General features: G+C 40.7%; 113 protein-coding genes and 2 riboswitches (1 of these 115 running past the window's edge). Of the genes, 101 read left to right on the top strand and 12 right to left on the bottom strand.

Translation table 11 applies throughout. The features are described from left to right. The 42 genes from ftsY to AC0MXB_RS13085 all read left to right on the top strand — a co-directional run. Nucleotides 1-872: the 3' portion of a signal recognition particle-docking protein FtsY gene (gene ftsY, locus AC0MXB_RS13290; RefSeq protein ID WP_474040188.1), read on the top strand. Its footprint begins 46 nt before the window's first position; 872 of the gene's 918 nt are visible here — the last part of the coding sequence; its start codon lies off the left edge, out of view; its stop codon occupies nt 870-872. A 98-nt stretch (nt 873-970) separates the two neighbouring features. Continuing rightward, nucleotides 971-1,309: a YlxM family DNA-binding protein gene (gene ylxM / locus AC0MXB_RS13285; protein WP_474040187.1), complete on the top strand. Its 339-nt coding sequence runs from the start codon at nt 971-973 to the stop codon at nt 1,307-1,309. A gap of 18 nt (nt 1,310-1,327) precedes the next feature. Further along, entirely contained in the window at nt 1,328-2,674 is a 1,347-nt protein-coding gene (ffh, locus tag AC0MXB_RS13280) for a signal recognition particle protein (protein WP_474040186.1), read from the top strand. A 49-nt stretch (nt 2,675-2,723) separates the two neighbouring features. Next, nucleotides 2,724-3,005: a 30S ribosomal protein S16 gene (gene rpsP / locus AC0MXB_RS13275; protein WP_474040185.1), complete on the top strand. Its 282-nt coding sequence runs from the start codon at nt 2,724-2,726 to the stop codon at nt 3,003-3,005. Nucleotides 3,006-3,010: 5 nt separating this feature from the next. Next, nucleotides 3,011-3,241: a KH domain-containing protein gene (locus AC0MXB_RS13270; protein ID WP_474040184.1), complete on the top strand. Its 231-nt coding sequence runs from the start codon at nt 3,011-3,013 to the stop codon at nt 3,239-3,241. Between the two features lie 13 nt (nt 3,242-3,254). After that, the gene (locus AC0MXB_RS13265) at nt 3,255-3,662 is read left to right on the top strand and encodes a YlqD family protein (protein WP_474040183.1); all 408 of its coding nucleotides are present in this window, start codon (nt 3,255-3,257) and stop codon (nt 3,660-3,662) included. Next, nucleotides 3,662-4,171, top strand: a complete 510-nt coding sequence (rimM, locus tag AC0MXB_RS13260; RefSeq protein ID WP_474040182.1) for a ribosome maturation factor RimM — start codon at nt 3,662-3,664, stop codon at nt 4,169-4,171. Before AC0MXB_RS13265 ends, rimM begins: the two co-directional genes overlap by 1 nt. Next, nucleotides 4,171-4,923, top strand: a complete 753-nt coding sequence (gene trmD, locus AC0MXB_RS13255) for a tRNA (guanosine(37)-N1)-methyltransferase TrmD (protein ID WP_474040181.1) — start codon at nt 4,171-4,173, stop codon at nt 4,921-4,923. The genes rimM and trmD overlap by 1 nt, the downstream gene beginning before the upstream one ends. Then, nucleotides 4,920-5,495, top strand: coding sequence for an RNA methyltransferase (locus AC0MXB_RS13250; RefSeq protein ID WP_474040180.1), 576 nt, complete (start codon nt 4,920-4,922; stop codon nt 5,493-5,495). The genes trmD and AC0MXB_RS13250 overlap by 4 nt, the downstream gene beginning before the upstream one ends. A 113-nt stretch (nt 5,496-5,608) precedes the next feature. Further along, entirely contained in the window at nt 5,609-5,950 is a 342-nt protein-coding gene (gene rplS, locus AC0MXB_RS13245) for a 50S ribosomal protein L19 (RefSeq protein WP_474040179.1), read from the top strand. Between the two features lie 62 nt (nt 5,951-6,012). Continuing rightward, nucleotides 6,013-6,540: a signal peptidase I gene (lepB, locus tag AC0MXB_RS13240; protein ID WP_474040178.1), complete on the top strand. Its 528-nt coding sequence runs from the start codon at nt 6,013-6,015 to the stop codon at nt 6,538-6,540. A gap of 15 nt (nt 6,541-6,555) precedes the next feature. Continuing rightward, on the top strand, nt 6,556-7,407 hold the full coding sequence (gene ylqF, locus AC0MXB_RS13235; RefSeq protein WP_474040177.1) for a ribosome biogenesis GTPase YlqF: 852 nt from the start codon (nt 6,556-6,558) through the stop codon (nt 7,405-7,407). A gap of 164 nt (nt 7,408-7,571) precedes the next feature. Further along, nucleotides 7,572-8,456 carry an HD-GYP domain-containing protein gene (locus tag AC0MXB_RS13230; protein ID WP_474040176.1) on the top strand — a complete coding sequence of 295 codons (885 nt, stop codon included), beginning with the start codon at nt 7,572-7,574 and terminating at the stop codon, nt 8,454-8,456. A gap of 54 nt (nt 8,457-8,510) precedes the next feature. Then, nucleotides 8,511-9,101, top strand: a complete 591-nt coding sequence (rnhB, locus tag AC0MXB_RS13225; RefSeq protein WP_474040175.1) for a ribonuclease HII — start codon at nt 8,511-8,513, stop codon at nt 9,099-9,101. Between the two features lie 235 nt (nt 9,102-9,336). Beyond that, nucleotides 9,337-10,629: a homocysteine synthase gene (locus AC0MXB_RS13220; RefSeq protein WP_474040174.1), complete on the top strand. Its 1,293-nt coding sequence runs from the start codon at nt 9,337-9,339 to the stop codon at nt 10,627-10,629. A gap of 100 nt (nt 10,630-10,729) precedes the next feature. Beyond that, a complete protein-coding gene (locus tag AC0MXB_RS13215) occupies nt 10,730-11,854 on the top strand; it encodes a trans-sulfuration enzyme family protein (protein WP_474040173.1) in 1,125 nt (374 codons plus the stop codon). Continuing rightward, entirely contained in the window at nt 11,851-13,035 is a 1,185-nt protein-coding gene (locus tag AC0MXB_RS13210; RefSeq protein WP_474040172.1) for a M20 metallopeptidase family protein, read from the top strand. Before AC0MXB_RS13215 ends, AC0MXB_RS13210 begins: the two co-directional genes overlap by 4 nt. A gap of 70 nt (nt 13,036-13,105) precedes the next feature. After that, entirely contained in the window at nt 13,106-13,930 is an 825-nt protein-coding gene (locus tag AC0MXB_RS13205; RefSeq protein WP_474040171.1) for a MetQ/NlpA family ABC transporter substrate-binding protein, read from the top strand. Nucleotides 13,931-14,019: 89 nt separating this feature from the next. Further along, nucleotides 14,020-14,841: a 4Fe-4S binding protein gene (locus AC0MXB_RS13200; RefSeq protein ID WP_474040170.1), complete on the top strand. Its 822-nt coding sequence runs from the start codon at nt 14,020-14,022 to the stop codon at nt 14,839-14,841. 170 nt (nt 14,842-15,011) lie between these two features. Next, nucleotides 15,012-15,959 carry an ABC transporter permease gene (locus AC0MXB_RS13195; RefSeq protein ID WP_474040169.1) on the top strand — a complete coding sequence of 316 codons (948 nt, stop codon included), beginning with the start codon at nt 15,012-15,014 and terminating at the stop codon, nt 15,957-15,959. After that, nucleotides 15,953-16,732: an ABC transporter ATP-binding protein gene (locus AC0MXB_RS13190; RefSeq protein WP_474040168.1), complete on the top strand. Its 780-nt coding sequence runs from the start codon at nt 15,953-15,955 to the stop codon at nt 16,730-16,732. The genes AC0MXB_RS13195 and AC0MXB_RS13190 overlap by 7 nt, the downstream gene beginning before the upstream one ends. Nucleotides 16,733-16,744: 12 nt before the next feature. After that, nucleotides 16,745-17,749, top strand: a complete 1,005-nt coding sequence (locus tag AC0MXB_RS13185) for an ABC transporter substrate-binding protein (protein ID WP_474040167.1) — start codon at nt 16,745-16,747, stop codon at nt 17,747-17,749. A 250-nt stretch (nt 17,750-17,999) separates the two neighbouring features. Beyond that, nucleotides 18,000-19,034: a uroporphyrinogen decarboxylase family protein gene (locus tag AC0MXB_RS13180; RefSeq protein ID WP_474040166.1), complete on the top strand. Its 1,035-nt coding sequence runs from the start codon at nt 18,000-18,002 to the stop codon at nt 19,032-19,034. A gap of 30 nt (nt 19,035-19,064) precedes the next feature. Continuing rightward, nucleotides 19,065-19,358, top strand: coding sequence for a DUF2325 domain-containing protein (locus AC0MXB_RS13175; protein WP_474040165.1), 294 nt, complete (start codon nt 19,065-19,067; stop codon nt 19,356-19,358). Between the two features lie 5 nt (nt 19,359-19,363). Next, nucleotides 19,364-20,842 (top strand): nitrogenase component 1, encoded by a 1,479-nt coding sequence (locus tag AC0MXB_RS13170; protein WP_474040164.1) that lies wholly within the window; start codon nt 19,364-19,366, stop codon nt 20,840-20,842. Further along, a complete protein-coding gene (locus tag AC0MXB_RS13165; RefSeq protein WP_474040163.1) occupies nt 20,842-22,185 on the top strand; it encodes a nitrogenase component 1 in 1,344 nt (447 codons plus the stop codon). Before AC0MXB_RS13170 ends, AC0MXB_RS13165 begins: the two co-directional genes overlap by 1 nt. Nucleotides 22,186-22,259: 74 nt before the next feature. Then, entirely contained in the window at nt 22,260-22,907 is a 648-nt protein-coding gene (locus AC0MXB_RS13160) for a corrinoid protein (protein WP_474040162.1), read from the top strand. Between the two features lie 13 nt (nt 22,908-22,920). Beyond that, nucleotides 22,921-24,543 (top strand): ASKHA domain-containing protein, encoded by a 1,623-nt coding sequence (locus AC0MXB_RS13155; RefSeq protein ID WP_474040161.1) that lies wholly within the window; start codon nt 22,921-22,923, stop codon nt 24,541-24,543. Between the two features lie 39 nt (nt 24,544-24,582). Then, nucleotides 24,583-25,605, top strand: a complete 1,023-nt coding sequence (locus tag AC0MXB_RS13150; protein ID WP_474040160.1) for a uroporphyrinogen decarboxylase family protein — start codon at nt 24,583-24,585, stop codon at nt 25,603-25,605. Between the two features lie 177 nt (nt 25,606-25,782). Beyond that, the gene (locus tag AC0MXB_RS13145; RefSeq protein WP_474040159.1) at nt 25,783-26,139 is read left to right on the top strand and encodes a DUF2292 domain-containing protein; all 357 of its coding nucleotides are present in this window, start codon (nt 25,783-25,785) and stop codon (nt 26,137-26,139) included. 26 nt (nt 26,140-26,165) lie between these two features. Continuing rightward, nucleotides 26,166-26,522 carry a DUF2292 domain-containing protein gene (locus tag AC0MXB_RS13140; protein WP_474040158.1) on the top strand — a complete coding sequence of 119 codons (357 nt, stop codon included), beginning with the start codon at nt 26,166-26,168 and terminating at the stop codon, nt 26,520-26,522. Nucleotides 26,523-26,720: 198 nt separating this feature from the next. Further along, entirely contained in the window at nt 26,721-27,596 is an 876-nt protein-coding gene (nifH, locus tag AC0MXB_RS13135; RefSeq protein WP_474040157.1) for a nitrogenase iron protein, read from the top strand. 118 nt (nt 27,597-27,714) lie between these two features. After that, on the top strand, nt 27,715-29,022 hold the full coding sequence (gene nifB, locus AC0MXB_RS13130; protein ID WP_474040156.1) for a nitrogenase cofactor biosynthesis protein NifB: 1,308 nt from the start codon (nt 27,715-27,717) through the stop codon (nt 29,020-29,022). Then, complete coding sequence (locus AC0MXB_RS13125) at nt 29,003-29,782, top strand: ABC transporter permease (protein ID WP_474040155.1); 780 nt, start codon at nt 29,003-29,005, stop codon at nt 29,780-29,782. Before nifB ends, AC0MXB_RS13125 begins: the two co-directional genes overlap by 20 nt. A gap of 36 nt (nt 29,783-29,818) precedes the next feature. Beyond that, nucleotides 29,819-30,655 carry an ABC transporter permease gene (locus AC0MXB_RS13120; protein ID WP_474040154.1) on the top strand — a complete coding sequence of 279 codons (837 nt, stop codon included), beginning with the start codon at nt 29,819-29,821 and terminating at the stop codon, nt 30,653-30,655. Between the two features lie 61 nt (nt 30,656-30,716). Beyond that, nucleotides 30,717-31,727, top strand: coding sequence for an ABC transporter substrate-binding protein (locus AC0MXB_RS13115; RefSeq protein WP_474040153.1), 1,011 nt, complete (start codon nt 30,717-30,719; stop codon nt 31,725-31,727). Between the two features lie 22 nt (nt 31,728-31,749). Beyond that, nucleotides 31,750-33,216, top strand: coding sequence for a nitrogenase component 1 (locus tag AC0MXB_RS13110; RefSeq protein ID WP_474040152.1), 1,467 nt, complete (start codon nt 31,750-31,752; stop codon nt 33,214-33,216). Nucleotides 33,217-33,218: 2 nt separating this feature from the next. Beyond that, complete coding sequence (locus AC0MXB_RS13105; protein WP_474040151.1) at nt 33,219-34,535, top strand: nitrogenase component 1; 1,317 nt, start codon at nt 33,219-33,221, stop codon at nt 34,533-34,535. Between the two features lie 55 nt (nt 34,536-34,590). Continuing rightward, nucleotides 34,591-35,046 (top strand): pyridoxamine 5'-phosphate oxidase family protein, encoded by a 456-nt coding sequence (locus AC0MXB_RS13100; protein ID WP_474040150.1) that lies wholly within the window; start codon nt 34,591-34,593, stop codon nt 35,044-35,046. Nucleotides 35,047-35,064: 18 nt separating this feature from the next. Further along, nucleotides 35,065-36,126 carry a uroporphyrinogen decarboxylase family protein gene (locus AC0MXB_RS13095; protein WP_474040149.1) on the top strand — a complete coding sequence of 354 codons (1,062 nt, stop codon included), beginning with the start codon at nt 35,065-35,067 and terminating at the stop codon, nt 36,124-36,126. Then, complete coding sequence (locus AC0MXB_RS13090) at nt 36,123-36,779, top strand: DUF1638 domain-containing protein (RefSeq protein ID WP_474040148.1); 657 nt, start codon at nt 36,123-36,125, stop codon at nt 36,777-36,779. The genes AC0MXB_RS13095 and AC0MXB_RS13090 overlap by 4 nt, the downstream gene beginning before the upstream one ends. A gap of 21 nt (nt 36,780-36,800) precedes the next feature. Continuing rightward, complete coding sequence (locus AC0MXB_RS13085) at nt 36,801-37,175, top strand: NifB/NifX family molybdenum-iron cluster-binding protein (protein ID WP_474040147.1); 375 nt, start codon at nt 36,801-36,803, stop codon at nt 37,173-37,175. Between the two features lie 86 nt (nt 37,176-37,261). On the opposite strand, the gene AC0MXB_RS13080 is transcribed toward AC0MXB_RS13085, so the two are convergent. From AC0MXB_RS13080 to AC0MXB_RS13065, 4 genes are all read right to left on the bottom strand, one after another. Next, nucleotides 37,262-39,265, bottom strand: coding sequence for a TonB-dependent copper receptor (locus tag AC0MXB_RS13080; RefSeq protein ID WP_474040146.1), 2,004 nt, complete (start codon nt 39,263-39,265; stop codon nt 37,262-37,264). A 25-nt stretch (nt 39,266-39,290) separates the two neighbouring features. Beyond that, nucleotides 39,291-39,977, bottom strand: a complete 687-nt coding sequence (locus AC0MXB_RS13075; protein ID WP_474040145.1) for an energy transducer TonB — start codon at nt 39,975-39,977, stop codon at nt 39,291-39,293. 269 nt (nt 39,978-40,246) lie between these two features. Beyond that, the gene (locus tag AC0MXB_RS13070; RefSeq protein ID WP_474040144.1) at nt 40,247-40,882 is read right to left on the bottom strand and encodes a response regulator; all 636 of its coding nucleotides are present in this window, start codon (nt 40,880-40,882) and stop codon (nt 40,247-40,249) included. 7 nt (nt 40,883-40,889) lie between these two features. Beyond that, on the bottom strand, nt 40,890-41,735 hold the full coding sequence (locus AC0MXB_RS13065) for a sensor histidine kinase (protein WP_474040142.1): 846 nt from the start codon (nt 41,733-41,735) through the stop codon (nt 40,890-40,892). Nucleotides 41,736-42,055: 320 nt separating this feature from the next. Here AC0MXB_RS13065 and AC0MXB_RS13060 point away from each other — a divergent pair, with 320 nt between their 5' ends. From AC0MXB_RS13060 to AC0MXB_RS12865, 40 genes are all read left to right on the top strand, one after another. Beyond that, a complete protein-coding gene (locus AC0MXB_RS13060; protein WP_474040141.1) occupies nt 42,056-42,679 on the top strand; it encodes a MotA/TolQ/ExbB proton channel family protein in 624 nt (207 codons plus the stop codon). Next, nucleotides 42,654-43,058, top strand: a complete 405-nt coding sequence (locus AC0MXB_RS13055; RefSeq protein ID WP_474040140.1) for an ExbD/TolR family protein — start codon at nt 42,654-42,656, stop codon at nt 43,056-43,058. Before AC0MXB_RS13060 ends, AC0MXB_RS13055 begins: the two co-directional genes overlap by 26 nt. 407 nt (nt 43,059-43,465) lie before the next feature. After that, nucleotides 43,466-44,530, top strand: coding sequence for a uroporphyrinogen decarboxylase family protein (locus AC0MXB_RS13050; protein WP_474040139.1), 1,065 nt, complete (start codon nt 43,466-43,468; stop codon nt 44,528-44,530). Nucleotides 44,531-44,557: 27 nt separating this feature from the next. Beyond that, nucleotides 44,558-44,764, top strand: a complete 207-nt coding sequence (locus tag AC0MXB_RS13045; RefSeq protein WP_474040138.1) for a hypothetical protein — start codon at nt 44,558-44,560, stop codon at nt 44,762-44,764. Between the two features lie 224 nt (nt 44,765-44,988). Continuing rightward, entirely contained in the window at nt 44,989-46,170 is a 1,182-nt protein-coding gene (locus tag AC0MXB_RS13040) for a trans-sulfuration enzyme family protein (protein ID WP_474040137.1), read from the top strand. Between the two features lie 102 nt (nt 46,171-46,272). Continuing rightward, nucleotides 46,273-47,691 (top strand): FAD-binding oxidoreductase, encoded by a 1,419-nt coding sequence (locus tag AC0MXB_RS13035; RefSeq protein WP_474040136.1) that lies wholly within the window; start codon nt 46,273-46,275, stop codon nt 47,689-47,691. Nucleotides 47,692-47,838: 147 nt separating this feature from the next. Further along, a complete protein-coding gene (locus tag AC0MXB_RS13030; RefSeq protein ID WP_474040135.1) occupies nt 47,839-48,879 on the top strand; it encodes an ABC transporter substrate-binding protein in 1,041 nt (346 codons plus the stop codon). 18 nt (nt 48,880-48,897) lie between these two features. Next, nucleotides 48,898-49,671 carry an ABC transporter permease subunit gene (locus AC0MXB_RS13025; protein ID WP_474040134.1) on the top strand — a complete coding sequence of 258 codons (774 nt, stop codon included), beginning with the start codon at nt 48,898-48,900 and terminating at the stop codon, nt 49,669-49,671. A 10-nt stretch (nt 49,672-49,681) separates the two neighbouring features. Continuing rightward, the gene (locus AC0MXB_RS13020) at nt 49,682-50,446 is read left to right on the top strand and encodes an ABC transporter ATP-binding protein (protein ID WP_474040133.1); all 765 of its coding nucleotides are present in this window, start codon (nt 49,682-49,684) and stop codon (nt 50,444-50,446) included. A gap of 208 nt (nt 50,447-50,654) precedes the next feature. Then, nucleotides 50,655-52,112: a nitrogenase component 1 gene (locus AC0MXB_RS13015; protein WP_474040132.1), complete on the top strand. Its 1,458-nt coding sequence runs from the start codon at nt 50,655-50,657 to the stop codon at nt 52,110-52,112. After that, nucleotides 52,105-53,430 carry a nitrogenase component 1 gene (locus AC0MXB_RS13010; protein ID WP_474040131.1) on the top strand — a complete coding sequence of 442 codons (1,326 nt, stop codon included), beginning with the start codon at nt 52,105-52,107 and terminating at the stop codon, nt 53,428-53,430. The genes AC0MXB_RS13015 and AC0MXB_RS13010 overlap by 8 nt, the downstream gene beginning before the upstream one ends. 338 nt (nt 53,431-53,768) lie before the next feature. Then, nucleotides 53,769-54,833 carry an ABC transporter substrate-binding protein gene (locus AC0MXB_RS13005; protein WP_474040130.1) on the top strand — a complete coding sequence of 355 codons (1,065 nt, stop codon included), beginning with the start codon at nt 53,769-53,771 and terminating at the stop codon, nt 54,831-54,833. 28 nt (nt 54,834-54,861) lie between these two features. Then, nucleotides 54,862-56,343 (top strand): nitrogenase component 1, encoded by a 1,482-nt coding sequence (locus AC0MXB_RS13000; RefSeq protein WP_474040129.1) that lies wholly within the window; start codon nt 54,862-54,864, stop codon nt 56,341-56,343. After that, a complete protein-coding gene (locus AC0MXB_RS12995) occupies nt 56,327-57,643 on the top strand; it encodes a nitrogenase component 1 (protein WP_474040128.1) in 1,317 nt (438 codons plus the stop codon). The genes AC0MXB_RS13000 and AC0MXB_RS12995 overlap by 17 nt, the downstream gene beginning before the upstream one ends. A 271-nt stretch (nt 57,644-57,914) precedes the next feature. Beyond that, nucleotides 57,915-59,255 (top strand): nitrogenase component 1, encoded by a 1,341-nt coding sequence (locus AC0MXB_RS12990; RefSeq protein WP_474040127.1) that lies wholly within the window; start codon nt 57,915-57,917, stop codon nt 59,253-59,255. A 28-nt stretch (nt 59,256-59,283) separates the two neighbouring features. Then, nucleotides 59,284-60,813: a nitrogenase component 1 gene (locus AC0MXB_RS12985; RefSeq protein ID WP_474040126.1), complete on the top strand. Its 1,530-nt coding sequence runs from the start codon at nt 59,284-59,286 to the stop codon at nt 60,811-60,813. Between the two features lie 21 nt (nt 60,814-60,834). Then, complete coding sequence (gene cysK / locus AC0MXB_RS12980; RefSeq protein ID WP_474040125.1) at nt 60,835-61,767, top strand: cysteine synthase A; 933 nt, start codon at nt 60,835-60,837, stop codon at nt 61,765-61,767. A 33-nt stretch (nt 61,768-61,800) separates the two neighbouring features. Further along, complete coding sequence (locus AC0MXB_RS12975; protein ID WP_474040124.1) at nt 61,801-62,643, top strand: ABC transporter ATP-binding protein; 843 nt, start codon at nt 61,801-61,803, stop codon at nt 62,641-62,643. 74 nt (nt 62,644-62,717) lie between these two features. Continuing rightward, on the top strand, nt 62,718-63,719 hold the full coding sequence (locus tag AC0MXB_RS12970; RefSeq protein WP_474040123.1) for an ABC transporter permease: 1,002 nt from the start codon (nt 62,718-62,720) through the stop codon (nt 63,717-63,719). A 20-nt stretch (nt 63,720-63,739) separates the two neighbouring features. Continuing rightward, nucleotides 63,740-64,474 carry an ABC transporter permease gene (locus AC0MXB_RS12965; protein ID WP_474040122.1) on the top strand — a complete coding sequence of 245 codons (735 nt, stop codon included), beginning with the start codon at nt 63,740-63,742 and terminating at the stop codon, nt 64,472-64,474. A 4-nt stretch (nt 64,475-64,478) separates the two neighbouring features. Next, nucleotides 64,479-64,844: a NifB/NifX family molybdenum-iron cluster-binding protein gene (locus tag AC0MXB_RS12960; protein ID WP_474040121.1), complete on the top strand. Its 366-nt coding sequence runs from the start codon at nt 64,479-64,481 to the stop codon at nt 64,842-64,844. A 14-nt stretch (nt 64,845-64,858) separates the two neighbouring features. Next, nucleotides 64,859-66,154, top strand: coding sequence for a homocysteine synthase (locus AC0MXB_RS12955; RefSeq protein WP_474040120.1), 1,296 nt, complete (start codon nt 64,859-64,861; stop codon nt 66,152-66,154). Between the two features lie 239 nt (nt 66,155-66,393). Next, nucleotides 66,394-66,816, top strand: a complete 423-nt coding sequence (locus AC0MXB_RS12950) for a DUF4418 family protein (RefSeq protein ID WP_474040118.1) — start codon at nt 66,394-66,396, stop codon at nt 66,814-66,816. Continuing rightward, a complete protein-coding gene (locus tag AC0MXB_RS12945; RefSeq protein WP_474040117.1) occupies nt 66,813-68,012 on the top strand; it encodes an ABC transporter permease in 1,200 nt (399 codons plus the stop codon). Before AC0MXB_RS12950 ends, AC0MXB_RS12945 begins: the two co-directional genes overlap by 4 nt. Before the next feature lie 14 nt (nt 68,013-68,026). Further along, the gene (locus AC0MXB_RS12940; RefSeq protein ID WP_474040116.1) at nt 68,027-68,698 is read left to right on the top strand and encodes an ABC transporter ATP-binding protein; all 672 of its coding nucleotides are present in this window, start codon (nt 68,027-68,029) and stop codon (nt 68,696-68,698) included. 53 nt (nt 68,699-68,751) lie between these two features. Next, nucleotides 68,752-69,534 (top strand): ABC transporter permease, encoded by a 783-nt coding sequence (locus tag AC0MXB_RS12935; RefSeq protein WP_474040115.1) that lies wholly within the window; start codon nt 68,752-68,754, stop codon nt 69,532-69,534. A gap of 42 nt (nt 69,535-69,576) precedes the next feature. Next, a complete protein-coding gene (locus AC0MXB_RS12930) occupies nt 69,577-70,356 on the top strand; it encodes a methionine ABC transporter ATP-binding protein (protein WP_474040114.1) in 780 nt (259 codons plus the stop codon). Then, entirely contained in the window at nt 70,353-71,021 is a 669-nt protein-coding gene (locus AC0MXB_RS12925; protein ID WP_474040113.1) for a methionine ABC transporter permease, read from the top strand. The genes AC0MXB_RS12930 and AC0MXB_RS12925 overlap by 4 nt, the downstream gene beginning before the upstream one ends. A gap of 25 nt (nt 71,022-71,046) precedes the next feature. After that, nucleotides 71,047-71,886: a MetQ/NlpA family ABC transporter substrate-binding protein gene (locus tag AC0MXB_RS12920; RefSeq protein WP_474040112.1), complete on the top strand. Its 840-nt coding sequence runs from the start codon at nt 71,047-71,049 to the stop codon at nt 71,884-71,886. 72 nt (nt 71,887-71,958) lie between these two features. Then, a riboswitch (SAM riboswitch) is annotated at nt 71,959-72,062 on the top strand. A 98-nt stretch (nt 72,063-72,160) separates the two neighbouring features. After that, complete coding sequence (locus AC0MXB_RS12915; protein WP_474040111.1) at nt 72,161-73,294, top strand: trans-sulfuration enzyme family protein; 1,134 nt, start codon at nt 72,161-72,163, stop codon at nt 73,292-73,294. Nucleotides 73,295-73,346: 52 nt separating this feature from the next. Continuing rightward, nucleotides 73,347-74,528, top strand: coding sequence for a pyridoxal phosphate-dependent aminotransferase (locus AC0MXB_RS12910; RefSeq protein ID WP_474040110.1), 1,182 nt, complete (start codon nt 73,347-73,349; stop codon nt 74,526-74,528). Between the two features lie 263 nt (nt 74,529-74,791). Continuing rightward, entirely contained in the window at nt 74,792-75,139 is a 348-nt protein-coding gene (locus AC0MXB_RS12905; RefSeq protein WP_474040455.1) for a BlaI/MecI/CopY family transcriptional regulator, read from the top strand. 18 nt (nt 75,140-75,157) lie between these two features. After that, the gene (locus tag AC0MXB_RS12900) at nt 75,158-76,960 is read left to right on the top strand and encodes a BlaR1 family beta-lactam sensor/signal transducer (protein ID WP_474040109.1); all 1,803 of its coding nucleotides are present in this window, start codon (nt 75,158-75,160) and stop codon (nt 76,958-76,960) included. Between the two features lie 199 nt (nt 76,961-77,159). Further along, a complete protein-coding gene (locus tag AC0MXB_RS12895) occupies nt 77,160-77,969 on the top strand; it encodes a penicillin-binding transpeptidase domain-containing protein (RefSeq protein ID WP_474040108.1) in 810 nt (269 codons plus the stop codon). 66 nt (nt 77,970-78,035) lie between these two features. Further along, the gene (locus tag AC0MXB_RS12890) at nt 78,036-78,851 is read left to right on the top strand and encodes a carboxylesterase family protein (RefSeq protein WP_474040107.1); all 816 of its coding nucleotides are present in this window, start codon (nt 78,036-78,038) and stop codon (nt 78,849-78,851) included. Between the two features lie 288 nt (nt 78,852-79,139). Then, on the top strand, nt 79,140-81,299 hold the full coding sequence (locus AC0MXB_RS12885) for a hypothetical protein (RefSeq protein WP_474040106.1): 2,160 nt from the start codon (nt 79,140-79,142) through the stop codon (nt 81,297-81,299). A 26-nt stretch (nt 81,300-81,325) separates the two neighbouring features. Beyond that, entirely contained in the window at nt 81,326-81,622 is a 297-nt protein-coding gene (locus tag AC0MXB_RS12880) for an EscU/YscU/HrcU family type III secretion system export apparatus switch protein (protein WP_474040105.1), read from the top strand. 18 nt (nt 81,623-81,640) lie between these two features. After that, on the top strand, nt 81,641-82,003 hold the full coding sequence (locus AC0MXB_RS12875; RefSeq protein ID WP_474040104.1) for a YraN family protein: 363 nt from the start codon (nt 81,641-81,643) through the stop codon (nt 82,001-82,003). A gap of 85 nt (nt 82,004-82,088) precedes the next feature. After that, nucleotides 82,089-82,940, top strand: coding sequence for a GTP pyrophosphokinase (locus AC0MXB_RS12870; protein ID WP_474040103.1), 852 nt, complete (start codon nt 82,089-82,091; stop codon nt 82,938-82,940). A 114-nt stretch (nt 82,941-83,054) separates the two neighbouring features. Further along, nucleotides 83,055-85,445 (top strand): SpoIIE family protein phosphatase, encoded by a 2,391-nt coding sequence (locus AC0MXB_RS12865; protein WP_474040102.1) that lies wholly within the window; start codon nt 83,055-83,057, stop codon nt 85,443-85,445. On the opposite strand, the gene AC0MXB_RS12860 is transcribed toward AC0MXB_RS12865, so the two are convergent. Then, the gene (locus AC0MXB_RS12860) at nt 85,431-86,387 is read right to left on the bottom strand and encodes a Na/Pi symporter (protein WP_474040101.1); all 957 of its coding nucleotides are present in this window, start codon (nt 86,385-86,387) and stop codon (nt 85,431-85,433) included. The two genes, AC0MXB_RS12865 and AC0MXB_RS12860, sit on opposite strands and share 15 nt — an antisense overlap. A 73-nt stretch (nt 86,388-86,460) precedes the next feature. Beyond that, nucleotides 86,461-87,411: a metal ABC transporter solute-binding protein, Zn/Mn family gene (locus tag AC0MXB_RS12855; protein WP_474040100.1), complete on the bottom strand. Its 951-nt coding sequence runs from the start codon at nt 87,409-87,411 to the stop codon at nt 86,461-86,463. A gap of 293 nt (nt 87,412-87,704) precedes the next feature. Here AC0MXB_RS12855 and AC0MXB_RS12850 point away from each other — a divergent pair, with 293 nt between their 5' ends. Both AC0MXB_RS12850 and AC0MXB_RS12845 read left to right on the top strand, forming a co-directional pair. Then, on the top strand, nt 87,705-88,904 hold the full coding sequence (locus tag AC0MXB_RS12850) for an MFS transporter (protein WP_474040099.1): 1,200 nt from the start codon (nt 87,705-87,707) through the stop codon (nt 88,902-88,904). A gap of 189 nt (nt 88,905-89,093) precedes the next feature. Continuing rightward, on the top strand, nt 89,094-91,910 hold the full coding sequence (locus AC0MXB_RS12845) for a PAS domain S-box protein (protein WP_474040098.1): 2,817 nt from the start codon (nt 89,094-89,096) through the stop codon (nt 91,908-91,910). Between the two features lie 124 nt (nt 91,911-92,034). Here the strand turns inward: AC0MXB_RS12845 and AC0MXB_RS12840 are convergent, their stop codons facing one another. Beyond that, entirely contained in the window at nt 92,035-92,901 is an 867-nt protein-coding gene (locus tag AC0MXB_RS12840) for an EamA family transporter (RefSeq protein WP_474040097.1), read from the bottom strand. A 421-nt stretch (nt 92,902-93,322) separates the two neighbouring features. Here AC0MXB_RS12840 and AC0MXB_RS12835 point away from each other — a divergent pair, with 421 nt between their 5' ends. The 4 genes from AC0MXB_RS12835 to AC0MXB_RS12820 all read left to right on the top strand — a co-directional run bounded on the left by AC0MXB_RS12835 (nt 93,323) and on the right by AC0MXB_RS12820 (nt 95,811). After that, nucleotides 93,323-93,742, top strand: a complete 420-nt coding sequence (locus tag AC0MXB_RS12835; RefSeq protein ID WP_474040096.1) for a DMT family transporter — start codon at nt 93,323-93,325, stop codon at nt 93,740-93,742. A 146-nt stretch (nt 93,743-93,888) separates the two neighbouring features. After that, nucleotides 93,889-94,188 carry a ClbS/DfsB family four-helix bundle protein gene (locus AC0MXB_RS12830; protein WP_474040095.1) on the top strand — a complete coding sequence of 100 codons (300 nt, stop codon included), beginning with the start codon at nt 93,889-93,891 and terminating at the stop codon, nt 94,186-94,188. A 68-nt stretch (nt 94,189-94,256) separates the two neighbouring features. Then, a complete protein-coding gene (locus tag AC0MXB_RS12825; RefSeq protein WP_474040454.1) occupies nt 94,257-94,571 on the top strand; it encodes a carboxymuconolactone decarboxylase family protein in 315 nt (104 codons plus the stop codon). A 117-nt stretch (nt 94,572-94,688) separates the two neighbouring features. Then, a riboswitch (cyclic di-GMP riboswitch) is annotated at nt 94,689-94,772 on the top strand. A gap of 130 nt (nt 94,773-94,902) precedes the next feature. Continuing rightward, nucleotides 94,903-95,811 (top strand): GGDEF domain-containing response regulator, encoded by a 909-nt coding sequence (locus tag AC0MXB_RS12820; RefSeq protein ID WP_474040094.1) that lies wholly within the window; start codon nt 94,903-94,905, stop codon nt 95,809-95,811. Between the two features lie 78 nt (nt 95,812-95,889). Here the strand turns inward: AC0MXB_RS12820 and AC0MXB_RS12815 are convergent, their stop codons facing one another. After that, the gene (locus AC0MXB_RS12815) at nt 95,890-97,404 is read right to left on the bottom strand and encodes a YifB family Mg chelatase-like AAA ATPase (RefSeq protein WP_474040093.1); all 1,515 of its coding nucleotides are present in this window, start codon (nt 97,402-97,404) and stop codon (nt 95,890-95,892) included. Between the two features lie 156 nt (nt 97,405-97,560). Here AC0MXB_RS12815 and AC0MXB_RS12810 point away from each other — a divergent pair, with 156 nt between their 5' ends. After that, entirely contained in the window at nt 97,561-97,908 is a 348-nt protein-coding gene (locus AC0MXB_RS12810) for an HAD family hydrolase (RefSeq protein WP_474040092.1), read from the top strand. A gap of 64 nt (nt 97,909-97,972) precedes the next feature. Here AC0MXB_RS12810 and AC0MXB_RS12805 read toward each other — a convergent pair whose 3' ends face one another. Further along, nucleotides 97,973-99,688 carry a methyl-accepting chemotaxis protein gene (locus AC0MXB_RS12805; protein WP_474040091.1) on the bottom strand — a complete coding sequence of 572 codons (1,716 nt, stop codon included), beginning with the start codon at nt 99,686-99,688 and terminating at the stop codon, nt 97,973-97,975. Between the two features lie 280 nt (nt 99,689-99,968). Here AC0MXB_RS12805 and AC0MXB_RS12800 point away from each other — a divergent pair, with 280 nt between their 5' ends. The 6 genes from AC0MXB_RS12800 to AC0MXB_RS12775 all read left to right on the top strand — a co-directional run bounded on the left by AC0MXB_RS12800 (nt 99,969) and on the right by AC0MXB_RS12775 (nt 102,989). Beyond that, nucleotides 99,969-100,352: a bacteriohemerythrin gene (locus tag AC0MXB_RS12800; protein WP_474040090.1), complete on the top strand. Its 384-nt coding sequence runs from the start codon at nt 99,969-99,971 to the stop codon at nt 100,350-100,352. 15 nt (nt 100,353-100,367) lie between these two features. Continuing rightward, nucleotides 100,368-100,778, top strand: coding sequence for a bacteriohemerythrin (locus AC0MXB_RS12795; RefSeq protein ID WP_474040089.1), 411 nt, complete (start codon nt 100,368-100,370; stop codon nt 100,776-100,778). Between the two features lie 450 nt (nt 100,779-101,228). After that, entirely contained in the window at nt 101,229-101,393 is a 165-nt protein-coding gene (locus AC0MXB_RS12790) for a hypothetical protein (protein WP_474040088.1), read from the top strand. 70 nt (nt 101,394-101,463) lie between these two features. Further along, nucleotides 101,464-101,607, top strand: coding sequence for a hypothetical protein (locus tag AC0MXB_RS12785; protein ID WP_474040087.1), 144 nt, complete (start codon nt 101,464-101,466; stop codon nt 101,605-101,607). Nucleotides 101,608-101,773: 166 nt separating this feature from the next. Next, the gene (locus AC0MXB_RS12780) at nt 101,774-102,367 is read left to right on the top strand and encodes a MarR family winged helix-turn-helix transcriptional regulator (protein WP_474040086.1); all 594 of its coding nucleotides are present in this window, start codon (nt 101,774-101,776) and stop codon (nt 102,365-102,367) included. Between the two features lie 214 nt (nt 102,368-102,581). Continuing rightward, on the top strand, nt 102,582-102,989 hold the full coding sequence (locus AC0MXB_RS12775; protein WP_474040085.1) for a hemerythrin domain-containing protein: 408 nt from the start codon (nt 102,582-102,584) through the stop codon (nt 102,987-102,989). Between the two features lie 4 nt (nt 102,990-102,993). On the opposite strand, the gene AC0MXB_RS12770 is transcribed toward AC0MXB_RS12775, so the two are convergent. Continuing rightward, entirely contained in the window at nt 102,994-103,542 is a 549-nt protein-coding gene (locus AC0MXB_RS12770; protein ID WP_474040084.1) for a helix-turn-helix domain-containing protein, read from the bottom strand. Between the two features lie 850 nt (nt 103,543-104,392). On the opposite strand from AC0MXB_RS12770, the gene argC reads away from it, so the two are divergent. The 3 genes from argC (at nt 104,393) to AC0MXB_RS12755 (ending at nt 107,616) form a co-directional block, all read left to right on the top strand. After that, nucleotides 104,393-105,340, top strand: coding sequence for an N-acetyl-gamma-glutamyl-phosphate reductase (argC, locus tag AC0MXB_RS12765; protein ID WP_474040083.1), 948 nt, complete (start codon nt 104,393-104,395; stop codon nt 105,338-105,340). 180 nt (nt 105,341-105,520) lie between these two features. Continuing rightward, nucleotides 105,521-107,248 carry an adenine deaminase gene (gene ade, locus AC0MXB_RS12760; RefSeq protein ID WP_474040082.1) on the top strand — a complete coding sequence of 576 codons (1,728 nt, stop codon included), beginning with the start codon at nt 105,521-105,523 and terminating at the stop codon, nt 107,246-107,248. A 173-nt stretch (nt 107,249-107,421) separates the two neighbouring features. Further along, a complete protein-coding gene (locus AC0MXB_RS12755) occupies nt 107,422-107,616 on the top strand; it encodes a hypothetical protein (RefSeq protein WP_474040081.1) in 195 nt (64 codons plus the stop codon). A 39-nt stretch (nt 107,617-107,655) separates the two neighbouring features. Here the strand turns inward: AC0MXB_RS12755 and AC0MXB_RS12750 are convergent, their stop codons facing one another. Continuing rightward, the gene (locus AC0MXB_RS12750; RefSeq protein WP_474040080.1) at nt 107,656-108,528 is read right to left on the bottom strand and encodes a DMT family transporter; all 873 of its coding nucleotides are present in this window, start codon (nt 108,526-108,528) and stop codon (nt 107,656-107,658) included. Nucleotides 108,529-108,787: 259 nt separating this feature from the next. Between AC0MXB_RS12750 and AC0MXB_RS12745 the strand changes: the two genes are divergently transcribed. The 3 genes from AC0MXB_RS12745 to AC0MXB_RS12735 all read left to right on the top strand — a co-directional run bounded on the left by AC0MXB_RS12745 (nt 108,788) and on the right by AC0MXB_RS12735 (nt 112,797). Further along, entirely contained in the window at nt 108,788-110,260 is a 1,473-nt protein-coding gene (locus tag AC0MXB_RS12745; protein WP_474040079.1) for a DASS family sodium-coupled anion symporter, read from the top strand. A gap of 133 nt (nt 110,261-110,393) precedes the next feature. Beyond that, nucleotides 110,394-112,082 (top strand): LytS/YhcK type 5TM receptor domain-containing protein, encoded by a 1,689-nt coding sequence (locus AC0MXB_RS12740; RefSeq protein WP_474040078.1) that lies wholly within the window; start codon nt 110,394-110,396, stop codon nt 112,080-112,082. Then, the gene (locus AC0MXB_RS12735; RefSeq protein WP_474040077.1) at nt 112,072-112,797 is read left to right on the top strand and encodes a LytR/AlgR family response regulator transcription factor; all 726 of its coding nucleotides are present in this window, start codon (nt 112,072-112,074) and stop codon (nt 112,795-112,797) included. The genes AC0MXB_RS12740 and AC0MXB_RS12735 overlap by 11 nt, the downstream gene beginning before the upstream one ends. 72 nt (nt 112,798-112,869) lie before the next feature. On the opposite strand, the gene AC0MXB_RS12730 is transcribed toward AC0MXB_RS12735, so the two are convergent. Continuing rightward, nucleotides 112,870-114,849, bottom strand: a complete 1,980-nt coding sequence (locus AC0MXB_RS12730; protein ID WP_474040076.1) for a methyl-accepting chemotaxis protein — start codon at nt 114,847-114,849, stop codon at nt 112,870-112,872. Nucleotides 114,850-115,343 lie beyond the last annotated feature (494 nt).

The following is a 115,343-nucleotide window of genomic DNA, read 5'->3' as shown; positions in this document are numbered from 1 at the left end:
AAAACCTTACGAATAAAATTGAACAGTTAATCGTAGGGTATGCCGAAATTGATGAGGAGTTTTTAGAGGAATTGGAAGCTGTTCTGATTTCTGCCGATGTAGGTGTAAAAACCGCTGAATTATTACTGCAAAAAGTAAGAGCCGGGATTAAGGCGAAGGAAGTAAATAGTCCGGATGATTTACGGCCTTTTTTGCGCCGGGAAATCAGTGCTATGTTAGCGGAAGGTTTGGAACCTTTTGCTTTTGCCCCAACACCGCCTACGGTAATTCTCGTAGTTGGCGTAAACGGTGTCGGCAAGACAACTACGATTGGCAAATTAGCTAATTATTATCATGAACAAGGGAAAAAGGTAATTTTAGCAGCGGCGGATACTTTCCGTGCTGCAGCTGTTGACCAACTCGAAGTATGGAGCGGGCGAAGTTCTGTCGATATTGTTAAGCATGAAGAAGGCTCTGATCCAGCTGCTGTCGCTTTCGATGCGGTACAGGCGGCGAAAGCGAGAAGAACCGATGTTGTGATTATTGATACAGCCGGACGACTCCATACAAAATCGAATCTTATGGAAGAACTCAAAAAAATTGAGCGGGTTGTGCGACGGGAGTTGCCGGAAGCGCCTCACGAAACATTGCTTGTCCTTGATGCAACTACTGGACAAAATGCCATTAGCCAGGCAAAAATTTTCAGCGAAGCGGCAAAAGTGACTGGCGTTGTTTTAACGAAACTAGACGGTACGGCTAAAGGCGGCGTTGTTGTAGCTGTTAAGACGGAACTTGGCATCCCTGTAAAATGGATTGGTGTTGGTGAAGGATTAGAAGATTTGCGACCCTTTGAACCAGAAGATTTTGCCTTGGCGTTATTTCCTGATAAATAAAAAATCCTGACAAGTAAAAAACTTGACAGGAGCTTTTAGTATGATATAATGTTTGAGGTAAAGCTTTTACCTTGTCAGTATGGCAGAAGGTGATTGTATTGTTAGAAAAAGTATTAAAAATTAGCCTTCTTTATGATTTTTATGGGGCGCTGCTGACGGAAAAGCAACAAACCTGTGTAGAGCTTCATTATTTTCAGGATCTCTCTCTCTCGGAGATTGCCGAGCAGTTAACTGTTTCCCGGCAAGCCGTCTATGACCTTTTAAAGCGGGCTGAGCAGATTCTAGCGGAACATGAAGCAAAACTTCAATTGGCGGCGCGTCATGATCAGGAGCGGCAGGTTCTCCGTGAAATATATCAATTGCTTGATCAATCCTGTTTTCAAGCGGATGAAACGATTCAGGCGGCGAAAGCAAAATTGCGGCAACTGGTAGATTAGACTAGAGGAGACTTTTTTATGTTATTTGAAGGACTGGCGGAAAAACTCCAGGCGACATTTAAAAAATTACGCGGTCACGGCAAGCTGACGGAAGAGGATTTAACGGAAGCGATGCGTGAAGTGCGTATGGCCCTATTAGAGGCTGACGTAAATTTTAAAGTGGTAAAAGACTTTATTGCAAAAGTAAAAGAGCGGGCCATTGGTCAGGAAGTATTGGAAAGTCTGACACCAGCCCAATTTGTTATAAAAATTGTTAATGATGAATTAACTGAGCTTATGGGGGGAACCCAAAGCCGGATTATGATCTCTTCTCGACCGCCGACCATTATTATGTTAGTAGGTCTGCAAGGCGCCGGTAAAACGACAACGGCGGGGAAACTGGCCTTAACATTGAAAAAACAAGGCAAACGACCCCTGTTAGTAGCAGGCGACATTTATCGACCAGCAGCGATTAAGCAGCTTCAGGTGGTTGGAGAATCAATAGAGGTTCCTGTTTTTTCTTTAGGCGATCAAGTAAGTCCAGTGACGATTGCCGAGCAGGCGATTGATCATGCGAATGCTTACATGAACGATATTGTTATTATCGATACGGCGGGACGACTTCATATTAATGAAGAACTCATGGGTGAGCTGAAAAACATTAAGCAAGAAGTGAAGCCTCATGAAATTCTGCTTGTTGTTGATGCAATGACTGGACAGGATGCTGTCAATGTGGCGGAATCTTTTGATAAAGATCTTGGTCTTGATGGCGTTATTCTCACAAAACTTGACGGGGATGCCCGCGGCGGTGCCGCACTTTCTATCAAGGCTGTAACGGGAAAACCCATTAAGTTTACTGGTATGGGAGAAAAGCTAGAAGCTTTAGAGCCTTTTTATCCGGACCGCATGGCATCAAGAATTCTTGGCATGGGCGATGTGCTCAGTTTAATTGAAAAAGCTCAAGAAACGATTGATATTAATAAAGCCAAGGAAATGGAAAAAAAGCTGCGCACGGAAGAGTTTACTTTTGATGACTTTTTAGAGCAGATGCAGCAGGTGAAAAAACTTGGTTCGATCGAGCAAATTCTTGGCATGATTCCTGGTATGGGGGCTTTAAAAAATAAACTCAAAGACGTAGAGTTTGATGATGGTGAATTCAAACGTATTGAGGCAATTATTTATTCCATGACGAAGAAGGAGCGAAAAGATCCTTCGATTATCAATGGAAGCCGCCGTAAACGAATTGCGATAGGTAGCGGTACAAAGGTGCAAGATGTAAATCGTCTTTTAAAGCAATTTGCCGAAACCAAGAAGATGATGAAGGGTCTTACCAAAATGAAAAAAAGCGGTAAAAAACCGCGATTTAATTTGCCTTTTCTGCAGTAAACAGCAGTAGGAATAGATTGAGATATTTTATGAAGGAGGTGATTTTGTCATGGCAGTAAAAATTCGTTTGAAAAGATTAGGTGCGAAAAAAAGCCCTTACTACCGCGTTGTTGTTGCTGATTCGCGTTCTCCACGCGATGGCCGTCAGATTGCAACTCTTGGTCAGTATGATTCTACCAAACAGCCTGCAATCATCAATATTGATGAAGAAAAAGCCATTGAATGGTTAAATAAAGGGGCTCAGCCGACTGATACAGTAAAATCTCTGTTCAGCCAGGTGGGAATCATGAAAAAGTGGGATGAACTGAAGCGTTCTAAGAAAGAAGCGTGAGTTCAATGAATGATTTAGTCGCAGTGATTGCCAAAGCCTTAGTAAAAAATCCCGAGCAAGTCAATGTTACTGAAGTGGTCGATAATGATACAATTACCTATGAACTTCGGGTTGCCCCGGAGGACATGGGTAAAATTATCGGCAAACAGGGACGAATTGCGAAAGCGCTTCGTACTGTTGTCAAAGCGGCCGCCTCGCGGGAAAACAAAAAAGTGATGGTTGAAATCATAGAGTGAGGTGCCGAGTAAGATGGATAAAATAACTTTGAAGTGTCCAGTCACGATTAAAGCAAAAGTTACGGAAGCTTTGAAAAAACAATTAGTTTATGACATGGAAGAAGCCATTAAACGGGCTGACATGGAATTACAGCAAATTGATTTTCAAGGAAAACGAGCTTTAGCTGAGCAGGCGAAAGCTGATGCACAAGGACTGGTCGCCCTTCGTCAGCAAATTGAAATGGAAATGCAAAAACGCATTGAATTTAAAGAGCAGACGCAGGAAAAAATCAAAGAAACGGCTGAACTCGAAATCGGCGCTGAAATCGTTCAAGGCACACTGGAACAAACTGTTACTCTGGGAATTGGAGATGATCTTCATCAGGCAATGTCGACTGAGATTTTGCTGGAAGATGGTAAGATCATTGCATTTCGCAGTTAATGAGACCGGAATTTATATCTGTTGGTAAAATTGTTGCCCCGCACGGTGTGCGGGGTGACCTTCGTATCATGGCCTTGACAGACGATTTAGCGCGCTTTGAAAAACTTCAGCATGTATTTCTTGAACAAACAACGAAATTGACCATTGAATCAGTAAAATATCATAAAGGCTCTGTTCTTTTAAAATTTAAAGAACATGCATCGCGAAATGATGTAGAATCATTACGCGGTAAGCTTTTATATATTACGCAAGACCAGCTTATTCCTTTGCCGGAAGGCCGCTATTATCATTTCGATCTTATTGGTTTATCCGTATATGATGAAGCAGGTCAACTGCTTGGCACCCTAAAAGATATTTTGGAAACAGGCAGTAATGACGTCTATGTCGTTGAAGCAGAGGATGTACAAAGTAAGCCAATTCTGGTGCCTGCCTTAAAGAAGGTAGTAAAAAGTATCGATCTTACCGAACAAAAAATGATTGTGAAATTGCAGGAAGAATGGGATGACTAATGCGTATTGAGATTGTCTCACTGTTTCCGGAAATGTTTGACGGACCCTTTGGTCATAGTATGATAAAACGAGCTGTTACAGCGGGACACTTGCAGATTCGAGTCACTAATCCGCGAACCTTTACGGAAGATAAACATCATATTGTTGATGATACTCCTTTTGGCGGCGGTTCTGGCATGGTTATGAAGCCAGAGCCTATTTTTCGCGCTGTCAAAGCAGTGACCGCAGAAACTGAAATCGTGAAGCGACGAATTATTCTTTTGTGTCCTAGTGGAGAAACTTTTACGCAGGCAAAGGCAAAGGAATTAGCGCAGTATGAGCAGCTAATTTTTATTTGCGGTCACTATGAAGGGATAGATGGTCGCGTCGGTGACTATCTAGTTGATGAAAAAATCTCTATTGGTGATTATGTACTAACAGGCGGAGAATTACCTGCTATGATTATTACTGATGCGGTAGCTCGGATGATTCCTGGTGTTCTCGGCGCAGCGAACGGTGCCAGCGAGGATTCTTTTTATACGGGACTGTTAGAATACCCCCAGTATACAAGGCCGCGCGAATACGAGGGCATGACCGTACCGGATATTCTTCTTTCGGGTGACCATGCAAAAATTGAGCGGTGGCGTCGTAAAGCATCTTTGAAGCTTACGAAGGAAAAGCGGCCTGATCTTTTAAAGAAAGCTGATTTAACCGATTCAGACCGGCGTTTATTGCGCGAAATAGAACAAGAGGATGGCGGCGAAGATCTGTGAATACCTACATTGGTTTAGTTCATTATCCGATCTATAATCGTAACGGTGCTGTGATTACGACAGCCATTGCGAATTTCGATATTCATGATTTGGCGAGAACAGCTAGAACGTATAATATTGCTAAGTATTTTATCATTCATCCGATTGAAAGTCAGGTTAAATTAGCTGAAGATGTTATGGGATACTGGCAAACTGGATTTGGCAAAGAGTATAATCCAGACCGAAATGAAGCATTTCGAATTGTCACAACAGCGCCGGATATTGCTGAAGTGATTGCGCAAATTACGGAGCAAGAAGGTAAAAAACCAATTGTTGTTACGACAGATGCCAGAATATATCCCAATAGTATTTCTTATCCTAAGCTGAGACATACGATAGAAACAGGCGATAGACCCTGTCTTCTGCTTTTCGGCACTGGTTTTGGTATGGAAAAATCACTGATGAATCAGTTTGATTATATATTAGAGCCCATTTACGGCGGTGGCGAATACAATCATTTGCCGGTTCGCTCTGCTGTGGCCATTATTCTTGACCGACTACTAGGCGAGGCTTGGTGGCAAAAGAATTTATAAAAATGTAATTTTGCTTGAAAAAGAGCTGTGAAAATGATATAATCAATTTTGTGTAAAATGGATGGTCCTCTGCTTGACGAAGGCACGAACATCTAATTAAGGAGGAAATAAATATGGATATTATTAGAGCATTAGAGCAAGAACAACTTCGCCAAGACGTTCCGGCGTTTCGTCCGGGAGATACGGTTCGCGTCCATGTAAAAGTTATTGAAGGCACGCGCGAACGTGTTCAGGTTTTTGAAGGTGTTGTTATTAACCGCAAAAGCGGCGGCGTGCGTGAAACCTTTACGGTAAGACGTATTTCTTACGGTGTTGGCGTAGAACGTACTTTCCCGGTTCATTCTCCTCGTATTGATAAAATCGAAGTAATGCGTCGTGGCATTGTACGTCGGGCAAAACTCTACTATCTGCGTAACTTAACTGGTAAAGCAGCCCGCATTAAAGAAAAACGCTAATCAAAAGGGACTGAGTACTCAGTCCCTTTTCGTTACGCAAGCAGAACTAAGGAGGCCTATTCATGAGTAGTCGCTTAGGCGAAGAAATTAAAGATTGGGTCATTTCTATTGTTGTTGCTGTAGTGATTGCCTTTTTTATTCGGCATTTTATTGTGGAGTTGTACCTTGTGGAAGGTCCGTCCATGCAGCCGACTTTAGTATCCAATGAACGACTTGTTGTTAATAAGTTTATTTATCGCTTTAAAGATCCGGAAAAAGGCGATGTACTTGTCTTTAAGTACCCTAAAGACCAGAGTCGCGATTTCATTAAGCGGGTCATTGCTACAGCTGGCGATACGATTGAAGTAAAAGACAATCATGTTTATGTAAATGGCCAGCTTTTGAATGAACCTTATATTTTAAATGAACGGATGAAGGGGTCTTATTCCTTGGCCACAGTTCCGCCAGGGACCGTATTTGTCATGGGTGATAACCGGAATAATTCGGAAGACAGTCGTTTTCGCGATGTAGGTTTTGTTCCATTAGATTTAATTAAGGGAAAAGCCTTGCTAGTATTCTGGCCCTTCGATAAATTTAAATCCTTACCCTGATAGAGGTGATCGGTTGTGCATATACATTGGTTTCCCGGTCATATGACAAAGGCTAAGCGCATGATTGAAGAGCAGCTAAAGCTTGTCGATGTGGTTATCGAATTACTCGATGCTCGCATTCCAGCTAGTAGTGCGAATCCGCTTATTGCTGCTTTGACACAACAGAAGCCTCGTGTGATTGCCTTAAATAAGGCTGATATGGCTGACCCGCGTCTTACGGAGCAATGGATTGCCTATTATAAGGCGCAAGGTCTTGACGTTGTAGCAATTGATTCTATGACAGGAAAAGGCACCAAACAGCTCGTAAAGCAGGTAGAAGCTGCTGTGGCAGAAAAAGTGGAAAGGCTACGAGCCAAAGGAATTAAAAATCGCAGCACTCGTGCCATGATTCTCGGAATCCCTAATGTCGGCAAATCTTCTCTAATTAATCGCTTGCTTGGTTCGGCTACAGTACGTACTGGTGATAAGGCTGGTGTCACTCGTGGTCAGCAGTGGATTAAGATTGGCAAGAATTTAGAACTCCTTGATACTCCCGGCGTTTTATGGCCCAAGCAGGATGATCAGGAGGTTGCTTTTAAGCTTGCTGCTACAGGTGCAATGAATGACGAGGTTTTTGATATGGAAGATGTCGTCAAAGAGCTTTTGCAAACTATGATTTTTGACTATCCGCAAAACTTAATCGCCCGTTATGGTTTGGAAGATCCTTTGCCAAATGAAGCAGAAGCGCTTTTAGAGCAAATTGGTCGGCGGCGCGGCTGTTTGAAAAGCGGCGGTGTTATTGATACTGAAAAGGTAATTCGGCTTATCCTAACAGAATTTCGTACGGGTAAGTTAGGGCGACTTTCATTAGATCGCGTACTAGCTTGATAACAAAGTTTTAATTTTATAACATTCAAATCCTGATTTATCAGGATTTTTTTATTTTCTAGAAAATTCATCTAATTTTCTTGCCTTCATGCTCTTCGCCCTTTATACTTTTAATAGAGTCGTCATTTTTTGTAGAAATAGGGAATTGAAGGGAGATCAAAGTAATGATAGCCATTTCTTCTGCCGCAGCAGCATCTATTACAACCTTTCGGATGGATTATACTATTGCCAAGCAATCTTTTGATGACCTTTTTGCTGAATTTCGTACTTCTCAAGGGCTTGAGCCAGGTTCTATAGCACAGCTTATGGCGCTTTTAAGTCTTATAAGAGAAATGATTCAGCGTGAGGAAGTTCTCAGTCTTTTAAATTTGACCAAGGCGACAGAACATTGTATTACTACACATAGTGTGAATGTTGCGATCGTAGCTGGTGCTCTTGCCCATTGGTTGGAACTTTCTTCATCGGAGATTGATGAAGCTATTTTAGGCGGTTTGCTTCATGATGTTGGCAAAGCAATGATTCCTGAGGAAATTTTGAATAAGCAGGAAAAACTCTTAGCTTATGAATTTAGTATTATCCGCTGTCATGCTTTTTACAGTTTTCAATTAGTACAATTTGCGGCTTACATACCGGAAAATGTAAAATATGCCGTATTACAGCATCATGAGCGTCTTGATGGGTCCGGCTATCCTAATAAATTGGCGGAAAAGGATATATCTTTTTTAGCACAAATTCTTGCTGTAGCCGATGTCTATGATGCTATGACCTCGCAACGGGCGCAACGTGGCGCTTGTTCCTTTTTTGAAGTGATTAATGAATTATCATTAGAGATGTTTGGAAAATTAAACCCAACGATTTGTCTGATGTTAATGAAGCACTTAAAAGATTTACTTGTGGGCAGCGATGTTTTGCTTAATACTGGTGAGCAGGCAAAGATTGTTCGATTTGATCAAAATTTAGGTCATAAGCCGCTGGTACAGTTGCCTACAGGCGAATATATTGACCTAGAGAAGGAAGTCGATTTAGAAATTCTTCGGGTTATTAGTTAACAAGTAATCATTTGTTTTTTTATCTTTACATTAGATAGGGTGTTGATTTGCGCAATGAAAGTGGATAAACAGTGTGTATGCGGCTGTGATGAAGTCGGCAGAGGCGCTGGCGCTGGCGAAATTTATGTGGCAGCCGTCATTCTTGATCCAAACCAGCCGATTGAAGGTCTTAATGATTCGAAGAAATTGACGCCGAGGCGTCGGGAAATATTAGCTGAAATTATTAAAGAAAAAGCAATTGCTGTGACGATTGCCACAGCGAGCCTTGATGAGATTGCCGAATTAAATGTTTTACATGCTACGCTTTTGGCCATGAAACGGGCCATAGAATCTTTGCCTGTTCTTCCTGATAAAGTGATGATTGATGGCAATAAAGCGCCTAAATTGTCGGTTCCTTGTGAAACTATTATCAAGGGAGACTCACTGGTTCCTGCTATCAGCGCTGCTTCTATTGTGGCGAAAGTGGCGCGAGATCAAGTGATGACAGACTATGAAAAAGTGTATCCGCTTTATGGTTTTGCTCACCACAAAGGGTATTTTACAAAAGAACATTTAGCAAATTTGCAAAAATACGGACCCTGTCCGATTCATCGCGTTACTTATGGGCCAGTAAAGGAATTATTACAAACAAATCTATTGTTTTAATCGGCAAGTTGATTTCTAATTTGTAGATTCTCAATATTAGTTTAACAAGATTACATTTTCTTATAATGATAAATTGACAGTTATAGTTTTTTGTGCTATCATATGTATAAATTTTCAAGAGTCTTAGCTGATCAGAGAAACTGAAGGCAAAGGAGTGTTTTAGAGGACATTTCTTTGTCTTTTTTATTTATTTATTTATTTATCTTATTTTGTAGCGATGAGAGGAGTAATGAAGATGGCTTTACCAGAAAACTTACAATTTGATACTCTAGCAGTACATGCTGGACAGGAACCTGATCCGACTACAGGGTCTCGAGCTGTTCCCATTTATCAAACGACAGCTTATAATTTCCGCGATAGCGAGCATGGCGCCAATCTGTTTGGTTTAAAGGAAGCCGGTAATATTTATAGCCGTATCATGAATCCAACAACTGATGTTTTTGAAAAACGTGTGGCTGCTTTAGAAGGCGGGATTGGTGCTTTGGCTTTTTCCTCCGGCCATGCCGCCATCAGTTCGGCAATCATTAATATTGCCGGTGCTGGCGATGAGATTGTGACTTCTTCTAGTCTATATGGCGGTACTTACAATATGTTCTCCTATACGTTGCCTCGGCTTGGCATTACCGTTAAGTTCGTGGATTCCAGCGATCCGGAAAATTATCGTAAAGCGATCACATCTAAGACAAAAGCGCTTTATGGTGAAGTTTTAGGAAATCCCAAAATCGACGTATTAGATATTGAAAAAGTAGCGGCTATCGCCCATGAACATAATTTGCCGCTGATTGTGGATAGTACTTTTGCCTCGCCGGCGCTTAGTCGCCCGATTGAGTTCGGTGCTGATATTGTCATTCATTCCGCGACAAAATTTATTGGCGGTCATGGAACATCCATGGGGGGGATTGTTGTAGATGGCGGTAAGTTTGATTGGTCAAAAGGAAATTTTCCTGCTTTAAATGAACCAGATCCCAGTTACCATGGTCTTGTTTATAGCGAGGCGCTAGGCAATCAGGCCTTTATTACACGGTTACGCATTCAGGTTTTAAGAGATCTTGGGGCCTGCTTAAGCCCTTTTAACAGCTTCATGTTTTTACAAGGGCTTGAAACTTTGCCGCTTCGTATGGAACGCCATACTAGCAATGCTCAGAAAATAGCCGAATATTTAGAGCAACATGAACTCGTCAACTGGGTCAACTATCCTGGTTTAAAAAGCAGTCCAGATTATGAAAAATCACAAAAGTATTTTTCGAAAGGACCTGGTTCTATTTTGACCTTTGGCATTCGGGGCGGTTTAGAGGCAGGACGCAAATTTATCGACTCCTTGTCGCTGTTCTCACTTCTTGCCAATGTAGGTGATGCGAAATCACTTGTCATTCATCCGGCCAGCACGACTCATTCTCAGCTTACGAAAGAACAGCTTGTCTTGGCGGGTACGCCTGATGATATGGTTCGTCTTTCACTGGGACTGGAAGATCCGAAGGATCTAATTGATGATTTGGAGCAGGCGCTGCAAAAATCGCAAATAAAATAAAGAGCTGATCAGATAAACTGAAGGCTAAGGTACCCTTACTACTAAGGGATACCTTAGCTTTTTTGTTTTGCGATAGAGCGATTGTAAAAGAGGTAGACTTATGAAAACCGATACACAAGCTGTTCATATTGGCCACGAAATAGATTCGAGTACTGGGGCTATTGCACCGCCGATTTACTTAACAACGACTTTTGAGCGGGATAGCGATGGAACTTATCCACGGGGATATGTTTATAATCGCTTACAAAATCCTAATCGGAAAAGTTTAGAAAAGGTGTTAGCTGCACTAGAGCATGGTGCGCAGGCACTGACTTTTTCTTCGGGGCTTGCTGCTATTATGGCCGTTTTTCAAAGTTTGTCAGCAGGGGATCATGTTATTGCAGCTAATGATCTGTATCATGGAACGGCGAAAATATTGCGGGAAATTTTCAAGCCATGGAATTTAGCCGTGACCTTTGTGGATATGACTGATCTAAAGGCGGTTGCGCAAGCGGTACAATCAAATACAAAAGTTATATTTACCGAAACGCCGTCTAATCCGACGCTAAAAATTACCGATCTGGAAGCTGTTGTTCGCGTGGCTAAGAAGGTAGGCGCTTTTGTTGTTTGTGATAATACTTGGGCAACGCCGCTTTTGCAGCGACCTCTTGATTTTGGAGCTGATATAGTTGTTCATTCTACTACAAAATACTTCGGCGGCCACAGTGATGTTTTGGGCGGAGCTGTGATTGTTAAAGAAGAAAACGATTTTTTTAAGCGGCTACAGCTTGTGCAACAAATCGGCGGTGCCGTACCATCACCATTTGATTGCTGGCTGGTTCTTAGAGGAATTCAAACACTACCTTGTCGTGTAGAAAAGCAGACGGCTAATGCCGTAAAAATTGCCGATTTTCTCGCCAATCATCCTAATGTAGAACGCGTCTATTATCCTGGTCTAACGAGCCATCCTGGTCATGAAATTGCCGTAAGACAAATGAAAGGCGGTTTTGGCGCTATGTTTTCATTTCAGGTTAGAGGTGGGGAAAAAGAAGCGCTTGCCGTAGCGGGAAAAGTAAAAATTATTACTAGAGCTACGAGCTTAGGTGGTGTGGAAAGTCTAATTGAACATCGAGCTTCAATCGAAGGGCCAGAAAGTACAACGCCTAAAAATCTATTGCGATTTTCTGTAGGGCTTGAGGCGGCAGAAGACTTGATTTTGGATTTGGAACAGGCTTTGCAGTTATGAATTTTTTAGAAGATGCATTTTTGTTAAAAGCTGATTTGATAAAAATCCGTCAATATTTACATCGTTTTCCCGAATTAAGTTGGCAGGAAATAAGAACAACAGAATTTATTGCGCAAACCTTAAGAAGTCTCGATTTTGAAGTTATCCAGTGGCCAGATACAACAGGCCTTGTTGGTGTACTTCATGGCGGCAATCCAGGACAATCGGTTGCCTTACGGGCCGATATTGATGCTCTGTCAATCTTAGAAGAAACTGATCTACCCTATAAATCACAGCAACCTGGGGTTATGCATGCCTGTGGTCATGATGCTCACATAACTTGTCTTTTAGGTGCGGCAATGCTTTTAGCTAAGCAGAAGGACGCGATTAAAGGAACAATTAAGTTTATCTTTCAGCCTGCCGAAGAGGTTGGCGGCGGAGCTAATTTATTTGTTGAAAAAGGAGTTCTTAAAAATCCTGACGTCGCGGCAATTTTTGGTCTTCATTGCTATACTGGGCTTCCCATAGGAACTATTGGACTAAAGGCAGGGCCATTAATGGGCGCTAACGATCTTTTCCGGGTTGTTTTAACAGGAAAAGGGGGACATGGCGCGATCCCGCATCAGGCACGAGATCCTATTGTTGCGGCAGCTGCCATGATTCAAGCCGTGCAAACTCTTATTTCCCGGCGGTTAGATCCGCTAGAGACGGCGGTTATTTCTTTTGGCACTATTCAAGGCGGTACCGCTGGAAACGTAATTCCAGAAAGTGTAGAATTGACGGGGACGCTTAGATCGATGAATCCGGCAGTACGCGATAGCCTTGTAGCTAAAATTTCTAAGTTAGTGCAGCAAATTGGCGAGGCCTATGAGGTAGCAGGGCAAGTTGTTTTCTTAGCAAATTATCCGGCAGTTATTAATCCACTGCAACTCACTCAATTTTGCCGGCAATCACTTACCGAGTTTTTGCCGTCTGAAAAAATTGTGCAGCCAACGCCAAGTATGGCCACAGAAGACTTTTCAGTATTTCAGCAAGAGGTTCCAGGTGTTTTTTTATGGCTGGGCGCTAGTAATGGGGAGAAAAAAATGCAGCACTCTTGGCACCATTCTTGTTTTAATATTGATGAAAACTCGCTGCCTTATGGCGCTGCTATTTTAGCTAAATTAGCTCATGACTTTTTACATGTTCCGAAAAAGAATTAGCAGTAAATCGATAATTTTCCAGAAATAATTGGCTGTTCAGCAGCGTTAATATTATAAGAGGAGATTGGATATGAAAAAAAGTTTGCGAATTCGTTTATTAGCCTTTTCTATGGTTACCTTGTTAGTCGGCGCTTTTCTGACTGGATGCGGCAATGAGCCGGCAAAATCATCTGAAACGAATAAAATTAAAGTGGGAGTTTCCGCTGGTCCGCATGCGGAAATTATGGATGTTGTTAAGAAAGTCGCCGCGAAAGACGGACTGACTATTGAAATTGTAGAATTCAGTGACTATATGACGCCTAATATTGCTTTAAATCAAGGAGAGATTGATGCCAATAGCTATCAGCATCAGCCGTGGATCGATAATCAAATTAAAGACCGTCATTATGAATTGACGGCGATAGCGAAAACATTAATTTTTCCGTTAGGAATTTATTCCGCACAGATCAAAGATATTAAGGATGTCCCTCAGGGGGCTAAAGTAGCTATTCCCAATGACCCGACAAATGGCTACCGCGCTTTAGCAATTTTAGAAAAAAGTGGACTGATTAAATTGAAAGACGGTGTTGGTATTAAAGCTACTGTCGCCGACATTGTAAGTAATCCTAAAGAGCTAAAGATAACAGAACTTGATGCCGCGCAAATTCCTCGTTCTTTAAAGGATGTTACGATTGCGGCGATTAATACGAACTATGCCATGGAAGCCGGTCTTATTCCCACTAAAGATGCGATTGCCCTGGAAGACGGAAACTCGCCTTATGCCAATTTGTTAGTGGTTCGTACCCAAGATAAAGATAAACCTGTATTTCAGAAGCTGATTAAAGCCTATCATTCCGACGAAGTGAAGAAATTTGCCGAAGAACATTTTAAAGGATCAGCTATTCCCACTTGGTGATAAGCTAATTAAAGGAAAAAAAGCTGCGACAGCGAAAAAACGGTTCAATGCTTCGGATGTTGCACTGCTACAGGAATAAGGTGAATTATATGGAAAAAAATGAAATTATTCAATTCTTACGTGATTTAGGTGTTTATATTGTTGGGATAGCTCCCGTAGAGCGCTGGGAGCAATATGGGGAAGTTGAGCCAGCTTATCGGCCAACAGCGATTTGGCAAGCGGCAAGAAGTGTTATAGTCTTTGGACTTCCTGTATTTCTGCCAACCTTGGAGACGACACCTTCGATTAATTATGCGGAACTATACACAACAAGTAATAACTTATTAGATCAAACAGCTTATCGACTGGCGAATTATCTGACTGAAGCCGGCTACGGTTCGATTTTTCTGCCTCGTGACGGCTATGGCGAAATTGATGTACTTGTCAAGAAACCAATAGCTGGTTTTAGTCAGGTATTTGCTGCAAAATACGCCGGACTTGGCACAATTGGTTTTAACCATACTTTATTGCATCCGAAATATGGTCCCAGGGTCCGGTATGTGTCAGTGTTTACGACACTCGAGTTAGCGGGAGATGCTATAGTAGAGAGTGATTTGTGCATCCATTGTCATCTGTGTCAAAAGTGCTGTCCTTCACAGGCTTTTACGGCCGAAGCAGGTCAGAAAATTGCTCAGATGAATAAGAAGGCCTGCGCCAAGTATCACAGTGACTTGCGTCAAGAACATCGTTATCCCTGCGGGGTTTGTATTAAAGTTTGTCCTATTGGGGAAGATCGGAAGCTTTATCCAAGCTCTGATGCCGCTTTATATCTTAAAGAACGGGAGGTGCTCACAAAAGATAGGAGTGATCCCCGTTATGCTCACTGGGTGCATTTGCGTGAGCATGGATCAAAGGGAGAGCGCATTTTTTGACTGGAAGCAGTAGACAATAGCGCAGTAAGAATATATAATAAATAAAAATATAATACGATACAGCTGGTTAGGCAAATGACCTAAAGGCCATGTTTCATTTATTGTTTTTTAATAAATGAAACATGGCCTTTTATTTATGAGCTCTAGTAGAGAATAAGGAGAGATGTGTAATGAAAAAGTTACAAATATGGATGCCGGTGGTTTCGGCTCTGCTAGCGCTTAGCCTGGAACTGGGAATTCAAAATTCCAGTAAACATTTACCTACGAAGCATCCCTATTTTACTTATTTTTTAGTTGGTTTTATTGTGCTTTTTTCAAGTATTGCTATAGTAGCTTATTTTAATCCCAAGGTAAAAGCCTGGGCTGAAGAAAATGTCTTATTTATTGCTGTCGCTATTCTCTTTTTCAATGTGTTGAATATCGTGACCAAGAAGTTAGCGCTTTTACCTGTTATCTTTTTTCCATCGCTTGATAAAGTGCTTAGTGTGCTTATTGAAGATTGGGCTTTTTGGGCAACTTGTCTGGCCTCTTCCGGCAAGCTGCTGTTTACTGGCTACATTTATGGCGCTATCGCCGGTTTTGTTACTGGCATTGGCGTAGGATTCAGCAAGTCCGCCGCCTATTGGGTGAACCCGCTTATTCGAATTTTAGGGCCGATTCCTTCTACGGCATGGATTCCTCTCGTGCTTATTAGCTTTCCTACTTCTTTTTCTGCCAGTAGTTTTCTGATTGCGCTTGCCGTGTGGTTTCCCACTGCTGTTATGACAAGCAGCGGAATTTTAAATGTGCAGAATGCTTATTTTGAAGTCTCGAGTACATTAGGGGCAGGGAAGTATTATCAAATTTTTCGAGTCGGAGTTCCTGCTGCTATGCCGCATATGTTTATTGGCCTTTTTAACGGAACTTGCGCCTCTTTCATTACATTGATGACAGCCGAGATGCTCGGCGTTAAAAATGGAATTGGCTGGTATATTAATTGGCAAAAAGACATGATGTCCTATGCCAATGTCTATGCTGGATTACTTATTATTGCCGTTACCTTTTCGATTCTTATCACGCTGCTCTTTAAGGTGCGCGATCATGTGCTCGTTTGGCAGAAAGGGGTTATCAAATGGTAGGTGCGATCAAAATAGACGGTGTTGTGAAGCGTTTTACTCAGCAAGATGCTGCAGATATTATTGCCCTTAGCGGGATTGATTTAGAAATTGGTGCTGGCGAATTTGTATCCCTGATTGGCGCTTCCGGCTGCGGTAAATCGACGCTGCTTCGGCTGATTGCCGGACTGAATCGAGCTGATGAAGGAAGTCTTTATATTGATGAAGAGGAGATTGTTAAGCCTTCTTATGAACGGGGGCTAGTTTTTCAAAATCCCATGCTTTTTCCCTGGCTAAATGTTTATTATAATGTGGCCTTTGGGCTTAAAGCACGTAATGTATTTAAAAAGAATCGAGAGGAGGTTGATAAATTTATTGATCTGGTAGGATTATCATCGTTTTATAAATCCTATCCGCATCAGCTTTCCGGCGGAATGGCGCAGCGCGTATCGCTGGCTCGCGCGCTTGTTAATCATCCTAAAGTGCTGCTCCTTGATGAACCGCTTGGGGCACTGGACGCTTTTACACGTATGAATATGCAAGATGAGCTCATTCGTATTTGGCAAGAGCGCAAGACCACGATGATCATGGTAACCCATGATGTAGATGAAGCCATTTATCTATCAGACCGCATTATTGTCATGACGCCGCGGCCAGCTAAGATTGAAAGCTCGATTGTAGTAAATCTGCCAAGACCAAGAGATCGCAGCAATTCAGAATTTTTAGCCCTGCGTACCAAGATTTTAAAAATATTAGATTTTGCCGGCAATGAAAAAGAGCCAGATTATTATTTATAGGGGGATCATAGTATGAGAAGAAAAATGACAGCCATTGCGTTAATGCTGATTGTTACAGTGCTGTTGGCAGCTTGCGGCAGTGAGAAAGAAGCTGCCAGTAAAGCAGGTGATTTTGTTCTAAAAGTCGGCTATAGCGGCAGTTTATGTGAAGCGCCTGTTCATATTGCGCTTGAAAAAGGTTTCTTTGAGCAAGAAGGATTAAAAGTTGATTTAATTAAATTAGCGCCAGGTACAGCCTTTGAAGCTGTTACTGCCGGGCAGGTTGATGCGGGGTTTGGTTTGCTTGCCAGTTTAATTCAACCGCTTTCTAATGGGCTGCCCATTAAAATTACTTCGGGGCTGCATACAGGCTGCGATAAAGTTTTAACAGCAAGTGATTCTGAAATCAAGACCCTGACTGATTTGAAAGGGAAGAAAATTGGTGTTCCCAGCATGAATAGCAGTCCGATTATTTTTGCTAAACGCGCTCTTGCTGATGCGGGGGTGAGTGTGAATGAGAAGAATATGGAAGTAGAATTTGTTGTATTTAGTGCAACTGATCTGCCACTTGCTTTAAAAAAAGGAGCGGTTGATGCTGTTGCTATGAATGATCCCACGGCGGCTGTGGCGCAAAAGGAGTATGGTTTAACTACGTTAGTTGATTCAGCAGTGACAGAACCTTATAGTCATCAATATTGCTGCACAGCCTATGTTCGTGATAATATTGCCAAAGATTCGCCTGAAATTGCGGCAAAATATACACGGGCTATGCAAAAAGCAAGTGAATGGATCCAAACGCATCAAGATGAAGTTGCCAAGATTCAAGTGGAGAAAAAATGGGTTCCTGGCGATCCTGTGTTCAATGCAGGAGTATTAAAAACCTATAATTATATTCCTTCCGCCAAAGGCGCTTATGATGCCTTTAGTATTACGGCAAAACAATTACAACAAGTTGGTATGCTTGATAAGGCAGTCGATGTTGAGGCACTGCAGAAAAATAGTTTCTTTTTATTCAAAGAGCAAGATGGAGTGAAATGAATAGCAAAAAATTGATTGACTTTAAAAAAAGACTGTGCTATATTCTGTTAAAAGGATAGTTACAAGCGCATTCTTTATATCATTTTGATTAATAAAGCTGATCAGTCAAGAACTGAAGGCTAAGGCAATTTATTTGCTTTAGTCTTTTTATTTTTTATCAAATTTTTGCAGTAAAAAGCTGACTAGATAACTAGAGGCTGAGCATGTTACTATGCTCAGCCTTGTTTTTTTTTAGAAGGAGGGATTTTCAATGACACCGCGCGAGCGAATTCTCCAGGTAATTGGTAAAGGCGGAAAAGTTGAAACAAATCAAGTAGCCGTTGCACTTCTATCAGGCGGCACTTGGGCATTTCGCCAGAAAGGTCTTACTTTACAAGATGTATTAGATCATCCCCAAGGCGCTGGGCAAATTTTAGTGGATATTAATAAGGAAGTGCAGTCAGATATTATTTGGCCGGGATCAGGCTATCATAATGTACTTGCGGGAATTTATGGCGGAGAAATAAAGTTTCGAATACAAGGCAATATTGATGTCGTTAAGCCAGCTTTTGAGAATTTGAGTGATCTTGATCAGATTGAGAGTCAGAAACTTCACAGTCATGATTGGATTCAGACACTTCGTGCCTTGGTCCAAGACGTTCATAAACAGGTGGGGCAGAGTCATTTGGTCGGTACATCCAGTTGGGGACCGTTTACGCTTGCTGGGCAGTTTTACGGTGTAGAGAAGCTATTAAGCGGGCTCTATAAAGATAAAGCAGGCATCCATGCGCTACTTGAAGTGATTACAGAAGTTTGCTATCAATATTTAGCACCGGCGATTAAAAGCGGCGCCGCTATCTTGTCATTGGCAGAACCTACTGCTTCTGGTGATCTGATCTCATTACGGCACTTTGAGGAATTTGTTGCCCCTTATCTAGCAAAGCTAGCAAGTCGCCTAAAAGACGATGGAGCTCTCATTACTCTTCATATTTGCGGCAATATTCAAGATCGCATCAAGTTAGCGCCAGATCTTAAGGTGGATTTACTATCGGTTGATTATAAAGTGGATTTGCTAAGAGCAGCACATGATCTAGCTGGTAAAACGGCGCTTGCCGGTAATCTAAATCCTGTACTCTTAAAAGATAGCGCTCCTGCTGAAATTGTAAAAGAGACACGTCTTATTTTAGAAACTGCCGGCAGCTATGAAAAATTTGTATTGATGCCTGGCTGTGATGTTCCGCCAGCGGCTTTATTAGAAAATGTAAAAGCCTTTATGCAGGCTGGACTAAACTGGGAAAAATTATAAGACACAATAAGGCGAGAAGGGGAATAGGCTATGAATGTCGTTGTGATCGGAGCAGACCGTTTAGGAAATATCGAAAAAAATTTAGGCAGCTATGGTGCTACGCAAATCGAACATGTCAGCGGGCGAGCTGCTTTTGATCGAAAAGTAGCGATTTCCCGTAAAGCATCTCTTGTTGTTGTACTAACAGATTATGTGAATCATATGACGGCCAAGCGAGTTAAGGAAGCGGCAAAAGCGCAAGGGGTGCCGACTGTTTTTGCAAAACGATCCTGGTCTTGGCTAGAGCCAGCATTGATTAAGTCCGGTTTTGAAAGGAGAAAATAATTTTTATGAGCGATTTGGCACAAAAGAATCCACCCATTCGGGAAAGTCGTCTGCAAGCTTGTATTGTAAGCGGCCGTACTTTAGGCGCAACGCGAGGAAAGCCTTGTCTTACCAATGAAGAAAGAACGTTTTCTCAGAACTCTATTTGTCTGTTGCTGCCAGCAATGGGGATTATGAGTACAATACCAAATAGTGTTGTGTTGATGCATGGCGCTGTCGGCTGCGGATCTTCCGCACATTGTAGTAATGCTGGTGTCCGCGGCGGTAATAGCGCCCGCTGGGGAACAGCCAAAGACTGTACGTGGCTTTCGACGGCCTTGTCGGAAACGGAAGTCATCGGCGGCGGTGAAGACAAATTGATTGAAGCAATTCAAACAATTGATAAAACACTTCAGCCAGCTCTGATCTTTGTGGTGAGCGGCTGTGTTCCTGGGATTATCGGCGATGATATTGATATGGTTGTACAACAATTGCAGCCAGACATAGAGGCAAAGCTGCTGCCAGTTCATTGTGAAGGCTTTAAGACGAAAATTTGGGCGACTGCTTATGATGCGATTTATCATGCGATTGGTCGGGTCTTATTACAGGATACGCCGGAAAATTTAGCCATTGCCAGGCCAGAGCAGCCCACGGTGAATTTAATGAATGTAGGGTCGATGGGGCGAGTCGATGAGGTGGAATTGGAGCGACTTCTCCAGGCGATAGGACTTAATAGTAATATTTTCCCTGTTTTTTCAAAACCGGAGAATTTTTATCGACTGACCCATGCGCAATTATCGGTTAGTACTTGTCCAACTCATGATGACTATTTGCTCGAATATCTGAAGGAAAAGTATCAAATTCCTTATCAGTTGCAGCATATGCCGATTGGCATTAAAAATACCGGCCTATGGCTTATGAGCATTGCAGAGCATTTTGCTTTGGGTAAAGAAGTAAAAGAGCTGATTGCCAAAGAAGAAGCGGCGCTCCAAGCGGCTCTGGACCCAATGAAAGAACTGTTTGCCGGTAAAAAAGTTCTTGTCAGCGCTGGTGAATTTCGGGCGCTATCGACGGCGATCTTATTGGCTGAACTGGGTTTTGAAGTCGTAGCCATACGATCTTATCATCATGATGAATTTGCGTTATCAGAATATGAAAAGCTTCTCGAAACTGTTTCAGAGAATATTCCGCTTAATATTGCTAATTGTCAGCCCTTTGAAGAAGCAAATTTAATAAAACGTCTTAAGCCTGATATTTTTCTTGGTCATATGAATGCCAATAGTACGGCAGCAAAACTTGGGGTCGCAACGAATGTAATTTATAATACGGGCTTACAATTTCTTGGCTATCAAGGCGCTTTTCAATTAGCAAGGCGGCTTTATCGTCAATTAAGTAATCCACGGTTTAATCAAAATCTAAGTCAGTGGGTAAAGTCGCCTTACCAACAGGAATGGTATGACCAATCTCCCTTTACCTATATTAAACAGGCAGGAGGAGAAGGGTAATGGGATCTTTTATTGAAAAACCACGGTTTACTTGCGCTTTGGGAGGGGCCATTGCGGCAGTGAATGCGATTCCTCGGGCGATACCAATTATTCATGGCCCGCCAGGTTGTGCAGGAAATTTGACGTGGACGGAGGCTGGCGGCTGCGGTTTGCAAGTTGGCGGCTATTGCGGCGGCTTGAGTATGCCGGGATCCAATATTCAAGAGCGCGAAGTCATTTTTGGCGGCAGTGAGCGCTTGACGGAACAAATTGAAAATACCTTGTCCATTATGGATGGTGATTTATATTTTGTGCTAACAAGTTGTGTTGCTGAAATTATTGGTGATGATTTGTCAGCGGCGATCCGCCCCTTTTCTAAGCGAAAGAAACCGTTGCTTTATGCGGAAACCGGCGGATTTAAGGGGAATTCCTATTTAGGCTATGAGCTGGTAGTAGAAGCTTTACTCGAACAATTTGCGACCCGTGGTGGTAAAGAACGGAAGGGTCATGTGAACCTTTGGGGAATTGCGCCTTACTTTGATGTGTTTTGGCGAGGAAATTTAGCTGGCCTTCGTGATTTGCTTACAAGCCTTGGCCTTACAGTAAATACCTTTTTTACGCTGGAAGACAGTATTAAATCTATTAAGCAAGCCGGGCAGGCAGAACTCAACATTGTTGTTTCTGATGTCTTAGGAGAAAAAGCAGCAGCTTTAGCAGAGTCGCTTCATGGCACGCCGTCACTCTTCACATCTTTCCCGATTGGCCCTTCGGCGACGAGCGAGTTTCTAAGTAAAATCGGCATAGCTTTAGGTATGGAAAATAAAGCAGAAAAATTCATTCGCCATAAGACGGAACAGTATTATCAATTGCTCGAACCCTTGACAGATTGTTTTAACGATATGGATTTACAGCGCTATGCAGCTATTATTGGCGATGCGAATTATGCAATTGGAATCACTCAGTTTTTGGCAGATGACCTTGGCTGGCTACCGGAGTTTGTAGCAGTGACAGATGTGCTTACAGTAGAGCAACAGCAAAAAATTCGAGTCAAATTACAAAGCTTACAATCAGGCTTGCAGCCTGAAGTGGTATTTTCCGGTGATACATCAATCATTCGTAAATGGGGGAATGAGCATTGGCAGAAGGCAACACAGAACAGCGGCTCCTATGTAAATGGGCCAAATCCCGCTGTGGTGATTGGCAGTTCCTTTGACCGTGAATTTGCCAAGGACTTAAAAGCGCCTCATTTAAGCGTAACTTTTCCTGTAGCGAATCGCGCGGTCATTGATCGTGGGTATACAGGGTATCAGGGCGGTCTGCACTTAATTGAGGATGTAATCAGTAGTGTAATTACTGGCAGATAAGAAATAAAAGCAATAAAAAGCGAATGCAGCTGGTCAGGGACAACTGAAGGCGGCCATAAGAGGAGGAATCGATTATGTCCGAAGACGTGTTATTACAACAATTATCTGACGCCGTTTTAGAGATGGAAGAAGAAGCGGCAGTACGAATTGCCAAAGAAATTATCGCTCAAGGAATTGACGCTTATCGCGCGATTGAACAAGGTTTAGCTGACGGTATGGAACGAGCGGGCCAGCTTTTTGAAGCGGAAGAATATTTTATTCCTGAACTGCTCATGTGCTCTGATGCTATGTATGCAGGGCTGACCATCTTGCGTCCTCATTTAAAAGCCGTAGAAAATAGTGAGAAAATAAAGATCATTGTGGGCGTCGTCGAGGGGGATACTCATGATATTGGCAAAAATATTGTAAAAATTATGCTGGAAACTTCCGGTTATGATGTGATTGATTTGGGACGTGATGTGCCGCCGGCTGATTTTGTTAAGCGGGCGCGCGAAGACGGTGCGAGTATTATTGCCGCAGCGACTTTGATGACGACAACACTGAATGGAATGGAAGAGATTTTACGGCTGCTTCAAGCCGAAAATATTCGAAGTGACTATAAGGTGATGGTTGGCGGCGGACCTGTATCGCAGGGATTTGCTGATCGGATTGGCGCCGATGCTTATGCAGTGAATGCGACAGATGCCGTTCGGAAAGCAAACTATCTGACTGGTAGGGGATAAAAGGAGCAAAACTATGGCAAAAATTACAATTCTTGCATCTGATTCTGTATACGAAGTTGAGGCGCCCCTCGGCAGTAGTATTATTGACGTCGCTGGCCAGGTTGGTGTTGTGATTGAAACGCCTTGCAACGGCAGTGGCACGTGCGGTAAATGCGAAATTCAAATTATAGAGGCAAAAACAAAAGAACTTAGGGTTGTGCAGGCTTGTCATACGGACATTACAGGTGATATGACTGTGAGAGTTCCCCGGCGGCGTGACACAGAGAATGTACAAATTTTGGAATCGGGGCAAGAAGTCGCTGGAGCGCTAGAGGGTGATATTTATAAGCATTATGAGGTGCAGCAAGATATTACCCGTGTTTTTTTAGGGGAACGTTATCTTGGGTTTGAATCGGGCAATACCGAGAATATCCAATATGGTGTAGTCGTTGATATTGGCACAACAACACTTGTCGCCGCTTTAGTTGATGTAACGACAGGTAAAGAGGTTGCCGTTACATCGGCGCTGAATCCGCAAAGCCAATACGCTCAGGATGTTTTGTCTCGCATTCACTACGCTTCTTCTGCAAGCGGGTTGGATACCTTGCATGATGTCCTTATCAGCAAACTGAACGAGATGATTGAGACTTTGACGAAGCAGGCAAAGATATTAGCCGATCATATTTATGAAGTGGTTTTTAGCGGTAATACGTGCATGCTGCATTTAGCGGTTCATATGAATCCGGCTTCACTTGGTAAATATCCCTATACATCACAAATTACGGGACATAATTATATTAAAGCGCGCCCATTAGGACTTGCCGTATCGAGCTTGGGGGAAGTTTATGTGCCGCCAGTGATATCGTCTTATGTGGGAGCAGATATTACCGCCGGAATCGCTGCGGCAGGGCTTGACTTTCCGGCTGAGATAACCTTATTTATTGATATTGGAACAAATGGTGAAATGATTCTAGCGGGCCCTGATAAAATTGCAGCTACTTCTACAGCGGCCGGACCGGCTTTTGAAGGGATGAATATAGCTTGCGGCATGCGGGCGGCTCCTGGCGCTATCGAGTCGTTTCAAATTACCGAAGCGGGTATTAAGCAGCAAACTATTGGGGGTTTTTCGCCAATTGGCATTTGTGGCAGCGGTCTGATTGACATTGTTGGTGAGTTAGTACGCGTTGGCGTTATTTTGCCAAATGGGAAATTTGCTGACGAAGGACTGAGTGAGCAAATTTCCAAGCATTTGGTGGAGCGAGCGGGAAAAAAAGTTTTTGATCTAGGGCGAGGCGTTTATGTAACGCAAAAAGATATTCGCCAAGTGCAGCTTGCCAAAGGGGCGATTCGTTCAGGCATTGAAGCATTACTGCAAAATCAAAAGATTGGTTATGGTGATGTGGCAGAGGTTCAAATAGCTGGTTCTTTCGGCTATCATTTGCGTCCGGAGAGTTTAGTTTCATTAGGGTTATTGCCGCCGGAATTTGTTGATAAAATTGTCTTCTTGGGAAATACAGCCAAAACGGGCGGGCAGGCATTCTTGACCAATATACCAGTTCGTAAGCGGATAGCAGAACTCGTAGAAAAAATAGATGTTGTTGAATTATCAACTGTAGCAGGGTTTGATAAATTATTCGTTCAATCTTTGCATTTCTAATTGCTTACTTTTTTGAACAATGAGAAAGAAGGTGGTGAAATGGCTATTCTTTCACCGAAGGAGCGATTAATTCGCGTGCTTTCCAAACAAGCGGTAGATCGTCCGCCTGTCATTTGTCCTGGCGGTATGATGAATGCAGCTATTGTGGAAGTGATGAATAAAACAGGTCATACCTTACCGGCGGCTCACAGTAGCGAACAGCTAATGGCAGAATTAGCACTGGATGTAAATCAGTACACCGGCTTTGAAAATATCGGGATTCCATTTTGTATGACTGTCGAAGCGGAAGTACTTGGATCAGATATTGATTATGGTACGCTCGCCTGTGAGCCGAAAATCCTTCGTGAAAATTATACTTCTGTGAAAGACACGGTATTTAAAGATCAAGGAGAACTTTTGCGATCTGGTCGGATTAACACCATTGTGCAAGCAGGTCATCGTTTGGCGAAAAATCATCCTGATATTCCGGTTATTGGGAATGTTACTGGACCAGTTAGTACGGCAGCTTCTATTATTGATCCGTTGCAATTTTTAAAGGAACTGCGGAAAACTCCAAGTGAGGTTCATCGGGTATTAGACTATGTCACGAAGCATCTGGGCGAGTATGCTCGTCTGTTAATTGATAATGGAATCTCTGTCATTTCTATTGCCGATCCGACAGCTACTGGGGAAATTCTGGGACCTAAAATGTTTAAAGAGTATGCTATTCCTTACCTAAATCAGCTTTTAGAAGTAATTCATGGCGCTGGCGGCAAAGCTATCGTTCATATTTGCGGTGAAATGAAATCAGTTCGCCATTTAATTCCAGAGCTTCAGGGGGATGCGATTAGTACCGATGCCTTGGTGAATCTGCGCCAATTAAAAGCAGATTATCCGGAACTTACAGTCATGGGAAATCTGAGTACATATCTTTTGGAATTTGGCAGCGGCGAGCAAGTGATTGCCCAAACAGAGCGACTACTTACCGATAAAATTGATATTATTTCACCAGCTTGTGGTCTCAGCACTTCAACAGCGCTAGAAAAGCTTCAGTTCATGACAGGCGTAGTCAAAATTCAATAGAAGTAACAACGGGCTATTGACCTTACTGAAAAATCATTGGGAATTGTTAACAGAATAAAGAAACTAATGCTGACCAGAGACCTGGAGGCCAAGACCAATTTTTAGTTGGAGCTTGGCCTTTATTGGTTTTTAGGTATTAGTTAGGCAATTTAAATTTAAACAAAGGAGGTGTCATTTATGGGGCAAATAAGATATTTAGAAACACCGGCTATTTTGGTTATGGATCTTATTATTTCTTTTTTGGATAATGTGCAGTATGGCTATTTAAGTTTAACAATACAAGATGGCGTTGTAGTCAGTGTAGAAAGTGTAGAAAAATTTGTAATTAGTGTGAAGAATCGTAATGCTAGGTATGTAAAAGTTGAAAAGAGTGCGCGAAAACATCCGCTGCAAGATGTTCTGCTTTCTGAGCTTAAAGGAATTCGCTATGGACAGTTTGTGATTCGTGTGGAAAAAGGGCAGGTGGAAAAACTAGAAAAAGCGGAAAAATGGCGTATGGATGAATTAGGTTGGATCAATGGCGATGGAATTTGATAGATTGGATTTTGGGAGGCGGGGCAATGGACATCAATAGCAGAGATAAGTCAGCAACTCTTTTTGTGATGGATGTAATTGATTATTTTTTGCAAACTGTACAGATGGGGGATTTAATTTTTACGGTACAGGATGGGTTTGTTGTGGGTGTGGAAAAAAAAGAAAAATTTATCATTACAGCGAAAGAGCGTGACGCGAGATACTCTGTGCAGCATAACCAAAAGCAAAATCCTCCGTTTAAAAGTAAAATTTTGGCTGAATTAGAGCGAATTAAATATGGTCAGCTGGTTGTACGGGTAGAAAAAGGGCAAGTTGGTAAAATTGAAAAAACTGAAAAATGGCGGACTGAGGAATTGAAGGGGATAAACGGTGATGGGATTTAAGGATAAAATATGATATAATGAAAATTTAGCTTGATTTTTATGGATGGGTCGAATATAATAAAACAAATTACAAATTTATGGCTGGTTGGATAATAAACCAAAGGCCAGAAAAACTTTCTGTTTCAGAAATGTTTTTCTGGCCTTTATTTATTTTATAAGTATCTAAAATAGAGTTAAACATCAGCGGGAGGGTTAAACATGAGTAAAAAGATTAAGCAAATTGCAATTTATGGTAAAGGCGGCATTGGTAAGTCAACAACTACTTCCAATATAAGCGCAGCTTTATCTAAGGCCGGGTACAAAGTAATGCAGTTTGGCTGCGACCCTAAAGCCGATTCAACGAACACACTGCGCGGCGGCACCTACATTCCAACGGTTCTTGATACACTGCGCGAAAAAAATCAGGTTAAACCGGAAGATGTTATTTTTAAAGGCTTCAATGGCATATATTGCGTAGAAGCTGGCGGTCCGGCGCCTGGCGTTGGCTGCGCTGGTCGCGGAATTATTACGGCGGTACAGCTTTTAAAACAGCTCAATGTTTACGAAGAACTGGATTTGGATGTAATTATTTACGACGTTCTTGGTGACGTAGTGTGCGGCGGATTTGCTGTACCAATTCGCGAAGGAATTGCAGAACATGTCTTCACGGTTTCCAGCGCGGATTTCATGGCTGTTTATGCAGCAAATAACTTGTTTAAAGGAATCAAGAAATATTCAAATTCCGGCGGAGCACTATTGGGAGGTTTGATTGCTAATTCGATTAATGCCCCTTATGCCAGAGAAATTATCGATGATTTTGTAGCGAAAACAAAAACACAAGTCGTAGAATATGTGCCGCGCTCAGTTACGGTGACGCAAGCAGAACTACAAGGAAAAACATCTGTAGAGGCATCGCCAGATTCGGCACAAGCAAAAATTTATGCGAAATTAGCGCAAAAAGTTGTAGATACGACCGAATCCAAAGTACCTTCACCACTTGAAATTTCTGAACTTCGTGAATGGGCGGCTAAATGGGCCGATCATTTACTAGCCATTGAAACAGGTGAAGTTCGTACTAAGGCAGCCGGAATTTAATACATAGTCGTTTATTTGAATTATATAGCAGTAAACAGCTGATCAGAGGTAGAGACTGAAGGCTATAAAAACAATTTGTTTTTATAGCCTTCTTTTATATAGGAAGGAGCGGTTCAATATGAGTTGCATATATTCAGATCGTAAAAATCAGGAGCTTTTGGAGAAAACAGAGAAACATCCTTGCTACTCAGCCGAGGCGCATCACAAATACGCCAGAATGCATTTGCCGGTGGCGCCGCGCTGCAATATTCAATGCAACTATTGCAATCGCAAATTTGATTGTGTCAATGAAAGTCGGCCTGGTGTCACCAGTGAAGTGCTTACGCCAGAACTGGCCAGAGAAAAATTCATCTGGGTAAAAGATGAAATTAAAGACTTAACAGTGATTGGCATAGCCGGTCCAGGCGATGCCTTGGCAGAATGGGATTTGACCAAGAAAACAATTGAAGAGATTAAACGAGTTGATTCGAGCGTGATCTTTTGCTTATCGACCAATGGACTGCTTTTGCCGGAATACGCAGCAGAGATTATTGAACTAGGGATTCAGCATGTTACTGTTACTGTCAATACGCTTGATCCTGAAATCGGCGCCAAGATTTATAAACACGTTTTATTTAAAGGCGTCAAATATGTTGGTACAGCAGCGGCTGAACTTTTACTGAAAAATCAATTGGCAGGCATTCGGTATTTAACAGACCATGGCATTCTTGTGAAGATTAATATGGTTATGATTAAAGGAATTAATGATCACCATATTCCGAGCGTTGTCAAGAAAATGAAAGAGCTTGGTGTTTTTGTAACCAATATTATGCCGCTGATTCCCGCTTCGGGCAGCGCTTTTGAGAATTTTCCTCAAACAAGCATGAAAGAGATTAATGAACTGCGTAATCTTTGTCAGCTTGATGTTCAGCAGATGCGCCATTGTCAGCAGTGCCGGGCTGATGCCATTGGACGTTTAGGGGAAGATCGTTCGCAGGAGTTTAGAATGGGGAAACGCAATCAAGCAAAAATCCCCGCCGCCAATCTTAGCAAGAAACAGTATAAAATTGCTGTTACCAGTAAATATGGTAAATTAGTAGATTTGCATTTTGGTCATGCAACGGAATTTACTATTTATCAGACCGATGGTGAAAGTGTAACTCTGCTCGAAAATCGGCAGGTCGAAAAATATTGCCATGGCATGGAAGAATGCGATAGCGAGGAGGTGCGACGGGACCATATTATTGATGCACTTAAAGATTGTAATGCGGTGCTTACCATGCGGATTGGTTATCATGCAAAAGAAAAGTTTAAGAAACGGGGAATAACCATTCTTGAATTTTGCGATACCGTAGAAAGCGGTCTGCACTTTGTCGTGAATCAATTGCTTGCGGCAAATCCACAAGAGAAAAAGGAGGAATTGTTGGATGCACGAGTATCTTCATAATTTTAAAGAGAGACTGATTGATTTTTCAGGAATTCTTGCTTTTTTACTGTTATGGGAGATTGCACCGCGTATTGGATTAGTAGAAGCGCAATTCATACCGCCTTTATCGGAAATTATTACAGCGATTGTTAAACTTACTACGCAGGAAAATCTACTACTCCATATGGCGGCAAGTTTACAGCGGACGTTTATCGGCATATTTCTTGCTGTGTCCCTAGCCGTGCCGACTGGCTTTCTTTTAGGTGGTGTCTTTCCCACTTTATCTGATTATCTACGACCACTTACGCGGCTCTTGGGGCAAATTAATGCCTTTTCACTGTTCCCCATTTTTATTCTCTTTTTTGGGATTGGCGAAGTAGCCAAGGTCAGCATTATCTTCTGGTCAAGTTTATGGCCTGTGCTGTTTACCACGATTGCAGGCGTACAACAAATTGATCCTCTCTATATCAAAAGTGCCCGTTCTATGGGCGCAAGTCGCTATACTATTTTCAGTCAGGTGGTTTTACCGGGAGCAGCGCCAGCTATCTTTACAGGAGTTCGCAGCGGCGCTAGTCATGCTTTTTTAATGCTGATTGCCGCTGAAATGATTGGCGCTAAGGCGGGACTTGGCTGGATTGTTTTAAATTCAGCTGTGATGAGTATGATGCCGCGCCTCTTTGCCGCCACTATTATTATTGCGATTTTAGGTGTGGCGATTAATTATGGGATTCATTGGCTGGAAGAAAATCTACTAGAATGGAAGCAAAATGTAAATTCATAGGGAGTTACGATCTTGGAAAAAGAAAGGAGTGAGTCCATGATGGAGGTAACTGCAAAAAAAGTGGTAGAAAGAGGACCTCGCTTTATTTTAAATTCTCAAATTAGAGAGCAGGGAAAAAAAGTCTTTTCCAGTACCATATCCATTGTCCTTTTTGTTGTACTATGGGAAATTGCGCCAAGGTTAGGCTGGGTACAGGAAACCTTCATTGCACCGCCTACTGTTGTAGTGGCAACGATTTGGGAGCTCCTTAGTAGTGGTGTTTTATTTGAACATATTGAAGTCAGTTTATTTCGAGCCATTGGCGGTTTCCTTTTATCAGCAGTCATCGCCATTCCGTTAGGTTTTTTTCTCGGCGGCGGCTATCGTTTCTTTTCGCGCGTTGCTACTCCTTTAGTAAGGTTGCTAGGAGAATTAAATCCTTTTGCGCTCTTTCCTGTTTTTATTTTATTATTCGGTATCGGTGAATTTTCTAAAGTGGCCATGATTTTTTGGGTTTGCTTATGGCCGATTTTGCTTAATACGATTACTGGCGTAAAAGAAGTTGACCCGCTTTTGATTAAATCAGCTCGGTCAATGGGGGTGCGCGGCAGCAATTTATTTTTTAAAGTGATTTTGCCGGCTGCTTCACCAAGTATTTTTCACGGCCTAAAAATGAGTTCCGGTGTAGCGTTTTTTATGTTGATTGCTGCCGAAATGATTGGCGCTAGCAGCGGGCTTGGCTGGTTAGTATGGAATGCACAGACAAACTATCAGATTCCTAAACTGTTTGCCGTTACGTGCACAATTTCGATACTAGGTCTTACCTTGAATTATTTATTTGGTAAATTGGAGCGGCGCTTGCTTTCCTGGAAAGATGAGACATCTACTTATTAAATAGCATGCAAGTTGCCGGGATACTCAGGAAAAAACGAAAGAAAGGGCGGAATGAATTCTTATGAGTGATAGGAAAACAATTAAAAAAGTGATTTCTGGTGTTGTTGGTCTAGCAATTGTTGGCGCCATTGCCTACGGGGCTAATCTAAGTAATGCGCCTGCTAGCGGCGAGAAAAGCAATGACGGTTTGTATCCCATTAAAACATGGTCGAAAACAGATTGTTCGTCAACGCCCTGGGTAGTAGCTGATCAAAAAGGCTTTTTTGCGGAAGAGGGATTAAAGATTGTCTATACGGGAGATACGCAGCCAGCGCAACAAATTCCTTCCGTCATTAACGGCAATAATGATGTCGGCAATGCTCATCCTAATACGATTGCTGTGGCAGTTGCTGGCGGAGCAAAAATCAAAGGCGTTGTGGCAGGCGGTATTGATCCGACACCAGACCAAGATCCGAAACTGCGGCATATGACTTGGTATGTAAATCCCAATAGCGGCATTCATTCCTTTGAAGACTTAAATAAACAAACCGGCAAAGTGAAGTTTTCAACGATTACCAATAATATCTGCGCTGATTTCTTAGCAAATAATATTGCCGATCACAAAGGGGTGCCCAGAAATAAGATTGAGTGGGTTTCCATGCCTGACGTGCAGGCAGTTCAGGCCTTAAAGCAAGGACTTGTAAGTGTAGCAGGCGTGCATCCTCCTTACTATAAATCAATGGAAGATGCTGGAGCGATTCCTATTGCCGATAGCTTAGATGCTCAGGTAGGCCCAGAAGGCGCCGTAACTTATTATTATTTTAATGAAGATTTTATTGCCCAGCATCCTGATATTGTTAAGAAATTTTCTCGTGCCATCGTAAAAGCGCAGAAATGGTCCAATGAACATCAGGAAGAATCTCGGCAATTAACGGAAAACTGGATTCACGTGCCTGTATCAGCGACTCACTATTATTTTACAAGTACAGAATTGATAGACTCCTTCATCAATCCTTGGATTAATGATTTAGAAAATTCGGGAGTGATTCCTAAGGGAAAGGTGAAATCAGCGGATTTACTGTCTCATCTGTAATTCATGAAAGGGGGAGCAGGCGATGACGATTAATTTAAAAATAGCCGAAGCGCCTATTCGCGAAAATCGTTTAAATTCGATTACTGGCTATACTGGAACGATTCAAGACCTGGTGAAACAGGCCGCTTGCGGCTCGCTGCAAAATAAAGAACGCTGCTTTACGCAAACAAGCGCCTGCAGTTCTGGCTGCGCGCAATTTATTTTGACGCAAATCGCCGATGCAGCGATAGTTAATCATGCGCCGCTGGGCTGTGTTGCCGATTCGGTTGGCTGCAATGTTTCTAATAAATGGGGCGAAAATGTAAGGCAATGGGAGCGGCAGAATATTCGTGTCCTCAATACGAATATGACTGATGAGGATACGGTTTTCGGAGCTGTCCAAAAGCTGAAAGAAGCAGTGCAAGAAGCCTATCGGCGCTTTCAGCCGAAGGCTATCTTTGTTACAGCTTCCTGCGTATCTGGTATTATTGGCGAAGATATACAAAGCGTTCTTGACGAATTAGCCGATGAAATTCCCATTCCCTTAGCGCCGGTTTTTTGCGAAGGATTTAAGTCGAAAATCTGGGCTTCTGGATTTGACGCTGCCTTTCATGCTGTTCTGACTAAAATCGTTCAGCCGCCGCAGAAGAAAACGAATAAAGTGAACATGATTAATTTTACAAGCAGTGCTAGAAAGGAAATCATTGAAATTTTAGCGCGCCTTGATTTAGAGCCAGTTTTTGTTTTGCCTTTTAGTACAGTAGAAGAGCTTTCGAAACTATCAGAGGCCGCGGCAACGATTAGTATTTGCGGTACACTGGGCAGCTATATCGGTAATGCGCTGGAAGAACAGTACGGCGTTCCTTATATTAAAACAATGCAGCCTCATGGCATAGAAGGAATGGACAATTGGCTGCGCGGATTGGGAGCTGCTACAGGCAAGGAAGCTGCTGTGGAAACGTATATTACCGAAACAAAAGAAAAGATTGCCCTGGACTTAGCAGAGGTGAAGCGGGTATTAACAGGCCATACAGCTGTTGTCGGGATGGGACCTAGTTTTGGTCATAATTATATTCGAACGCTGCAGGAACTTGGCGTAGAAGTTCTTTGGGGAGCAACTTGGCATTTTGATCAGCATTATGATCACGGAACTACGCCGGAAGCGGCAACTAGTTTAGCACAATTGTCCGAGGATATCCCCGTCAGTGTGGCTGACCAGCAAAATTTTGAACTGCTCAATTTACTCGGGCGTATGCAGCCAGATCTATATGTAGCCCGTCATCCAGGCTCAACCGTTTGGGCAACTAAAATGGGAATTCCTACAGTGATGGTTGCCGATGAATATACTGCTTTTGGTTATTATGGCTTAATTGATTTTGCTTATCGTTTGATTGATGCGATTACGAATCGTAGTCTGGCTAAAAATCTGGCGAAGCGGGCAAAGCTTCCCTATACAAAGTGGTGGATGGAGCAAGAAAGCTTTTCCTTTCTTGCTCCGACAGGAGGGTAATTATGTCAGGCTATGTGGAACAAATGCGACATGTCTGCTCGCTGGGAGCATTGCAATCTGTACTCGCGATTGACCGTTCTGTGCCAATCCTTCATGCCGGACCAGGCTGCGGCCAAAAATTATGGGGAGCTGTAGGCTTTTATAACGGTTGTCAGGGGTCTGGCTATGTAGGCGGGCACTCTGTCCCTTGCACAAATATTGGCGAAAAAGAAGTTATTTTTGGCGGTACAGAAAGACTCAAGGGAATTGTAGAAAATTCATTTAAAGTACTCGATGCCGATTTGTTTGTGATTTTGACAGGCTGCATCTCTGATATTGTCGGTGATGACGTGGGCGAAGTAGCCAAACGATTTCAAGAACAGGGCAAACCATTAGTATATGTGGAAACAGGCGGATTTAAGGGAACGAATTTGTGGGGGCATGAAGTCCTTATTGACGCCCTTATTGATCAATATTTGCCAGCTGTGACTAAAGTACAGCCGGGGCTTGTAAATATTTGGTCTGTAGTACCTTTTCAAGATCCTTTTTGGGTGGGGAATTTACAAGAAATAGAAAAATTAGTCAAAGAATTAGGTCTTGTGCCTAACGTGATTTTTGGACCGGAAAAAGGTCTGCCTGCTTTAAATAAGGTGCCTGAAGCGCAATTTAATTTATTGCTTTCTCCCTGGGTAGGGTTGAAGAATGTACAGCATTTAGAAAAAAAATACGGTACACCTTATCTGCATTATCCGGTATTGCCCATTGGTCCTACCGAAACAGGTAAATTTTTAAAAAGTCTTGGCGAATATGCCGGAGTGGCCCCAGAGCGAATTCAAGAGATTATCACGCGCCACGAAGCGAAGTATTATTACTATATTGAACGCTCAGCTGATGTTCTTTTAGAAACGAGGCTCTTGCCACGACGTTTTGTGAGCATTGCTGACAGTTTTTATACACTGGGAGTTGCTAAATTTCTCATTAATGATTTAGGACTTTTACCGGAAACGCAGTATATTACCGATGGTGTTTTGCCAGAACACCAGGAACGGATTGCGGCGGAATTTAGTAATTTTGCTGATGGTATTCAGGCGAAGGTTGTTTTTACGAGTGACGGAGGGGCCGCTCATGAAGAAATTCATAAGATGAAATTTCGCAGTAGACCGTTGATCTTAGGTAGTGCCTGGGACCGCTCCTTAGCAAAAGCGGTAAACGGCTATCAATTATCAATTTCCATGCCGGTCAGTGATCGGCTCGTACTGGATCGTTCTTATGTTGGTTATGATGGTGCACTGCGACTCGTTGAAGATATTTACTCTTTAGTCCTGGCAGATTTTCAGTAATAGCTTTTCTTATTGTTTTTTATTAATAATACATATATTAAGGGAGTGTTGGGGAATGTCTAATTTTTCACAGCAAGTTCCAGCTTATTTAAATGAAACAAAATTTATTGTTTTGGCAACAGTTACAAGTAATGCAGAGCCTGTTCTTCGGTCACTAGCTACATTTGCGGTAGAAAATACTACTGTTTATTTTTCAACAGGAAAAGCAACAGCAAAAGTAGCGCAGATTCAGGCCCATCCTGAAGTAGCGCTTTTATTTCAACATGAAAATCAAGAACTAAAATCCTTTATTAATATAGCAATTTCCGGTAAAGCCTTTGAACTTACAACGGAGGAGGAGTTGTCTAAGGCCATTACACTGCTTGCAGCGCGTAGTCCTCGTTTTAAAGAGCGGGTCGAAAAAAATGAACTAGGGGATAGTGCAATTTTTAAAGTTGAGCCGAAAGAAATCAAAATAGTTGATTTAAGCAAGGGGCCTGGACCTAAATCAGTGGAACTTATCAAACCCTAGCAATCAGGAGGTGTGCAAGTGAGTAATTTGCAATTTCGTGATGAAATGACACCGAAAGAGCGTCTGGCGGCAGTATTATCAGGTAAACCCTATGATCGAGTGCCTTGCGGGGTAAATGTTCGCAATCAAGCAGGAAAAGCAATCGGTATTGCTCATTGGGAATGCTATTTTTCTGCAGAAAAAACGGCGGAAGCACAGCTGGCAGCGCGGCGGCTTTTCGGTGTCGAGTCCGTTGTCGATGGTCCAGGATTACAGGGGATCGCCGAAGCAGCTGGTAGTCAGGTAGTTTATCCAAAAGAAGAAAACACTCTCTATATTTCAGAGGTCGCTATTAGGCAGCAAAAAGACCTTGATGATCTAGAAATTCCTGATCCAAAGCATAGCGGACGATTGCCAGTCCATTTAAAAGCGCTGCAGATCTTAGTCAATCAGGTAGGGGCGGAAGTTCCGGTCGTCAGTAATGTGGCCGGTCCTTTTACAACGGCTGCTAATTTACGAGGAACAGAGACTTTTCTGCGGGAACTTTACCGCGATCCTGATTTTGTGCACCGAGTGCTAGCTTTTTCACTGGAAAGTACGATTGCCTATGTAAAAGAAGCAGCCTCACTTGGCGTAACTATTAGTGTAGCTGATCCAACGGCATCGACGACGCTGATTAGTCCGGCACAATTTCGCGAATTTGCTTTTCCCTATTTAAAAGAACTTATTGCCGTGACAACTTCTTTGACAGGGCACGCACCGTCTCTTCATATTTGCGGTAACACACGGAAAATATGGAATGATATGGCCGATACGGGGGCTGGTGTACTCAGCTTAGATGATACAATCGATTTGTTTGATGCAAAAGTCGAAGTTGGCAGTCGCGTTGCTCTTTTGGGAAATGTTAGGCCGACGGCAACGATGTATTTAGGTACGCCTGACGATGTTCTTCGCGATGCACGCGAGTGCTTGCGTAAGGCCGCTGACAATCCTAAAGGTTATATTTTATCGTTAGGGTGCGGCTTGCCGATGGGGGCTCCGGCAGAGAATATTCATGCTTTGTTTCAAGCCGCCCGGGAATTTGGCAGATCTACAGTATGAATATAAAAATTATTGCCTGCGAAGTCATGAAGGAAGAGTTGCTTCAAGTTGAACCAACGCAATTCGTTTCCTTTGATTTTATTTCTATGGGACTGCATCTTTATCCAGATAAACTTGCTCAAGAATTGCAGCGATTAATTACTTTGAGTCAGGGTTATGATCGTATCATTTTAGGGTTTGGGCTTTGCGGTGGTGCTGTAAAGGAGCTACGGGCAGGCGATTCTTTGCTTTTAGTGCCAAGAGTGCATGATTGTATTAGCGTGTTGCTGGGATCGAGAGCGCGTTTTGACCAATATAGACAAGAAATTGTTGGTACGCTTTATTTATCAAGCGGCTGGCTGCAGGGCGAGCGTTCAATTTTGTCTGAGTATCAGCGTGTTGTTGAAAAGTACGGCCCCACAAAAGCGGAAAAGGTTTTTCGAAGAATTTATAGCGGCTATGAACGAATGCTGTTTATTCAGACTGGCAGTTTGCAGGAAGAAGAGCATTTGGAAAAGTTTTTTGCTATCCAAAAACTATTAAATTTGACACAGCAAATTGTTGAAGGACAAGGAGAGTTCATTCGGAAAATTGTAAATGGTCCTTGGAGTGAAAGGGATTTCATTCAGGCGCAGCCCGGGGAAACGATAAATGAAAGAGAGTTTTACTTATAAAATATAGAGAGGTAGGGTATTATGGCAAAAGTAGCGCTTGCAAGTACAGATGGAATTACGGTTAATGAACATTTCGGCAAAGCACAGGAATTTTTAATTTATGAAGTCCAGGAAACGGGTGAATATGAATTTCTTGAACGGCGTGTAACGAGTCTTAGTGATCAGTCTGGTCACCACAGCCAAACAGCAGAGCTGCTTCAAGATGTAGAAGTTGTATTGTCAACCCGAATCGGTCCAGGGGCAGAAGGTCAATTACGGGAAAAGGGCGTACTTGCTTTGACTTTTAATGGCCCTATTGATAAAGCATTAAAAGCTTATGGGAAAAGAGGTAAGTTTTTACGCAATAATACAGGGAACGTTTCTGGTTGCAGTCAATGCGTCGGCGGTTGCCACTGAGTAAGTAGCAATTAACAGAACTAAGAAGCTAAGACATTTTTGGGTGTCTTAGCTTTTTAGTTTCTTTACAGCAATTCTTCGGTTGTTTAGAAATTGTAGCTAGTTTTAATCCAGATATTGCGGCCTGGTTCGTTGACACGAGTTGTGGCAGGAAGTCCAAGGCCTGCAATTGCTGAGCCAGTGCGACTGACAAATTCCGCATAGTTTTTATTGAATATATTATCGATTCCAGCAGCGATTATCCAGCTTTTATTGGGGCGATAAGCTACATTCGCCGAAAGTGTACCAAATCCAGAACTTGGTCCGATATCAGTGCCAATCTCATTACCATTGCCTACGGAGAAACGTTTTTGTGCTGATACACCACGCCATAATAAGCCAGACTCCCATTTTTCATTTGTATATTTTAAACCTAGTGTTCCTTCCAGCGGTGGAACCTGCGGTAACGGAGTATGACTCGTATCATTATTACCTCGTGTGTAAGCGAGGGTTGCTGTTGCGGTCCAATGATCTGATAGGTTATACGTGTATTCGGCTTCACCGCCATATAAAGAAGCATTGATGTTTGTTACGTTCGAGCCACTGTTTGTTATTAAAATAAAGTCATCAATCTTAGAATAAAACAGTGAGACGCTGGCAGTTACTTTATCGGAATGATATAGCAGGCCTGTATCAAGTTGTGTGTTTTTCTCTGGTGTAAGCGACGCCCAGCCTGTCTTCTTCCGTTCCCACCAATCAGCAGGTCGCTCGGCATGGCCAATGCCAACATAAGAAGTAAGAGGCAGTTTGTCATAATCATGTTCATAACGTAGGAACGCGCCGTGTGTTTTATTGGTGTCTGTTCGACCAGGGTATTTAGCGTAGGTTACATCTAAATCATCGAATCGTAATCCGCTTAAAAGACGATTGGTATCATCTAATTTATGCTTGAAATCAGCAAATAAACCGTAATTTATAAAAGTCATATCAGGTGATAAAGGAAACGAAGAATAGTTTTTACTTCCCATAACCATGTTGCCGGAGTGTTCATTTTTTTGATAATCAAAGCCGACTGTAGCCAGGGTTTGATTAGAAAGTGCGAGATCAGCGGCAACCCGCCCGCCTGTTGTCGTGCGAGCTACTTCCATCGACATAGGCATAGCCATCATGCTATTAAGCGGACGCAAAGAGTAATTATCCATTACATGATCAATATAACTGCGATAGGCATTGAATTTAATCGTATTTAGGAAAGGGGAAATATTTCTTTTTTCAAATTTCACATTATAGCTGGTGCGATCAAATTTAGAACCATCCATCGATCGATCAGCATAAGCTGCCTGGCCAGTGCTGCTATCGATAGAAAACTCTAAGAGGGTATTTGGATTCGGTGTAAATCCGACGATACCAGTAATGCTATCACGTGAGTAGGCAGAATGTATTTTTTGGCCATTGCCGTCACTATAATCATTGGCATCTGCCTTTGATTTGATAACGCGGACATACCCTTTAGCGTCGCCGGAAGTTACATCAATTAATTGATCGCGGCGGCCAAAGCTGCCAAAGAGTAGGCTGTTGGTTAAGCGGGTTTCTGGCTTGGTGAAAGGCTCTGTATTTCGTTCAAACAAAACGGTGCCAGATACATTGCCGCCCCCGTATAAAACACTTTCAGGGCCTTTTAAGAGGGTGATTTTACTATAGGATTCAGGGAAAACATAGGCCGTCGGCGGATCCATGCGATTCGGGCAGCCGCCAAGAAGATAGCCGCCGTCAAGTAAGATATTTAATCGCGTGCCGCCTAGACCGCGAAAGAGCGGATCGCCAGAGCTGCCGCCTTTTCTAATCACGGAGAAGCCCGGTATATTTTTCAAATAACCGCCGCCGTCAGCAGCAGGAACTGGCTGACGTGGTGCTTTAGGGTCTGTTTCTACTGTCAAGGGGGACGTCGTGGGAGGAGCCGTAACGACGACTTCGTCTAAATTAAAGGATTCTTTAGCTTGTTTGTCAGGTGTAGTTGTTTCAGCTGCTGCAAACCCTGTTTGAGCTGTCAATGGTGCAATACCAAGTTGAAATAATAAGAGATAAAGACCAATTGATTGAATTTGTTTCATAAACAGAGTCCTCCAATTTAAGGTATTATTTTATATGAAAAGTAATAGGGATCTTAGCAACGCAGGCGATCGGCAAACCGCTAGCGCCATCTTTAGCCGGGCGAAAAGACCATTGGCTTACAGCCACAATTGCAGCTTGATCAAGTGAAGCAGAACCAGAAGATATACCTACGGTAACTTGTGCTACTTCCCCTGATTCTAAAATAGTCGTTTCTAAAATTACAGAGCCTTGCAGATGATCGCGGCGCGCTTGCATCGGATATTCCGGTTCTACTTTGTGGCGGATTTGAGGAGCTTTAATCGAAATGGTAGCTGTTGTTGCGCCAATTGATTTTGTAATTGCTGGTGTACCGGTGCCTGTTGCAAAATGATCTGGGTTAGGAAAATCTTCTGAAGTACTCGGAGAAAAATTGGGTGTAGTGAACGCTGCAGTAGAATTTGAAGCAGTGAGGTTGCTTCTGTTAGTAGGCATTTCAGAACCAGCGGGATCACTATTTGCTTTAGTAGGAAAAACTTGGTTTTGTGCCGGAATATTTTGCGGCACAGAGGCATTTATGGTATCAGCCATTTCCTTTAAAGGCTCTTCGTTAACTAGAGTAATTTCTAAAAGCTGCGGCGCTAAAGGAGCAGCAAAGGGGTGTACCCAGCAATAAATCAAGAGCGGCAATACGATTAAATGAATGATAGTCGATATCAAAAATGCTCGTTTCAATCCAATCACCTGTATCTTTATTTTCAAAAAAAGAAAACCAGACGGCCCATCCTAGAATAGCTGGCTTTTAGTTTAAAAATCAGCTCCCTTCTTTTGCAAAATAAAAAAGGCTACAAAGGTCGAACGACCTTTGTAGCCTTTAGATTTTTTGCTAACCAGCTATATTTATATGATAAACCATATTTTTGAAACATCTACTAGCTAAAAGTACTAATGTGGTTGCCCTAAAGTACTATTGAGGCTTTTGGATTGATGAATGGTAGCAATATTTACTGAATTAGGCCATTTTTATAGGCAAACGAGATAAGCTGCATGCGATTTTCTAGATGAAGTTTAGCCAAGATATTGCGCAAATGGTTTTTAACGGTGCTTTCGCTAATGAATAAGGCTTTACCGATCTCTTTATTACTGAGTCCCTGACTCACTAATTGCAATACTTCCGTTTCTCTTTCCGATAATTTACCGTTTGTAACGGTAACCTTAGGCATAGAGAATTCCTGTAGTATCTTGGTGGCTAGCGCGCGGGAGATAGGCGCTTCCCCTTCGACAATACTGATAATATAATCAAGCCAGTATTCGGGTTCCATATTTTTTAACAGATATCCCTGGGCGCCTTTTTTTATCGCTTCAAAGAAATCCTGCACATCGTCTGATACGCTGAGAATAACGATTTTTACATAAGGCATTTCTTCTTTGATTAGACTTGTCGCTTCCAAACCACTTCCACCAGGCATTCGTATATCCATCAAAATAAGGTCAGGCATTAGTTCTTTCGCTTTTACTAAAGCTTCTTTGCCGTTGGTGGCTTCGCCAACGATTTCAAATTGTGGCTGTGCCGATAAAATACTGGCAATCCCTTTGCGCGATAATAAATGATCATCTACAATTAATACTTTTGTTGTCATTTTTGTATCATTTCTCCTTTTTCAAATCTAAACAAATAAGGATGGTCGTTCCTTGCCCAGGAGAACTATGTAATTTTAGGTCTGCGCCAATTTCATGGATAGCTTGTTCTACTAATTTATAACCAAAGGAAGATTTATTTTCTTTGGCTTTTTGGATATCGAATCCGTTTCCGTTGTCGCAGATTTGCAGGGAGAATTCTTGTTCGTCACTACATAACTGGACGCTGATTTGGTCTGCTTTGGCATGTTTGCGGATATTTACCAGAAGTTCTTTAAAAATATGAAGTAATTGCTTTTTTTCATTTGCAGTAAGTCGGTTGTTTATTTCTCCTTCAGTCGTTACTGTCACTGTAATATTATTTTTCTTTGTGCAGGCTGCAGTGTATTCTTCGATTGCCTCTACTAGATTTATGTTATCCAAAGTGACTTTTTGCAGTGCGAAAATATGTTGCCGCACATCAGAATCAGTCAGTTTAAGCGCTTCTTTTAATTCTTTTACTTCAAGAAAGGGTTGCCGTTGTTCTTTTAAGGCATTTTCAATTTCGATTGCTTTAATATTCATAAAAAATAGAGCTTGTGAAACACTATCATGCAATTCGCGAGCGATACGGTAGCGCTCTTGTAGAACCGCTGTTTCTTCTTGTTCTTTTTGTAATTTTTTATAAATCTTCCCTAAAAATGCAAAAATGCCATGAAAATATAAAAAAAAGAGTACACCTGCTAAAGCAGCTACTAATAAATTACCCCAATCCATTGAAATAAAATGCAAAAATTGGTGCCTGATAAATTCGAAGGCGCCAATAAATAAGGTAGCCAGTAAAGTAGAAATCCACTTCATCCGAGTTACATTCATCCAGTCACTTCCTTATCCCGAAATTATCAAATTCTGATTGAATTGTTTTAAATTTAATCTTTAATCGACCTTTTGTCAATCAAGGGGAGAATTGAAAATGGTTCGTTCAGACAATATAAAAATAGAAAAATAGTTCTTTCAGTTAGTTGACAAAGAATTTAGCGCAGTTATAATTTAAATTAAATATTCTTGCTGGTTAGAAGAAACTAAAGGCTAGAAGGCGGTAGCAATCGCTTTCTAGCCTTTTTTTATAAAAAATATTTAGTAGTAAGACGTATCAGCCGGTAATTATTAATTTTTCAGTAAAGGATGGGATTCGTGTGTTTGATATTTTTGTAAAGGGCGGCTGGATTATGTTGCCGCTGGTACTTTGTTCTGTTGTGGCAGTTACGATTATTGTAGACCGATTCTTTTTTTTTCAACGATTTGGAGCTTTAGACTTAGTAGACAAAGTTTTGGGATTAATTGAGCAAGGCGATATGCTGGAAGTTAAGCGATTACTTAAAGAAAGGAAAACGCCCGTTTTGCGTGTTTTAGAAGCTGGAATTTCTTCACGATCTAACGCAGCAAAGGCAATGGAGGCTGCTGGGATTACCGAGGTAGCTCTTATGCGTCGAGGGTTGTCAGTGCTTGATACAATTATTACTCTTTCCCCGTTGCTCGGTCTATTAGGAACAATTATTGGTATGATCCAGGCTTTTCAAATTATGGGATCTTTGGGAATGGGACAGCCACAGGCAATAACAGGTGGTGTTGCAGAGGCCTTGATTGCTACGGCAACAGGCATTGCTATTGCGGCTATAACGCTTATCCCTTATAATTATTTTCTTGCACGGATTGAAGGCGAAACAGAACATTTAGAGCAATGTGCAACGCGATTAGAATTGATTATTGATGCGCTGCCAGGAAGTGAGATACATGAAAATACCAAGAAGTATGCCTAAGCGGGCACGTATTGAAATCATTCCTATGATTGATACAATGTTTTTTTTATTGGTTTTTTTTATGGTGGCTACTTTGTCAATGACAAATCAAAATAGCTTGCCTGTAAATCTTCCCCACGCAGCGGGCCTGCAAAATGAAAAACAACAAATTGTTACTTTGACACTTACAAAGGATGATTCACTTTTTTTAAATAAAGAACCAGTTGATTCGATCCATGCCGTAGCAGAGAAACTTTCTCGACAAAGCAAGGAGAATAAGCAAGTTTCCGTCATTATCAATGCAGATCGCACTGTGGAGCACGGACGAGTGATTGAATTAATGGATGCGATCCGGCAGAGTGGCATAGCTAAAATTTCTGTTGCCGTTACGCCATTGTAAGAACGATTAGCTGACAGGCCGACAGAAGAAACCAGGCAACTCTGCCATTATTAGTGTCGGTCATCGAAATACTTTGCTAATATCATACTAGGGGGCTTCATATTGGCGCGGAGGGCAACTGGCACTTACTTGCGGCCTAATCGAATAAACGATCTTGACAGATCTATGTTTTTTGCTATATGATGATACCCACAATATAAAATATATTGGTTGATCAGATTATAAAGCTGAAGGCCAAAATTTCTTGTCGTGAGAAATTTTGACTTTCAGCTTTTTTTGTCAACGAGAGGAGCGCGAAATATGATGCAAAATCAAGATGCTTTCCCTCAAAGTCTCTTATCTGTTGCGAATTTCAGGAAAAATACTTTGCTAGAATATGTGTATCGTTTAGTGGGAGGTGTTGTTTGATGATTAATGATTACATGACATCAATTGAACGATTAACTGCTTATGGTAAAGGAGAGGCGATTGATCGTTTGCCCTGTGTTCCCATTGTTGGAAATACGGCAGCTCGAGTGATTGGCGTAAAAGTATCAGCGTTTCGCGGTAATGGAGCCTTGATTGCAGAAGCGCAAATTGCTGCCTATGAGCGTTTTGGTTATGATATAATCCGCATTTTTACTGATCTTTATACACAGGCAGAAGCAATGGGAGCGAAAGTTCATTACCCTGTAGATGAGACTGCTTATTTGGAAGCACCGGCGATTGATTCTTTGAGTGATATTTCGCGGGTTCTTCCAGCAGATCCCTATAAAGATGGGAATTTGCCGCAGCATATTGAAGCTATGAAAATCACGGTTGATAGAGTTGGGAAGGAGGTTTCTGTAACTGGGGCTGTTACAGGTCCGTTTACGAATGCCGCTTTTTTAATTGGCACAGAACAACTTGTACGGCTAGTGGGGAAAAATCCTCAGGCTGTTCACCAACTTTGTGAAATTGCCTTGGAGACAACGCTGCGTTACTCTAAAGCAGTGATTGATTGCGGCTGTACGCCAAGTTTAACTGATGCGATGTCTTCAAGTACTGTTATCAGTCCCAGGCAGTTTAGAGAATTTTCTTTGCCCTATTTAAAGCGATTGATTGACTATATTCATTCGCGGGGAAAAGCGGTTACTTTACATATCTGCGGTAAAACATCAAAAATATGGGAAGCAATGGTGGAAGCAGGTGCCGATTGTATAAGTATAGATAATGCGGCCAGTTTATTAGAAGCAAAAGAAAAGGTAGGTGATAAAGTGCGGTTAATGGGCAATGTAAAACCGTCGGAGACCATGCTGCAAGGTACGACGCAAGACGTAAGGCAAGCTGTTATTCAATGTATGCGCGAGGCTTATGACAATCCGAAAGGATTGATTATTGCATCAGGCTGCAGCTTGCCGACAGAGACACCTTTCGCCAATATTGATGCCATGTTAAATACGGTACGGGAAATTGGTTATCCCGTAAATAGAGAGAGCTTGTTTAGTTTATAAAATAGAATGTCATAGGAGGAAGAAAATATGTTAAAGAAATTTATTGTATGTGGTACATTTGTTCTTTGCTTGAACTTTACTAGTTTCGTCTCTGCTCATCCGCCGGCTGATACACTGGAGCGAATTACGGCAAATCAAACAGCGGTACAGTTAAGTGTTGACAAAGATAAAGGGAATACGACTGAGGATGAGGATGATTGCTGCAAGGATAAAGATAAACATCATCATGGGTAATAAACCGCTTAATTTTTTCGAAATGATTTATATAAAATAATTATTTGAGTCTACTAGTGCTTCTATAGTTAAGGTTTAAAGTAAAGCCAAGGTTGACTCTGCTTTTGAAAACGTGTTAATATAAAGATATTATAAAATAAATAATGTTGCTGATCAGACTACTGAAGGCAAAGAGGGGTGAAAAAACTCTCTTTGCCTTTTTATTTTCAGCGGAGAGGAGAATAATGAAAATTAAAGAAGAAAATGGATTTTCCACACGATGTGTTCATAGTGGCAATGGGATTGATAAAGAGACAGGTGCGATCCGGCGACCGTTAACGATGGCTAACAGCTATCTTTTACCAGAGGATGCGTCAAATTTGAATTGGAGTGATCCGAATCAGCTTCTTTATACGAGAACGACTTCCGCTAATCAGATTTATTTGCAAGAGAAACTAGCTAACTTGGAAGGCGCTGAAGATTGTGTTGTACTGGGAAGTGGTGTTGCGGCTTTAGCTGGAGTGTTTTTTACTTTTTTAGATCAGAATACCCATATTATCTGTACCAATGTTTCCTATGTAGCTGTATATCGGCTACTGCATGAGTATTTTCCGGAAAAATATGGTATTGAAGTGAGTCTTGTTGATACGGCGAACTTAGCTGAAATTGAGGCGGCTATTAGACCGAATACAAAATTAATTCACCTTGAAACACCAGGCAATCCGACAACTCGTGTCAGTGATATAGCTGCCATTGCTGCTATTGCGAAAGAAGCGGGAGCGTTACTTTCTGTTGACAGTACTTTTGCTTCCCCTTTTTTACAGCAGCCGCTTTCCCTAGGAGCTGATCTGGTAATTCATAGCTTAACCAAATATATTAACGGACATGGTGATGCCATGGGCGGTGCGGTACTTGGCAAAAAAGAACTTATAGATCAAATTAAACGACAGGCTATGGTCAATTTAGGCGGTGTTATTAGTCCTTTTAATGCCTGGCTGATTATGCGCGGCGTTGTTACTTTACCACTGCGCATGAAACAGCATAGTGCTAGCGCTTTAAAGATTGCTGAATATCTTGAATCGATTCCAGCTGTTGAGTTTGTCGCCTACCCCGGTCTTGCCAGCCATCCGCAACATGAAATTGCCAAACAACAAATGTCTGGTTTTTCCGGCGTGATTGCTTTTGGCTTAACAGCCGATGTGGCTGTCCATAATCAATTTGTTAATTCTTTAAAAATTATTGTTCCCGCAGTTTCGATTGGTCATGATGAAAGCTTGATCGTTTATACTGGGCCTGATGATGAAAGAAATCATTTTTACCCATCTGAGTTTAAAAAGGGTCATTTGCGTTTTAGTGTTGGTCTGGAAGATCCTGATGATATTATTCAGGACATTGAACAGGCGTTGCGTCACTGCGGCTTGTTGTGAAATTTTTATTTTGATGATTGACCGGAATAAACGGAGATCATACATCTTATGATGTATGATCTTTATTTATAAGTAGATTTAAGTGTTAAGGGGGAAGCCAAATTGATAAAATACAATAAGATTACAGAAACGATTCAAAAAAAACTGCAAAAGATAGTTGGCGAAAATTTTGTTATTACAGGCAAGAATATTTCGGCAGAATATGCTGTAGACGCTTCAATAAAAGATGGCAGTCTCTATTATCCAGAAGCTGTGGTTCTGCCAAAAACAGCACAGGAAATAGCTGAGATTTTTAAACTGGCTAACGAATTTTTGTTGCCGGTAACACCGCGTGGCGGCGGCAGTGGTTTGGCAGGTGGAGCTGTAGCTTTATATGGCGGGATTTTGCTTGATTTAAGCAGGATGAATCAAATTATTCTTATCGATAAAATAGCACAGTATATGATCGTAGAGCCTGCGGTTAAGACTGTCGATTTGCAGCAGGCTGCTTACCAGGCAGGTTTTTTGTATGCAGGCGATCCTTGCAGTAATGATCAATGTGTTATTGGCGGCAATATTGCAACAAATGCAGGCGGAAATCGGGCTGTCAAATACGGTGTTACCTCTGATCAGGTTTATGAGCTGGAGATTGTAACACCTTTAGGAGAAATTGTTACAATTGGTGGCAGACTTAAAAAAAATTCAACAGGTTATAATCTAACACGATTGATTGCGGGTTCGGAAGGAACTCTTGGCATTATTACAAAAGCAACGATAAAACTTCAGCCTTTAGCCCCCTTTCAAACAAGTTATGTGGCGGCGACGGATGGTTTACATGGGGTCATTGCTTTAGTTGGCGAGCTTCTCGCCAATAAACAAATTGATCCTATTTCACTTGAAGTAATTGATCGTCATACAATTGCTGCAATCGAAGACTACGAAGGACGCCCTGTGTTTGGCAGTCCTGATGGTGATTGTCTGATGATTCAGTTTGATGCCGAATCGGCTAAAGCTTTTTCAGAAAAAAAAGACTTGGTGGCAAAAATTGCTCAGCAAAATCAATGCTTTTTTCTGCAAGAATTTGATGGCGATGAAATCTGGGCTGCCAGAAGAATTTGGGGAAAAGCAATTAGCAGTAAAAATTCAATTGGTTTTTCTGAAGATTTAGTTGTACCTGTTGATCAAATTACGGCTTTTTTTTCTATAGTAGAAACATTGACGAAAAAGTGGGGGTTCCTTTTCCGTCTAGCTGGCCACGCTGGCGATGGCAATATGCACCTTCGGCTGTTGCCACCGATCGAACAGGAGGAGAAAATTTGGCAGGAAAGTTTGGAAGAATTACGCCGAGAACTTTATGCCGCTACCTATAGCTTAGGCGGACGGCTTTCTGGCGAGCATGGTATTGGTTTTAAACGAAAGAGATTTTTAAAAGAGTTAGCAAGTTCTAGCGAGTTGGAACTGATGAAACGGATTAAGCAATCTTTTGATCCTAATCACATTCTGAATCCTGGTAAAATCTTTGATATAGATGCTGTTGGATAATATTACTTGACAAGGTTAAATAATATAGTTTAGTATATAAAAAATGATAATTTGGTTGACTAGATATCTAGAGACCAATTCCTGCGGGAATTGGTCTCTTTTTTTATCATTTTATGAGACTATGTGATAAGAGAAGGAGAATGAAACGTGAAAAAAGGAAAGAAGGTATTTTTATTAGGCGTATTCCTATTGTTAGCATTTGTATTAGCTGGATGTGGTGATTTAAATGGTGGAAATAAAAATCAGAAAGCTGCTATTGATGAAAAAAGCGGTGTCGATTTTTCCGGTGTTGTGCTAAGAATTGGTGCTGCAGAAGGGAAAAATGGTCAGGCAATTTTAGCTGCAGCCGGCCTTGACAAGACGCCTTATAAAGTGGAGTTCCATGTCATGCAGGGGGGGAATCTCGTGCTGGAAGCCATGGCGGCGAACCAATTAGACTTAGGAACAGGCAGTCAGATTCCGCCAATTTTTGCTTCACAGTCCAAAAATGGCGGCAATTTGAAAATCATTGCTACGAAAAAATCAACAACATTGGAACAGGAATTGGTTGTCGCGGCAAATTCACCTATCAAATCAGTAGCTGATTTAAAAGGAAAAAAGATAGCCTATGTAAAAAGCACGACAGCTCACTACTTTTTAGCAAAGATGCTGGAAAACGCTGGTCTTGGTTGGAATGATGTTGAAACGATTGCTATGTCGACATCAGATGGTTTGTCGGCTTTATTGACAGGCGAAGTTGATGCGATGGCAAGTTATGGCAATGCCATTCGATCGGCCAAGGCAAAAGGGGCCGTTACTTTGCAGTCAGCCGATAAAATTCTTTCCGGTGATTTTTATTGGTACGCTACGCCGGAGGCCATTCAAGATCCGAAAAAGCATGCCGCTATCTTAGATTATTTAGCTCGATTTAATGAAGCCAACGAGTGGGCTAGACAGCATCCCAATGAATGGGCGCAGGCCTATGGACCTCAGATCAATCAAAAGGCCCCTGATTATTTGAAACAGTATCAGGAAGAAGAAAAACAAGCTAAAACACGTATTGTACCAATTGATGCCGCTACAATTGCTTCGGAACAAGATATTACAAATGTTTTTGCTAAGCTGGGATTGTTGAAAACCGGCATTGATATTACCGGACTGTTTGACCGTTCTTTTGATGCAGAGATTAGCAAAATTAAACAGTATTAATTACGGGAGGCATAGAAAATGAAACAGAAATTTTTAGCGACAGATCTTTTTCTAGCCTGGAGTATTCCTATAGTAGCACTTGTTTTTTGGTATGGATTCACACTCCATCAGACAAGTATGAGCTTATTCCCATCGCCAGAAGAAGTTTTTGGAGCTGTTAGTCGTTTACTTAAAGACGGTTCTTTATGGGAAAATATTAAAATTAGCACAATGCGGGCTGCTAGTGGTTTTGTCATTGGCGGCGCTATTGGTTTTTTCCTAGGTGTTGTCAACGGGCAGATTCCTTTAGCAGAAAAAATTCTCAATACGCCGATTCAGATGATTCGTAATGTACCGCATCTGGCATTACTGCCCCTTATATTAATTTGGTTTGGTATTGGGGAAACCGCTAAAATTGTACTTATTTCCCTGGGAACTTTTTTTCCAATTTATTTAAATACTTTTCATGGTATTCGTTATGTTGATCATACGTTGATCGAAATGGGAAAAACGTATGGCTTAAGCCGATTTGAAGTATTTAGGGATATTATTTTTCCTGGAGCGATGTCTTCCATTATGATCGGCATTCGGCAATCTTTAGGTCGTATGTGGCTGACTTTGATTGTAGCTGAAACAGTTGCAGCAAAGTCAGGAATCGGCTTTATGGCGACAAATGCCAGAGAGTTTATGCTAATGGATGTTATTGTTTTAAGTCTGCTTATTTACGCCTTATTAGGCAGTGTTTCTGATTTTGCCGCTAGTTTGCTGGAAAAACGAATTTTGCGTTGGCACGATAATTATCGAAAAGCATAGGAGGAAGATGATGAGCGACAAAATCCAGGGAATGGAGATAACACTTCAAAACGTTAGTAAAAGTTTTGGGAAAACAGAAGTATTGAAAGACATTCATTTTACGGTAGCGCCGGGAGAATTTATTGCTTTAGTCGGACAAAGCGGTTGCGGAAAAAGTACTTTGCTTCGATTGATTTCTCAGTTGGACACGCCGCAGAGCGGACAGATTTCTTTTAATCAGAAAGTCGTAACAAAAATGGATAATGAAGTACGATATTTATTTCAGGAAGCTAGACTTCTACCATGGAAAACTGTATGGGAGAATGTTGCTATCGGTTCTAAAGATCGTAATCGCGATAAAGCGATCGAGGCTTTACAAGCGGTGAATTTAGCCGATAAGGCGGATGAGTGGCCGTCAGTTCTTTCTGGCGGACAAAAGCAAAGAGTTTCGTTAGCGAGAGCATTAGTTGGGGAGCCGAAACTTTTGTTGCTTGACGAACCGCTAGGAGCGCTTGATGCTTTGACTCGTATACAAATGCAGATATTAATTGAAAAATTGTGGCGACAGCAAAAATTTACCGTCATTTTAGTAACACATGATGTCAGCGAAGCTGTCTATTTAGCGGATCGGGTTATTTTAATTGAAAATGGAACCATTGCCTTTGATAAAGTGATTTCTTTAGCCAGACCACGTGTTAAGGATAATAATTATGCCTACTATGAACAACTGATTTTAAACCGAATCATGCAAAACGAAGAAGTGGGCTTACAAAAGTCCGATCTCTACGCTATTTAAGTGTGAAAAATTTCTATGATAAACCTTCTTGACATATCAAGGCTCTAGGGTATATGATTTTTTCATAATAAAAAAGTATTATAAATAATTCTATAGGTATATGTCTGCAGATCATGATTGGCCAGAGCCCATTTGGAGATCATACACAATTTGTGTATGATCTTTTTTGTTATAAAAATTATGGGAAAACAAAATTGGAGGAGAGGCAATGAGCATCAATTTGCAGGGCCCGGCAGTAGAATTAAGGGAGTCACGGTTAAAAACGATTACTGGCTATGAAGGCGATGCAGCTCACTTACTGAGCAAAAATGATATTCCCAATCGAGAAAGAGCTTTTACGCAATGCGGTTCTTGCGGTGCTGATCAGGTTATGAATTTGCTTACACAGATTCAAGATGCGGCGGTCGTAGAACATGGCCCGGCTGGTTGTGCTGGAGATATTTCCTACCGAAATGGTGTTTTTCGTATGGGAAATCGTAGAATGGGTTATCCCGTACATAATGTACAGTATATTAATACCAATCTTAATGAAAAAGATACAATTTATGGCGGCGGGGCAAAATTGGAAAAAGCGATCCGCGAAGCAAAACGCCGATTTAAGCCAAAAGCAATTTTTGTTACAACGACTTGCACCTCTGCAATTATTGGCGATGATGTACCGGGAATTTGCAATGAGTTAGAAGAAGAACTCGAGATTCCCATTATTGCGACGCTCTGCGAAGGCTTTCGTACTAATATTTGGGCGACTGGGTTTGATTCGGCAAATCACAGTATTTTGCGTAGGATTGTGAAACCGGCGCAAAAAAAGCAGCCAGACTTGATTAATGTCATTAGTTTTGAACATCGTTTTGTCTATGAAAGCGTGTTTAAGCAGCTTGGTCTTCGGCCAAACCATATTGTGCCGCTTTCTAGTATTGATCAGCTTGAGCGGATTTCTGAGGCCGCAGCGACTGTGCAGTATTGTGAAACTCTGGGAAGCTACCTTGCGGCTGGTTTGGAAGAACATTTTGGCGTTCCAGAAGTTAAAGCGCCCGCTCCTTTCGGAATTAAAGCGTCTGATGCGCTTTTGCGCGAAATTGGCCGACTTTTCCATAAAGAGGCTGAAGTGGAAAAAGTCATTGCTTCGGAAAAGGAAAAAATCGCTGAGGATCTTGATCGTTTGAGAAACCGGCTTGCTGGTAAAAAAGTTTATATCTCGGCGGGTGGGCCGCTCGCTTATAGTATTATCGCAATTATCAAAGATCTTGGGATGGAAGTGGTTGGGACGTCTGTTTGGCATCATGACCAAAAATATGATAATAATGACGAACGGCTTAACTTTCTTAAATTCGCTCATGAAAATTACGGAAATTTTCGTGTAGGTGTCTGCAACAAACAAGCTTTTGAAGTGACTAATGCGATTCATCACTATAAACCGGATATTGCAATCACTAGACATATTGAAACAGTGTGGGCGGCAAAATTAGGCGTTCCTTCTATTTTTGCGGGAAACCAGCCGAGTGAAATGCTTTATGACGGCTTGATACGTTTTGGCCAAACAATTGATGATGCAATTTCAAACCCCGCCTATATTAAAAATGTGGCAAAACATAGCAAGCTGCCTTACACCAAATGGTGGTTAGATCAAGGTACATATTCTTTTTTAAGGGGCGAAAAAAATGACTGATATTATTCAAGGGCCGCGTCATGGTTGCGCGCTGGGAGCTTTGCAGACTGTTGTGGCGATTGAACGGGCGATTCCCATCTTACATGCGGGACCGGGGTGCGGTTCTAAATTGCATCGGGGCTTATCACGGGCCGGCGGTTATCAAGGGGCTGGCTATGCCGGGGCTGATGCTATGCCTTGCACAAATATGATTGAAAAAGATGTGGTTTTTGGCGGCGCCGATAAATTGCGAGACGTGATTGAAGGATCTTTAAAGATTATGGATGGTGATCTATTTGTTGTTTTAACAGGCTGCACTGCTGCGATTATCGGTGATGATGTGACAAGTGTGGTCAATGAATTCAGCCGACAAGGCGCGCCGATTGTCCACGTTGAAACAGCTGGATTTAGAGGGGATGCTTACAAAGGTCATGAGCTGTTACTAGAGGCAATTATTCAGCAGTATGTAAAGCCTGTTGCTGAAAAGCAGAAAGGACTCGTAAATGTATTTGCCAGTGTACCAAGGCATGATCCGTTTTGGGAGGGCGATTTGAATGAACTGAAAAAATTGCTGGCAGGGATTGGTCTTACGGCTAATATTTTATTTGGGCACAATAGCGGCGGCGTTAAGGCATTCCAGGCGATTCCGGCAGCGCAGTTCAATTTAGTTGTGTCGCCTTATATGGGGCTTAAGACAGCAGAGCTACTCCAGGAAAAATTTCAAACGCCCTTTTTGCACTATCCAGTACTACCTATTGGCGGTGAGGAAACATCAAAATTCTTACGGATTGTTGCTGAATTTGCCGAAGTTTCATTACCGCAGGCAGAACGTTTTATTGCAGAACAAGAAGCTGAATTTTATCATTATCTAGTAAGGGCTTCTGATGTGCTGACAGAATACCAGCTTAATCAGCCGAAACGTTTTTATAATATCAATGATGCTTCTTATGCTTTAGGGTTTAGCAAATTTTTAGTCAATGAGCTGGGCTATTTTCCCATTCGCCAGTTTATTACAGAAGATGTACCGGAAGAATACCAGGAAAGAATCGCCGGTTATTTTGAGGATTTGGCGCCAGGCATTTCCTCTGAGGTGATTTTTGCGCAAGATAGCGGTGAGATCGAAGAAAAAATTCTTGCGGAAAAGCATTTAACGACGCCCTTATTTCTGGCAACATCATGGGAACTTGATATTGCGAAAGACATAAGGGGGTTGCATCTTAGTGTTGGTTTGCCAGTCATTGATCGGCTTATTTTGCATCGTACTTACGTGGGGTATCATGGCGGATTGAACCTGGTCGAAGATATTTATTCTCGTCTCTTAGCGAAGCATCGTGATTAAGGTTATAGCATAATAAGGAATTTTACTGGTAAAAGACTTGACATTTTAATTTGTTTATAGGAAAATAACACTTAATAAGTGTTATTTTGGCTGATCAGTAAACTGAAGGCTAACAGCATCTTGCAATAAAGCGCTGTTAGCCTTTTTTATGATGCCATTTTGGGGATGAGGTGATCTCATTAGATGGTTTGATGAATTTGGGGTAGGCGACTATCAGAATTCAGGCAAATTAGGATTTATCTATAATTTATCAGTACGTGTTGGTCAAGTAGAGACTTGAAGACCGCTCTTTCCATAATAGGAGAGAAGCGGTCTTTTTTAGTAAGGAGGAGAAAAGAATGCTTCTTAGAGGGAGATTCACAAAACAGAAAATGACAGCAGCATTTCTGGTACTCATGGCAATTTTTCTATTAGCTGGTTGCGGGAATAAACCAGAGACGACAGCAGAAGATGATAAGCCGAAGTTTGTAAATGGTAAACTTACTAAAGAATTTCATCTTAAAGTACCAACTCTACAGGATTTTAATGAAATCATTATTGCCGATAAGAAAGGCTTTTTTAAAGAAGTTGGCATTGTTTTGGAATATACCGGGACAGTATCTTCTGGCGGCGTTATGGCACAGTCTGTGATAAAAGGCGATAATCATTTGTTTAATTCCGGCCATCCAATCACAATTGCCAACGCTCGTAAAGCGGGGGCTAAAATTAAAATTGTTACTCATAGTATGTGGGATGATCCCGATCCGGCTAAAGTTCATATGACATGGCTTGTGAAGGATGATGGGCAAATTAATTCAGCAAAAGATCTTGTGGGAAAAAAGATTGCTGTTAGTTCACTAGGCAGTTGCGCTGAATTACTTGATATGGAATTTCTGCGACAAAACGGGATCAATAAAGATGAAATTACTCTGATCACTATGCCCGATCCGCAGCAGGAACAGGCTCTTCGACAAGGACTCATCGATGTAGCGGTGTTGCATAATGTCTATCAAAAGTCAGCACGAAATCGCGGTGGTGTAAAGGTTCTTACGACAAGTTACGACATTGGTACAGCTGCTGGCAGTCCGCAAGCAGGGGGACTTGCAATTCGGGCCTTTAGTGAAGATTTTATTCGTGATTACCCTGATGTGGTAAAGGCTTATGTTGCCGCTGATATTAAGGCGCAGCACTGGATTAATGACAATTACGACGAAGCGCTTCAAATTGCGGCGGACTACCTGAAAGTGGACGTAAAAGATATGGCAGGCAATGTATATCCGCCTGATAATTATATTGATGATCAGAAAATTGCTGTTTGGATTGACATGATGGAGAAAAATGGTGTGCTTAAACCGGGCGAAGTCAAATCGACCGATTTATATACAAATGATTTAAATCCTTATTATACAGGGGAAATCAAGTAGTGAGCTGCTGATACAGGGAGGGTTATTTGTGAGTGTAGTAAATTTAAAAGCGCCGGAAGTGCCAACTAGAGAAAATCGACTGGGATCGATCACAGGATTTGAGGGATCGGCAAGTGATCTAGTTGCCTGCTCTAGAGCAGGAACCTTAAAAGATAGCGAGCGAAGTTTTAGTCAATGCATGGGGTGCAGTGCGAGCAACGCTTTTTGTCAATTATCAATGATTCAAGATGCAGCCATTGTCAATCATGCGCCAATTGGCTGCGCCGGTGATGTGTTTACTTATAATTTTGTTTATCGCGTTGGCCAAATGGAGCGTAATTTGCCGTCAGTCATTGGCCGCTATTTTAACACAAACATTGAAGAACAGGATACTATTTTTGGGGCTACGCAAAAACTAGCTGATACGATTCGCGGAGCTTATGAACGCGTAAAACCGAAGGCGATTTTTATAACGACTTCCTGCGCCTCAGGGATTATTGGCGATGATGTGGAAGGCGTAGCGAACGAGCTCACAGAAGAACTGGGCATTCCGATTGTCGCCTGCTTTTGTGAAGGCTTTAAATCGAAAATATGGACGACAGGCTTTGATTCAGCTTATCACGCCATTGCGCGCAAAATCGTGAAACCGCCGCAAAAGAAATCGAACAAGGTTAATATTATTAATTTTTGGGGCAGCCATGTTTTTGATGAGATCTTAAACGAGCTTGGCTATGAGGCGGAATACATTGTGCCTTTTTCGACAGTCGCTCAGCTTGAAAAAATCTCGGAGGCAGCAGCAACGATTCAAATTTGTCCAACTCTTGGCACCTATTTAGGCGCCGCCTTAGAACAGGTTTACGGTGTGCCGGAGATCAAGTCCCCGCCAGCTTATGGCATAGTCGGTACAGATAACTGGCTGCGTGAATTAGGGGCTGTATTGAAAAAGCCGCAAGAAGTGGAAAAGATAATTGATCGTTATCATGAAGAATTTTTGCCGAAAGTCGAAGCCTATCGCAAAGTTTTAACAGGAAAAACAGCGTATATTACTGCTGGTGCAGCTCATGGTCATGCACTGATAGCCTTACTGAGTGAACTAGGGATGGAAGTACAAGGGGCGGCTATTTTCCATCATGATCCAATTTATGACAATGGTGATGCTGCTGCCGATGCGCTGGATCATGCTGTGAAAAATTATGGTGATGTCAAAAATTATAATGTATGTAATAAACAGGCTTATGAACTTGTTAATATTTTGAATCGAGTCCGCCCTGATATTATGATCGCCCGCCATGGTGGCATGACTTTATGGGGGGCAAAGCTAGGTATTCCAACTTTGCTTGTAGGCGATGAGCAATTTAGTTTTGGCTATCAGGGAATTATTAATTATGCAGAACGCATTATTGAAACTTTGGATAATAAAGAATTCGTAACAAACTTAGCAAAGCATAGCACTATGCCCTACAGCAAATGGTGGTTAGAACAAAATCCCTTTTCCTTTCTCGGAGGTGACGTCCATGTCAAAGTTTATTGAACAGCCCCGCTATAGTTGCGCCTTAGGGGCGGAATTGTCGGTTGTAGCGATAAAAAAGGCTGTCCCTATTATGCATTCCGGTCCTGGCTGCGGCAGTAAAATTCATCGGCTTTTAGGGCAGGGGGAAGGCTATGCTGGCGGGAATACCATTCCTTGTACAAATGCCAGTGAATCAGAAATTGTCTTTGGCGGTGAAGAACGGCTTAAAACCGTGATTGACGGTGCCTTTAAAGTCATTGACGGTGATTTGTATGTTGTGCTGACAGGTTGTACTTCTGATATTGTTGGTGATGATGTTGGCCAGGTAACAGGCGCTTTTCAAGATCAGGGTAAACCCATAGTTTATGTGGAGACAGGCGGTTTTAAAAGCAATAACTATGTCAGTCATGAACTCGTTGTGCAGGCAATTATCGATCAATATGTCGATAAATTTACTGTTAATCGTCAGCCTGTCAAAGGTTTGGTTAATGTGTTTTCCACAATTCCCTATCAAGATCCCTACTGGAATGGTAACTTAGAGGAATTAAAACGAGTCCTAGAAGGGATTGGTCTTACTGTTAATATCTTATTTGGCACGGCTTCCGGCGGTGTAGAAGAGTGGAAAACGATTCCTCAAGCCGAGTATAATTTAGTCGTAAGCGCTTGGGCGGGACTGAAGGTTGCCCAGCATCTTAAAGAAAAATATGGGACTCCCTATTTGCATTTTCCCTACTTTCCCATTGGCGGTAAAGAGACCACTAAATTCTTACGAGAAGTTGCCAGCGTAGTCCCAACAGATCCAGTAGTAACAGAAGCTTTTATTGAAAAAGAAGAAGCGCGGTTTTATTCTCATATTGAACGAACAGCGGATTTTATGCTGGAGTTTCGTTATGGTATTCCTCGGCGTTTTTATTCTTTATTAGACGCATCCTATGCCCTGGGATTTTCTAAATATTTACTAATTGAACTGGGGATTATTCCAGCCAAGCAATTTATTATTGATAATACACCGGAAGAATTTCAGGAAACGATTCGCTGCGAATTTGCTGCCATCTCAGAGTATCGTTCTGTTGATGTTGATTTTACGATTGATGCTGGTGAAGTACAGGAAGTGATTCGAGCTGACGACCAAAAACATCGTTCTCTCATTTTAGGAAGCGGTTGGGAGCGCGATTTGGCCAAAGACATTGGCGCTGATCTTTTAATTATCAGTCCGCCAGTGGCTTATCGCCTTGTGCTGAGTTGCGGTTATTTTGGCTATAATGGCGGTCTTCGTTTGATTGAAGATTTATATGACCGAGTGCTCGATACGTATCGTTAAAAATTTACAAATAGATATTGACAAATGAGGGCAATGTCTTATAATAATAGAAAACATAGTTATCATTTGCTGATCAGACGCACTGAAGGCTAAGGATATCGTAATGATATTCCTTGGCTTTTTTGATTTATAGTGAGTCAAAACAGTAAAAATGACTACTTACTATGTTATTTAGCTGGTCAGTTAAAAGACTGAAGGCGAAGAAGAGTTTCTCTTTTGAGAACTCCTTCTTCGCCTTTTTTTATTAATTTAATGTAATGGAGGAAGCTGGATGACTCATTTTATTGACAGACCCCGCTATCTATGTGCCATGGGGGGAGCAGTGGCTACTTTAAAGGCTCTACCAAAAGCAATTTCGATTATTCATGCTGCAGCTGGCTGCGGCGGCAATTTTGCCAATGCCTTAAATGGCGCTGCCGGTTATTTAGGAAGCGGTTATTGCGCTGGGCAGGCGCTTCCTAGTTCAAATGTTTATGAAAAAGACATTGTTTTTGGCGGTGAAGAACGCCTGGCAGAGCAAATTTCGAATACCTTAGAAATTGTCGACGGCGATCTGTATTTTGTGGTGACAGGTTGCATGGTTGATATCATCGGCGATGACGCTATTTCAGTGGCCAAACGGTTTAAAGAACAAGATCAGCCCGTTTTTGCAGCAGAAACAGGCGGTTTTAAAGGGAATTCTTTTAAAGGCTATGATATTGTACTAAGCAAACTTTTTGCTGAATTTGTAGAAAAACAACCAGTAAAAGACAAACATATCGTAAATCTCTTTGGACTTGTGCCTGTGCAAGATGTTTTTTGGAAAGGAAATTTAAGTGTTTTAAAATCTTTACTGCAAAAGTTAGGTTATCAGGTGAATACCTTTTTTGGCGAAGGCGAAACCATTGATAATTTAAAACAGTCTGCTGCTGCCAGCCTGAATATCGTAGTATCTGATGTATATGGCATTGAGCCAGCTAAAGTATTTGAAGAAGTTCACGGTGTCCCGTATGTGGTAGCGCCGCTGCCAATTGGGGCGGCAGGAACAGAACGCTTTTTGCAAATTATCGGTGAAGCTCTTGGGGTGGCGAAAGAACGGGTGGAGGCGGTTATTGCTTCGGAAAAATCACGTTATTACGGTTATTTAGACCGATTAGCCGATGTCTATAATGACCTTGATTTGCAACGTTACAGTGTTGTCGTAGCTGATGCGAATTATGCGGCGGCGCTGACCGGGTTTCTAGCCGATGATTTAGGCTGGCTGCCTGAACTTGTTGTGGTTACCGATCAATTAGATGAACAAGAAGAAGAGAAGGTAAGAGAAGGGTTTACTCATTTTGTATCCGGTGTGAAACCTAAGGTTGTTTTCGATACAGATACGTCAAATGTCAGCAAGCATTTCCAGACTGTATGGCCGCAAAATAGCAATTCGCGGTATTTTGATTCTTTCAGTCCGGCATTTGTTCTTGGCAGCAGTTTGGAACGTGACTTTGCCGATACCATTGGCGCACCGCATCTGAGTGTGGCTTATCCTATTTCAAATCGGATTGTTCTAGATCGGGCCTATCTCGGTTACGAAGGGGCGCTGCGTTTAACAGAAGACATTTTAGGTTTGCTTGTGGGAAACCGATAATTGACAGAGTGGGAAGGGGTTTTACGACATGGATTATATTCGCGAAAAGGCGCCGCCGGTACGAGAAGATCGATTGAAGGCTTGCAATACTTATGGCGGATCTTGCAGTAATTTAGTAGATCAATCAAAAAAAGGCTGCTTGAACGGTATTAAACGAACTTTTTCACAGACGCAAGGCTGCCAGCTTAATTTAAGTCTAGCAATTTTAAATACAATTCGCGATTCTGTTGTAATCGTCCATGGACCAGTTGGCTGCGGCGGCGGGAGTTTGGCTCAAGCGGGGATTAATAAGAATTTCCAGAAGCTTCGTGACAGCCAGGCCAAAGGGTTGATCTGGGTTAATACGAATTTAGGAGAACTTGAAGTCATTAACGGCGGGGAGTCGCGGCTAAGAGAAGCTATTTTACACGCTGAAAAAGAATTTCGCCCCAGCGCTATCATTATTGTAAATAGCTGTGTACCAGCCATTATTGGTGATGATATTGATGGCGTTGTGGAACAAGCTCAGAAAGAAGTCAAAGCGAAAATTGTGCCTGTTCATTGCGAAGGTTTTAAAACTAAAATTATGGCTAGCGCCTATGATGCCGTTTATCATGGGATTTTACGAAATTTAGTAGAGCCGGAAGAAGTAGAAACGGCGTATCGCCGCGATGAACAGACGGAGCTGCAGTTATTACAAGAGAAGTATCGCGTGAGCCGGACTGTCAATGTGCTCAATGTTTCCTCAATGAGCCGGATTGATGAATATGAACTGGTACGCTTGCTTAAAGCGCTGGATTTAAACTTGAATATTTTGCCTTGCTATGCTCATCCTGATGATTTTAAAAAGGCAACAGAGGCGGCGCTGAATGTAAGTATTTGTGCAACTCATGATGATTATTTTGTAGGGCATCTACAAGAAAAATATCAAATTCCTTATATTTTACGGACTATCCCGATTGGCGTTAAGTATACGAATCGCTGGATTCATGATATCGCTCAATTTTTTGGTATAGAGGAAGAAGCGAAGCGGTTTATTGATCAAGAAGTGAAAGCACTCGAAGCGGCTTTAGAACCTTATCGACAGATTTTCAAAGGCAAGCGAGTATTGGTTGGCGGTGGAGAAATTCGTGTGCTGGCTAATGCTGAACTTTTGGAATATCTTGGCCTTGAAGTTGTCGGCCTACGCGCCTATCACTATGATGAATTCGGTGATGAAATGCTAGGCGAACAAGGTGAAATTCAGCAAGCTACCTTTAATGTGGCAACAGGTCAGCCCTTTGAGCAGAATAATTTGATTCACAAGTTAAAGCCGGATATATATGTCGGTCATGTGGGAACGAATGCCTGGGCAGCAAAACAGGGGATTCCGGTGATTCCTTTGTTTCATCAAAGCCAGCTTTTCCTCGGTTATTCAGGTGTTTTCGAATTTGCCCGGCGTCTGGCAAGAATACTCAAAAATCCGTCCTTCAATCATAATTTAGGAAATAACGTAAAACTGCCTTACCACAAAGCCTGGTATGACAAGGATCCTTTTTCTTATATTGATGAAGCGGCACTACTAGCGTCGCGTGATTAAACAAATGAGGGAGTGTTAGAAATGTCAAAAATTGCGAATCGTGTTACCGAATTAATTGGCCGGACACCGTTGCTGCGGTTATCGAGTACGTTAGAAGATGCCGTAGCCGATGTCGTAGTAAAACTGGAGTTATTTAATCCTGGCGGAAGTATTAAGGATCGTATTGGCTTTAGCATGATCAAAGATGCCGAAGAAAAAGGTTTGATTCAGCCTGATACGGTAATTATTGAGCCGACAAGCGGTAATACGGGGATTGCTTTGGCCCTCATTGCCGCAGCTAAGAAATATCGTTTGATTCTAACGATGCCTGATACGATGAGTATAGAACGACGTAGTTTACTGCAAGTTTATGGCGCTGAACTTGTCTTAACGCCCGGTGCCGATGGGATGAAAGGCGCAGTTCGCAAGGCGGAGGAGCTGGCGGCTCAAATTCCTAATTCTTTTGTGCCGCAGCAGTTTAATAATCCGGCAAATCCAGCAATCCATCGGGCAACGACAGCAGAAGAGATCTGGCATGATACCGATGGCAAAGTGGATATTGTAGTCGGCGGAGTGGGAACTGGCGGTACGATTACCGGTATTGCCCAGATTTTAAAGCAGCATAATCCCAAGGTGCAAATTGTTGCTGTTGAGCCATATGATTCACCTGTTCTTTCCGGCGGTAAGTCAGGCCCTCATAAAATACAAGGAATCGGTGCCGGGTTTGTGCCGACAGTTCTTGATCTTAAACTTGTCGATGAAATTTATAAAGTGAAAAACGAAGAAGCGATTGATACGGCGAAAGAATTGGCGCGCCAGGAAGGCGTACTTGTTGGTATTTCTTCCGGCGCAGCTGCCTTTGCCGCTTTGCAGCTGGCAAAACGGAAAGAGAATAAGGGGAAATTAATTGTAGCGATTCTGCCTGATACGGGAGAGCGTTATATTAGTACCGCTTTATTTCAAGATCTTAAATAATAAATAAAAGTGACAATAAGGAGATGGGAGAGTATGCCTGATAAGATTGTTGCCACAAATATTCGTCGCGTTTATCAAATTAAACAAAAAAATGAAGAGAAGCCAACTGAATTTGAAGCGTTAAAACAATTGAATTTAACGGTAAAACAAGGTGAGTTTTTAGTCATTGTCGGGCCAAGCGGCTGCGGAAAGTCTACTTTTCTTGATATGATCGCAGGGCTGGCTCACCCTAGTTCCGGTGAAATTTTTATTGATGGCAAATTGATTACTGGACCAGCGTTGGATCGTGGGATTGTTTTGCAGGGCTATGCACTATTTCCCTGGCGCAGTGTTCGTAAAAATGTAGAATTTGGTTTAGAAATAAAAAAAGTACCGGCTAAAGAACGGCCGGCGATTAGTCAAAAATATATTGAATTAGTCGGATTAAAAGGATTTGAAGATCGTTATCCCCATGAACTTTCCGGCGGGATGAAGCAGCGTGTAGCCATCGCCCGGGCACTAGCTTATGACCCGGAAGTGCTGCTTATGGATGAACCCTTCGCGGCAGTGGATGCGCAAACACGAGAAGTTTTGCAGGAAGAACTTCTTAGAATCTGGGAAAAAACCAAGAAGACAATTGTTTTTGTTACTCATGGAATTGATGAAGCTGTTTTTTTAGGCGACCGCGTTGCTGTGATGACAGCAAATCCTGGTACGATTAAAGAAATCGTGGAAATCAATTTACCGCGGCCGCGTGACGGAATCCGTTCTTCTGCAGAATTTGGCTGGATTCGCCATAAAATCTGGGAGCTTCTGCAAACTGATTTGCCAACGAAACAAGAAATTCCAGCTGAACAAAATATAGCTGATGAAATTTCCTCATCAGCGGCATTGTAAGGCTGTTGGCGATTTTTATGAACAGTACGCGCGGATTTTGGAGAGCACTATTACTTAGAAGTTCCGGGATATTTGTGTTTTTACTTTTGTGGGAAGCTGCGTCGCGACTCGGTTGGGCTGATCCGCAATTTCTCCCTGCTGTCAGCACGGTTGTAGCAACGATCCTCTGGCTCTGGCAGGATGGTGACTTGCCAATTCATATTGTCGTTAGTTTGTGGCGCGCCTTGTTCAGTTTATTCTTAGCTGCAAGTATCGCAATCCCGTTTGGATTTTTATTAGAAACTTCTTTTCCAAGTCATAGTAAACGACTCGATCCTTTATTACGCTTATTGAGTCATGTCAATCCTTTTTCCTTAGCTCCTGTTTTTTTACTTTTTTTTGGCATGGGAGAAACAGCAAAAATTGCCACGATTACCTTAGTTGCCTTGTGGCCTATTTTATTCCATACTGTCACAGGTCTGCGGACCGTGGAACCTTTGTTATTAAAAACAGCTGCTTCCATGAATGCTCCTCTCTCTGTTTTAATTCGTCATGTCTTATGGACTGCTGCTTTTCCCTCGATTATAACAGGACTTAGAGTGGGCGGCCAAATGGCAACCTTTATGCTGATTGGGGCCGAAATGTTAGGCGCTCATGCCGGGCTAGGGTGGCTTGTTCATAATTCCGCCATGTTATTTCAAATTCCTCGGATGTATGCAGCTGGAGTTTTTATTATTTTACTAGGTGTTTTTATCAATCAGCTTTTACTAAAAGTAGAAAAAGATGTTTCCTTCTGGCGTGAATCATCACTATCCTTTGATCGGGTTAGGCAAGAGAAGGTAATAAAAGAACCGACTGTTTTTTACATGCCAATTTTGATTGGGGTAGTCGCTGGAATTCTTATTTTTGGCGGTACTGAAGTGCAGCAAGTGAATCAGCGAGGAATAACCGGTTCAATTCAGAGCAATCAAGGCGAAGCAGGCAGCGAGATGCAGCATCACAATATGCAGCATCATCACATGGAGCAAGGTGCTGCTCATTCAGGTGAGCAGCATCCGACAGTACCTACCTATAAGCCAGCCGTGGAAGAAAAATAGTGAGGAAAGGGGGATGCAAAGTGCGGTCGATTATTATTTTTTTATGCTTATGGGAAATCATTTGTCGACTGGGTTTGATCAGTCCGCTATTTGTTCCTCCTTTATCTAAAGTTCTTGTAGCTATTGTTGATCTGCTTTTTTCTGGACTTTTTGTACCTCATATTTTAATTAGTTTGGAGCGGGCTCTTGTCGGGTTTTTAGTGGCAACAGTACTTGCAATTCCCGCAGGTCTGCTATTAGGCGGCTGGTTTCGGAAAATTGAACTTGCTTTGTCACCGTTATGTAATCTGGCGGAACAAGCAAATCCATTTATTTTATTTCATATTATTATTTTATTTCTAGGGATTGGGGAAACGGCAAAAATCAGTATGATTGCCTGGGTTTGTTTATGGCCCATACTTTTAAATACAGCCCAAGGCGTTAGACAAGTGGACCATACACTGGTAAAGGCAGCCCGTTCTTTTGGCCTTAACCGTTGGTCGCTCTTTTATAAAGTCATTTTGCCAGCGGCGGCGCCTGCCATTTTTACGGGCCTTCGCCTGAGTGCTGGCTATTCTTTCTTCTTACTCATTGTAACGGAAATGATGGGATCTAGCTCTGGACTTGGCTGGTTCATTTTGTATAGTCAAGAAAACTATCATATTGAGTGGATTTTTTCAGGTGCCATAGTGATTGCTTTGCTTGGAGTCATGATTGATTATATGTTGAAACAGATTGAAAAACGAGTCGTTATTTGGGAAAGCGGCAGGGGGTGATCATATGTCAATTCAGGTTGCCATAGCAAGCACTAGTGGGACAGAGATTGATCAGCCTTTTGGGAAAACAAATCAATTTTTTGTTTATGAACTTTCTGGTGATCAATTTGAATTTAAAGAAACTAAAATAGTTGCTTGCGATGAAAGCAAAAACAATAAAGAAAATTTAATAAAAATAGCTAAATTGTTAGATGAATGCGAATTTGTTTTAGCAAGTAAATTCGGCCCAGGTGCTATCACTCTCTTAGAAGAGCGAGGCATTTGGACAGTGACAGTCGAAGGACCGATTGATCAAGCTCTTGACTGGGTACGTTGGACTCACCGTAAACCGCGAAGCAGTCGTCTAAAACGGACTAGATCGATACGATAAGGAGTGTTAACGATATGGCTGATAACCAAGTAAGACAGCACGGCTTTGATACGATTGCAGTTCATGAAGGGCAGGTGCCTGATCCGGTGACTGGTGCCCGGGCTGTGCCCATTTATCAAAGTACTTCTTTTGTTTTAGGTGATACTAAGCGGGCTGCCAGGCTTTTCTCGCTTGATGAAGTAGGCAATGCTTATACGCGCATGATTAATCCGACACAAACGGTATTTGAAGAAAGAATTGCAGCCCTTGAAGGCGGTATCGGCGCTCTTGCTGTTGCCTCAGGACAGGCAGCAATTACCTATTCGATCCTGACCATTGCCGAATCGGGCGATGAGATTGTGTCTTCAACAGCACTTTATGGCGGGACCTATAATTTGTTTCATCATACATTGCCGAAACTGGGGATTAAAGTTCATTTCGTAAACCCGGATGATCCGGAAAATTTTCGTAAGGCGATTACGCCGAAAACGAAAGCGCTCTATGCTGAAATTATTGGTAATCCACGAATTGACATTCTAGATGTAGAAAATGTAGCAAAAGTTGCTCATGAAAACGATATTCCTTTGATTATTGATAATACCTTTGCTACCCCTTATTTAAGTCGTCCCATTGAATGGGGGGCTGATATTGTAGTCCATTCGGCAACAAAATTTATTGGCGGTCACGGGACTTCCATCGGTGGCATCCTTGTTGATTCCGGAAAGTTTAACTGGAATAATGGCAAATTTCCGGGTCTCGTTGAGCCTGATCCTAGTTACCACGGTCTTTCCTATGTTGAAAAATTTGGCCCGGCTGCCTATATTCTCAAGGCGCGGGTTTCGCTGCTCCGCGATACCGGCGCTGCCATCAGCCCTTTTAATTCATTTTTGTTTTTGCAAGGAATTGAAACCTTATCTTTGCGTCTTGATCGCCATGTAGCGAATGCACAAAAGGTAGCAGAGTTTTTAGAGCAGCATTCAGCAGTTACTTGGGTCAATTATCCAGGCCTTAAAACAAGTCATTCCTATGAAAAAGCACGTAAATACTTACCAAAGGGTCCTGGGGCAATCCTGACTTTTGGCATTAAAGGCGGACGAAATGCGGGAACGAAATTGATTGATCATATTGGGCTCTTTTCCCACTTAGCAAATGTGGGAGATGCGAAATCACTGATTATTCATCCGGCTAGTACAACTCACCAGCAATTGAGTGAAAAAGAACAGATTGCTAGCGGTGTAACAGAAGATTTGATTCGATTGTCTATTGGACTCGAAGATATTGATGATTTGCTCTATTATCTAGATGAGGCGCTTGCTATTAGCCAGCAGTAATAAGTAAGGTTCCTGTCTCAATTGGCAGGAGCCTTAATTTAGAACAGATCAGAAGCTTTATAGAGAGCGGGTGAGATATTGAATTTTAGAAGTTATATTTTTATATCAGTTCTTATCGTTTTTGGGGGAATTATTGGGTTGCATTTTGGTGTGAATCACCCAAGCCAGAGCCAGGCTCCTGTTTTACAACATACCATGGAAAATCATACCAATCATAATCAGTAAGGAGTGTGGGGGCTTTGCGACAGAAAAAAATCATTCAGTGGATTTCCTTGCTTGTCAGTATCAGTTTGCTTCTGTTACCTTTGGTTTTTCCTATATGTGAAGTCGTAGCTGGAAAACCTCCCATGCGTTGCTATTATACCTTTCAGGCAGAATATATTCTCGCTATTTTAGCGATTATCATTTCACTAAGTCTATTTTTTACCAAAACAAGGGAAGCAAGGAAATTCAATAACTTCTTTTTAAGTATACTCGGTTTATTTGCCATTGCTTTGCCGCAATCTTGGGCGATTGGACTTTGCAATCATGGCGATAGTCTTTGCCACTTGACGGCTCACGTAGAAACAGGAGCGGCCATTCTTTTAATTCTTGCTGGAATCAGTGGGATTTGGCAGGTGGTAAAAGAAGAAGAAAAAAATCGTGAGGATCACTTGTTATGATCCGAATCATTTTAAAATCATTATGGTATCGGCGTGTACAAAATTTGTCACTTGTGTGTGCTTTAGCTGTTGGTATTTTACTTGTTTTTGCTGTTTTTCTATTAGAACAAGGTGTAAATAATGGAATGGAAACAGCTAAGCAGCGCCTAGGGGCTGATATTTTAGTTGTTCCAAATGGCGTAGCTGTAGATCCAGGAGAGATCCTTTATGGCGGAGCGCCGCAAAATATTTATATGAATCAATCGGTGGAGGCCGCGGCATCTCAGATCAAAGGCGTAAGAAAAATTACTAGTCAATTTTTTACGCAAAGCCTAACAGAAGAATGTTGCGATATTGGCACTGTGATTCGCTTAATTGGTTTTGATCCGCAAACAGACTGGCTGATTCAGCCATGGCTTAAAAATATTTCTAAGGTAGAACTTGCTGACGATGAAATCATTATTGGTAAAGAAGTAAATAGTTTTGAAGGTCGTAAGATTAATGTGCTTGGGACTACCTTTACCGTTGCGGCAATTATGGCTCCGACAGGCACGGGTCTCGATTATTCGATTTTGATGAATCAAAAAACAGCACGGGCTATTGCGGCAAAGTCACCATATCTACAAGCTGTTTGGCAAGAAAAAGGGACGCCGGACAAGTTGATCTCTGCTATTTTAATGGAAGTAGAGCCTGATGCTAATATTGGTGAGATTATTGCAAAATTGGAAAAAATAGCACCGGTTCATGCCTATTCTGCTGCCGAGGCAAAGCGGCATACTTATGAACAGCTTACTGTTATTGGATCACTGCTCTGGGCAGTGGCTCTAATCGTTGTAATTTCAGCGGTCATTCAGCTTTTTTCCCGCCTTTACTCTCTGACGCTTGAAAGACAGGGGGAATGGGGACTTTACTTAGCTCTTGGGCTTACAATGAAGGCGCTTGCCCGCATGATTATTGTAGAAACTAGCTTGCTTTGTTCACTAGGGGCTTTAATTGGATTCATTGGCGGTTATCTTTTTTATTTAGGAGCGGTGCGCTTTATATTAACCTATGAGTCTTTCCCGTTTATTTATCCGGATTTTCTTGTTGTTGGCAAAATAGGGGTTTTGCTTTTTCTAGTTTGGCTGGCGATTGGTCTTTTAGCCGCGTGGATTCCCGCGTATCGGAGCAGTAAAGTGGAGCCCAGTTTGGTTATGACACGGGGAGAGTTTGATTGATAGGAGATGGAAAATTGGAATCTTTACTGGGAATTCGCCAGATTAAAAAATTCTATGGCCAAGAAACTATTTTATATGATGTTTCATTTCAGCTAGAAAAAGGCGAAATGATATCCATTGTTGGTGAATCTGGAACAGGGAAAACAACATTGTTGTCTATTTTAGGCTTATTGCAAAACCCCAGTGCAGGTGAAATATGGTTTAAAGGACAAGAAGTCGGGTCGCTTAGCCCGTCAGAGCGAGCAAAGCTGAGAAGTCTATATATTGGCTTTGTTTTTCAAAGAGCGCGTTTAGTCGGGTCGCTTACTGCACTGGAAAATGTATTGGTTCCTGCTTGGCTATTTCAGCAGCAAAAAGCGGAAAAAACGGCGACAGCGGCTAGAGCTGAACATTTGCTGCGCGAGTTGGGGCTTGAACATCGTCTTACCTATTTGCCGGAGCAACTGAGTATTGGGCAGATGCGGCGTGTTGCTCTGGCTAGGGCTCTGCTCTTAGAACCTGAGATCATTTTGGCGGATGAGCCTACAAATGATTTAGATGTAGATTCAGCTGCTATTGTGATGGAATATCTGAAAAAGGCGCAGCGAAACGGAGCAGGTGTTGTCATTGTCACTCATGATCGGCGGCAGTCTGCTTTAGCTGACCGTAGATTTGAATTAAAAAGAGGCTTGCTTCAATTAGTTTGAGTACAAAGTGATGATACTTCTTTTCTTTAACTGGTATACAAGGAGTGGCGCATGTGAAAAAGTGGTTCAAAAGAATTTTTTCTGTATTTTATCGGCTACTAGCAGTTTTGCTTTTTTTGCTGCTATGGGAAGTGGCGCCAAGAATTGGTCTGGCTGATCCGACTTTTTTGCCGCCTTTTTCGAAAGTTTTTGCTGCTTTTTGGAGTTTGCTTCTTAGCGGTGAATTAATTAAGCATATTGCCGTGAGCCTTAGACGTTCGGTCATTGGTTTTGGTCTTGGTCTGGCGATTGCAATTCCCTTGGGACTTTTAATCGGGTGGTTTAGAGGCTTTGAACGGTTTATTGATCCTTTACTGCAGACTTTTCGGCAGACTTCAACGCTAGCCTTGTTTCCTGTCTTTATCTTGCTCTTTGGGATTGGCGAAGTTTCGAAGGTGGCGATTATTTTCTGGGGTGTGCAGTGGGCAATTTTACTGAATACCATTGCCGGGGTTCGCAGTGTCGATCCGCTGTTAATTAAGTCGGCCCGTTCGATGGGGACATCTCAATTGACTATTTTTAGTAAAGTCATTGTGCCGGCTTCAATTCCAGCTATTTTTACAGGTATTCGGTTAAGTGCCACCACTTCTATTCTGATTTTGATTGCAGCTGAAATGATTGGCGCCAATGCCGGCCTCGGCTTTTTACTCTATGATGCGGAAGTGAAATATCAAATCCCTACAATGTATGCTTCTATTATTACCATGTCAATGCTAGGCGTGGCTCTAAATTATACGTTGGTGGCTATTGAAAAACGCGTGACACGTTGGAAAGAAGAGCCTGTTACCGGAAGTTGACAAGCATAGGAAGTTGACTATAGTAAAGTGAGTTGAAAGCTGATGATTCGCATTCAGAATGTAAGTAAAATGTATCAAACACCGCAAGCAACCGTTCATGCGCTCAAAGACATTAATCTGGAGATTAATGACGGTGATATTTTTGGGATTATCGGATTTAGCGGTGCCGGAAAATCAACGCTGATTCGTTGCTTGAATCGACTGGAAGAGCCGGATTCTGGCAGTATTTTAATTGGAAGTCAAGATATTATTACGATGGATAAACAACAGCTGCGGCTGGCTCGCCGCAAGATCGGCATGATTTTTCAACAGTTTAATTTGTTTGATGCCAAGACTGTTTTTGATAATGTGGCCTTTCCGTTAAAGGTGGCTGGTTATCCGCAAACAGAAATTGCTAAACGTGTTGCCGCTATTTTGGAGCTTGTTGATTTGACAGACAAAGCAAATGCTTATCCATTGCAATTGAGCGGCGGACAAAAGCAACGTGTGGGGATTGCCAGAGCTCTTTCAAATGAACCCGATGTACTTTTAAGTGATGAAGCAACTTCGGCCCTTGATCCGCAAACAACTTATTCTATTTTAGAATTATTGAAAGCTATTAATCAAAAATTGGGGTTAACAATTGTACTGATTACTCACGAATTGGATGTTTTAAAGCATATTTGCAATCATATGGCTGTCATTGAACAAGGGAAGATCGTGGAAACCGGAACTGTGGATAAATTTTTCATGAATCCTGAAAGTGATACGGCCAAAAAATTTGTGCAGATTCTGCAAGGGTTTCAGTCAAAACGGATTTTTCGGGAGGGAGAAGGCATTTGAATGATGACTTATTAGACCTATTATTTACCGGTTTTGGCGATACGGTTTATATGGTGTTACTGTCGACCTTAGCCGCCTTGGTTTTAGGATTGCCGCTAGGTATTATTTTGGTGATTACCGAGAAAGGAAATTTATTGGCATCGCCTAGGATTAACAAAATATTAGGAACGATTATTAATATTTTTCGGTCCTTTCCTTCCATTATTCTAATTGTAATTTTATTGCCCTTATCTCGTTTATTGATTGGCACGACACTTGGGGCTACGGCAGCGATTGTACCGCTTTCGATTGGTGCAGCGCCTTTTTTAGCCCGTATTATTGAGAATTGCTTAAAAGAGGTGGGGATTGGAAAAATTGAAGCGGCTGTAGCAATGGGAGCCACGCCTTTTACTATTATCACGCAAGTTCTGATTCCAGAAGCACTGCCTTCTTTAGTCCGGGGTGTCACGCTGGCAATTATTGCGATTACTGGTTTTACTGCTGTGGCTGGCGCTATTGGCGCTGGCGGTCTCGGAAGTCTCGCGATTCGCTTTGGTTATATGCGTTATCGTGATGATGTGATGATTGCCACTGTTATTATTTTAGTCATTTTAGTACAAGGAATTCAATGGGGAGGTGATTGGCTCGCTAGGCGGATTAATCGTAAGCGGTATAAGTTTGAATAAAGGATAAGAGAGAAGGATGATGGGGATGTTCATAAAGAAAAGCTGGAAAAAACTGATTATCATACTTGGTGTTGTTGCATTAGCCACTAGTATGGGAGGCTGCGGCAGCGACAAAAAAGAAAGCACTCAGACTGCAGGAAAATCAGAAGTGACTGTCAAAATTGGTGCAGCCGTTGTGCCTCATGCTGAAATCTTAAATTTTATTAAACCAAAATTAAAAGCAGAAGGAATTAATTTAGAGGTCGTTGTCTTAGATGATGAAGGGCAATTAAATCCTGCTCTGCAGAATAAACAGATTGATGGTAATTATTTTCAACATTTGCCTTATCTTGAGTCTGTTGCGAAGGAAAAAGGTTATGATTTTACAGTAGCAGCTAAGGTTCACGTAGAACCAATTGGTTTTTATTCACAGAAAATTAAATCAAAGGATGACTTGAAAAATGGCGCTACTATCGCAATATCGAATAACCCTTCCAACGAATATCGGGGGCTTATTTTGCTCCAGGCCAATGGATTAATCAAATTAAAAGAAGGGTTAGCTACTTTTGCCGCGACACCGCGTGATATTATCGAAAATCCGAAAAACTTAAAATTTGTTGAGGTCGATCCGGCACAACTGACTAGAGCTTTGCCTGATGTCGATGGAGCTGTTATTAATACCAATTATGTCTTAGAAGCAAAAATAGATCCTAAAACAGCTTTATTTCGTGAAGATGCTAATTCCCCTTATGCCAATGATCTTGTCGTAAGAAAAGGGGATGAAAATCGCCCGGAAATCAAAAAAATTGCTGAATATTTAACTTCGCCAGAGGTGAAGAAATTTATTCAAGATAAATATGGCGTAGCTGTAGTTGCCGCTTTTTAGAAAAAAATTATACTCCATTCCATTGACAGAAAGATAAAGCAATGTTACACTATTAACAATTTCATAGCGAAACTCTTATCAAGAGTGGTCGAGGGACTGGCCCGATGACACCCGGCAACCGGCGTTTTTACGCGTAAGGTGCTAAATCCAGCAGGAGAAATCCTGAAAGATGAGAGAAAGGAAGTTATGTCCCTTTCCTCATGGAAAGGGACTTTTTGTATGCATTGTAGTAACTGTTTCTAAAATGAGTTTTACAACAGGATGGAGGAAAATCATGAAATTGAATTCGAAAATTGTGCACATTGGTGTACGCAGCGATGAGAAAACCGGAGCAATTAGTACGCCGATTTATCAAACAGCATCTTTTGCCCATCCCGCAGTGGGACAAAGTACTGGTTATGATTATACGCGAACCAAGAATCCGACGCGAGAAGTTTTGGAAAAGGGAATCGCAATTTTAGAAAATGGTGCAGGCGGTTATGCTTTTGCGACTGGGATGGCGGCCATTACAGCAGTCTTGATGTTGTACAAGGCTGGCGATCACATAGTGGTGATTCAAGATTGTTATGGCGGAACTTATCGCGTCATTGATAAAGTGTTTGCTCCCTTTGGCTTGACAGCAACTTATGTTGATGCTACTGATGTAGAGAATATTGCGGCAGCCATCCAAGCTAATACTAAGGCAGTTTTGATTGAGACGCCGACCAATCCGTTAATGAGTATTGTTGATATTGCGGCAACCGCAAGGCTTACGAAATCGAAAGGCATTCATTTGATTGTTGATAATACCTTTTTAACGCCCTGTCTACAGCGCCCCTTAGAACTGGGCGCCGATATTGTACTTCACAGTGGTACGAAATATTTAGCGGGCCATAATGATTTATTATGCGGTCTTGTTGTAGCCAAAGATCCAGAACTAGCTGAAAAAATTCAATATATCCAGAATGCTACAGGCAATATTTTAAGTCCTGGCGATAGCTGGCTGTTGATTCGCGGCATGAAAACCTTAGCGCTTCGGATGCAGCGTCACAATGAGAATGCTCAGGCTGTAGCTGAATGGCTCAATCAGCATCGTCATGTAACGAAAGTCTATTATCCTGGTCTGGCGGAGCATCCCGGCAAGGCGGTTCAAGATAAGCAAGCTTCTGGTTATGGCGGTATGGTTTCTTTTACGGTGAAGCGACCGGAACTTGTGCTGCAAGTACTGGAAAAAGTGAAGTTCATTCAATTTGCCGAAAGCCTCGGCGGTGTTGAGACATTGATTACTTTTCCGGCGAAACAGACCCATGCTGATATTCCAGTGGAAACAAGAGAAAAATTGGGCATTGATGATTGCTTGCTTCGTTTATCTGTCGGCGTGGAAGATGTAGCAGATATTATTGCCGATCTAGATCAGGCTTTGGAATAAAAATTGTTTTATGACTATTAACAGGTGTGAGGAAAAAGGAGACGAAGAAATTATGCAGAGAATTCAAAAGTACGCTTCAGAAAAAGCAAGTCATTTTACGGAATCAGTGATCCGTGATATGACACGCGTAGCTGTAAAACATGGCGCGATTAACCTGGCGCAAGGCTTTCCCGATTTTCCAGCGCCTGATGCGATTAAACAAGCTGCGGCTGACGCAATTTTTAATGATCATAATCAATATGCGATTACCTGGGGAACCAAGGATTTACGCGATGGCATTACGGCAAAAGTAAAAAAAGAATATGGTATCGAAATTGATCCGGAAAAACAAATTACCGTTTGCTGCGGCTCCACGGAAGGAATGATCGCGACCTTACTTGCGACGATTAATCCTGGCGATGAAGTCATTGTTTTTGAACCTTTTTATGAGAATTATGGCGCTGATGCTGTTTTATGCGGCGCGACTCCCAAATATGTGACGCTCCATACCCCGGATTTTCACCTCGACTTAGATGAATTAAAAGCAGCTTTTTCTGATAAGACGAGAGCGATTATTATTAATACGCCTCATAATCCTACAGGTAAAGTGTTTTCAGCGGAAGAATTACAAGTGATTGCTGAGTTATGTCAAAAGTATGACGTTTTGGCAATTACTGACGAAATTTACGAATATATCCTTTATGATGGTGCCAAACATATTCCTCTCTATAATCTGCCTGGGATGGCTGAGCGGACGATTATTATTAACAGCACCTCAAAAACTTATAGTGTGACTGGCTGGCGTATTGGCTATGTGATTGCTTCCCCGGAAATTACGGATTCGATTCGTAAAGTTCATGACTTTTTAACCGTTGGCGCTGCTGCCCCCTTACAGGTTGCTTCTGCCGCAGCTTTGCGGTTTCCGGACTCTTACTATCAGGAGCTAGGAGATTTTTACGCCGAGCGCCGTGATTTGCTCCTAGGAGCGCTAGAATCAGTTGGTCTTCGTTGTGTAAAACCGCAGGGAGCTTATTACATTATGGCGGATATTCGTTCTTTAGGGTGGCACGATGATGTAGAATTTTCCTTCTATCTAACCCGGGAAATTGGTGTTGCGCCGGTACCTGGTTCCAGTTTTTATCGTCCCGACAGCGCTGATGCCCATACTTTTATTCGGTTTTGCTACTGCAAAAAAATCGAAACATTAGAAGCGGCTGTAGCAAGATTGAAGAAAGTAAGTTTACAGCATAAGTAGAAAACGTACTGTTGATAAAAAGTGCATTTGTGCCTACGCTAGGGCATAAATGCACTTTTGTTATGTCCAGGTTGATTCATAACTTTTACTGTTGTTTTTTATTTGACCGTAACAGTTCATCTTATGTGTTTAAAAAAATAGTGCATTGGTTTAAACAATATTTGATTTTTGACAGGAAGTCTTACAAGGGGTATATTATTTATAATTACAATTGTAATCTTTAGGAGTGGAAAGCTTTGAAAACGTTACCGCAAATCTCGGACATGGAATGGCAAGTTATGAAGATTTTATGGGCAAAGGCACCGCTTACAGCCAACCAAGTCATTAAGCAAATCGAAGGGATTATGCCATGGAAGCCCAAGACCGTTAAAACAATGTTGGGAAGACTGGTAAAGAAACAAGCCGTCGCTTTTCATGTCGAAGGCCGGGAATATGTGTATTATCCCCTTGTGGCCGAAGTCGATTGTATAAAAGCGGAAAGCCAGTCCTTTTTAGACAAAGTATTTTCTGGCGCTTTGAATGTGATGTTTGCCAATTTTTTAGAGGAACAGCAATTGTCAAAAGAAGAAATAGCTGAACTGAAACGCATCCTAGATCAAAAGAAAAAATAAAGCAAGGGAGGTCTCTTTATGGGACTCGATTCTTTTGTTCATTGGTTGCTATATTCTTCGCTGATAGGGAGTGGTTTAGTCGGCTTAATACTGGTGGTTCGTTTGGTCTCTAAACATCGCTTAGGGGCAAACTGGCAGTACCTGATATGGTTTCTATTGATTGGAAAATTGTTAATTCCCTTTGCGCCAGAAAGCCCTTTAAGTATATTTAATGTTTTCAACTATGTAGTTACCCAAAGTGCTGATTATTTTAAACCCAGTCAATCTGTAGCTGTTGAGTCGACTGTGAATAGAAAGTTTTCCATAAACAAATTCGCGAACGATAGCGATGATTATTATGTATCAATGAACAGGGCTTTCTTTGATAATGAAAATGAAATGATATTTTTGGTTTGGCTTATTGGTGTAGTTATTTTTACTTGCTATATGATTCGATCCACTATGAAACTGCAAGCTATCATAAAGAATAGTCCACAAGTTCGAGATAAAGACGTGCTAAACCTATTGAATGAATGCAAGAAATTGGTAAATGTAAAGCATAATCCAATTTTGGTCGAGTCAAAAGAATTTCAAAGTCCAAGAATAGTTGGACTTTGGCAGTCACATCTAGTTTTGCCAATGGGCATGGTTCAGTTTTTGAGTAAGGCGGATCTACGTTATATTTTTCTCCATGAACTAGCCCATCTTCAACGCAAAGATCTTTATGTCAATTGGATTATCGCTTTTTTCCAGATCATTCACTGGTTCAACCCGCTTATTTGGTATGCTTTTTATCAAATGCGTCAGGATCGGGAATTGGCTTGCGATGCGTCAGTACTCAGTTTATTGGAACCAGAAGAATGCCACTATTATGGCGCCGCGATTATTGCTTTTTTGGAGAGATACTCATCTCAAGAGAACTCTTTTACAACAGCCGGATTCATTAGTAGCAAAAAACATATTAAGGATCGATTATCAAGGATTGCTTTCTATCAAAAAAGGACTACAGCCAAATTGATTTTGGAAGTATTTTTCTTTTTGCTGTTTAGTGGTTTTGTTCTAACAAGCGCCAGGGATGTATCTGGGGCAGCTTCATTCGTCGAACCGCCACAAGAAAAGCAAAGTATCGTTTATAAGGATTTAAGCAGTTATTTTCAAGGTTATAATGGGGCTTTTGTTTTACTTGATCTAGAAAAAGACCATTATCTGGTATATCATGACGATAATAATAATGAAAAGATATCGCCGGATTCAACCTATAAAATTATTAGCTCTTTAATTGGTCTTGAGACGGGAGTTTTAACAAAGGATAATACGCTGTTAGCCTGGGATGGAACTTTATTCCCAATTGAACCATGGAATAGAGATCAGACGTTAAAATCGGCTATGAGGTACTCTGTGAATTGGTATTTTCAGAGGGTTGATTCGTCAGTCGGCAAAGCGAGGCTTGAGAACTATTTAAAACAAACTGGTTACGGTAATCATGATCTCTCGGGAGGCATTAAGGATTTTTGGATAGAATCTTCTCTGAAAATTTCTCCTCAAGAACAAGTTGAAATCCTTAAAAAATTATGTACTTACGACATGCCTTTTTCGCCGGAAAATATTGATATCGTCAAAAATGCCATCAAGCTATTTGAGCAGGACCATTTCGCTTTATATGGTAAAACCGGTACTGGTAATGTGAATGGCAAAAACATTAACGGCTGGTTTGTTGGTTTTGTGAAGAATAATGGCAGAACCTATATCTTTGCAACAAATATCCAAGGCAAAGAAGCAGCGGATGGTGCTAATGCTAAAAATATAACTTTAGCTATCCTAAAAGCTGAAAATATTTTATAGAATTTTAAAACGCAGGGTCAGTATACCTTGCGTTTTTTCTTTGTCTGTACTTAGTAGACGGAACTTTTAATTTCTCAGAATTTGCATTGACACAGATAGATTACAAGTGTAATATTCTGCTTATAGACTACAAGTGTAGTCTTATTGCGATAAGGAAAATGTTAAAAATAGAATCACCTATAAAGAAAGGATGTTGGATATGAAAAAATGGCCTTTAGTATGCTTGGTCGTTACTTTTTTGTGTTTTAACTCTATGGCTAAACTGAGTGCGGCAGATTTAGTTGAACGGGAAGACTTGGGGAAGTACTTTAATGGCTTTACTACAGGCACCTTTGTTCTGTATGATGACGCGAAGAATCAGTATACCGTTTTCAATAAAGTGCAAAGTGTACAGCGCTTATCGCCGTGTTCTACATTTAAAATTTATAATTCGCTTGCGGGGCTAGAAACAGGCGTTGTTGATCAGGAGGATGTATATACTTTATTTAAATGGGATGGAACGAGGTATGATTTTCCTGCTTGGAATCATGATCAAACATTATCATCGGCTACGAGAGATTCCGTTGTCTGGTACTTTAAGGAACTTGCCAGACGGATCGGAAAGGAGAGAATGCAAGCGTTTCTTGACAAGATACAGTATGGGAATCAGGATATATCTGGCGGTTTAACCACGTTCTGGCTACGATCTTCCTTACAGATATCAGCTCGTGAACAAGTCGACTTATTGCACAAATTATATGCTGGCAAGTTACCTGTTGCTTCAGAAAATGTGGCCATAGTAAAAAGAAATATTACGATCTCTGAAGGCAATGGCATGCGTTTTATGGGCAAGACGGGTTCGGGATTTCAAGATGACAAATGGATTTTAGGTTGGTTTGTTGGCTGTATCGAGAAGGACGGAAATCGTTATTTTTTTGCGACTAATATTCAGGGAATGGATGGCGCCACTGGCGGAAAGGCCAGAGAAATTACAAAATTACTACTAAGAGATCTTCGAATCTATCTGTAAATGTGAGGACACTGGCTGATGGATTATTAGATTAGAACAAAGAGCGTTCTGAGGAGATAGAAAGGGTTGTTGAGCTTGAAGAAGGCAGTTGGCATTACTAGTTTTTTGATATTTCTCATGTTCTGTTACTTTTTTCAAAAAGACTTTAGGGATAATGAAATAAAGACTGTACCTATTGCACCAGCAGCAGTGATACAGACAACTAAAAATATCGAACTATCTGATGACTTTGTAGAAATAAGAAGTACTTTTACATATCGAGGTCAAAGAATTCAATACCTGCTTATTTTTCCAGCGCAATATACCCAACTGACAAATCAATGGCCACTGATTTTATTTTTACATGGCAGTTCACTGCGTGGACAAAATTTAGATTTAGTGAAAGAATATGGGCCAACTTGGTTTTCAGAACATCGCAGTGATTTTCCTTTTGTTGTTCTTGCACCGCAATGTGCCGAACACGATGATTGGATAAATAAATCAGATCTTCTTGTTGCACTACTTGATGAAATTTTCAAGAAATATCGTATAGATCAGGATCGAGTTTATTTGACTGGGGTAAGTTTGGGGGGGAGTGGTACTTGGTTTCTAGCTTGTCAGCATCCAGAATATTTTGCAGCGATAGCTCCTATCGCTGCCGCTAGTCCAATAATCCCTACTACTTGGAAGTCGCAAATGATTTCTATGCCAATATGGGCTTTTCATGGTGCAGAAGATTCTATTGCTCCATTGAAAAAGGATGGAGCAATGATTCATGCACTACGGAATCAAGGCAGTACGCCTCGCTTCACGATTCTGCTTGACCAAGGACATAATATTGCTGGTATATATAAAAACAAAGAACTTTATGATTGGTTTCTTAGTAATACTCGTCAGCATTGATGCAAAAAGATCTTGTGAAAAGTGATTTTTACAAACTATAACAGGCATTTTGGGGATGATAATCAAATCAACAGTGTTAGTACTTTTATTTGTTGTCCTAGGGAATTTTATTTAGTGAGTAGGAAAAAGCCGAATAATCTAGAAATAAGACTATTAAGAAAGAACCCCTTAGAATGGGTGTTACTACAAATAAATATTGAATAAGAGTAAACGTTTTGAGTTAATTTTACGATATATTACTATAGAAGCTTTTTTTATAAACGGAATCCAATCTAAGGGAGAATACGCATGGATGCAACAACAATTTCTTCCGGCACATCGCCAGTGTCGAAAATACCAGCTAGCAAGGAAGCGCCTGCGGTAAGAGAGGAAAGCGAACAGCAGGCTATTGGTTCTGTAGGGGCAGCTCAATCAGGAGCTGCATCTTCTGTTTCGTTGCCTAAGTCCCAGGTAAATACGGGGTTGTTTGATGATAGTCAAGATCCGGCTGGGCCGACTTTTAATGTAAAGATTATGATTGAACAAACCATTGTGCGTGTTTTAGAGCAGCTTGACCAACTTTTAGCGATGCCGGAAACAATGACAGATATGCTAGCGGATTCTATTCGTGCCGATTTAGAACAAGTTTTATCAGATAAGCTACTGGCCTCGACGCCTGATAAGATGGAGCAAGGGCTTATCGCTATGCTTAAGACGAATAAAGACACGGTAGATGCTTTTTCGCAGTTATCCAAAGCGCTTTCAACCGCATTAGCGTATCAGATGATTATGTCTGATACGTTGCAACAAACGTTACAAAAGCAACAGCCGCAGCTTAAGCAGCTTATGCAATATTTACAAACTCTATTTGAAGAGCCAACAAGTAGCGGGGAAACTGCGAGCGAAAATGTTTTGCTGCAAGAGCCTGGGCTGCAAAAACTGGGACTGAAAAATCTTGAACTAAAAAATCCTGAGAAAAATCCTGAGAAAAATCCTGAGAAAAATCAGCTAGAGTCACAAGGTAAAAATGTTGAGCAAGGCCTGAAAAATACTTCCTCGCAGCAAAACTTTGTTCAAAAACAGCCGTCCCAACCAGGACAGACAGAAACAACTGTTTTGCCGGAACAAACGGCTGGATCGATTAATCAGGAAATAAAAGATTCCTTTGGGCAAGCGGGTCTAAAGAATCAGAATATGTCTACTTCTTTGGAGCAGCCGTCACAGGATGAGAGCGTAAACTTACCAAAACATGACTCTGAGTTTGCTTTGGGATCTAAAGGTTCTGCAATTCCTTTAGCCGAGGATCAAGAACAAGGAAAATTGCAGCAAGGACCAAAGTTATCAGCAGACTTAGCGATGACGTCAGACATAGAAATGCAGCTAGATCAGCCAAAGAATGTTTCACCTACAGGTAAGCAGATAGAAGATCCAACAAGCGAAGCTATTCAACAAAAAGGCATTTTGATGGATTCTGAAGGCGAGGTATTAACAACAGCTACACAGCGTTCTGAGGTTCAGTTTGGAGGAACAAGATCTCCTGAGATTGAAGCAAATACGGCAAATAAGCCGATGACCAATGAAGTGGATACGATAGCATCGCAAAAATCGGCGTTACAAGAAGCTTCCCTAGAAGGACAAGAATCTGATAGTAAGAGTAGATACAGCAAGGATGAGGCAGTGGAACAGGGGGCTAAATCTTTGCAAGCTGCAGCAGGTCAAGCCTTAACAATGCTGAATAATCCCCCCTTACCCAAAAGTTCTGTAGGCCTCGATGAATTTTTTAATTGGATTGCCCAGCAGATGTATCAAAGTAATGCTGGTGACGCGGTCGAGGTGTCTTTGCAACAGGAACTAAAAGCATGGCAAGCGCGTTTTAATGATTTATCGGCGAAGGATCAGCTGATTATGGACAGCATGAAGCAGCAATTTGAGCAACAGTTGCCCAGCCTTATTCGTCAGCATGCTGAACAATTTCCAGCATTGAAAGATCTTTATGTATATCAAAAAATGAGTGAGATTTCTCGGTATACGGAAGAACCGGCGGATCAATTAAAAGCAGCTAAAGATAGTGTAAGTCGATTGGCTGAATCACTCCAAAAGTCGCTAGTAACCTCTCAGTCTTTTCAAAGTGAAAGTGGCAGCGGTAGCAAAGTATTTAGCTTTTTCATGCCAGTAGTTTTTGATGAGAAAACGATGTATCCAGCTCATATTCATATTTTTCAGCAGAGTCAGAAAGAAAGACGTAGCGGTCAAATGATATCGGAAACGTGGTTGCGCATGTTTATAAAAACCGATTACTCTGGTACAGTAAATCTTTTATTTCATGTACGGCAAAAGGATGTGGAAGTAAAAGTCGGCTTTTCTGATCCTGAAGCCGCCGATGATTTTTATGAGTGGCTACCTGATATCCGACAGGTTTTAGCGAATGGCGTTTTTACATTGCAGCATATTGAAGTATTATCGGCGTGATTATCATTTAGTGAAGGAGCTCACTTATGGAGCAAGAAACAGGTTTGAAAAAGGCGATTGCTTTAAAATATGACCGTGATAAAGAGCAAGCACCGAGGGTTGTAGCTAAGGGAGCGGGCGTTATTGCGGAAAATATTCTCTCTGCAGCGAAACAAAATTTAATTCCTGTTTATCAAAATCAAGCGCTTACAAGTATGCTTATGGCGGTTGATTTAGACCGTGAAATTCCGCCAGAACTATACAAGGTCGTTGCGGAAGTCCTCGCTTTTATTTATCGTTTAGATCAAAAAAGAAACCCGGAAAGCAAATCGTTGCCTTTTTAAAGTGAAGAAGGGATAAACATGAACCATATTGCTCTCGGCAAAGAAGGGGAAGCGGCAGCTTGCTCTTTTTTGTTGCGACAGGGCTATCAGATTTTGGCAAGAAATTATCGGCGGAAGTGTGGCGAAATTGATATTATCGCCCAAAAGCAGAATAGTATTGTATTTGTTGAAGTGAAAAGCCGTCATAGTGAAAAGTTTGGTAAGCCCTGTGAGGCTGTAAATTGGCGTAAACAGAAAAAAATAATGCAAACTGCTTGTTTATATTTGCAAAGTAAGGGGCTTTTAGATGTTTCCTTGCGGTTTGATATCATCGAAGTATATTTTTTGTACGAAAAAATTGTAAAGATTCAGCATCTTCCCGATGCTTTCGGGGAAAATTAGCTGCAAAATTTATTGTCATTAGTTTGTCACAATTTTCCTCTATAGTAAATCTTATAGTGAGAATTGATTTTAGGGGGCTTTTATTGTGGCTGAAATCCTGGATTTTTATCGAGAAAACTACGATTTATACAGTGCTTTTATACAAGATATACAGGATCGCATTCAACAGCTTCTGTTGCAAGAGGAAATTAGTGTGCATTTAATAGTATCAAGATTAAAAACTGAAGAGAGTTTGCGTGGTAAAATTAATAAAGGAAGAGGCAAATACCGGGAATTTGAAGATATTACTGATGTTTGCGGGTTGCGTATTATTACATATTTTGCCGATGATATCGATCGAGTGGCTAAAATTATTGCGAAGGTTTTACAGGTTGATCCTGTGAATTCTATTGACAAGCGGAAGATTTTAGCACCAAATCAATTTGGCTATTTGTCGTCACATATTATAGCTAGTTTGCCTGACGATGTTATCCAGCAGGAGCCGTACAGGCGCTTTCAAAATTGTAAAGTAGAAATTCAAATTCGGTCAGTTTTACAACATGCCTGGGCGGAAATTGAACATGATTTAGCTTATAAGACCGATACTCCTGTTTCTTCGGCGGTACGGCGCCGTTTTTCCCGAGTAGCTGGCTTGTTAGAGGTAGCTGACGATGAATTTTGCAAATTGCGTCGCGAGCAGAAAACCATAGCCGCTTTTGCGGGGCGGCAAAGAAGAATTCCTTTTACTCTTTCAGTTGATTCTTCTGCATCGTTTACATCATTCCAAGAAATTTTTTCTTTAAATAAAGTAGCGGCATATCTTTGTCTGGGGATTATTCTTACAATATTTGCGATTCATGAACCGATCGAAGTCTATATGTGGCATTCCTTTTTAGCTTTTTTACATTCTGATTCCAAGCTTTTTTTAGCGTTTATTAGTAGTCATACGATGGTATAAAGAAAGACTCTTACTATCTTCTTCCTGTTTTCGGAAGATAGCAGGAGTTTTTGTTCTTTTTGGGAATATAATGTAATAATTACTGTAATGCGCGACGTTTGGGGGATGAATAAGTTGAAAAAACCGAATGTTCTGAAGTACTCCAACTACCTTTGGTTTATTTTGCTTATTGGTATTGTTTTGGTTATTGCTTTATGGAGTTTTATCTGGAAACAAGTAAGTGATGATTATAATAGAACGCTGTCAGAAAATTCTAAGGAAACCATGAATCTTGCCAAAGCTTTTGAAGAGCATGTTTTCCGGATTATCAGTCAAAATGATTCTGATTTGCTTATTTTAAGAAAGGCCTATGAGGAAGCGGGGAATATCGGATTTTCTGATATTGCCAACAAAATTATTAAGGAAAAAGATCCTTCGCGCAATATTGTAGCTATAGCTGATTCCAGTGGTGTTAGCCGGGCTAGCACCTTTAGCGGCACGGTGGGGATAGATAGTTCTGACCGTGATTTTATCCGGTTTCACCAAGAAAACTCGGAAGATGTTTTGTTTATAAGTAAACCTTTTGTTGGACGTTCTACTGATACTTCCGTTATTGTACTGAGTCGACGGATTAATAAACCTGACGGAGCTTTCGGCGGTGTGGTTTTTATGGGACTTAAAATAGGATATTTTTTAGACTTTTATAAACGAATGGATTTAGGAAAGAGTCAAATCATTAATTTATTGGGAATGGATGGCTTTGTTCGCGCCCGCCAAATAGATGACAACCTGGATTTTGGTCAGGATATAAGAGCGGGTGATGTTTGGCAGCAGGTACAGAGTGGCCAAACCGAAGGAACCTTTATTTCTAATACGGGCCTTGACAAGATCCAGCGTATTACCAGTTATCGCGTTATACCAGGATATCCTTTAGTAATTTTAGTATCAAAGTCAACGGAAGTTGCCTTGGAACCTTATGAAAAGCGCAAAGAAAATTTGATCTTCTTAGGAAGTCTAGGAAGTTTAGTAATTTTTTTGTTTTGTTTTTTCTTAGCAAAGCGAACAAATCGAGTTTTAGATCAAGAGGAGCACCGTTATAGCACTTTGGTGAAACAAGCTTCTGAGGCGATTATTATTTATGATTTTCCCTCTATGAAAGTGATTGACGCTAATGATGCCAGCTTAAAAATGTTTGGTTATAGCCGAGAAGAACTATTAATGATGAACGGGCGGAATTTTTCTCAGACCACCGATAAAGAGTATCAGATCTTAGAAAAAATTTTGGAGGAAACGCAGTTAGTTCCTTCTGAAATTATTCGTTATCGCCATAAGTTAGGTCATCTCATTTTTGCCGAACGGACCGGTTCCTTAATTCAATATCAGGGACAGAAATTGGCCATTTTTACTTATCATGACGTGACTAAGGAAAAACGGTTGCAAGAAGTCATACAGTCAGAGGTAAAATTAGCGGGCAAGGTTCAAAGAGCTATGGTACCAAGCGATTATGTAAGTAAGAAAATTTTAATTCGAACAATTTATGAACCTTTGCATTTAGTCAGCGGTGATTTTTACGGAATAAAATGGAGTGACGATGGTCAATTGTTGACAGGTTATATTCTCGATGTATCGGGACATGGCGTTGCTACAGCAATTCAGACAATGGCCATTAGTACCTTACTGAATGAAGCCTTAGAAAAAGAGCAAGTTTGGTCATTAAAAATGCTCCAAAAAGTAAATTCTCAGTTGAGCTATTATTTGGCGGAAGAATCTTTTGCTGCTATGATGACCTTTTCCTTGGATTTTACTAAAAGAGAGATTACTATTATTTCTGGCGGAATTAATTATTTCTTGTCTTCTACTTTTAAGCAAAATGGTTGGGTTGCTTTGTCCGGTTTATTTTTAGGGCTTTCCAAGCAAGCGGATTTTCGTAAAATAACGCTTCCAATCCAATTTGGCGACACTTTTTATTTTTTGACAGATGGAATTGCTGATTTAATTTTTGAACACGAAAATGTCAGTGTTCATGATTTTGATGCTACCGTTCAGTTTTTGCGACAGGCTGCAAATAATCCGCAAAAATATGACGATTGTTCGGCTATTTGCATCAAGATTAGGGACACAGTGAAAAAACCGTTGATTTTTGAATATACTAGTCAAGAACGGACCGTTATGCGGCTACGCATGCTGCATACTTTAACGGAGTTAACGGGAAGAGATGACCATGTTTGGGGAATTGCAATTGCCGAAGCCGTAACGAATGGATTGCAATATGGTACAAAAGTTCGTGTCAAACTGTGCCGCTTTGGCGATAAAATGGTTGTAAGGGTTTGCGATAACGGACCCGGTTTTAATGGGCAGGAAGCGGTGCGTGCGGTTCAAAAGCGTGGAATCGAAACAGTTTTTATGGAACGGCTTTTAGAAGAAAATGGTCGAGGTATTCCCATTATGCTTTCAACGATGGATCAGGTAATTTACAATCGAAAAGGCAATGAAGTTCTCCTGATCAAGCGGCTAACGGGGGACTAAAATTTGGATCAGTTTGGCATAGCTTTTTATAAAAGGGATAAGAAGACACGAAGAAATAAAATTAAATATAGTATGAATGAAGGCGATTTGATTAGGATAATCAGAAAATAGCTCTGACGTTATGTTTGTGAGCAGTGGTGTGAGTGGCAAAAAAAATAAAATTCCCAAAAAATTTAGGAAAAAATGTGAAAAAGCTGCTTGTTTGGCACTAACTGGCGCTGTTGTGCTGACAATAAGCGAAGACAAGCACGAACCGATGTTATTGCCATAGACGATGTATGCTGCCATGACAAGTGACAGCGATGTGTTTTTTGCTAAAGCTATCAGTAAAATTGTTGCCGCGCTGCTGGATTGAAGCAGAAAGGTTAGTATAAGCCCTAATAAGATGCCAGCCAATGGAGTATCATAGGTTTGTAGCAAGGCTGCTAAGGATTCCGCTAGGGCTGTTTTTTCTGAAATCCCTGTTGATAGCACGTAAAATCCGCTGAACATGGTACAGAGACCGAATGCAGCGGCCATAATCCAGGCGGTTTTCCGTAAATGAAGTATCTTAGCAAAGATAAAAGCTAATAGAATACTGAATGTTGTAAACAGGAGATTTTGCGGCAGAAAGGAAATTGAAAAAAGTTGAACGGTGCTGCAAGTCCCAATATTGGCTCCTAAAATGATGCTGAGGCTTTCTAAAAAACTGAGATAACCAGCACTGATGAAACCAAGCAAAATTAGTGTTACAGCTGTACTGCTTTGTAGCAACGTCGCCGCGATGATTCCGAGACAAAATCCCTGCCAGGTACTAAGGGGATGGCAGGCAAGAAATGTTTTAATTCTTGGGGACAATAATTGACTTAGGCTAAAACGAAGCAAAAACAAACCACTGATTAACAGTAAAAGACCCAAGAAAAGCGAAGCAAAGCTGTAAAAAATATTTTCATCTCCTCTCATCTTTAATTTATGACAAGAGTGCTTTGCTTAAAACTAAAAAAACACGGCTTTGCGCCGTGCTTTTTTAGTTTATTTATTCACTTAACGCTATTTTAAGATGGTCTAAATTTTCTCGCATGATAGTAAGATAGTTTTTTCCCTCTTTCATTTCTTCTTCTGTTAACCCTTCAATCGGGTTTAATACAAGAGTTGTAGCTCCAGTTTCTTTGCTAATCGTTTCAGCTAGCTTAGGACTGACAAGAGTCTCGAAAAAGATGACTTTTACTTTATGCTGACGAACGAATTGTACGATGGAAGCCATTTTATCAGGCGTTGGCTCAGCATCAGGAGCCAGTCCCATGAGGGGAACTTGGTTGAGTTGATATCGCTTCGCTAAATAGGCAAATGCGGCATGGGTCGTGACAAAATCTTTTTTAGGCAGTGCTTGCAAGGTGGTAGTATAATCTTGATTAAGCTTTTCTAAGTCTGCTGTCAATTGATCAGCATTTTTTTGATAATATTCTTTATTGGCAGGATCAATTGTAATTAATGCCATTAAAATGTTTTTTACTTCTTGCTGGGCATTGACAGGGTCAAGCCAGACGTGAGGATCATTTGCAATTTTTTCGTGTTTAGCAGAATCTTCATCTTCTGCTTCGCTTGCTGGTAAAAGTGTAATATCTTTGCCGATTTGAAACGGCTTAGTTTGTCCCAACTGTTCTGGCGTCAAGAGTTTATCGGCATAAGGTTCAAGACCATTTCCTTGATAGAAAATGGCTTTTGCTGCTTTTAATGCTGCAATGTCTTTTGCTTTTGGTTCCCAGTCATGTGGTTCTGCCCCTGGCGGTACGAGAAGAGAAAGATCTACTTTGTCGCCGCCGACAATGCGAGTAAAATCATAGACGGGGTAAACCGTGGCAATTATCTTTACTTTTTCTGACGAGAAGGTTGCTTGATTTTGAGTTGTCTTACTGCTGCAGCCTGCTATTAATAACAAGCTTGTCAGTAGCAGACAAGTAAGTAGGGGAAGTAAGAGTTTTTTCATGAAACGAGCCTCCTATTTGATGAATTTTGAAGTGTAGGGTTGCAGTCTAAATAAGAATATTCTTATTTAGACTGCAAAGAAAAAATAACTAATTGACTTTAGTTATTTTTAGAGCTGAATTTTACTAATGAATTTAGTATAAAACAGTTAAGGGGAAAAAACAATAGACTTTTTCTATAAAAGGCTTTCATTGACAAGGCGCTAAAAGGAGCGTAAAATACAATTATTGAGCAATTAGTTAACTAGTGAATTATTTTAACGTTTGTTATTTCTAGGGGAAGGAAGAGATTTATATGGATACAACTCGTTTATGGACCAAGAATTTTATACTACTTGTTTTAGCAAATTCCTTTTTATTTGGCGGATTTCATATTTTACTGCCTACTTTGCCTGTTTATGCTGCCGCACAAGGCGCAAATGGTTCACAAATTGGGCTTATTACTGGCATTTTTGGCTTTTCCGCAATTTTTATTCGTTTATTTACTGATTTGGGCGTTGAAAAATTAGGCAAGAAAAAGTGTCTTTATGTTGGTTTGTTTATTTCTTTTCTTTGCACAATTAGTTATGCCATGTTTAATTCTGTAGAAAGTATGATCATTACAAGAATTTTTCATGGTATTGGGTTCGGTTTGACTACGACTTTTTCAGCCGCCATTGTTGCTGATATCATACCAGCGTCTCGACGGGGTGAAGGAATTGGTTATTTTGGCTTAGGTAGTACAGTAGCCATGGCGTTGACGCCAGCGACAGGTGTTTGGCTCATGGAAACGCAGGGATTTATTGCTATGTTTATTTTTTCTGCTTTGTTAACAGGGTTTGCTGCTGTTAATACACGTTTTTGTCATGCACCGGCTATTGCTAGTCGTCCAGTCGAACAGAGAAGAAAAGTTTCTTTCAAAGATAAACTCTTTGAAAAAGGGACGGGGATGCCTTCTTTGCTGACTATGCTATTTGGACTGAGCTACGGTAGTATTAATACTTTTGTGGCCATGTTAGCGCAAGAAGCGCATATTGATAATTCCGGTGCTTTTTTTGTAGTGGGTACCATTTGCGTATTTTTATCGCGACCTATTGGCGGTAAAATTTTTGATGCTAAGGGGCCGGCTTGGATTATGATTCCGGGATCTATTTTGTTATTTTCAGCCTTGGTTATTTTGATTCAAACACATTCTTTTACATTATTACTGACTGCAGCCGTTTTATATGGCTTTGGTGGTGGGCTGCTCTTGCCTGCGTTAATTACCTGGATGTTAAATATTGTCGCGCCTGACCGCAGAAGTGCGGCGAGTGCAACTTTTTACAATATGCTTGATGTTGGTACTAGTGCCGGAGCGATTTTGCTGGGAATGGTAGCAGAACATATTGGTTTTATAAAGATGTATATTTTCTCTGCTGGAGCTATGGCGCTCTTTTTACTGTTTTTTGTTGGACAGATGGTTTTGACAAGAAAAGCTTCATTGCAACAACAAAGTGAAGTCGAATGGGAAGAATAACTCCTACTGTGTATATAAAATAATTTTTAGCCCGCAACTTAAAGTTGCGGGTTTTTCTTTGAAAATAATTATAATAAAATAATTTGATCTTGCAAGATATCGACTTATTATGTCGAAGAAAGTATTAATTGGAAGTGCAGTGACAGATAAGAGTTTTCACTGAGCATATGAGGAAAGTGAGGATGGGCTATGAGATCTTTCCGGGAAAGTGGGGGGAATTGGAAGATATATATGGCAGTCCCTGTCAGCGTAATTATCGCTGCTTTTTTGCGATTTTCTCTTTTGCGTGATTTGGGAATTTCAGTGCCTTATTTGACTTTCTATCCAGCCGTTATGGTTGTTGCTGTTTATGGCGGCTTTTGGGTTGGTTTAGCAACTACTCTTTTATCAAGTGCCGTAATTTCTTATTATTGGTTAATGCCCTTTGGGCAAATTTTTGTGATCAATAGTAATGCCGATCGCATTTCTTTAGCCGTATTTTTCCTGATTTGTATAGCCATCTCATATATTTGCGAAACTATGCTGCAGAATCGGACCAAAGTTCAAATAGGACTGCAAGAATTGCAAGAATTGAATGTGAAGCTGCAAGAGCAGACCTTTACATTGCAGGAACTGAATGCCGCCTTAGAGGAAGAGAGTATGGAGCGGGCCAACGCTGAGGAACATAACCGTTCTCAAGCCGAATTGCTTGATCTAGCCTATGATTTTATTCTAGTTCGTGATCTAGAAAGCCGAATTATTTATTGGAATCAGGGAGCGCAGAAGGGCTATGGTTTTACAGCGGAGGATGCCCTCGGAAATATTACGCATGATTTGTTGCAGACGGTTTTTCCTGAGCCGCTCGAAGGGATTATGAAAGTCCTCGAAGAGCATTCTCATTGGGAAGGCGAACTTATTCATACCGCTAAAGATGGCAAAAAAATTATTGTGCAAAGTCATCAGACACTGCGGAAAAATGAATATGGTGAACCTATTGCCATATTAGAAATTAATCATGATATCACTGCGTGGAAAAATGCTGAGACTGCTTTACACCAACTCAACAATGAACTTGAAATGCGAGTCAAGGAAAGAACTAGTCAATTACAAGAACTCAATGCGACGTTGGAAGAAGAAGTTATGGAACGACAGGCTATTCAGGATGAACTGTTAAACAGTCGTAATGTTCTTGCTACTAGCGAGGCGCGTTATCGTGGATTATTTGAAAATATGCCAAATATTTTTGTCTATTATCGCGTTGTTTTTAATGAAGCAGGTGAGGCAGCAGATTTAGAATATGTAGAGGTGAATTCATCTTTTGAAAACGCATTTCAGTTGACGGCAGCAGACATTATTGGCAAAAGAATTATGGAAGTAAGACCAAAAATAAAAAATGAGAAAGATTGGTTTGCTGTACTTGGTTATGTAGCTAAGTCCGGTAAGGCGACACAGAAAGAATTCTATATAGAAATGCATGCAAGATATTATTGCTTTTCTATTTATAGTCCGGAAAACGGTCATGTGGCCTTAATTGGCGAAGATGTTACTGAACGTAAAAAGACGGAAGAGTTATTGCGAGAAAGTCAGGAATGGTATGAAGCCGTAATGAAAAAATCGTCAGAAGGAATTGCTGTAATTGATAAGGAAACGCAGCAGGTTATTGAAGTCAATGAAGCCTTTACACGACTGTTTAGCTGTACGGCTGAGACCGTAGTTCAAAAATCATTCGAGACGATTGGACTTCTGACAGCAAACGATATGGCTGGGATCGAGCATGCGTTACAAACAAGAGGAAGTTGGTCGCCCAATACCGTTTGGCGCTATCAACAACAGAACCTTTCTGTTATCTATGTCGAATTAGCAGCCGTATTGATTCGACATCGCAACAGAAAGTTAATCCTGTTATCGTGTCGTGACGTAGCCGAACAGCAGCGGTTGCAGGCTGAAGTACAGCATCAAGTTGACATGGCTGGACGAGTCCAAAAATCCTTATTGCCAGTTGATTATGAAAAGAATCAAGTGACGATTTGTTCTATTTTTGAACCAGCAACCCTTATTAGCGGCGATTTCTACGGCTATCGGTGGTTTCATAATGGGACGGTATTACATGGCTATCTTATTGATGTTACTGGCCACGGCGTTGCTTCTGCTTTGTACACCGCGGCGATTAGCAGTTTGTTAAATGAGATTATGGATAAGGCAGAGGCTTGGACAACAGAGTCAATTACTCGATTGAATCGTTATTTAAATCAGTATTTTCCAGATCATTCTTTTGCGGCAATGATCGCTTTTACCTTAAATCTGAGCACAAGGGAATTAACTTGTATTTCTTGCGGCATTAATTATTTATTAGCAGATACTGCCGAGAAAAAGGGACTTATTGCGGTACCTGGTCTCTTTCTTGGGGCTGCAGAAAATCCCTATTTTGAAACAACTACTTTTTCTATCCAATCAGGTGATACTTTTTATTTTATGACAGATGGTATTTATGATGTTTACCCTAAAGAAGCCACGACTGATTTGCGAGATTTTGCAGCTACAATGGAACGTTTACGGGCAATTTCTACTTCACCGCAACGGGAAGACGATTGCTCGGCTTTGTGTCTTAAAATAGGAACTCTAGAAAAATTACCTGTAGTATATCGATTTCAAAGTGCAGAAAGATATGAGCAAATATTAATAGCATTATCAGCAATTTTTCAGCGTGTTGCAGGAGACGAAGCTTGCAAGTTAGAAGCCGTTATAGGAGAAGCGCTCAGTAATGCCTGTCATTATGGCACAAATATTTGTGTGAAAGTGAATAAAGTAGGTGCAGCGCTGGTGATGCGGGTAAAAGATGATGGGCCAGGATTTGGCGGTAATGAACAGATTATGCGCTACCGCCATTGTGGCTTAGCACAGGTTTTTGAACAGGTGATCTCCTGTGAGAATGGACGAGGGATTCCAATTATGTTATCTTGGACTGATAAAATGATTTATAATGCCAAGGGTAATGAGGTTATGCTAATTAAATATTTAACTAGATGAGTGCTAGCTCATGGGCTATTTAACCGAAAATCAGGCTCTGCCTTCTATTGAGGCAGAGCCTGAAGCATTTTTAAATGCGTAACTATGGTTAGCGGGAATGTCAAATAAATTGAACCAGTACCAATCAGGTTTTTTGTAGGTTACCTACAATGATTCCGCCCAAAATCATGATAATCCCCAGCCACTGCAAGGTGGCGATGTGCTCCCCCAATACAAAGGCTGATAAAAGCATCGCTATAGGAAGTTCTGATGAGGTTAAGATACTTCCAAGGCCGACTCCAATTTTCGGAATCCCAATGGAGAACAATAATGGAGGCAGGACAATACCAAATAATCCCAGTAATATGCTATAGGGCATTAATTGTAAAAGTACAGGCATATTTATGAGGAAAAATGGTGGTAGAAAACAGAAGATGGTTGCTGTGGCGCCAATCGACATAAGTGCACTTTTCAGAATGGGGGAAACGTCACGCGCAACTGTTCCGCTGCTGAGAATCACTAGAGAGTAAGAGAACGCTGCTGCAGAACCCCAGATCATTCCTGGTGAAACAAAGACATTATTAGTCCCCGTTTTTATTCCAGTAGCAAATAGTGATCCAATAAGGAGTACAGTAATTGCTACGATTTTTTGCCATGTAGGAATTCGCCGAAAAAATATTCCTTCCAATAATACTCCAATCCAAATGAATTGGAATAAAAATATAATTGCTAACGAGGCATCTAACGTTTGTAATGACTTATAATAAAAAACAGTCGTTAGTCCAATCGGCGAACCACATAAAACTAATAACAAAGTTTTTTTCCATGGGATAAATTGTTTTCGCTGAAACAACACTACAGCCCAGAGAAGCAACATGCCGAAAAATCCTTGTGATCCACAAACATCATTTACTGTAAAACCACTTGCGTAAGCAATCTTGACAATCGTAGAAAGGATGCCATAACTGCATCCACCTAAAAATACTAGAAATGCATAAGAATTTCTTGACAAAATATCTCCTCCCAATAAAAAACGCCACACAATATCCCAATAGATATTGTGTGGCGAAAATAGATTTCTCTAGAAAAATCCACATCCAAAGATGGTTTTATGATTCAGTTTTAAGCTTATCTAAGCATAGCAGTTTTCTTTTTGTTCGTCAACAACTGAAAATTCTAAGGGAATATAGTTAATACTTGGTTTATGATTCACTTTATATCCGAATTTAAATCAGAATTTAAATCAGAATTTAAATCAGAAAGAAAAAATTGTAGATCGTTATAGAAAATTAAATTTTTAGCCGTTTCAACTGTTGACTATTTTTAAGATAATTTGTTTTTTGTATAATAGAGTTAGTATTTTGTAAATCAAAATATGGTTTAGATATAAAGAGAAGAAATGAGAAAACTACTAATATAAGGGGAGAAACATAATGCTAAGCGTCTTAGCGGCGATTATTACTGGAATAATTTTACCAATACAAGGAGCTATTAATTCGCAAATAGGAAAGTTATCGGGACAATTTATTATGATTATAGGAGTCTCAATTTTTCAGATTTTATTTGCATTATTTTTTGTTTTATATAATCAGCAAAAGATTAGTGATACAATATCTACTAAAGCCTTGATTTCAGGAATGATGGGGATTTGTGCAATGTATGGCTTTTCATACTCTATAGCGAATATTGGAACATTAAAGGTATTTGCCTTAGTATTAGCAGCTCAGATTATTACCGCGGCTGTCGTTGATCATTTTGGACTTGTTGGTGTTGAAGTTTCGCCGATAACATACAATAAAGTAGGAAGTTGCATACTTATACTGACTGGGGTTTATTTGTTAGCTAGATCTTAGAGAGTGCCAATAACTGCTCATAAAATCCTGTAACTTTGTTCAAATTAGTTTTAAAGCGTGTTGAAATTTGAGGTATTAATCAACCTTAGATATTTTTGTTTATTAAATTTGAAGTGATTATCAAAAATGGAGTGTGGCCATGATAAATGATACAATACAATAGTAAAGTTGAATTAATTGCCGCTATACAAAAGACTTATTTGCTTTTTGACAAAGAATTTGATGAGATTCCAGATGAAAAAGGAAATGTTCGCATTGCGCAAGTGGATAAAACGCCGCAGGAAATGCTAGCATATCAGCTCGGATGGTTAAATCTTATTATGGGATGGGAAAAAGGGACAGTAACAAAAGCGAATTGGCCAATGTGGAAGTGGATACATATAAATTCGGTTGCGCCTTTTAAGAATTTTAGAACCAAGATTAGGAGATGGAAAAAGAATGCTTGACCCAGCGATTATTGAAATCTGTAAACAACAAAATAATGTGCTATTTAGGAGGAATTTATTTGAAAAATATGAGTAATGCATTTGACTGTTTTTTAAAAGAAGCTCCGGAACAATCGAAAACATGGTTAGAAACTGTTCAAAAATTAGACGAGGCTAGTAGCCTTGATTCCAAAACAGAAGAGATTGCTTATATTGCTGTTTTAGCGGCGGTTGGACTGCTAAGTGGTCTTCCTTTTCATGTAAAACATGCTCAGGAGTTAGGTGCTACTAGAGATGAGATTAAAAGTGCAGTTTTATTAGCGCTCCCCGCAGTAGGAAATAAGGTGATTACTGCGTTGCCGATAGCACTTGAAGCCTATGATAGTGAATTTAAAGGAAAGTAGACGTTTTGTTTATTTCAAGAAGATGAGGGAATGAAAACCTGTCAGATGTATTATTGGATACATTTGACAGGTTTCTTTGAAATTTTGAATCATTATGGTATAATTTTCATTAAAGAAATATTTGGTAGGCAAACCACCCGAAAGGATGGGACGCAAAGCCGTGGGTCTAAAGGAATTTTCTAAGACTGCCAGGTTACATCATTAATTACGATGATAACCTGGTTTTTTATTGCAATAAAATGAGAAGTCATTGATGTAGCTATCACTAAAGTTATCGTTCCATGTTGGCTTTGTTTTCTGAACTTTAAAGTGGAAGAGAAAGGACGATAAGATGAATTTTGGTAAGCAGACAGTTCTTGTTGTTGATGATGAAAAATTTCACTGTAATTTATTAATGAAAATTTTGCAAGATAATTATAGTGTTTATTGTGCAACTTCCGGGTCACAGGCTTTAAAGATCATTATATCTCGAAAAATTGATCTTATTTTATTAGATATAATGCTACCAGATATTGATGGCTACGAAATTTGTCGGCGAGTTAAAGAAAATCCGGCTACTCAAGACATAGTAGTAATATTTATTTCTTCCAATTCCTCTCCGCGGCATCAAACAACAGGGTTTTCAATGGGAGCGGTTGATTACATTACGAAGAACACGGACATAGCAGTTATAAAAGCCCGTATTGAGAGTCAGCTTGAATTAAAAAAGCAAAGAGACATTTTAGTGAGTTTGTCAATGATTGATAAATTGACAGAGATATATAATCGTCGTTTTTTAGAAGACGCATTAAATAAATTATGCCTTAGCTCATATCGTAATAATGAATATTTATCAGCGATAATGATTGATATAGATTTTTTTAAAAACTACAATGATATCTATGGGCATTTAGAAGGCGATGAGTGTTTGAGAATGGTTAGCCAAACAATAAAAAATTCACTTTCTAGGTCAATCGATATTGTCGGTAGATATGGTGGAGAAGAATTTGTTGTCTTACTGCCAGCAACACCACTTAGTGGTGCAATTGTAGTTGCCCAGAGGATTCAAGAAAATATAAAAAAATTAGCATTAAAACATGAGATGTCAGATGTAAGTGAGTTTGTCACAGTTAGCATGGGAGTTGCATCATTGAAACCAAATGATGATTATAAACCGGCTAAGCTCATTAAACGCGCTGATATAGGACTTTATAATGCAAAAAGAGAAGGAAGAAATTGCTATATTTCTATCGAAGAGTGAAGTGGGAATATCTTAAATTCTGTAAAAATCTCTAAGCTGGCATGAGCTTAGAGATTTTTATTAATTACTAAACTATTTCTACGCTTTAAATAAAGGATTGCGAAATTGAATTGCTTCAGCAATGTGACGATCTGTAATTTGTTCTTCTTGATCTAAATCGGCAATTGTTCGTGCTACTTTTAGAATTCGATCATAACCGCGAGCACTCAGCTCTAGTTTTTGAAAAGCGCCTTTAAGTAATTTTTGTGCACTTACAGTTAAACAACAAGTTTTTAACACCTGTTTATGGCTCATTTGTCCATTGCAAAAAATACTCCATTGTGCCAATCTCTCTTGCGTCAGATTTCTTACCGCGATGACTCGTTTACGGATCGTTTCTGATGGTTCACCTTGCGATTTTAGGGATAAATCATCGTAAGAAACAGGTTCTACCCACAAATAAATATCAATCCGATCAAGCAAGGGGCCTGAGATTCTATGTTGATATCGTCGAACCTCTTGTTCAGAGCAGGTACAGCGATCACTGGGGAAAAAGCCGCAATTGCATGGATTAGCAGAAGCAATTAATACGAATCTAGCAGGAAATGAAATAGTGGCATTTACTCTAGCAATAGTTACAATACCATCCTCTAAGGGTTGCCGCAATACTTCAAGCACCTGACGTGAAAACTCGGGCAGTTCATCGAGAAATAATACGCCATGATGAGCCAGACTTACTTCTCCCGGTCTAGGGATTCTCCCGCCACCAATCATGCTTGCAGCTGAAAGTGTATGGTGAGGGTGGCGAAAAGATCGTTTTCGTATAAGGCCTGAAGGCCTCTGCAATTCGCCGCTGACGCTATAGATTTTAGTTACTTCTAATGCTTCTTCTTCTGTAAGTGGCGGTAAAATAGAAGGCAGTGCTTTCGCCAACATTGTTTTTCCCGCTCCAGGTGGGCCGACCATAAGTAGATTATGGCCGCCAGCAGCGGCAATTTCCATAGCTCTTTTAGCAACAAGTTGCCCTTGAATATCAGCAAAATCGAATTCGTAATTGCCGCTAAAAAATGCTTCAGGCTCTGCCTCAATACAAGGCAGAGCCTGATTCTCTGTCAAATAACCAACAAGCTGGCGTAATGTAGCGGCAGCTCCAACAAAAGGATTTCCCATAAGTAATGCTTCAGATCCGTTTTCCGGCGCCACATAAACAGCATGTAGTTCCTGATTTTTTGCGGCTATGACCATTGGTAAAATACCACTTATCGGCCGCAAACGACCTTCTAAAGATAATTCGGCCGAAAAAAGACAATTGTTAATTTTGTCCTGAGCGAGCTGTTCACTAGCGCATAAAATTCCCATAGCGATAGGCAAATCTAATCCAGAGCTATCTTTTTTGAGTTCTGCTGGAGCTAAATTTACAGTAATACGTTTTTGCGGATATATAAATCCAGAATTTTTTAAAGCAGACCGAACCCGTTCTTTTGATTCTCTAACAGCGGTGTCAGGTAATCCCACGATATCAAAACAGGGAATTCCGTTACTAATATCGACTTCTACAGTAATAATAATTCCGTCAAGGCCAAGCGTCGTAGCGCCAAAACTTTGTGCATACAATTTTGTCCCCCCAAGAAGTTCTTTATAGTTCTCTTTTCTTGCTTTCTTTTTTTATAGAAAAAAATCCTCTTTGCCAAACCTTTAGAACTAGAGCATCTATTAGATATTTTTGGGGATACTTAGTATTTCGAAATAAATCATAAGGAGCAAATAATAATGGTCAAAACCGTTGTACTTGATTTTGATGGTGTGATCCACAGCTATACAAGTGGATTTCAGGGAGTTGAAGTTATTCCTGATCCACCTGTTACTGGGATAAAAGAAGCAATTGAGGAGATTCGAAAGCATTATCGGGTTGTGATTGTGTCTACTCGCTGCCATCAAGCTGGAGGAAAAGAAGCTATTAATATATGGTTAAAACAATATGGCATAGTCGTTGATGACGTAGCTGTACACAAGCCACCTGCAATAGTGTATGTTGATGATAGAGCTATTTGTTTTGATGGTAATTCGAAGGGGTTATTAGATAAAATAAGGCGTTTTAAAACTTGGTATCACAACTAAACTGTCAAGCCATTCTAGTTTAAAACAAGACTATTATGAGTGTTCGTGGGCTTATCTCTCTTTATTAAATTTTGAATTTTAGTACGGCGTTTCTCATTCCTTCTGCCAATCTTGCTAAGGCTTGGCTGGCAGAAGCAACTTCTTCCATTGTAGCCGACTGTTCTTCTGTTGCGGCAGATACGGTTTCCGATTGCTCGGCTGTTTTACGGCTCAAGTCATCAATGATTTTGGCTGAAAATACAATTTCTTCACTATTCGTTGACATCTGATCCATTGTTGTAGAGATACTTTTCATTTGATTAGAGACTCCTATAATTAATTCTGCAATATTTTTGAAAGTTTTCCCGGCGAGAGTTACAACCTCAGTACCAAGTTTTACTTCTTTTGTACCAGAATTCATGGAATTAACGGCTTTATCGGTTTCATTTTGTATTTCCGTGATCAATTCAGCAATTTGTTTTGCCGCATCTTGAGATTGTTCAGCTAACTTTCGAACTTCTTCTGCCACTACAGCAAAGCCTCGACCTTGCTCTCCCGCTCTTGCTGCCTCAATTGCGGCATTTAAGGCCAAAAGATTTGTTTGGCCAGCGATGCCAGAGATTGTATCAACAATTTGCCCAATTTCTTTAGAACGTTCGCCAAGTTTTTGTACAACTTCAGCCGAGGCAAATACGGTTTTTTCAATATTATTCATTTGAGTGATTGCCTTTTCTACCGAGTGATTTCCTTCGTTTGCTTGATTGGAAGCGTTTTCGGATTGTGTTGAAACTGTATAGGCTGTATCCGTTGCTTCTAGGATATTTCCTGCAAGATTATCTACTATATTTGATGTTTTTAATGCCGCTTGTAGTTGTTGCTCGGCGCTTTTAGCCACATCATTGATTGAAGAGGCGACTTGAGTAGAAGCTAATGCAGATTGCTCAGCACTAGCATATAATTGCTGAGAAGAAGCGGCCACCTGTTCCGAGGATTCATGGATTTGTTTTAGTATGGATCGTAAGTTCATTCGCATGTTAAGTAAAGCGTTTGAAACTTGGCCAAATTCATCTTGATTCATGATGCGCCGAGGCTTATCCGTAAAATCTCCGGCAGCGAGTTCTTCACAAAATGACACCATGCTTTTTAAAGGATTTACAATTTGCTTGGAAATGTAATATCCGCTTATTAAGAAAATAGAACCTAACAACATAACGAGAAAAATAGTAATTCGATTTGATGTATTAAAAGAATCCGTGGATTTTTGTTTCGTTTGTAATGATACTTTATTATAGTATTCTGAAACTTGTCTCATATCGTCAATAGAAGCTTGAGCTTGTTTTTCAACAGTTTTTACATAAAGTTGATAGGCTTCTTCATTTTTATTTTGCAGAGCAAGAGCTAGTGTTTGTTGACTGCTTGCTAAATAGGATTGGAGAGATATTTTAGCTTTGTTGAGTAACTCTTGACTCTGCGTATCATGGGGTTTACTTTCAATTAATCCGAAATTATCATTGAGCTGTCTAGTTCGTTGATCAATTAGGTTTTTAAGTTCTGAATTTTTTTTATCATCGGTCGTTAGCATTAATTCCAGAATGGCAGCATTCATTCTATTTATGTAAGATCTATTTTCGTTAACGAGAGCTATGGGAACAAGGCAGTCATCATAGATATAGTTTGTCATATCGTTTGATTGATGTAGGAAGACGTAGCTAATATATCCGAAGAGAATTAAAGATAAAAAGGCGATTGCGTTTAAAAGGAATAATTTAGAACGAACCGTTACAGTCCTTAAAAAATTCATAGTACCCCTCCTAAATAATTTTTACTTACATATATTCGACTGCAATTATCAAAAACCTACATTTTTAACATGCGAATGTTATTTGTTGTCGTAATAACTGGAAAAGAGATTTAAAATATAATTAGATTTTGTTTGTTTTCTAAATAAGTGATTAACTCATCTGTTAATTATGTCTAAAATAGGCCAATCATTAAAGGTAAAAATAAATATTTTTAAAACAAAAGAAGGAAAATGGTATAATTTGTCGAAAAAACAAGTAAATAGGAAGGGGAGAGGTAATATGGCATTGTCAGGTTGGGATAATAAATATAGCGTTAATATTCCTGTAATGGATAAGGATCATCAAAAGCTAATTGAAATGATTAGTAATTTGCATCAAGCCATGAAGACTGGCCAGAGTAAACCAATGTTGTCATCGCTTTTAAGTGATTTAACGCATTATGCTCAAGATCATTTCGCCAGTGAAGAAAAATATTTATCATCAATAGCAAGTCAGGAACTTTCTACTCAAAAACAGCAACATGTCACTTTTTTGAATAAAATTGATGAATTTAAATCAACTTATGAGGCCGGAAATACAATTTTAGCTATTCAAATACTACCATTTCTAAATAATTGGTTTTTGAATCATATTATGCAAATGGATATGAAATATAAACAATAAAGAGGGGGGATCAATATGGCCTTAATCGAATGGACCTCTAATTTTAGTGTGCATCTTTCTGAATTTGATGAAGAACATAAACAATTGGTTGCTATGATCAATTCTTTACATGAGGCAATGAAATCCGGAAAAGGGAAGGATTCAATGGCTGCTTTACTTGATAAAGCGACTGTGTACGCACAAAAACATTTTGCCCATGAAGAAAAAATGATGCTTCAGTATAATTACCCTAAATATAAAGAACATAAAGAAATTCATGATGAATTTGCCCAAAAAGTAACAGAACTTCGTGGTTTGCATGATCAAAACTTGTTGCAGGCAAATCAACTTCTAAATATCTTACGGGAGTGGTTGATCAATCATATTTGTAATACCGATATGCATTATTCTAGTTTTTTCTTAAAGGCAATGAAAGAAGAAAAGTGATGTGTATTTAGATACAAGAAGAACCTTACACTACGGGCGATCTGCCGCAGGTGAGATGGTTAAAGAATCAATTAGACAACCTAAAAAGCAGCTATTGAAGGACAATTTCCTTAGTAGCTGTTTTTATTTTTATATCTTCCATTTGATTTTTTGTATCAAAAGCCATATAATCAAATACGAACAAATGTTCTGTTTGGGAAAAGGCAATATAGCGCAGAAAAACTTGCCTGTAAGTTTCTATAAAATTTATGACAATATAGAATATGGCGGGAAGCGTTTTTGTAAAAGGATTAGCGGGACATAATAATGATATGGAGGCGTATAAGGTTGTTTTGGTCAAGGTTGACCGTTTAGGAATGCGATAGACTTGCAGGATTTGCGATAAAAAAGTCAAACTGTTTGATGAGAATGGTATTTGGTTCATAGTAATCGACTAAAGGGAGGAATTTTATGCGTTTAAGCTGCAAGTGTGGAAATACAGAGAATTTATCTGCTAAAATGGAAGGCTTTGATTTTGAGATTGTCAGAGTTTCAAATGATAGTAAGACGATTGTAATAGCTGTAAAGTGTCGGCGCTGTGGCACACAGTCCGAGAAAATTTTACTCGGAGCATAAAGCAGAGTTGTCATGAGTTAGTCACAATCTTTATGTATGATTTAAGTATCAAAATAAAGAAGGTGATTTTATGTTTCATCATGGGGGCTTTTTTATCTGGGGCATAGCTAGCGCGGTTATTCATGTAATGATTGCAGGCGGTTTTTTATATTTGATGTTTAGTATCGCAAAATCGTTAAAACGCATTGCTGCTAAAATGGATAAACAAGAATAAAATAAGTTCCAATTGCAAAGCGGTTAGAAAAGTAAGCTATGAAATCGTATTCATTGATATAAAAACGTCTTGGAAAAATAATTAAGAAGTTCCTTGACATTAATAAGGTACCTGTATATAATTAAAAACAGAAGGTACCTTATTATTTTGATGAGGAGAGATAATTATGGAACAAGATAGAAATTTAATTGAACAGTTTGTTGTTTTTAGCCGTTTAATGATGCATAAACATCATCATATGAAAGGTTGCCAAACACATAATCCATATCGTGGGCAAGGTCGCATTCTTTCTCTACTGAAAATGGAGCCTAAAATGAGTCAGAAGAAGTTATCATTTTTATTGGGGATTCGGCCCCAATCAATTGGTGAACTTCTGGGAAAATTGGAGCAGGCAGGTTATATTAAAAGAAACCAATCAGCAGAAGATCGCCGAGCAATGGAAATTGAACTTACCGAACAAGGCTTGGCGGCAGCTGTTGCTGACGAAACACCACAGGAAAAAGAAAACAGTCTGTTTGATTGCCTTAATGATGAAGAGAAAACGAATCTTTCCTCCTATATGGACAAGCTTATTGAATCACTGAAAGAGGGACTCGGTGAGCAGGCAGAGGAAATGTTAAAGCATCATCATGGGCCACACGGACGTCATGGTCACGAATGTCATGAAGGACACGGCCATCATTGTGGCGGTCACGGCCACCCTGGGCAACATTGGCATCGTCATCAATTTGAAGGTCAGGACGACTTGAAACATAAATAAGAATAACCATACGATATATAACAAACCCAGCTATTACCAATGGTAGTAGCTGGGTTATTTTTTCTTTTAAATAAGAATTTGCTTATTTTTTTCATTATGTGATATTTATTACAGCTTGGAGAGTTATAGGGTGATAAATTTATAGTATGATTTTTAGTTATTGAAAGATTCTTTTGCAAAACAGCTAAAAATATATTATAAGGAGAATAGAAAAATGGATATTGATAATTTATTACGACAGCATCATGATATTCTTGCTTTAGTTGGAGAACTTGAAAAGTATAAAACAGGTGATTTACTTCAAAATAATGTGGTTACGGTGGCAAAATCTTTAGCTCAATTAGCGGGGATATTAAAAATGCATCTTTCCTCTGAAGATAAATTCTTATATCCAAAACTATTACAAAATACTGATGCAACAATTCATACAACAGCTAAGCTTTTTATTAATGAAATGGGAACGCTGGGACAATCATTTGAAACCTATAAGATGTCTTATATGGGCGCCAGTAAAATTACGGCTCAGGCTGATAATTTTATAAAAGAAACCCAGAGCATTTGTGCAGCAATTCGCGAAAGAATGAATAAAGAAGAACATGATTTATATCCCTTATTAAAATAAGATTTTATTTGCGATGTAAAGTGCATTGAAATTGCACTTTTTCCGTACCTATATTTTTATAGGAGTGCGGTTGATCTGATTGAAAGCATAGGGTGTCGCCAGCTTCCAGCTTATAAGCATCATCATTAATATTAAACAATAACATTCCTTCAATTACAAATACGTATTCATCTGAATTTTCACCATGTGAAGGAGCTGTGTGGATTTTTCCTGGATCAAGTTCAGCAATGAAAATTTCAATTTGCTTATTTGAATTGGAGAAAATGGGGTATAATTTCATTCCTGTCAGATGATCAATAATTGGTATGATATCTTTTTTTCTTGCGATGCTGATCTGAGGTTGTGCTTCTTGAATTAAGTCTTTAAAGCTTACTTTGAGACCAACAGCTATTTTCCATAGAGAATTTACGGTTGGATTGGCATCGCCGTGTTCAATCTGACTCAGCAGGGCTTTACTTAACCCTGACGATTCAGCCAGTTTATCAAGGCTCATTTTCTTCTCTTGGCGCAGTCGTAGCAGGTTTTGGCTAATGATCATATTAATTTTATTCAAAAAATCGCCTCCGTTTATATAAAGAAATACTTATCTTGGCAATCCTATGAAATTAATATTATGACTCAAAAGGCAAAAATCCTGTTTGTTGCGTTGAAAATAAAAAAATGGCATCGATTATAAGTCAATTCGATGCCATAGAAAGAGTATTTTTACCAATCGTCTGTAAGGGAAAACCTTACAATTAGCCGGGAGGAAAATAGATTTTGGTCTTGATCATAAATACGAATTAGTTTTCGGAATGCATATTCTTTTGAAGCGGGATAACCGTCTTTACAAAAATAAGTAATTACAGTTGAAAAATTCATTTTCTCTCCTTCCTTTCGCTAAAATGTGACAATTGTTCGTTAAATATATTCTAACATAAATTACGTTTTTTTCAATATAATAAACGATAATTTTTTGGGGGATTTCTCTTAATTTGATAATAGTTTGGAAAGAACATATGGAAAAAATTCACTTGCGGTATAAATAAAACATAATTTTGTAACACTTCTTCTTTGCGCACATAGTCTATAGTAACCCCGATCTTGATTAAGGCTAGTGTGATAAGGAGGCAGTATTATGAATTTTGGTCGCGGAAATAGCTGGTGGATCATTATTATTATCATTTTATTGCTTTTATTCTGTTGTGCAGATGACTGTTCATCTACTTGTTAAGCCAATAGGATAGGTAATAGGAAAACATAAGTAAATCAGGTTATCCCAGTAATCCTAAAAACTTCTGCCAGAACCTTGGCAGAAGTTTTTATTTTGAGCTAAAAATAAAAAGTATAAAATGTTACGTTGAATAAAAATATAAAATGACTTATAATTATACAAATAGATGAAATAAGGAGATGGCAAAACAATGAAAAGTAAAGTTTTCGTTGACGGGCAGGAAGGTACAACAGGCTTAAAAATTCACGAATATTTATCGAAACGTTCCGATATTGAGTGGCTCAGTATTGATTCAGATAAACGAAAAGATACAACAGAACGTAGTCGCTTGATTAATTCGGCAGATATTGTTTTTCTTTGTCTGCCTGATGCCGCAGCCAGAGAGGCTGTCGCTTTGATAGAAAATGATCATACACGAGTAATCGATGCCAGTACTGCTCATAGAACCAATCCTGATTGGGCATATGGGTTGCCTGAACTTAGCCCGGCGCATCGGGAGAAAATCAAACAGTCTAAACGAGTTGCTGTACCTGGCTGTCATGCCAGTGGCTTTGCTATGGGAATGTATCCTCTGGTTAAAGCGGGGATTGTTTCGCCTGATTATCCTGTAACTTGTACCTCATTAACAGGGTATAGCGGCGGTGGAAAGAGCTTAATTGGGAAATATGAAAGTGCTGAAGCGGGTCAATTGAATAGTCCCCGTCCTTACGGGTTGACCTTGCAGCATAAGCATTTGCCAGAAATGCAGGTTATATCCGGTCTTAATTATCCACCAGTTTTTGTACCGATTGTTGCAAATTATTTCAAAGGAATGGGAGTTTCTCTGCCTCTCTATGCGCACATGTTGCAGAAAGAAATGACGGCTGAACAAGTTCATGACTTTTTTGCCGATTACTACTCTGGGGAAACTTTTTTAAAGGTTATGCCCTACGATTCGAGCGCTTTTCTTGATAATGGCTTTTTTACTGTAGAAGACTGCAATGATACAAATCGGGTAGAACTTTTTGTGTTTGGCAATAATGATCGTATTCTAGTTGCAACTCGCTTTGATAATTTAGGGAAAGGCGCTTCTGGCGCGGCTGTCCAATGCATGAATATTATGCTCGGTGTACCAGAGGATACAGGTCTTCAAGCTTAGTTTTATTGGTTTTTATTTGTATGTAAAGAGGTGCTTTTATAGCATCTCTTATTTTATTTCCTGGGAAATTATGTAATTCAAAACCTAAAATACTTGGTTTTATGGCAAATAGCTTGACTTTTATCTTTATTTTAGGCAAGCTTAGAGATAATTTATGACTTGTATCATAGCAAGAGTAATGTGGGAGGGGTTTATATAAAACCGTTAAAACGCTTAATTGCTACAGCACTAGGCCAAGAGGAACCTGATAGGGTATTGAAAAATGGCAGAATTTTTAATGTTTTTACAGGCGAATTTATGGAAGGCGATATAGCAATTGTTGAGGGGTATATTGCTGGAATTGGCAAATACCGTGCCAAAGAGGAATTGGATATGAAGGGGTTTATTTTAACGCCTGGATTTATTGACGCCCACATGCATATAGAAAGTTCGATGGTCAGCCCAAGTGAATTTGCGAAAGCTGTTGTTCCGATCGGGACAACGACGATCATTGCTGATCCTCATGAAATTGCTAACGTATTAGGTGGCGAAGGCATTCAGTATATGCTCGACGCAACCGAAGACCTACCGCTCAATGTTTATTTTATGCTGCCTTCTTGTGTACCGGCTACAGAGTTTGAACATGCTGGCGCCCAGCTCTTAGCAGCAGATCTTGCTACTTTTCTCGATCACCCTCGCGTATTAGGTTTGGGAGAAATGATGGATTATCCTGGTGTAATAACTGGTAAAGAAGAAGTATTGGCTAAACTAGCTTTGGTGCAGGGGAAAATGATTGACGGACATGCTCCCGGTGTTACGGGAAAAACTTTGGCCGCATATATTGCTGCAGGCATTCAATCTGACCATGAATGTTTAACTGCATCGGAAGCGATGGAACGGTTGGCACAGGGAATGTATATTATGTTGCGGGAAGGTTCCGCTGCCCAAAATCTTCGTTCACTTTTAGCGGCAGTTACAGCGCATACTTTGCCACAATGCCTTTTAGCGACAGATGATCGTCATCCGGAAGATTTAATTGAATTTGGTCATATCAATTATCTTATTAAGCTTTCTATTGAAGCAGGACTTGATCTAAGTTGGGTTTTGAAAATGGCAACTATCAATACTGCTAGGTATTTTGGCTTAAAAGAACTTGGCGCCATAGCAACTGGCTATCGAGCCGATATTTTAGCTTTCTCCGATACTACTACCTGGAAGCCTGCTGTTGTTATTAAGGATGGGAAAGTTGTTGCTAGAGAGGGCGCCTGTTTATCTCATAATTTGGTTAGGAAACAGCAAGTTGTTACCAATACGATTTGCTTAGGTCCGATAAAAAAAGAGAAGTTAAGAATTCCCGCCGAATCGACTCAAGCTCGAGTGATTGGGCTGATACCAAGGCAGTTGGTTACCACTTTATTGACGTTGCCTGTTCCTAGTTATAAGGGAGAATTTTTACCTGACGTTAAACAGGATATTATCAAACTAGCCGTATGGGAGAGGCATCATGGCAGTGGAAATGTTGGGGTAGGTTTATTGCAAGGTTTTGGCTTACGACAAGGTGCAATTGCTTCTACTGTAGCACACGATTCCCATAATCTTATTATTGCGGGCACGAGCGATGATGATATGATGCTTGCATTAGAGGAAATACAGCGCTTGCAAGGCGGGCTTGCCATTGTAGATAGTGGCAAAGTTTTAGGATCTTTAGCTTTGCCGCTGGCAGGTTTAATGACAGAGCTTCCTGTGGAAGAAGTAAGAGAGAGACTTTTATTTTTGCAGCTTTTAGCAAAAAAGCTTGGTATTCGAGATGTCTATGATCCTTTTATGACTTTAGCTTTTCTAAGTCTTCCAGTAATTCCCGCTGCCAAACTAACGGATTGTGGTCTAGTTGATGTAGCGCAAGGCAAAATTCTACCAGTTTCATTGTAAGATCAGTTGATTCGACTAAAAATTTTTTATGAAAGAAAAAGGAAATTGCAGTATTAAGTAGAATTATCGAATTAGAGTAAATAATAAGATAATTGCTTCATGTTTCTTTTTTGATTAGTGCCCTGAATAAAGGGTGTTGATTTACAAGTAATTTGCGAGAAGGAGAGAAAATCATGATGGATCAAGTGATGGACCCTTTAGTAAGCGTAAATGCTTTAGAAAAAATTGTTTTGGGTAATGGTGACTTTTGGCTGATTCCTTTAAAAGCGGGAAGCCCTGTGCGAATTGGCTACACCGTACAGGAAGCGAAAGATCGGTTAAAAGAAATGGGCAAAGAAGAGCAGTTTCCTTATCTTATGCAAAAGTAAAGAAGAAATAACGAGTTCGCTTGAGTTAATCAGGCGGACTTATTTTTTTAAAATTAGCAGCACTCCTAATAAAATAAAACTGGTTCCAGCCCAAAACCCAAGGGTAACCTCTTCGCCAAGTAGCAACCAGCCTAGCCATGTTCCCACGAGCGGCTGAAAAAAGAAATATATGCCGCTTTTACTTGCTTCCACAAGCAGCAGGCCTTTATTCCAAAAATGAAATGCGCCAGCCGTAGAAATAACGCCTAAGTAGAAGAGTCCGCCCCATAAGGTAGGGTCCTCTTGGATTAACTGCCAAGGAATATTTGGCAAAGAAGCGTATACGAATGGAGTTAGCGTAAGAGTAGCCGTGAAAATAGCATAAGTAGTAATCAATAAAGACGAATAGCGAGCGGGGACGAGTTTAATCAGTACGGACATCAATGCCCAGGTGATTGCAGCGAAGCCTAGAATCAATCCGCCAATTAGCGATGCATCTTGCTGACTGCCAAAGCCGGCGATTAAGATAACGCCAGCCGAGGCCAAAAGAACGGATAAGCCTTTACGCCACGTTATCGTTTCTTTTAATAGAAAGCGAGCAAAGACGACCATGAACGCTGGAGTTGCCGCTGTGATTACGGCTCCCATCTGAGCGGAGGCCAAATGAGTTCCAACAAATTGCGCCCAAATCGAAAGAAAATATCCAATAAAACCAATTAAAAAAAGCAGAGGCATGTCTTTCCAGCGAATCAAAAGCGATTGTCGCGAAAAGAGACAGAGCAGTAATAAGGCGCTTAAGGCGATTATATAGCGAAGCCAGATAAGCTCTAGTGCTGGAATCACTGTTAGAACTACTTTGCTGACCACGTAAGTTCCACCCCAGATACTAGCTGCTATCGTTAAATAAAAAGGACCAAGATAAGATGTTTTCATTGCTGGAAACCTTCTTTCTAGTAAAGAATCATTATGAATGATTATACTATAAAACAGGGTTTTTATGATGTTTTAAAATTGTTTGCATTTTACTATCTATTTGATTTGATCAATATTATCGGACTTTTCGGTGTTTATCTTTTGCCACTCAGTGAAAGATTTTAACTGTTGAGACGCTTTTTATAGTGCTTTTATGCAAATTACAGTATACTTAAATCCATAAATTATTTAAAACTATAGAAATGGGGTTTATAAGCGAATGAATGCAAGTCAAGAATCTTTTGCCAAGAAGTATGGATTACTAATTGGACTTATTGCCATGATCGCTATCTTACTGTTGCCACCATCGCCGACGTTGCCTGTTGCGGGGCATCGGATGTTAGCTATTTTGGTATTTTCTATTGTGGTGTGGATGACTGATGCGATTTCCTATCCTGTCAGTGCGGCAGTTATTTTAAGTTTGATGTCTTTTTTATTAGGGACGGCGCCTAACCCGGCAAAGCCTGATGTTTTACTTGGAACAAATGCCGCATTGACATCGGCGTTAAGTGGGTTTTCTAATACAGCTCTGGCCCTTGTCGGAGGTGCTTTGTTTTTAGCCGCTGCCATGACACAAACCGGGCTTGATAAACGGATTGCCTTGTTTGTTTTATCTAAAATAGGAGCTAAGACAAATCGGGTTTTAATGGGTGTTATTGCGGTTGGTTTTATTTTGAGCTTTTTTGTACCAAGCACAACAGCTCGTGTTTCTTGTCTTGTACCGATTGTTATGGGGATTATTACCGCCTTTGGCGTGGATAAGAAGAGCCGCTTTGCTGGTGTTATGATGATTGCTGTAGCACAGGCTGATAGTATATGGAACGTAGGGATTAAAACAGCTGCGGCTCAGAATATGATTGCCCTTGGATTCATAGAAAAACAATTAGGCGTATATATTACTTGGATGGACTGGTTTGTTGCTGCTGCGCCTTTTGCGGCAATTATGTCTGTGGTTCTTTATTATGTTCTTATTAAAATGATGCCGCCGGAAACAAAAGAAGTCGCAGGTGGTAAAGAAGCCATTGCCCGTGCTCTAGCTGAGCTTGGACCCATGAGCCTTGCTGAGAAAAAGTTAATGGCGATGTCTTTTATTCTGCTTTTCTTCTGGTCTACGGAGAAGATTGCTCATCCTTTTGATACGTCAACTACAACGATTGCAATGATTTCCTTAATGTTGTTACCGAAGATCGGGATTATGACCTGGAAAGATGCGCAGGCTAAGATTCCCTGGGGAACTTTGATTTTATTCGGTGTTGGCATTAGTTTGGGTTCCGCTTTATTATCAACAAAAGCAGCTGCTTGGTTAGCGAAAATCATTGTAACGCTCTTTGGGTTGCAGACTATGCCCGCTTTGGTGATCTTAGCAGTTATGGCAGCTTTTTTGATCATTATTCATTTGGGATTTGCCAGTGCGACTGCTTTGGCAGCGGCGATGATTCCTATTATTATCTCAATTTTACAAGGGAGCACCGTCACTGGCATTAACGTTGTTGGTCTTACTATGATCTTGCAATATGTCATCAGTTTCGGTTTTATTCTTCCTGTAAATGCACCACAGAATATGATTGCTTATGGTACGGAAACTTTTGAAGTAAAAGATTTTATTCGTACCGGAGTTCCCCTAGCTTTAATTGCTTACGGCTTAATTTTGTTGCTCGGAGCAACTTATTGGAAATGGATTGGTATTGTGTAAGGCTTTTTTATCGGAATAGAAAGTGCTAGGCCCTACTGTTACAGTAGGGCCTATTTTGCAGAATTAGCAGGATTTTTCTTGGCGAAAGAGAATTTAAATCGATTAGATTTTTTCAAGAAAACGGGAGGGGAATATGGGATTAATTCCTGAACTATTAAGTGAAATGGCTTTAATTGCCATGGTTGCTTATTTAATAGGGCGTAACAAGTACTTAGTTAATTGTATGATTCGTCCGGCTACTTTTTCTTCGCAACTTGTATTAACATTAATTTTCTCTAGTTTATCCATTATGGGAACTTATAATGGTATGCCAATAGAGGGGGCTTTGGCTAATAATCGAACAGTTGGCGCTTTAATGGGCGGATTTATGGGAGGTCCTTATGTTGGTTTTGCTGTAGGGGTCATCAGCGGTTTTCATCGCTATGTATTGGGCGGGTTTACGGCGGAAACTTGTGGCTTTGCCACTATTTTAGCAGGTTTGATCTCGGGTTGGGTACGCCATAAAGTTGGCATCGTTCAGGTGCCATGGAAAACAGCGGCTTTGGTTGCTTTTCTCGTTGAAGTGATTCAAAAACTGATGGTTCTTGCTTTTGCAAAACCCTTTGAGGCTGCATGGGCGTTGGAGAAAGCGATTGCGGTTCCGACAACTCTCGTTTCTGTCATTGGAACAGTCGTGTTTGTTCTTATCATTAAAGATATTCGTGCTGAACAGGATTTAGCAGGTGCTAGAGCGGCCGAATTAGCATTAAATATCGCCCGGAGAACCAGTGTCTATTTGCGTAATGGTCTTACTGTGCAATCGGCCGGAAAAACAGCTCAGTTTATTTATGAATTAGCCGAGGTGGATGCGGTAGCGATTACCAATAAGGAGAATATTTTAGCTTTTATTGGATCAGGCAGTGATCATCATAAAGTGGGTGAAAAAATTTTGGCTTCTTCCACGCAGACTGCCTTAGACAGTAGACATCCCGTTATTTTTAACACATCAGAAGAGCAAGGCTGTATTGTACCCGAATGTCCACTGCAATCAGGGATTGTGGCGCCGCTTATTGTTGGCAGCGAAGTAGTTGGTACAATAAAAATTGCTAAAACGCAGAAAAATTCAGTTACTTCGATTGATACTCATATTGTTGATGGTTTAGCAAGTCTGTTATCGGCGCAGATTGAGCTTGATGAAATTGAACAACAGAAAAAACTGAGGGAAAGAGCCGAGTTAAAAGCGTTGCAGGCGCAAATTAATCCTCACTTCATTTTTAATACGATTAATATTATTATTTCTTTTTGTCGTACCGATCCGAATATGGCACGAGAACTTCTTGGTCATTTAGCCACCATGATGCAGTTCAATTTTAGTGAACATGGTGAATTTATCAGCTTAAATGAGGAAATAGAAGGGATTCATGCTTATTTAGAAATAGCCAAGGCGAGGTTTGGACCAAGGCTTACTGTGGGTGTTGATGTAATTAATTGTGAGGGAAGCGAGAAACTGCCAGTTCTATTTCTGCAGCCTATAGTGGAAAATGCTATTTTACATGGGCTGTTTCCGAAAATTGCTGAGTGTCATTTGAAGGTGGAAATTCGGCGAACGCAGCAGGAATTGTTTGTCGAGGTTTATGATAATGGCGTAGGAATGGAAAGGCAGCAAGTAGAGGCTGTTTTCGCTGAACAAACAGATGGTATCGGTCTTGTGAATGTCCAGCGGCGTTTAATCGGTCTTTACGGTAAAGAGAGAGGATTACAGATTCAAAGTAAAGTCGGACAAGGTACTACGGTGCGAATGCAAATCCCACTGAAGGAGGCGACTCGTCAGTATGCCGTTTAGAACAGTCATTGTTGATGATGAGCAGCCAATTTGTGATGAAATTGAATATCTATTAAAAAGTCATATTGATATGGAAGTAACCCAAAAATTTTGCAATAGCATGGATGCTTTGACTTACTTAGCAAAGAACGATTGCGATCTTCTGTTCCTTGATATCAAAATGCCGCAAATGACTGGACTGGAATTAGTACAAAAACTAGATGTGTTGCGTCAACCGCCACTCGTCATTTTTTTAACAGCTTTCCATGAGCATGCTCTCGAAGCTTTTAACACTTTAGCCGTGGGATATATTACGAAACCGGTGACTCAGGCGAAAATTACGAAGGTGTTGCATAAAATTCGTTTGTTATCAACACGGGAAACAGGTGAAATTTCTCCTGTTTCTAGGATTTGTGCAATCGAAAAGGGAAATCTGGTTCCCATTGATAAAAAAGCGATTGTTTTAGCTTATGTGAAAGATAAAGACGTTTTTATTCGCACGAAAGAAAAGGAGCTTCCTGTTGCACTGACTTTGCAGGAGGTCGAGGCCACATTAAATGATGGATCGTTTATGCGCGTGCATCGCCAATATATTATTAATCTCGATTTTATTGCGGAAGTTGTTCCCTGGTTTCACGGTTCTTTTCTTTTGCGTATGTCTGATTGCAAGCATGAAGAAGTGCCAGTGAGCCGCAATAAAGTAAAAGCGTTGAAAACCGTTCTGGGGATTCGTTAAAAAAGCACAGAAAAAGGAATTGAGAAGATTCCTTCTTTCTGTGCTTTTTATTTTAATTTATCTGCTTTTTAACTACACTTTGAATCGATTGACAGCTTGCTGTAACTGTTGCGCCATATCCGCTAGGTTTTGACTTGCTGAAGAAATTTCTAGCATAGAGGCGGATTGTTCTTCTGTTGCAGCGGAAACCGTTTGGGCCTCAGCAGCTGTTGTTTTACTTAAATTATCAATGGAAGTCATTGCGGTAGCTATTTCACGGCTTCCTTGCCCCATTGTTTCGATGGCGGTAGAAATGTTAGCAACTTGGCCGGAGACTTCTGTAATTAATTCGGCAATTTGCCGGAACGCTTCACCAGAAGATACAACGACTTGTGTTCCTAGTGCAACTTCCCGTGTGCCTTGATCCATTGCAGTGACAGCTTCATTCGTATCCGATTGAATTTCATGGATTAATTCGGCAATTTGTTTTGCTGCTTCTTGCGACTGTTCCGCTAGTTTGCGAACTTCTTCAGCAACGACAGCAAAGCCACGGCCTTGTTCGCCAGCTCGAGCAGCTTCAATAGCAGCATTTAAAGCAAGTAAATTAGTTTGTCCGGCAATTCCAGCAATCGTATCGACAATTTGGCCGATTTCTTTGGAACGTTCGCCGAGATTGGCAACAACTTTTGCGGAAGTATTTACTGTCTTTTCGATGAGTTCCATTTGATTGATTGCTCGTGAGACCGATGTGCCGCTTGCCTGTGCCTTCTCGCTTGCTATCGCTGATTTGTCAACAGCGCCACGGGTATTTGTGATAATTTCATTGCTATTAGCAAGCATTTTATCAACAATAATCTTAGTTCTTTCTACTGCATGAAGTTGATGTGCTGCATTCTCTGCAATATTGGTTACCGAAACTGCAACTTGATTAGAAGCCTGTGAAGACTCTTCCGCACTTGCTGTCAGTTCCTCTGATGATGCTGCAACATGCTCGGAGCCTGTATGTACCTTTAGAATCAGATCTCTTAAGTTTTGCACCATGGAGTTAAAACCGCTGGCAAGAATACCAATTTCATCTTTTCCGGTTACGGTACTTTGAACCGTGAGATTTCCTGATGATACTTCCTGGACATCTTGAGCGAGGGCTTCGATCGGTTTAGACAAACGATTGGCTGTCACATAGGTAATGCCAATAACAATTAGAATAGAAAGAACAGCGATAATTGTTAAAAGCCAACTCAGATGGGTGAGAGAAGCAAAAACGACCTTTTCCGGTACGGTAATGGCCAAAGTCCATCCAGTAGAAGGAACTTTTTGATAAACCATTAAATAGGTTGTACCGCTTAAATCATAGCTGCTATACCCATCATTGCTGGCAAGCATTTTTTTCATCATATCACTATAGGGTTTTAATTTTTCGACTTCAAAGACGTTTTTAGATAGAAGTTCGTTGTCGGGATGGGCCAGCATCATGCCTTTGCTATCCATGAGAAAAGCATATCCTTGACCGTAAATATTGATTTCTTTAATCGTATCAACAAGAGTTTGAAGTAAAATATCTTCAGCTAAAATACCACGAATTTGACCTGTAGAAGTTTTTAGCGGCATGGCTACAGATACGGCCATTTGATTTGTTACTAAATCTAAATAGGGATCGGTAAAGACTAATTTCTTCTGCTCCATGCCCGTTTTATACCAGCCACGTGCTCGGGGATCATAGCCGGGAGGGGGAGCCCAACCGCTGCCATCAATCATTTTGCCATCTTGACTACCAAAGTATAGATCGGAAACACCTGGATCAACATTTTTGTAACCGGCGACCATTGGAACCGTGATTTCGCCATCACCCACAGTACTTTGAATGGTTCCGGCGGTGGTTTCAAGAATTTTTCCTTTAGTCAGCAACCAGCCTTCCAATCTATTTACTTGTGAGTTTACATTGTTTTTTAATTCACTATGAATTCGTACGGTCATTTCATTCTTTGTAAATAAGTACCCAGCTAAGGATGATACTAAAAGAATGATTGCTGATAAGAGTGAAAAAATCAATGTAAGTTTGGTACGTAAACTCATAAAATGCATCCTCCTTCATTCATATTTATATCGGTCATTTTTTTATTATAACAGGGATTGTTTCAAATCCATAGGCTAAAAGGCTGATTTTTATGAATCAAAGCTAAGAAAAATGATATTAAAAGTGAGATACTGTTTTATTTAATATAATGAATGAAAATGTTTAAGATTACTTAAACTCAAATGGCTGTATAAGTGGTTTCGTAGATAAAAATGAAATAGAGTAGTGAATAAAAATGTGAAGAAAAAAGTGTTGACATAAGTGAATCTGCTGTGCTATTATATACAAGTCGCCGCTGAGCGACACGAAAACAGAAAAGAATCATCGCTTCTGAAAACGAAGGCGAAACGGTTAAAAAAGAAACTTTGAAAAAAGTGCTTGACAAACTGGTTCGAAAGATGGTAAACTATCTAAGCTGCTTCGGTAGCGGCTCTCTGAAAACTAAACGATGGATAAGTAACAACAAGCCAGATGTGCGGGTTTCGTAAGAAAC

It is taken from the genome of Pelorhabdus sp. sgz311001, assembly GCF_055901755.1.
The sequence above is the reverse complement of the archived record's forward strand: the minus strand, read 5'-3'. Positions and strand labels throughout refer to the sequence as shown.

What these genes read in the sequence shown, in the direction of transcription:
- AC0MXB_RS12845 (WP_474040098.1), top strand. Translation starts at nt 89,094, where the DNA reads ATGAGATCTTTCCGGGAAAGTGGGGGGAATTGGAAGATATATATGGCA.
- AC0MXB_RS13145 (WP_474040159.1), top strand. Translation starts at nt 25,783, where the DNA reads ATGGGGCAAATAAGATATTTAGAAACACCGGCTATTTTGGTTATGGAT.
- AC0MXB_RS13270 (WP_474040184.1), top strand. Translation starts at nt 3,011, where the DNA reads ATGAATGATTTAGTCGCAGTGATTGCCAAAGCCTTAGTAAAAAATCCC.
- AC0MXB_RS12915 (WP_474040111.1), top strand. Translation starts at nt 72,161, where the DNA reads ATGAAATTGAATTCGAAAATTGTGCACATTGGTGTACGCAGCGATGAG.
- AC0MXB_RS13025 (WP_474040134.1), top strand. Translation starts at nt 48,898, where the DNA reads ATGAAACAGAAATTTTTAGCGACAGATCTTTTTCTAGCCTGGAGTATT.
- nifB (WP_474040156.1), top strand. Translation starts at nt 27,715, where the DNA reads ATGAGTTGCATATATTCAGATCGTAAAAATCAGGAGCTTTTGGAGAAA.
- AC0MXB_RS13150 (WP_474040160.1), top strand. Translation starts at nt 24,583, where the DNA reads ATGGCTATTCTTTCACCGAAGGAGCGATTAATTCGCGTGCTTTCCAAA.
- AC0MXB_RS12960 (WP_474040121.1), top strand. Translation starts at nt 64,479, where the DNA reads ATGTCAATTCAGGTTGCCATAGCAAGCACTAGTGGGACAGAGATTGAT.
- AC0MXB_RS13210 (WP_474040172.1), top strand. Translation starts at nt 11,851, where the DNA reads ATGAATTTTTTAGAAGATGCATTTTTGTTAAAAGCTGATTTGATAAAA.
- AC0MXB_RS13165 (WP_474040163.1), top strand. Translation starts at nt 20,842, where the DNA reads ATGGGATCTTTTATTGAAAAACCACGGTTTACTTGCGCTTTGGGAGGG.
- cysK (WP_474040125.1), top strand. Translation starts at nt 60,835, where the DNA reads ATGTCAAAAATTGCGAATCGTGTTACCGAATTAATTGGCCGGACACCG.
- AC0MXB_RS12910 (WP_474040110.1), top strand. Translation starts at nt 73,347, where the DNA reads ATGCAGAGAATTCAAAAGTACGCTTCAGAAAAAGCAAGTCATTTTACG.
- AC0MXB_RS12735 (WP_474040077.1), top strand. Translation starts at nt 112,072, where the DNA reads ATGCCGTTTAGAACAGTCATTGTTGATGATGAGCAGCCAATTTGTGAT.
- AC0MXB_RS13200 (WP_474040170.1), top strand. Translation starts at nt 14,020, where the DNA reads ATGGAAAAAAATGAAATTATTCAATTCTTACGTGATTTAGGTGTTTAT.
- AC0MXB_RS12835 (WP_474040096.1), top strand. Translation starts at nt 93,323, where the DNA reads ATGCTAAGCGTCTTAGCGGCGATTATTACTGGAATAATTTTACCAATA.
- AC0MXB_RS12920 (WP_474040112.1), top strand. Translation starts at nt 71,047, where the DNA reads ATGTTCATAAAGAAAAGCTGGAAAAAACTGATTATCATACTTGGTGTT.
- AC0MXB_RS12780 (WP_474040086.1), top strand. Translation starts at nt 101,774, where the DNA reads ATGGAACAAGATAGAAATTTAATTGAACAGTTTGTTGTTTTTAGCCGT.
- AC0MXB_RS12875 (WP_474040104.1), top strand. Translation starts at nt 81,641, where the DNA reads ATGAACCATATTGCTCTCGGCAAAGAAGGGGAAGCGGCAGCTTGCTCT.
- AC0MXB_RS13050 (WP_474040139.1), top strand. Translation starts at nt 43,466, where the DNA reads ATGATTAATGATTACATGACATCAATTGAACGATTAACTGCTTATGGT.
- rplS (WP_474040179.1), top strand. Translation starts at nt 5,609, where the DNA reads ATGGATATTATTAGAGCATTAGAGCAAGAACAACTTCGCCAAGACGTT.
- AC0MXB_RS13040 (WP_474040137.1), top strand. Translation starts at nt 44,989, where the DNA reads ATGAAAATTAAAGAAGAAAATGGATTTTCCACACGATGTGTTCATAGT.
- trmD (WP_474040181.1), top strand. Translation starts at nt 4,171, where the DNA reads ATGCGTATTGAGATTGTCTCACTGTTTCCGGAAATGTTTGACGGACCC.
- AC0MXB_RS12785 (WP_474040087.1), top strand. Translation starts at nt 101,464, where the DNA reads ATGTTTCATCATGGGGGCTTTTTTATCTGGGGCATAGCTAGCGCGGTT.
- ffh (WP_474040186.1), top strand. Translation starts at nt 1,328, where the DNA reads ATGTTATTTGAAGGACTGGCGGAAAAACTCCAGGCGACATTTAAAAAA.
- AC0MXB_RS13120 (WP_474040154.1), top strand. Translation starts at nt 29,819, where the DNA reads ATGATGGAGGTAACTGCAAAAAAAGTGGTAGAAAGAGGACCTCGCTTT.
- AC0MXB_RS13170 (WP_474040164.1), top strand. Translation starts at nt 19,364, where the DNA reads ATGAGCGATTTGGCACAAAAGAATCCACCCATTCGGGAAAGTCGTCTG.
- AC0MXB_RS12885 (WP_474040106.1), top strand. Translation starts at nt 79,140, where the DNA reads ATGGATGCAACAACAATTTCTTCCGGCACATCGCCAGTGTCGAAAATA.
- AC0MXB_RS13090 (WP_474040148.1), top strand. Translation starts at nt 36,123, where the DNA reads ATGAATATAAAAATTATTGCCTGCGAAGTCATGAAGGAAGAGTTGCTT.
- AC0MXB_RS13265 (WP_474040183.1), top strand. Translation starts at nt 3,255, where the DNA reads ATGGATAAAATAACTTTGAAGTGTCCAGTCACGATTAAAGCAAAAGTT.
- AC0MXB_RS12830 (WP_474040095.1), top strand. Translation starts at nt 93,889, where the DNA reads ATGATACAATACAATAGTAAAGTTGAATTAATTGCCGCTATACAAAAG.
- AC0MXB_RS13100 (WP_474040150.1), top strand. Translation starts at nt 34,591, where the DNA reads ATGTCTAATTTTTCACAGCAAGTTCCAGCTTATTTAAATGAAACAAAA.
- AC0MXB_RS12995 (WP_474040128.1), top strand. Translation starts at nt 56,327, where the DNA reads ATGTCAAAGTTTATTGAACAGCCCCGCTATAGTTGCGCCTTAGGGGCG.
- AC0MXB_RS12825 (WP_474040454.1), top strand. Translation starts at nt 94,257, where the DNA reads ATGAGTAATGCATTTGACTGTTTTTTAAAAGAAGCTCCGGAACAATCG.
- AC0MXB_RS12955 (WP_474040120.1), top strand. Translation starts at nt 64,859, where the DNA reads ATGGCTGATAACCAAGTAAGACAGCACGGCTTTGATACGATTGCAGTT.
- AC0MXB_RS13175 (WP_474040165.1), top strand. Translation starts at nt 19,065, where the DNA reads ATGAATGTCGTTGTGATCGGAGCAGACCGTTTAGGAAATATCGAAAAA.
- AC0MXB_RS13065 (WP_474040142.1), bottom strand. Translation starts at nt 41,735, where the DNA reads ATGAATGTAACTCGGATGAAGTGGATTTCTACTTTACTGGCTACCTTA.
- AC0MXB_RS13015 (WP_474040132.1), top strand. Translation starts at nt 50,655, where the DNA reads ATGAGCATCAATTTGCAGGGCCCGGCAGTAGAATTAAGGGAGTCACGG.
- AC0MXB_RS12860 (WP_474040101.1), bottom strand. Translation starts at nt 86,387, where the DNA reads ATGAGAGGAGATGAAAATATTTTTTACAGCTTTGCTTCGCTTTTCTTG.
- AC0MXB_RS12775 (WP_474040085.1), top strand. Translation starts at nt 102,582, where the DNA reads ATGGATATTGATAATTTATTACGACAGCATCATGATATTCTTGCTTTA.
- AC0MXB_RS12850 (WP_474040099.1), top strand. Translation starts at nt 87,705, where the DNA reads ATGGATACAACTCGTTTATGGACCAAGAATTTTATACTACTTGTTTTA.
- AC0MXB_RS12755 (WP_474040081.1), top strand. Translation starts at nt 107,422, where the DNA reads ATGATGGATCAAGTGATGGACCCTTTAGTAAGCGTAAATGCTTTAGAA.
- AC0MXB_RS12800 (WP_474040090.1), top strand. Translation starts at nt 99,969, where the DNA reads ATGGCATTGTCAGGTTGGGATAATAAATATAGCGTTAATATTCCTGTA.
- AC0MXB_RS12900 (WP_474040109.1), top strand. Translation starts at nt 75,158, where the DNA reads ATGGGACTCGATTCTTTTGTTCATTGGTTGCTATATTCTTCGCTGATA.
- AC0MXB_RS13125 (WP_474040155.1), top strand. Translation starts at nt 29,003, where the DNA reads ATGCACGAGTATCTTCATAATTTTAAAGAGAGACTGATTGATTTTTCA.
- AC0MXB_RS13215 (WP_474040173.1), top strand. Translation starts at nt 10,730, where the DNA reads ATGAAAACCGATACACAAGCTGTTCATATTGGCCACGAAATAGATTCG.
- AC0MXB_RS12750 (WP_474040080.1), bottom strand. Translation starts at nt 108,528, where the DNA reads ATGAAAACATCTTATCTTGGTCCTTTTTATTTAACGATAGCAGCTAGT.
- AC0MXB_RS12945 (WP_474040117.1), top strand. Translation starts at nt 66,813, where the DNA reads ATGATCCGAATCATTTTAAAATCATTATGGTATCGGCGTGTACAAAAT.
- AC0MXB_RS13045 (WP_474040138.1), top strand. Translation starts at nt 44,558, where the DNA reads ATGTTAAAGAAATTTATTGTATGTGGTACATTTGTTCTTTGCTTGAAC.
- rimM (WP_474040182.1), top strand. Translation starts at nt 3,662, where the DNA reads ATGAGACCGGAATTTATATCTGTTGGTAAAATTGTTGCCCCGCACGGT.
- AC0MXB_RS13020 (WP_474040133.1), top strand. Translation starts at nt 49,682, where the DNA reads ATGAGCGACAAAATCCAGGGAATGGAGATAACACTTCAAAACGTTAGT.
- AC0MXB_RS13180 (WP_474040166.1), top strand. Translation starts at nt 18,000, where the DNA reads ATGACACCGCGCGAGCGAATTCTCCAGGTAATTGGTAAAGGCGGAAAA.
- AC0MXB_RS13155 (WP_474040161.1), top strand. Translation starts at nt 22,921, where the DNA reads ATGGCAAAAATTACAATTCTTGCATCTGATTCTGTATACGAAGTTGAG.
- AC0MXB_RS13195 (WP_474040169.1), top strand. Translation starts at nt 15,012, where the DNA reads ATGAAAAAGTTACAAATATGGATGCCGGTGGTTTCGGCTCTGCTAGCG.
- AC0MXB_RS13230 (WP_474040176.1), top strand. Translation starts at nt 7,572, where the DNA reads ATGATAGCCATTTCTTCTGCCGCAGCAGCATCTATTACAACCTTTCGG.
- nifH (WP_474040157.1), top strand. Translation starts at nt 26,721, where the DNA reads ATGAGTAAAAAGATTAAGCAAATTGCAATTTATGGTAAAGGCGGCATT.
- AC0MXB_RS13115 (WP_474040153.1), top strand. Translation starts at nt 30,717, where the DNA reads ATGAGTGATAGGAAAACAATTAAAAAAGTGATTTCTGGTGTTGTTGGT.
- AC0MXB_RS12990 (WP_474040127.1), top strand. Translation starts at nt 57,915, where the DNA reads ATGACTCATTTTATTGACAGACCCCGCTATCTATGTGCCATGGGGGGA.
- AC0MXB_RS12985 (WP_474040126.1), top strand. Translation starts at nt 59,284, where the DNA reads ATGGATTATATTCGCGAAAAGGCGCCGCCGGTACGAGAAGATCGATTG.
- AC0MXB_RS12930 (WP_474040114.1), top strand. Translation starts at nt 69,577, where the DNA reads ATGATTCGCATTCAGAATGTAAGTAAAATGTATCAAACACCGCAAGCA.
- AC0MXB_RS12810 (WP_474040092.1), top strand. Translation starts at nt 97,561, where the DNA reads ATGGTCAAAACCGTTGTACTTGATTTTGATGGTGTGATCCACAGCTAT.
- AC0MXB_RS13205 (WP_474040171.1), top strand. Translation starts at nt 13,106, where the DNA reads ATGAAAAAAAGTTTGCGAATTCGTTTATTAGCCTTTTCTATGGTTACC.
- lepB (WP_474040178.1), top strand. Translation starts at nt 6,013, where the DNA reads ATGAGTAGTCGCTTAGGCGAAGAAATTAAAGATTGGGTCATTTCTATT.
- AC0MXB_RS13140 (WP_474040158.1), top strand. Translation starts at nt 26,166, where the DNA reads ATGGACATCAATAGCAGAGATAAGTCAGCAACTCTTTTTGTGATGGAT.
- argC (WP_474040083.1), top strand. Translation starts at nt 104,393, where the DNA reads ATGAAAAGTAAAGTTTTCGTTGACGGGCAGGAAGGTACAACAGGCTTA.
- AC0MXB_RS12820 (WP_474040094.1), top strand. Translation starts at nt 94,903, where the DNA reads ATGAATTTTGGTAAGCAGACAGTTCTTGTTGTTGATGATGAAAAATTT.
- rnhB (WP_474040175.1), top strand. Translation starts at nt 8,511, where the DNA reads ATGAAAGTGGATAAACAGTGTGTATGCGGCTGTGATGAAGTCGGCAGA.
- AC0MXB_RS12730 (WP_474040076.1), bottom strand. Translation starts at nt 114,849, where the DNA reads ATGAGTTTACGTACCAAACTTACATTGATTTTTTCACTCTTATCAGCA.
- AC0MXB_RS13160 (WP_474040162.1), top strand. Translation starts at nt 22,260, where the DNA reads ATGTCCGAAGACGTGTTATTACAACAATTATCTGACGCCGTTTTAGAG.
- AC0MXB_RS12745 (WP_474040079.1), top strand. Translation starts at nt 108,788, where the DNA reads ATGAATGCAAGTCAAGAATCTTTTGCCAAGAAGTATGGATTACTAATT.
- AC0MXB_RS13190 (WP_474040168.1), top strand. Translation starts at nt 15,953, where the DNA reads ATGGTAGGTGCGATCAAAATAGACGGTGTTGTGAAGCGTTTTACTCAG.
- AC0MXB_RS13010 (WP_474040131.1), top strand. Translation starts at nt 52,105, where the DNA reads ATGACTGATATTATTCAAGGGCCGCGTCATGGTTGCGCGCTGGGAGCT.
- AC0MXB_RS12790 (WP_474040088.1), top strand. Translation starts at nt 101,229, where the DNA reads ATGCGTTTAAGCTGCAAGTGTGGAAATACAGAGAATTTATCTGCTAAA.
- AC0MXB_RS12740 (WP_474040078.1), top strand. Translation starts at nt 110,394, where the DNA reads ATGGGATTAATTCCTGAACTATTAAGTGAAATGGCTTTAATTGCCATG.
- AC0MXB_RS12805 (WP_474040091.1), bottom strand. Translation starts at nt 99,688, where the DNA reads ATGAATTTTTTAAGGACTGTAACGGTTCGTTCTAAATTATTCCTTTTA.
- AC0MXB_RS13105 (WP_474040151.1), top strand. Translation starts at nt 33,219, where the DNA reads ATGTCAGGCTATGTGGAACAAATGCGACATGTCTGCTCGCTGGGAGCA.
- AC0MXB_RS13055 (WP_474040140.1), top strand. Translation starts at nt 42,654, where the DNA reads ATGAAAATACCAAGAAGTATGCCTAAGCGGGCACGTATTGAAATCATT.
- AC0MXB_RS13070 (WP_474040144.1), bottom strand. Translation starts at nt 40,882, where the DNA reads ATGACAACAAAAGTATTAATTGTAGATGATCATTTATTATCGCGCAAA.
- AC0MXB_RS13220 (WP_474040174.1), top strand. Translation starts at nt 9,337, where the DNA reads ATGGCTTTACCAGAAAACTTACAATTTGATACTCTAGCAGTACATGCT.
- AC0MXB_RS12855 (WP_474040100.1), bottom strand. Translation starts at nt 87,411, where the DNA reads ATGAAAAAACTCTTACTTCCCCTACTTACTTGTCTGCTACTGACAAGC.
- AC0MXB_RS12975 (WP_474040124.1), top strand. Translation starts at nt 61,801, where the DNA reads ATGCCTGATAAGATTGTTGCCACAAATATTCGTCGCGTTTATCAAATT.
- AC0MXB_RS13005 (WP_474040130.1), top strand. Translation starts at nt 53,769, where the DNA reads ATGCTTCTTAGAGGGAGATTCACAAAACAGAAAATGACAGCAGCATTT.
- AC0MXB_RS13185 (WP_474040167.1), top strand. Translation starts at nt 16,745, where the DNA reads ATGAGAAGAAAAATGACAGCCATTGCGTTAATGCTGATTGTTACAGTG.
- rpsP (WP_474040185.1), top strand. Translation starts at nt 2,724, where the DNA reads ATGGCAGTAAAAATTCGTTTGAAAAGATTAGGTGCGAAAAAAAGCCCT.
- AC0MXB_RS12880 (WP_474040105.1), top strand. Translation starts at nt 81,326, where the DNA reads ATGGAGCAAGAAACAGGTTTGAAAAAGGCGATTGCTTTAAAATATGAC.
- AC0MXB_RS13085 (WP_474040147.1), top strand. Translation starts at nt 36,801, where the DNA reads ATGGCAAAAGTAGCGCTTGCAAGTACAGATGGAATTACGGTTAATGAA.
- AC0MXB_RS12895 (WP_474040108.1), top strand. Translation starts at nt 77,160, where the DNA reads ATGAAAAAATGGCCTTTAGTATGCTTGGTCGTTACTTTTTTGTGTTTT.
- AC0MXB_RS13080 (WP_474040146.1), bottom strand. Translation starts at nt 39,265, where the DNA reads ATGAAACAAATTCAATCAATTGGTCTTTATCTCTTATTATTTCAACTT.
- AC0MXB_RS12795 (WP_474040089.1), top strand. Translation starts at nt 100,368, where the DNA reads ATGGCCTTAATCGAATGGACCTCTAATTTTAGTGTGCATCTTTCTGAA.
- AC0MXB_RS12905 (WP_474040455.1), top strand. Translation starts at nt 74,792, where the DNA reads ATGGAATGGCAAGTTATGAAGATTTTATGGGCAAAGGCACCGCTTACA.
- AC0MXB_RS13110 (WP_474040152.1), top strand. Translation starts at nt 31,750, where the DNA reads ATGACGATTAATTTAAAAATAGCCGAAGCGCCTATTCGCGAAAATCGT.